Annotated in this window: 91 protein-coding genes (2 of these 91 cut by a window edge); 40 read left to right on the top strand and 51 right to left on the bottom strand. The window is 45.8% G+C overall.

Annotated features, from left to right (window positions below; genetic code table 11):
• Positions 1-5,966: the 3' portion of a beta strand repeat-containing protein gene (locus QQL66_RS03600; RefSeq protein ID WP_284378854.1), read on the top strand. 3,385 nt of this gene lie to the left of the window's left edge; only the last 5,966 of its 9,351 coding nucleotides appear in the window; its start codon lies beyond the left edge, outside the window; it ends in the stop codon at positions 5,964-5,966.
• Between the two features lie 164 nt (positions 5,967-6,130).
• Here the strand turns inward: QQL66_RS03600 and QQL66_RS03595 are convergent, their stop codons facing one another.
• Complete coding sequence (locus QQL66_RS03595; RefSeq protein ID WP_284378853.1) at positions 6,131-6,469, bottom strand: hypothetical protein; 339 nt, start codon at positions 6,467-6,469, stop codon at positions 6,131-6,133.
• A gap of 184 nt (positions 6,470-6,653) precedes the next feature.
• Here QQL66_RS03595 and QQL66_RS03590 point away from each other — a divergent pair, with 184 nt between their 5' ends.
• The 6 genes from QQL66_RS03590 (at position 6,654) to QQL66_RS03565 (ending at position 12,597) form a co-directional block, all read left to right on the top strand.
• Complete coding sequence (locus QQL66_RS03590; RefSeq protein ID WP_284378851.1) at positions 6,654-7,160, top strand: c-type cytochrome; 507 nt, start codon at positions 6,654-6,656, stop codon at positions 7,158-7,160.
• Positions 7,161-7,179: 19 nt separating this feature from the next.
• A complete protein-coding gene (locus QQL66_RS03585; RefSeq protein ID WP_284378848.1) occupies positions 7,180-7,755 on the top strand; it encodes a carboxymuconolactone decarboxylase family protein in 576 nt (191 codons plus the stop codon).
• 140 nt (positions 7,756-7,895) lie between these two features.
• Positions 7,896-8,237: a zinc ribbon domain-containing protein YjdM gene (locus QQL66_RS03580; protein WP_284378847.1), complete on the top strand. Its 342-nt coding sequence runs from the start codon at positions 7,896-7,898 to the stop codon at positions 8,235-8,237.
• Between the two features lie 301 nt (positions 8,238-8,538).
• Positions 8,539-9,087 carry a heme NO-binding domain-containing protein gene (locus QQL66_RS03575; RefSeq protein WP_284378844.1) on the top strand — a complete coding sequence of 183 codons (549 nt, stop codon included), beginning with the start codon at positions 8,539-8,541 and terminating at the stop codon, positions 9,085-9,087.
• 13 nt (positions 9,088-9,100) lie between these two features.
• Complete coding sequence (locus tag QQL66_RS03570) at positions 9,101-11,500, top strand: hybrid sensor histidine kinase/response regulator (RefSeq protein WP_284378843.1); 2,400 nt, start codon at positions 9,101-9,103, stop codon at positions 11,498-11,500.
• Positions 11,497-12,597 carry a response regulator gene (locus QQL66_RS03565; RefSeq protein WP_284378841.1) on the top strand — a complete coding sequence of 367 codons (1,101 nt, stop codon included), beginning with the start codon at positions 11,497-11,499 and terminating at the stop codon, positions 12,595-12,597. The genes QQL66_RS03570 and QQL66_RS03565 overlap by 4 nt, the downstream gene beginning before the upstream one ends.
• Positions 12,598-12,639: 42 nt before the next feature.
• Here QQL66_RS03565 and QQL66_RS03560 read toward each other — a convergent pair whose 3' ends face one another.
• The gene (locus QQL66_RS03560) at positions 12,640-13,020 is read right to left on the bottom strand and encodes a winged helix-turn-helix transcriptional regulator (RefSeq protein WP_348524830.1); all 381 of its coding nucleotides are present in this window, start codon (positions 13,018-13,020) and stop codon (positions 12,640-12,642) included.
• 164 nt (positions 13,021-13,184) lie between these two features.
• Here QQL66_RS03560 and QQL66_RS03555 point away from each other — a divergent pair, with 164 nt between their 5' ends.
• Positions 13,185-13,727, top strand: a complete 543-nt coding sequence (locus QQL66_RS03555) for a nuclear transport factor 2 family protein (RefSeq protein ID WP_284378838.1) — start codon at positions 13,185-13,187, stop codon at positions 13,725-13,727.
• A gap of 303 nt (positions 13,728-14,030) precedes the next feature.
• Here the strand turns inward: QQL66_RS03555 and QQL66_RS03550 are convergent, their stop codons facing one another.
• On the bottom strand, positions 14,031-15,050 hold the full coding sequence (locus QQL66_RS03550; RefSeq protein ID WP_284378835.1) for an NADP-dependent oxidoreductase: 1,020 nt from the start codon (positions 15,048-15,050) through the stop codon (positions 14,031-14,033).
• A 503-nt stretch (positions 15,051-15,553) separates the two neighbouring features.
• Between QQL66_RS03550 and QQL66_RS03545 the strand changes: the two genes are divergently transcribed.
• Positions 15,554-17,356, top strand: coding sequence for a hypothetical protein (locus QQL66_RS03545; protein ID WP_284378833.1), 1,803 nt, complete (start codon positions 15,554-15,556; stop codon positions 17,354-17,356).
• A 125-nt stretch (positions 17,357-17,481) separates the two neighbouring features.
• On the opposite strand, the gene QQL66_RS03540 is transcribed toward QQL66_RS03545, so the two are convergent.
• The gene (locus QQL66_RS03540) at positions 17,482-18,243 is read right to left on the bottom strand and encodes a substrate-binding periplasmic protein (RefSeq protein WP_284378830.1); all 762 of its coding nucleotides are present in this window, start codon (positions 18,241-18,243) and stop codon (positions 17,482-17,484) included.
• Between the two features lie 318 nt (positions 18,244-18,561).
• Between QQL66_RS03540 and QQL66_RS03535 the strand changes: the two genes are divergently transcribed.
• Entirely contained in the window at positions 18,562-18,978 is a 417-nt protein-coding gene (locus tag QQL66_RS03535; protein WP_284379376.1) for a hypothetical protein, read from the top strand.
• Positions 18,979-19,176: 198 nt separating this feature from the next.
• On the opposite strand, the gene QQL66_RS03530 is transcribed toward QQL66_RS03535, so the two are convergent.
• The 5 genes from QQL66_RS03530 to QQL66_RS03510 all read right to left on the bottom strand — a co-directional run bounded on the left by QQL66_RS03530 (position 19,177) and on the right by QQL66_RS03510 (position 25,427).
• Positions 19,177-19,515 (bottom strand): hypothetical protein, encoded by a 339-nt coding sequence (locus QQL66_RS03530; protein WP_284378826.1) that lies wholly within the window; start codon positions 19,513-19,515, stop codon positions 19,177-19,179.
• A 312-nt stretch (positions 19,516-19,827) separates the two neighbouring features.
• Positions 19,828-20,559, bottom strand: a complete 732-nt coding sequence (locus tag QQL66_RS03525; RefSeq protein WP_284378824.1) for a hypothetical protein — start codon at positions 20,557-20,559, stop codon at positions 19,828-19,830.
• 139 nt (positions 20,560-20,698) lie between these two features.
• Entirely contained in the window at positions 20,699-21,532 is an 834-nt protein-coding gene (locus QQL66_RS03520; protein WP_284378823.1) for a glycerophosphodiester phosphodiesterase family protein, read from the bottom strand.
• A gap of 140 nt (positions 21,533-21,672) precedes the next feature.
• Positions 21,673-24,633, bottom strand: coding sequence for a ricin-type beta-trefoil lectin domain protein (locus tag QQL66_RS03515; protein WP_284378820.1), 2,961 nt, complete (start codon positions 24,631-24,633; stop codon positions 21,673-21,675).
• Positions 24,634-24,953: 320 nt separating this feature from the next.
• A complete protein-coding gene (locus QQL66_RS03510; protein ID WP_284378817.1) occupies positions 24,954-25,427 on the bottom strand; it encodes a hypothetical protein in 474 nt (157 codons plus the stop codon).
• A gap of 204 nt (positions 25,428-25,631) precedes the next feature.
• Here QQL66_RS03510 and QQL66_RS03505 point away from each other — a divergent pair, with 204 nt between their 5' ends.
• Positions 25,632-27,248: an ATP-binding protein gene (locus QQL66_RS03505; RefSeq protein ID WP_284378814.1), complete on the top strand. Its 1,617-nt coding sequence runs from the start codon at positions 25,632-25,634 to the stop codon at positions 27,246-27,248.
• An 84-nt stretch (positions 27,249-27,332) separates the two neighbouring features.
• Here QQL66_RS03505 and QQL66_RS03500 read toward each other — a convergent pair whose 3' ends face one another.
• Positions 27,333-28,214, bottom strand: coding sequence for an AraC family transcriptional regulator (locus QQL66_RS03500; protein ID WP_284378812.1), 882 nt, complete (start codon positions 28,212-28,214; stop codon positions 27,333-27,335).
• Between the two features lie 249 nt (positions 28,215-28,463).
• The gene (locus QQL66_RS03495) at positions 28,464-28,958 is read right to left on the bottom strand and encodes a GNAT family N-acetyltransferase (RefSeq protein ID WP_284378810.1); all 495 of its coding nucleotides are present in this window, start codon (positions 28,956-28,958) and stop codon (positions 28,464-28,466) included.
• A gap of 133 nt (positions 28,959-29,091) precedes the next feature.
• Here QQL66_RS03495 and hrpB point away from each other — a divergent pair, with 133 nt between their 5' ends.
• Positions 29,092-31,800, top strand: coding sequence for an ATP-dependent helicase HrpB (hrpB, locus tag QQL66_RS03490; RefSeq protein ID WP_284378808.1), 2,709 nt, complete (start codon positions 29,092-29,094; stop codon positions 31,798-31,800).
• An 88-nt stretch (positions 31,801-31,888) separates the two neighbouring features.
• On the opposite strand, the gene QQL66_RS03485 is transcribed toward hrpB, so the two are convergent.
• Together QQL66_RS03485 and QQL66_RS03480 are read right to left on the bottom strand one after the other, a co-directional pair.
• Complete coding sequence (locus QQL66_RS03485) at positions 31,889-32,062, bottom strand: hypothetical protein (RefSeq protein ID WP_284378806.1); 174 nt, start codon at positions 32,060-32,062, stop codon at positions 31,889-31,891.
• Between the two features lie 275 nt (positions 32,063-32,337).
• Positions 32,338-32,550: a hypothetical protein gene (locus tag QQL66_RS03480; protein WP_284378804.1), complete on the bottom strand. Its 213-nt coding sequence runs from the start codon at positions 32,548-32,550 to the stop codon at positions 32,338-32,340.
• 212 nt (positions 32,551-32,762) lie between these two features.
• Between QQL66_RS03480 and QQL66_RS03475 the strand changes: the two genes are divergently transcribed.
• Both QQL66_RS03475 and QQL66_RS03470 read left to right on the top strand, forming a co-directional pair.
• A complete protein-coding gene (locus QQL66_RS03475; RefSeq protein ID WP_284378803.1) occupies positions 32,763-33,674 on the top strand; it encodes an MBL fold metallo-hydrolase in 912 nt (303 codons plus the stop codon).
• Between the two features lie 3 nt (positions 33,675-33,677).
• Entirely contained in the window at positions 33,678-34,499 is an 822-nt protein-coding gene (locus QQL66_RS03470) for a LysR family transcriptional regulator (RefSeq protein ID WP_284378799.1), read from the top strand.
• Between the two features lie 96 nt (positions 34,500-34,595).
• Here QQL66_RS03470 and QQL66_RS03465 read toward each other — a convergent pair whose 3' ends face one another.
• On the bottom strand, positions 34,596-35,150 hold the full coding sequence (locus tag QQL66_RS03465; protein ID WP_284378798.1) for an NnrU family protein: 555 nt from the start codon (positions 35,148-35,150) through the stop codon (positions 34,596-34,598).
• Between the two features lie 335 nt (positions 35,151-35,485).
• Between QQL66_RS03465 and QQL66_RS03460 the strand changes: the two genes are divergently transcribed.
• From QQL66_RS03460 to QQL66_RS03450, 3 genes are all read left to right on the top strand, one after another.
• Positions 35,486-36,901 (top strand): GNAT family N-acyltransferase, encoded by a 1,416-nt coding sequence (locus QQL66_RS03460; protein ID WP_284378784.1) that lies wholly within the window; start codon positions 35,486-35,488, stop codon positions 36,899-36,901.
• Positions 36,902-37,005: 104 nt separating this feature from the next.
• Positions 37,006-37,398 (top strand): thiol-disulfide oxidoreductase DCC family protein, encoded by a 393-nt coding sequence (locus tag QQL66_RS03455; RefSeq protein ID WP_284378782.1) that lies wholly within the window; start codon positions 37,006-37,008, stop codon positions 37,396-37,398.
• Positions 37,399-37,627: 229 nt separating this feature from the next.
• Positions 37,628-39,649 (top strand): methyl-accepting chemotaxis protein, encoded by a 2,022-nt coding sequence (locus tag QQL66_RS03450; protein ID WP_284378780.1) that lies wholly within the window; start codon positions 37,628-37,630, stop codon positions 39,647-39,649.
• Between the two features lie 92 nt (positions 39,650-39,741).
• Here the strand turns inward: QQL66_RS03450 and sph are convergent, their stop codons facing one another.
• The gene (gene sph, locus QQL66_RS03445; RefSeq protein WP_284378779.1) at positions 39,742-41,283 is read right to left on the bottom strand and encodes a sphingomyelin phosphodiesterase; all 1,542 of its coding nucleotides are present in this window, start codon (positions 41,281-41,283) and stop codon (positions 39,742-39,744) included.
• 260 nt (positions 41,284-41,543) lie between these two features.
• On the opposite strand from sph, the gene QQL66_RS03440 reads away from it, so the two are divergent.
• Positions 41,544-43,616 carry a TonB-dependent receptor plug domain-containing protein gene (locus QQL66_RS03440; protein WP_284378776.1) on the top strand — a complete coding sequence of 691 codons (2,073 nt, stop codon included), beginning with the start codon at positions 41,544-41,546 and terminating at the stop codon, positions 43,614-43,616.
• A 38-nt stretch (positions 43,617-43,654) separates the two neighbouring features.
• Here the strand turns inward: QQL66_RS03440 and nagZ are convergent, their stop codons facing one another.
• Together nagZ and QQL66_RS03430 are read right to left on the bottom strand one after the other, a co-directional pair.
• A complete protein-coding gene (gene nagZ / locus QQL66_RS03435; protein WP_284378774.1) occupies positions 43,655-44,674 on the bottom strand; it encodes a beta-N-acetylhexosaminidase in 1,020 nt (339 codons plus the stop codon).
• A gap of 93 nt (positions 44,675-44,767) precedes the next feature.
• Positions 44,768-45,253, bottom strand: coding sequence for a L,D-transpeptidase (locus tag QQL66_RS03430; protein WP_284378773.1), 486 nt, complete (start codon positions 45,251-45,253; stop codon positions 44,768-44,770).
• 437 nt (positions 45,254-45,690) lie between these two features.
• Here QQL66_RS03430 and pabB point away from each other — a divergent pair, with 437 nt between their 5' ends.
• A complete protein-coding gene (gene pabB / locus QQL66_RS03425) occupies positions 45,691-47,058 on the top strand; it encodes an aminodeoxychorismate synthase component I (protein WP_284378771.1) in 1,368 nt (455 codons plus the stop codon).
• Positions 47,059-47,128: 70 nt separating this feature from the next.
• Here pabB and QQL66_RS03420 read toward each other — a convergent pair whose 3' ends face one another.
• The 3 genes from QQL66_RS03420 to QQL66_RS03410 all read right to left on the bottom strand — a co-directional run bounded on the left by QQL66_RS03420 (position 47,129) and on the right by QQL66_RS03410 (position 51,955).
• Positions 47,129-47,941 carry a substrate-binding periplasmic protein gene (locus tag QQL66_RS03420; RefSeq protein ID WP_284378770.1) on the bottom strand — a complete coding sequence of 271 codons (813 nt, stop codon included), beginning with the start codon at positions 47,939-47,941 and terminating at the stop codon, positions 47,129-47,131.
• Positions 47,942-48,042: 101 nt separating this feature from the next.
• Positions 48,043-51,363, bottom strand: a complete 3,321-nt coding sequence (locus QQL66_RS03415; protein WP_284378768.1) for an EAL domain-containing protein — start codon at positions 51,361-51,363, stop codon at positions 48,043-48,045.
• 163 nt (positions 51,364-51,526) lie between these two features.
• Positions 51,527-51,955: a Dabb family protein gene (locus tag QQL66_RS03410; RefSeq protein ID WP_284378766.1), complete on the bottom strand. Its 429-nt coding sequence runs from the start codon at positions 51,953-51,955 to the stop codon at positions 51,527-51,529.
• A 265-nt stretch (positions 51,956-52,220) separates the two neighbouring features.
• Here QQL66_RS03410 and QQL66_RS03405 point away from each other — a divergent pair, with 265 nt between their 5' ends.
• Positions 52,221-54,311, top strand: coding sequence for a neutral/alkaline ceramidase (locus QQL66_RS03405; RefSeq protein ID WP_284378765.1), 2,091 nt, complete (start codon positions 52,221-52,223; stop codon positions 54,309-54,311).
• A gap of 86 nt (positions 54,312-54,397) precedes the next feature.
• Here QQL66_RS03405 and QQL66_RS03400 read toward each other — a convergent pair whose 3' ends face one another.
• From QQL66_RS03400 to QQL66_RS03390, 3 genes are all read right to left on the bottom strand, one after another.
• On the bottom strand, positions 54,398-55,048 hold the full coding sequence (locus QQL66_RS03400) for a hypothetical protein (RefSeq protein WP_284378763.1): 651 nt from the start codon (positions 55,046-55,048) through the stop codon (positions 54,398-54,400).
• The gene (locus tag QQL66_RS03395; RefSeq protein ID WP_284378761.1) at positions 55,045-55,602 is read right to left on the bottom strand and encodes a pesticin C-terminus-like muramidase; all 558 of its coding nucleotides are present in this window, start codon (positions 55,600-55,602) and stop codon (positions 55,045-55,047) included. The genes QQL66_RS03400 and QQL66_RS03395 overlap by 4 nt, the downstream gene beginning before the upstream one ends.
• 230 nt (positions 55,603-55,832) lie before the next feature.
• A complete protein-coding gene (locus QQL66_RS03390) occupies positions 55,833-56,585 on the bottom strand; it encodes a substrate-binding periplasmic protein (RefSeq protein ID WP_284378758.1) in 753 nt (250 codons plus the stop codon).
• 878 nt (positions 56,586-57,463) lie between these two features.
• Between QQL66_RS03390 and QQL66_RS03385 the strand changes: the two genes are divergently transcribed.
• On the top strand, positions 57,464-59,095 hold the full coding sequence (locus QQL66_RS03385; RefSeq protein ID WP_284378756.1) for a hypothetical protein: 1,632 nt from the start codon (positions 57,464-57,466) through the stop codon (positions 59,093-59,095).
• Between the two features lie 73 nt (positions 59,096-59,168).
• Here QQL66_RS03385 and QQL66_RS03380 read toward each other — a convergent pair whose 3' ends face one another.
• The 5 genes from QQL66_RS03380 to QQL66_RS03360 all read right to left on the bottom strand — a co-directional run bounded on the left by QQL66_RS03380 (position 59,169) and on the right by QQL66_RS03360 (position 64,064).
• Complete coding sequence (locus tag QQL66_RS03380) at positions 59,169-60,947, bottom strand: Ig-like domain-containing protein (RefSeq protein ID WP_284378753.1); 1,779 nt, start codon at positions 60,945-60,947, stop codon at positions 59,169-59,171.
• Positions 60,948-61,289: 342 nt separating this feature from the next.
• Positions 61,290-61,661, bottom strand: coding sequence for a DUF1801 domain-containing protein (locus QQL66_RS03375; protein WP_284378750.1), 372 nt, complete (start codon positions 61,659-61,661; stop codon positions 61,290-61,292).
• A 142-nt stretch (positions 61,662-61,803) separates the two neighbouring features.
• Positions 61,804-62,130, bottom strand: coding sequence for a hypothetical protein (locus QQL66_RS03370; RefSeq protein ID WP_284378748.1), 327 nt, complete (start codon positions 62,128-62,130; stop codon positions 61,804-61,806).
• A gap of 160 nt (positions 62,131-62,290) precedes the next feature.
• Positions 62,291-62,608 carry a DUF3817 domain-containing protein gene (locus tag QQL66_RS03365; protein WP_284378747.1) on the bottom strand — a complete coding sequence of 106 codons (318 nt, stop codon included), beginning with the start codon at positions 62,606-62,608 and terminating at the stop codon, positions 62,291-62,293.
• 385 nt (positions 62,609-62,993) lie between these two features.
• Positions 62,994-64,064, bottom strand: a complete 1,071-nt coding sequence (locus tag QQL66_RS03360) for an AraC family transcriptional regulator (protein WP_284378745.1) — start codon at positions 64,062-64,064, stop codon at positions 62,994-62,996.
• A gap of 246 nt (positions 64,065-64,310) precedes the next feature.
• Here QQL66_RS03360 and QQL66_RS03355 point away from each other — a divergent pair, with 246 nt between their 5' ends.
• Entirely contained in the window at positions 64,311-65,720 is a 1,410-nt protein-coding gene (locus QQL66_RS03355; protein WP_284378743.1) for a phosphoinositide-specific phospholipase C-related protein, read from the top strand.
• 134 nt (positions 65,721-65,854) lie between these two features.
• Here the strand turns inward: QQL66_RS03355 and QQL66_RS03350 are convergent, their stop codons facing one another.
• The 7 genes from QQL66_RS03350 to QQL66_RS03320 form a co-directional block, all read right to left on the bottom strand.
• Complete coding sequence (locus QQL66_RS03350; protein WP_284378742.1) at positions 65,855-67,222, bottom strand: DUF1302 family protein; 1,368 nt, start codon at positions 67,220-67,222, stop codon at positions 65,855-65,857.
• 1 nt (position 67,223) lies between these two features.
• The gene (locus tag QQL66_RS03345) at positions 67,224-70,517 is read right to left on the bottom strand and encodes an outer membrane lipoprotein-sorting protein (RefSeq protein ID WP_284378740.1); all 3,294 of its coding nucleotides are present in this window, start codon (positions 70,515-70,517) and stop codon (positions 67,224-67,226) included.
• Positions 70,518-70,651: 134 nt separating this feature from the next.
• Complete coding sequence (locus QQL66_RS03340) at positions 70,652-71,062, bottom strand: MarR family winged helix-turn-helix transcriptional regulator (protein ID WP_284378737.1); 411 nt, start codon at positions 71,060-71,062, stop codon at positions 70,652-70,654.
• Between the two features lie 83 nt (positions 71,063-71,145).
• A complete protein-coding gene (locus QQL66_RS03335; RefSeq protein ID WP_284378735.1) occupies positions 71,146-72,327 on the bottom strand; it encodes an adenylate/guanylate cyclase domain-containing protein in 1,182 nt (393 codons plus the stop codon).
• A gap of 98 nt (positions 72,328-72,425) precedes the next feature.
• The gene (locus QQL66_RS03330) at positions 72,426-73,589 is read right to left on the bottom strand and encodes an acyl-CoA dehydrogenase family protein (protein WP_284378734.1); all 1,164 of its coding nucleotides are present in this window, start codon (positions 73,587-73,589) and stop codon (positions 72,426-72,428) included.
• A 120-nt stretch (positions 73,590-73,709) separates the two neighbouring features.
• On the bottom strand, positions 73,710-74,363 hold the full coding sequence (locus QQL66_RS03325; RefSeq protein WP_284378733.1) for a hypothetical protein: 654 nt from the start codon (positions 74,361-74,363) through the stop codon (positions 73,710-73,712).
• Between the two features lie 47 nt (positions 74,364-74,410).
• Positions 74,411-75,016: a TetR/AcrR family transcriptional regulator gene (locus QQL66_RS03320; protein WP_284378732.1), complete on the bottom strand. Its 606-nt coding sequence runs from the start codon at positions 75,014-75,016 to the stop codon at positions 74,411-74,413.
• Positions 75,017-75,318: 302 nt separating this feature from the next.
• Between QQL66_RS03320 and QQL66_RS03315 the strand changes: the two genes are divergently transcribed.
• The 8 genes from QQL66_RS03315 (at position 75,319) to QQL66_RS03280 (ending at position 87,066) form a co-directional block, all read left to right on the top strand.
• Positions 75,319-77,133 (top strand): acyclic terpene utilization AtuA family protein, encoded by a 1,815-nt coding sequence (locus QQL66_RS03315; protein WP_284378731.1) that lies wholly within the window; start codon positions 75,319-75,321, stop codon positions 77,131-77,133.
• A gap of 8 nt (positions 77,134-77,141) precedes the next feature.
• Complete coding sequence (locus QQL66_RS03310) at positions 77,142-78,773, top strand: acyl-CoA carboxylase subunit beta (RefSeq protein WP_284378730.1); 1,632 nt, start codon at positions 77,142-77,144, stop codon at positions 78,771-78,773.
• A gap of 25 nt (positions 78,774-78,798) precedes the next feature.
• Positions 78,799-79,956, top strand: a complete 1,158-nt coding sequence (locus QQL66_RS03305; RefSeq protein ID WP_284378729.1) for an acyl-CoA dehydrogenase family protein — start codon at positions 78,799-78,801, stop codon at positions 79,954-79,956.
• A 22-nt stretch (positions 79,957-79,978) separates the two neighbouring features.
• Positions 79,979-80,902 carry an enoyl-CoA hydratase/isomerase family protein gene (locus QQL66_RS03300; RefSeq protein WP_284378728.1) on the top strand — a complete coding sequence of 308 codons (924 nt, stop codon included), beginning with the start codon at positions 79,979-79,981 and terminating at the stop codon, positions 80,900-80,902.
• Between the two features lie 5 nt (positions 80,903-80,907).
• A complete protein-coding gene (locus QQL66_RS03295; RefSeq protein WP_284378727.1) occupies positions 80,908-82,977 on the top strand; it encodes an acetyl-CoA carboxylase biotin carboxylase subunit in 2,070 nt (689 codons plus the stop codon).
• A gap of 40 nt (positions 82,978-83,017) precedes the next feature.
• Positions 83,018-83,905: an SDR family oxidoreductase gene (locus tag QQL66_RS03290; RefSeq protein WP_284378726.1), complete on the top strand. Its 888-nt coding sequence runs from the start codon at positions 83,018-83,020 to the stop codon at positions 83,903-83,905.
• Between the two features lie 111 nt (positions 83,906-84,016).
• On the top strand, positions 84,017-84,751 hold the full coding sequence (locus QQL66_RS03285; RefSeq protein WP_284378725.1) for an enoyl-CoA hydratase/isomerase family protein: 735 nt from the start codon (positions 84,017-84,019) through the stop codon (positions 84,749-84,751).
• A 149-nt stretch (positions 84,752-84,900) separates the two neighbouring features.
• Positions 84,901-87,066 (top strand): TonB-dependent receptor plug domain-containing protein, encoded by a 2,166-nt coding sequence (locus QQL66_RS03280; protein ID WP_284378723.1) that lies wholly within the window; start codon positions 84,901-84,903, stop codon positions 87,064-87,066.
• A 92-nt stretch (positions 87,067-87,158) separates the two neighbouring features.
• Here the strand turns inward: QQL66_RS03280 and QQL66_RS03275 are convergent, their stop codons facing one another.
• Entirely contained in the window at positions 87,159-87,365 is a 207-nt protein-coding gene (locus QQL66_RS03275) for a hypothetical protein (RefSeq protein WP_284378721.1), read from the bottom strand.
• Between the two features lie 109 nt (positions 87,366-87,474).
• Complete coding sequence (locus QQL66_RS03270) at positions 87,475-88,149, bottom strand: START domain-containing protein (RefSeq protein ID WP_284378719.1); 675 nt, start codon at positions 88,147-88,149, stop codon at positions 87,475-87,477.
• A gap of 696 nt (positions 88,150-88,845) precedes the next feature.
• On the opposite strand from QQL66_RS03270, the gene QQL66_RS03265 reads away from it, so the two are divergent.
• Complete coding sequence (locus tag QQL66_RS03265; RefSeq protein WP_284378716.1) at positions 88,846-90,114, top strand: serine hydrolase domain-containing protein; 1,269 nt, start codon at positions 88,846-88,848, stop codon at positions 90,112-90,114.
• 69 nt (positions 90,115-90,183) lie between these two features.
• Positions 90,184-91,203, top strand: coding sequence for a synaptic vesicle VAT-1 family membrane protein (locus QQL66_RS03260; protein WP_284378715.1), 1,020 nt, complete (start codon positions 90,184-90,186; stop codon positions 91,201-91,203).
• 105 nt (positions 91,204-91,308) lie between these two features.
• Here the strand turns inward: QQL66_RS03260 and QQL66_RS03255 are convergent, their stop codons facing one another.
• A complete protein-coding gene (locus QQL66_RS03255) occupies positions 91,309-92,382 on the bottom strand; it encodes a patatin-like phospholipase family protein (RefSeq protein ID WP_284378712.1) in 1,074 nt (357 codons plus the stop codon).
• A gap of 106 nt (positions 92,383-92,488) precedes the next feature.
• Here QQL66_RS03255 and QQL66_RS03250 point away from each other — a divergent pair, with 106 nt between their 5' ends.
• Positions 92,489-92,722, top strand: a complete 234-nt coding sequence (locus QQL66_RS03250; RefSeq protein WP_284378710.1) for a DUF1289 domain-containing protein — start codon at positions 92,489-92,491, stop codon at positions 92,720-92,722.
• A 66-nt stretch (positions 92,723-92,788) separates the two neighbouring features.
• Here QQL66_RS03250 and QQL66_RS03245 read toward each other — a convergent pair whose 3' ends face one another.
• The 3 genes from QQL66_RS03245 to thrH all read right to left on the bottom strand — a co-directional run bounded on the left by QQL66_RS03245 (position 92,789) and on the right by thrH (position 96,595).
• Positions 92,789-94,768, bottom strand: a complete 1,980-nt coding sequence (locus QQL66_RS03245) for a sensor histidine kinase (RefSeq protein WP_284378708.1) — start codon at positions 94,766-94,768, stop codon at positions 92,789-92,791.
• Entirely contained in the window at positions 94,765-95,817 is a 1,053-nt protein-coding gene (locus tag QQL66_RS03240) for an ABC transporter substrate-binding protein (protein WP_284378705.1), read from the bottom strand. Before QQL66_RS03240 ends, QQL66_RS03245 begins: the two co-directional genes overlap by 4 nt.
• 160 nt (positions 95,818-95,977) lie before the next feature.
• A complete protein-coding gene (thrH, locus tag QQL66_RS03235; RefSeq protein ID WP_284378702.1) occupies positions 95,978-96,595 on the bottom strand; it encodes a bifunctional phosphoserine phosphatase/homoserine phosphotransferase ThrH in 618 nt (205 codons plus the stop codon).
• Positions 96,596-96,843: 248 nt separating this feature from the next.
• Between thrH and QQL66_RS03230 the strand changes: the two genes are divergently transcribed.
• Positions 96,844-97,572: a phosphoadenylyl-sulfate reductase gene (locus tag QQL66_RS03230; protein ID WP_284378700.1), complete on the top strand. Its 729-nt coding sequence runs from the start codon at positions 96,844-96,846 to the stop codon at positions 97,570-97,572.
• 179 nt (positions 97,573-97,751) lie between these two features.
• Positions 97,752-98,090 (top strand): hypothetical protein, encoded by a 339-nt coding sequence (locus QQL66_RS03225; protein ID WP_284378699.1) that lies wholly within the window; start codon positions 97,752-97,754, stop codon positions 98,088-98,090.
• Between the two features lie 100 nt (positions 98,091-98,190).
• Here QQL66_RS03225 and cysB read toward each other — a convergent pair whose 3' ends face one another.
• Positions 98,191-99,165, bottom strand: a complete 975-nt coding sequence (gene cysB, locus QQL66_RS03220; protein WP_284378698.1) for an HTH-type transcriptional regulator CysB — start codon at positions 99,163-99,165, stop codon at positions 98,191-98,193.
• Between the two features lie 198 nt (positions 99,166-99,363).
• Between cysB and QQL66_RS03215 the strand changes: the two genes are divergently transcribed.
• Positions 99,364-100,149: a sulfite exporter TauE/SafE family protein gene (locus QQL66_RS03215; RefSeq protein WP_284378696.1), complete on the top strand. Its 786-nt coding sequence runs from the start codon at positions 99,364-99,366 to the stop codon at positions 100,147-100,149.
• Between the two features lie 213 nt (positions 100,150-100,362).
• Positions 100,363-101,427 carry a 3-deoxy-7-phosphoheptulonate synthase gene (locus tag QQL66_RS03210; protein WP_284378694.1) on the top strand — a complete coding sequence of 355 codons (1,065 nt, stop codon included), beginning with the start codon at positions 100,363-100,365 and terminating at the stop codon, positions 101,425-101,427.
• 110 nt (positions 101,428-101,537) lie between these two features.
• Here the strand turns inward: QQL66_RS03210 and QQL66_RS03205 are convergent, their stop codons facing one another.
• From QQL66_RS03205 to QQL66_RS03190, 4 genes are all read right to left on the bottom strand, one after another.
• Positions 101,538-102,383, bottom strand: a complete 846-nt coding sequence (locus QQL66_RS03205; RefSeq protein ID WP_284378692.1) for a peroxiredoxin family protein — start codon at positions 102,381-102,383, stop codon at positions 101,538-101,540.
• A gap of 35 nt (positions 102,384-102,418) precedes the next feature.
• Entirely contained in the window at positions 102,419-102,991 is a 573-nt protein-coding gene (locus QQL66_RS03200) for a TetR/AcrR family transcriptional regulator (protein ID WP_284378689.1), read from the bottom strand.
• A gap of 154 nt (positions 102,992-103,145) precedes the next feature.
• Positions 103,146-104,315 carry a chromate efflux transporter gene (gene chrA / locus QQL66_RS03195; RefSeq protein WP_284378686.1) on the bottom strand — a complete coding sequence of 390 codons (1,170 nt, stop codon included), beginning with the start codon at positions 104,313-104,315 and terminating at the stop codon, positions 103,146-103,148.
• A gap of 112 nt (positions 104,316-104,427) precedes the next feature.
• Entirely contained in the window at positions 104,428-105,426 is a 999-nt protein-coding gene (locus QQL66_RS03190) for an adenosine deaminase (protein ID WP_284378683.1), read from the bottom strand.
• Positions 105,427-105,685: 259 nt separating this feature from the next.
• Between QQL66_RS03190 and QQL66_RS03185 the strand changes: the two genes are divergently transcribed.
• Complete coding sequence (locus tag QQL66_RS03185) at positions 105,686-106,345, top strand: alpha/beta hydrolase (protein WP_284378680.1); 660 nt, start codon at positions 105,686-105,688, stop codon at positions 106,343-106,345.
• Between the two features lie 163 nt (positions 106,346-106,508).
• Positions 106,509-109,130 (top strand): EAL domain-containing protein, encoded by a 2,622-nt coding sequence (locus QQL66_RS03180; protein WP_284378678.1) that lies wholly within the window; start codon positions 106,509-106,511, stop codon positions 109,128-109,130.
• Here QQL66_RS03180 and QQL66_RS03175 read toward each other — a convergent pair.
• Positions 109,127-109,885, bottom strand: coding sequence for a tetratricopeptide repeat protein (locus QQL66_RS03175; RefSeq protein WP_284378676.1), 759 nt, complete (start codon positions 109,883-109,885; stop codon positions 109,127-109,129). The genes QQL66_RS03180 and QQL66_RS03175 overlap by 4 nt on opposite strands.
• Positions 109,886-110,101: 216 nt before the next feature.
• Positions 110,102-111,022 (bottom strand): class I SAM-dependent methyltransferase, encoded by a 921-nt coding sequence (locus tag QQL66_RS03170; RefSeq protein ID WP_284378674.1) that lies wholly within the window; start codon positions 111,020-111,022, stop codon positions 110,102-110,104.
• 233 nt (positions 111,023-111,255) lie between these two features.
• Between QQL66_RS03170 and QQL66_RS03165 the strand changes: the two genes are divergently transcribed.
• Positions 111,256-111,729 (top strand): peroxiredoxin, encoded by a 474-nt coding sequence (locus QQL66_RS03165; RefSeq protein ID WP_284378672.1) that lies wholly within the window; start codon positions 111,256-111,258, stop codon positions 111,727-111,729.
• A 9-nt stretch (positions 111,730-111,738) separates the two neighbouring features.
• On the opposite strand, the gene QQL66_RS03160 is transcribed toward QQL66_RS03165, so the two are convergent.
• The 3 genes from QQL66_RS03160 to QQL66_RS03150 form a co-directional block, all read right to left on the bottom strand.
• Complete coding sequence (locus QQL66_RS03160; protein WP_284378670.1) at positions 111,739-112,485, bottom strand: substrate-binding periplasmic protein; 747 nt, start codon at positions 112,483-112,485, stop codon at positions 111,739-111,741.
• A gap of 124 nt (positions 112,486-112,609) precedes the next feature.
• Positions 112,610-114,328, bottom strand: coding sequence for a thiamine pyrophosphate-binding protein (locus QQL66_RS03155; RefSeq protein ID WP_284378668.1), 1,719 nt, complete (start codon positions 114,326-114,328; stop codon positions 112,610-112,612).
• Positions 114,329-114,469: 141 nt separating this feature from the next.
• Positions 114,470-115,343: the 3' portion of an FAD-binding dehydrogenase gene (locus tag QQL66_RS03150; RefSeq protein WP_284378666.1), read on the bottom strand. Its footprint extends 737 nt past the window's final position; 874 of the gene's 1,611 nt are visible here — the last part of the coding sequence; its start codon lies off the right edge, out of view; it ends in the stop codon at positions 114,470-114,472.

Below are 115,343 nucleotides of genomic sequence, written 5' to 3'. Positions count from 1 at the left end.
ACAGCGTCAGCTTTGACGACACAACGATCAACAATACCGAAGCCTCCAGCCAAAGCTTCACCTTCGCTGGCGGCGAAGTCGGGGCGGGTTACAGCTACACCATCAGTTCCTCGGGCGGTGGCACCAATGTCACCGGCACCGGAACGCTGGCATCGGCAACCGATCAAATTACCGGCCTTGATCTCAGTGGCTTATCGGATGGTGCTCTCACCTTGTCGGTCACAGTGACAGATACTTCTGGCAATGCTGCCACGGCTGTGACGGATACTGCGACCCTGGATACGACCGCTGAAAATGGTCACAGCGTCGCTTTCGATGACAGCGCCATTAACGAGTCAGAAGCATCGAATCAAAGCTTTACCTTTACGGGTGGCGAAGTGGGTGCAGGTTATAGCTATACCATCAGTTCCTCTGGCGGCGGAACTAATGTCACCGGTTCCGGTACCCTCGCAACGGCTACTGATCAGATTGCCAGCCTCGATTTATCGGGCCTTGGTGATGGAACACTGACACTATCGGTGGTTGTTACCGATGCTGCGGGTAATACGGCAACGGCCGTGACCGATACGTCGACGCTCGATACCACAGCCGCCACGGGGCATAGTGTGAGTTTCGATGACAGCGCTATTAATAATTCAGAAGCATCCAGTCAAAGCTTTACCTTTGCAGGAGGTGAAGTCGGTGCCAGTTACAGCTATACCATCAGTTCGTCAGGTGGCGGCACCAATGTCACCGGTTCCGGCACCTTAGGCACGGCAACCGATCAAATCACCGGGCTGGATCTGTCCGGCTTAGGGGATGGCACCCTCACCTTGTCTGTCACAGTAACCGACACCGCAGGTAATGCCGCCACGGCCGTGACTGACACAGCCACGCTGGATGCAACCTCGCCAAGCGGCCACAGCGTCAGCTTTGACGACACAACGATCAACAATACCGAAGCCTCCAGCCAAAGCTTCACCTTCGCTGGCGGCGAAGTCGGGGCGGGTTACAGCTACACCATCAGTTCCTCGGGCGGTGGCACCAATGTCACCGGCACCGGAACGCTGGCATCGGCAACCGATCAAATTACCGGCCTTGATCTCAGTGGCTTATCGGATGGTACTCTCACCTTGTCGGTCACGGTGACTGATACTTCTGGCAATGCTGCCACGGCAGTCACTGATACTGCGACCCTGGATACGACCGCTGAAAATGGTCACAGCGTCGCTTTCGATGACAGCGCCATTAACGCGTCAGAAGCATCGAATCAAAGCTTTACCTTTACGGATGGCGAAGTGGGTGCAGGTTATAGCTATACCATCAGTTCTTCCGGCGGCGGAACCAATGTCACCGGTTCCGGTACCCTCGCAACGGCCACCGATCAGATTGCCAGCCTCAATTTATCGGGCCTTGGTGATGGAACACTGACACTATCGGTGGTCGTCACGGATGCAGCCGGTAACACAGCCACGGCCGTTACCGATACGTCGACGCTCGATACCACAGCCGCCACGGGTCACTCAGTCTCCTTCGATGACAGCGCCATTAATAATTCTGAAGCATCGAGTCAAAGCTTCACCTTTACGGGTGGTGAAGTCGGTGCCAGTTACAGCTATACCATCAGTTCCTCCGGAGGTGGCACCAATGTCACCGGTTCCGGCACCTTAGGCACGGCAACCGATCAAATCACCGGGCTGGATCTGTCCGGCTTAGGGGATGGCACCCTCACCTTGTCTGTCACAGTAACCGACACCGCAGGTAATGCCGCCACGGCCGTGACTGACACAGCCACGCTGGATGCAACCTCGCCAAGCGGCCACAGCGTCAGCTTTGACGACACAACGATCAACAATACCGAAGCCTCCAGCCAAAGCTTCACCTTCGCTGGCGGCGAAGTCGGGGCGGGTTACAGCTACACCATCAGTTCCTCGGGCGGTGGCACCAATGTCACCGGCACCGGAACGCTGGCATCGGCAACCGATCAAATTACCGGCCTTGATCTCAGTGGCTTATCGGATGGTACTCTCACCTTGTCGGTCACGGTGACTGATACTTCTGGCAATGCTGCCACGGCTGTGACGGATACCTCTACGTTGGATACCAACGGACCTAGTCTAAGCAGTAGTTCACCAGCCGACGGTTCCACCACCGCACGCTACGATACGAATCTGACGTTGACCTTCAATGAAACAGTAACGGCCGGGAGCAGCGGCAATCTAGCGATTGCGGTCTATGATGCAAGTGATGACAGTCTGATTGAAAGCAATGACAGCAATTCTGGACAAGTGAACATCAACAGCGCCGAAGTCACTGTGACCTTAGCGACAAACTTGAACGCATCACACAGCTACTATGTTCAAATTGGTTCGGATGCCTTTGAAGACAGCATAGGTAACAAGTATTCAGGGATATCTGATACAACGACGCTGAACTTCACTACAACCAATCTTCAGCCTACTGCGGTCAATGACACCAGCTCTACCAATGAGGAAGATGCGGTAGCAATCAATGTGTTGAGTAACGATTCGGATGAAGATGGCAGCCTTAATGCTGCAAGCGTTACTGTCACCAGTAATCCTTCAAACGGCAGCACCAGTGTGAATACGGGCACAGGGGTTATTACCTATACGCCGAATAGTGACTTCAATGGCACGGATAGCTTCACTTATACCGTTGAAGACAACAGCAGTCTGGCTTCATCGGCGGCTACGGTTACCATCACCGTGAATGCAGTCAATGACGCGCCGGTGGCCGTTGCAGATCTGGTCAGCACCCCTGAAGACACACCTCTGACCATTGATGTTGCCAGTAACGATACCGATGTGGATAGTGGCGATGCCGTTGATTCATCCACCATCACTATTATTAGCAGTCCAAGCGAAGGATCTGCGGTAGTAAATAGCGGTCAGGTGGACTACACACCAAATACAGACTTCAATGGTTCAGATACCTTTACCTACACCATTGAAGACGGTAATGGCGCAACCTCTAATACCGCAACTGTAACCATCAATGTTACCAGTGTTAATGACCTTCCAACCGCGACAGATGACTCTGCCACCGTTGATGAAGACAGTTCTGTCGTCATAAATGTTCTGACCAATGACAGCGACATAGACGGAACTATTGATGCTACGACTGTGTCAGTTCAAACCAGCCCGACCAATGGCGCCACAAGTGTGGATGCAACGACGGGTGAAATCAGCTATACCCCATCAGCCGATTTTAACGGAAGCGACACCTTCACCTATACCGTTAAAGACGATGCGGATGGCACCTCAAATGCGGCAACAATCACTGTGACCGTTACCAGCATTAATGATGCACCGGTTGCAGTGAACGATACGGCAACACTGCTGGAAGATGTGGCCCATACCATCAATGTGTTAGGTAATGACAGCGATGTCGATGGTACCCTTGATGCCACCAGCGTCGAAGTAGTGACCGCGCCTTCGAGTGGTACAACCGTAGTCAACACCACCAGCGGTGCCATCGAATATACGCCAAACAGTGATTTCAATGGTGAAGACACCCTAACCTATCGCGTTCAGGATAATCAGGGTGAGTGGTCATCTCCAGGAACCGTCACTCTGACCGTTCAAGCGGTCAATGATGCGCCTTTAGCTAACGCTGACAGCTATAGCATCGATGAAGATACGCCATCCGTTCTGGATATCCTCAGTAATGACATGGATGTAGATGGCACGTTAGATGTGACTTCTGTTTCTATCGTAACGAATGTCAGTAACGGGTCCCTTACTGATAACGGTGACGGTACGCAAACCTATACTCCTAATACTGATTTCAACGGCTCTGATAGCTTTACCTACAGCGTATTGGACGACAGCAGTGAAAGTTCAGATACGGTCACTGTGGATATCACCGTCTTGTCAGTGAATGATGCCCCAACCATCAGTGGTACACCTACCACAGACATTGTGCAGGACGAGAGCTACAGCTTTACACCTACACTGGGTGATGTTGAAGCAGATGCATTAACGGTCACTGCAACCAATCTACCAAACTGGCTCACACTTGACGCTGCAACCGGTACGTTAACAGGCTCCACCGCAATCGTAGGCACCTACAGCGACATAGTGCTTACGGTTTCAGATGGCAGCGCCAATACCTCACTGGCTTCATTCAGCATTAACGTTGAAGCAGATACCGACAGAGACGGTGTTTCCGATGCGTTAGATAGCGATGACGACAATGACGGTATGACCGATGAGTTTGAACTGGCAAACAACTTCAATCCTCTGGACAGCAGTGATGCGAATGGGGATGCAGACGGTGACGGTGTTACCAACCTGGAAGAACAAACCCAGAACACTAACCCGCTTGCGGATGACTACCCGCCAGTCTTCAGCGCGCTTGCCGCATTGGATATCAATGCCACTGGCTTGTTTACCGAGTTCCCAACACTGACACCACCTGAAGCAATTGACGGATTGGATGGTGTGGTTACAGCTACCTTGGAGAGTGACCAAACTCCTCTAGCCCCTGGTGTGCATGTACTCAGTTGGAGTGCTACGGATGCGGCGGGTAATAGCGTTCAAGCAGAACAAACGCTAAGAGTGTTCCCTCTCATTTCACTGAGTAAAGATCAGCAAATAGGTGAAGGCGGATCTACTCAATTCAGAATCGTTCTTAATGGCACAGCCCCGGTTTATCCATTCAACGTTGCTTATACAGTTTCAGGTACTGCAACCGAGGCGGATCATGATTTGGTGGCCGATACCGTTGTGTTTGATGATCAAGCCGTCGAACAAACGATCACCTTTACGGTAGTGAAAGACAACATCAACGAAGGTAATGAAACCATTGTTGCTCAACTGAGTGGTGAAGGTAACTTCGGTATTAAAGATACCCATACCGCGACCATCGTCGAACAGAATGTGCCCCCTCAAATAACCATCTCTGTTGAACAAGAGGCAAGCGAGGTCAGAATTGTTGCCCAGGATGGAGGAGACGTCAGCTTCACGGCCAATGTATTTGATCCGAACCCGGATGACACCCATACCTATGACTGGAGCTTCCCACAAGCAAGCGTTACGGGCACGAATGAAAGCCTGGCGACGCTGAACCCAGCCAGCCTCACCCCAGGAGTCTATAAGGCAACGGTGACAGTCACTGACAGCGGTAATCCACCACTCGTCAAATCAAGTCATGTTCAGTTCCTTGTTATTCCAGCGGTACCAGTTCTCTCTGACGATTCGGATTCTGACGGCGACTCAATTCCTGATTCAGAAGAAGGATTCGCCGACAGCGATGGGGATGGTCAGCCTAATTACCTGGATAGCGTCCCTCTTCCGAACGTACTTAACGAAAACATCACCGATGGAAGTGTCTTCCTGATTGAAGCCGATCCTGGTGTCCAACTGGCTATTGGCAGCCTGGCCCTAAATAATGGTGCCGATGGTGCAGGTCTCAGCAACGATGACATTCAAACTGAGTCAACGATTCCGAACGACAATATCAGCAATGTTGGTGGCTATTTTGACTTTGTTGTCAGTGAACTTCCGCAAGAGGGAGACAGCGTTAAAGTCGTTATTCCGCAGCGACAAGCGATACCGGAAAACCCGGTCTATCGTAAGTTCCATCAAGGCAGCTGGTTTACCTTTGTAGAAGATGCCAATAACGCACTGGCTTCTGCTCCGGGTGAATCAGGTTTCTGCCCTCCTCCTGGTAGCAGTGAATACCAGCCAGGATTGACCACAGGTCACTGGTGTGTTGAGTTAACCATCGAAGATGGCGGACCTAACGATTCAGATCAATTGACCAATGGCAGTGTGGAAGATCCGGGCGGTGTTGGAGCTCTTAGCGCGAGTGTAGAAGACAGCAGTCGTTCAATATTCAGCAAAGGAAGCGGCGGCGGTGCCATCGGTAATGGGCTTCTGATATTGCTTGGATTGCTGATTCTGCAATCTAGGCGTCGTTCACAGCTTGAGCTGCAGTCCCGTAAATCAGGAGTGAAAAGATGATGGTCATCTAACCTGAAAGGTCAAAGAAGGATGTGGCTATCCAAGAGATAACCACATCCTTTAAACACTTACCTTCTTCGCTTCAGCTATGATATCCGTAAGCATAACCAATGGGTTCAACTTACGGATATCAGCTATTCATAATTACCGCCAGAGGACATCTATTACCAGATGACTTCCTTCCCCTGCTCCACAACCATGCCAGATACAACGCTTGTGGTAATAACATGAATGTCATTAAGAGGCGTCTGAAAATAACAGGCAAGCGCTTTAGCCAACCCCAGTTGCAGTGACGAAACCTCTTCCGCCGACCACAGTGTCGGTAAGAATAAATGAGCCATGACAGCATACCGGTTGCCATACTGTTCATCGCTATAAACAATATTCATTGTCATGTGTTCAGAGGATTTACTGGATGCGTCTGCCCAAAGTTCAACTAAGCCATAGGTCTCATCGACCTGCTCTATGAAATCCTTATTCACAACACAATTTGCTATTGGCATAACATACATCCAGATTGGCATATCAAGAAAATCTGCCGGTTTTTGAAAAGTAAAAAGACCAGAGATCAGGTAAATATAGTGAAAACATCCAAATGCCGATAAGTTTTCATCTCTTTTATCCGCACTATTCGCTATAACTCTTTATAATCATTGAAGTTTGAATACAGGTAAGGGAGACAACGATATGAAAGCTCTATTCGTAATTGCGGCAGCTGTTGCACTGAGTAGTTGCTCTGATTCCATGCACTCTCATATGACGGACTACAGTAAATCGAGCTATCAAAGCACTGGAGAACGCATTTATCTGACCGGCCAGTCTGACTCTAACAGCCCAATACAAGCCGTCGGTGGCCATCATCACATGCAAATGCACGGAGGCAGTTGTGCTACCTGTCACGGCCCGGATCGGCAAGGAGGCCAACGCATGTGGCCCTGGTTTTGGGAAACAGCCCCGGCATTAACAGCCCATGCGTTGTCAGGTGATCACAGCGGAGATGGCCATCATCATGAAACATACGATGAACGTTCATTGAAACGAGCAATTGTGGAAGGCATTCGTCCTGATGGAGAAGCACTTGATGAGCTAATGCCAAGATGGCAAATGTCTGATCGGGATTTAAATGCGTTGGTACACTATTTACTGGAGAAAACACCCCATCCTCATAACGATACCGATGCTCACCAAGATTGACGCCCAGGAGAAACGACAAATGACTTCCGGCTGGATTAAACCAAAAGCGTTATCCCAATACCCTTGGTATGTTCGTCTGTTTTTCCGGAATCAAAAGCGTCGCTATGGGGAAGTATTAGAGCCTGGAAAACTCTGGGGCAGATCACCCAAGGTATTTACCGCAGTCGCATTACTTTACGGAGCTCTGGATCGAAAAAGCTCCCCTATTTCACCGGCGTTGCGCTCACTGCTTACTGTCCGAATCTCACAAATTAATCACTGCGCTTTTTGTGTCGACATCAATTCAATGATGGTATCGCGTCGGGGCAACAGTGAACAACAATTAGATGAGTTGGAAACCTTTAGGGACAGCAATCAATTCTCAGACAAAGAAAAGGCGGCATTGAATTACGGAGAAGCAATCACCTATTCCGACCGTCAGGTCACTGATCATGACCGACATTGGTTAGAACAGTATTTCTCGGAAGATGAGATCATCGAATTAACGGCAATTATTTCCTTTCAAAACCTATCCAGTAAATTCAATGCTGCACTCGATGTGCCACCTCAAGGATTCTGCCAGATTAAACCTAAACGGCCCTCCAACGAACTCTAGGGAAACTCTGGCTAGATTATCAATACTCAAGACAGTGCCCATCATTGAAAACAGATCCTTATCTGTTTTCAATTTTGTCCAAGATTTCATAAAAACCATGTATAATGTGCGCCTTTCTAATCCATATAAGAGAGAACAGCATGACTTCTACTTTGCCTCCTTGCCCTAAATGTCAGTCTGAATACGTGTATCAAGACCAGGACATGCTGATTTGCCCGGAGTGTGCGAACGAGTGGAACCCGAATGAAGCCGCCGTGGACGAAGATGCGTTGATCCTGAAAGACGCTAATGGAACCCTGCTGAGCGAAGGCGATAAAGTAACGCTGATTAAAGACCTTAAAGTAAAAGGCAGCTCAACCGTTTTGAAGATCGGCACCAAAGCAACTATCAAACGCTTTGTAGATGGCGACCATGACATTGACTGTAAAGTTGATGGTGCCGGCGACATGATGCTGAAATCTCAGTTTGTTAAGAAAGCATAAGACACGCCTGCCTTCGACGAATGAATAAGATCGCAAACCAGCGATCTTATTCAACCTGTCAGCTGCTGTGGTATCCGTGAATTCACCACGCTAATAGACCCTGCCCATCCCCGAACACTAGTGCCAGCCTAATCTCAGCTAGTAAATCCATCACTCAGATTCCTGAATGAAGCGATCCAGAAACCGGACTTTATAAACTGGTCATTCCGACTACACTGAAACCAACGATCAAATGGCCAACAGTAAGACACTCAATTAACAAGACCATGCATGAATAAAACCTGACCGGTGGACGGGAATTATGAAAGGGATTGTATTCACAGAGTTTTTTAACATGGTTGAGGAGCAGTATGACCTCGACATGGTGGATCAGCTCATTGAGTTAACCAACACAGCATCTGGCGGAGCCTATACCTCTGTAGGCACCTATGATTACCAGGAGTTGGTTGAACTGATTACTAAGTTAAGTGAAATAAGTCAGTGCCCTGTTAACGAATGGCTTCATAAATTCGGCCAATACCTTGCCCGAACCTTTTCCGAAAAGTTTTCTGATTTTTATACGAATTGTGATTCTGCGTTGAGCCTTCTTAAAGAAGTCGAAGAACACATTCACGTGGAAGTTCGCAAGCTCTACCCTGATTCTGAACTGCCTACCTTCAAGCATGAATCCTCGCAGAACGGGGAGTCGATCTTTATTTATCAATCCAGCAGAAATCTGGCGGATCTGGCTCAGGGGCTGATTGTAGGAAGCGCTGAATTCTATAATCAAATCCTTGAGATAACCCGGGAAGACAGTGTCGATCAAGGGCTTTATCAAAGCATCTTCAAAATAACGGTATCTTCAAAATAAAAGTGCTCTAACTATGGATGATCAAGACAACAAGTGGCAAAAGCGATACGAAAGGGAAAAACGCGCTCGTTTAATGGCCGAGTCATTACTTGAAAAGAAAAGCCTTGAGTTACATACCATCAATCTCAAGCTGGAGCAGTCGATTGCGTTCATGGAGGAAAGAGTAAAACTTCGTACCCAAGAACTGGAAAATGCGCGCGACGATGCCATCAAAGCGAATAAAGCGAAGTCCCAATTTCTAGCCAATATGAGTCACGAAATCAGAACACCTCTGAATGGCATCATGGGAATGCTTCATCTACTGCGTAAAACAGAACTGAACGAACACCAGATACACTTCATTAAGACCGCGTCCACCTCCAGTGATCTGTTACTCTCCGTTATTAACGACATTCTGGACTTCTCGAAAATTGAAGCGGGTAAACTAACCCTCGAAACCATTGAATTCAACCTGATAGAACTGCTAGAAGAAACGGCCACCTTACTCGTGAATGCAGCGGAAGAAAAAATGCTGCAATTTAACTGTAATTTTGATTCGGCCTTACCCTACCGGGTAGAAGGTGACCCTACCCGACTCAGCCAAGTGCTGATCAATCTTCTAAACAATGCAATAAAATTCACCGATCACGGCGAAGTATCTTTCACAGTTCATCAAGATCCTGATGGCATATGCTTCGAGGTGAAAGACACTGGCATTGGCATCAGTCCCAAACAACAGGAGTATCTCTTCAAACCCTTCTCCCAGGTTGATAGCTCCCACAGTCGGCAGTATGGAGGGTCAGGATTAGGGCTGGTAATTTGCCGACACCTGGTTCATGCGATGGGTGGCACCATAGATGTTACCAGCAAGAAAAATGAAGGTTCCGAGTTCTATTTTAAAGTCGAACTGCCTGTCATTACTAAAGTCGCCCCACAACAGGAAATAATGACTCTAGAAGGCGAACGAATCCTCATTGTCGACGACAGCCCCGTCAGCATTAAAGTCCATTCCAAAATTATCGAGCCCTGGCAGCCAGATAAACTGGACACCACGAATAACGCTATGGAAGCTTTGCGACTACTTGAGAACGCGGCCGAATCTGGTCAGCCATATACAGTTGCACTCATTGATATGCAGATGCCTGAAATGGATGGCTCACAACTGGTCAAAGAAATCAGGAACAACCCAGACATAGCTAACACCAGTCTGATCATTATTTCTTCCATGCAGAGAAAACCAGATATTTCTGATATTCAGGGCTGGCTAAAAAAACCAGTCAGACAAATCGACTTATACAACGCTATTGCCAGCGCGATAGGTAAAGAAACGCTTTCTCCAGACTTGCCTTCCAACATTCAATCCAGAGATAGTGGTTCTTGTTACAGTTTCTCAGGCCAGAAAGTTCTGGTCGTTGAGGATAACCTGATCAATCAGGTAGTGATCAGTGAACTCTTATCCGACTGCGGACTCGACATCCACATTGTCAATAATGGCGCTACCGCGATCAAACGAGTGGAAAATGACCCCTTTGATTTGATTCTTATGGACATTCAAATGCCGGTGATGGACGGCCTTGAAGCGACCCGCCAAATACGTGCAAAGGGAGGCCACTATTCGACCCTTCCTATTCTGGCACTGACCGCTAACGTCTTAAGCGATGATATACAAACCTACATAAATGTCGGAATGAATGGTCATATCAGCAAACCCATTGATCACGAAGAGCTGTTTACCACCCTGGCAGGATGGTTAAACGCTGAAAAAGTCAGTGATAGAACAGCCTCGCTTATCGAGCCACCGCTGTATGAATTATTTGCTGAAACCCTGCCCGGATTAGATTTTTCAGAAGGTATGAAACGCCTAAAAGGAAATCTGTCGGTTTATAAAAACATCCTCACAACCTTTCTGGATTCAAATCGAAACACAGCCGCTCAAATAAAACAGCTGATTCAGCAAGATCAGTGGCTCGAATGCACTGCCATAACCCACGGATTAAAAGGCAGCGGAGGTAATCTGGGCGCCTACGAAGTGTATGAGCAGGCCGCAGACCTTGAGCGTCTTTGCCGCAGCAAAAACAAGCCAGAGGCACTGACGCTCTGTTCTAAACTAGACATCAGCCTCCAAAAGCTAATATCAGGTATGGAGAGTCTCAAGTTGCGTGATTGGTTAGAAGATTCAGCGCCAAGCGTTGAATCAGACTTATTGTCAGAGCTCCCCCCCAAAAAGGTTCTGATTCAAAAGTTTATTGATTATCTGGACTCGGATATTTCTGAAGCACAAAGCACGCTAAAACAGTTAAGAATACAGAACCATACAGAGAGCATCAGCAGCACATTACAAACCTTAGAAGTGACTCTGGATAACTTCGATATTGATCAGGCCAGACATATCGCCACACAAATATTGGCGGAAGAAGTTGAGGATGAAGCATGACGGCAAAGAAAAAACGAATATTGATCGTAGATGACTCAGCATCAGATATTCATTTACTCATGGAAAACCTGAAGCAGGAATATGCCGTCATCGTGGCAAGAAGCGGAGCCAAAGCAATGGAAATGGCAATGAGCGCAGCAAAACCAGACATCATTTTACTGGATGTGGTTATGCCGGAAATGGACGGGTATGAAACCTGTAGGCAGCTCAAGAACAACGCAAAAACACGAGATATTGATGTCATTTTCGTATCAGCTCACGACACCATCGAGGAAAAATTAGCAGGATACGATGCTGGCGGTTGTGATTACCTGATCAAACCCGTTGAACCACTCGCCCTACTCGCCAAAATCAAACTCGCAATAAAAAACAGCGAAACCAAAAAAGAAATCGAAAACGATAAAACCTATGCCGTAAAAACCGCAATGACGGCAATGTCTAACGCTGGGGAGCAAGGCGTTGTTCTTCAATTCCTACGTAACAGCTTTACCGCCAATACAAGATCCAAGCTTTTAGACATGGTCGCAGACGCCTTGAATAACTTCGATCTCGCGTACTCAATATTACTCGGCTCAGATGAACAAGCCATCACCAAAAGTTCCAATGGCGACCTCCCTCCCTTGGAAAAAGAACTGCTAACCCGAATGTCGGCAAAGGAACGGATTAAAGAACATCGTCAACGGTCTATTTTTAAATTTGGTGACGTTGGATTGCTCATTAAAAATATGCCCGAAGACGATGAAAAACGAGGTCGAATACGCGACCACATCGCCATCTTACTTGAAGGGACTGCAGTAAAACTCAACTCCCTCAAGGCAGGTAGCCAACTGGCCGAAATTGTTGAAGATGCGAACACTGCCCTCAGTAACATCGAACAACAGCAACGCCAGCATAAAGAGACAGCCCAAAAAATTATGGATCAGGTTCTCACGGAAATAGAAACGGGGATTCACCAGTGGTCATTGACGTATGAACAAGAAAACCAGTTGATTCAACTGGTTCAAGGAGCGATAGAAAAATCCCTTTCTCATATGGAACAAGGACTAAAAATTGATGAGAACATGCACAGCATTATTTCCAGATTGGCTGAGACTTAAAGCAAACAGCTTGTGTTACAGGCCTCAGCCAATACCAAAAGGTTACTCTCTATCGTCATAAGCTTTGCGAGCACATTTAATTTCTTCATGGTGAGAGTCAGCCCAAGACACCAATTGATATAACGGCTTAACTAAATCCCGGCCCAAATCTGTTAATGCATACTCTACTTTAACAGGTACTTCAGGGTACACCGTTCTGCTGACAAACCCTTCCCTCTCTAAAGAGCGTAAGGTATGAGTTAGCATCCGCTGAGATATGCCTATCACTCTTGATTTCAACGAATTGAATCTGTCCTCACCATCCACCAACGCAAACAAAATAAGCATCGACCATTTATCACCAATTTGTGCAACTACATTACGAATTGGGCATTCATCATTATTCTCAAAGGTTCGCCTTTCCATCTGTTTATTAGCCGCCACTGCGCTCTCCTCTTCATGCCTTCTGTTTTGAATGTGGGTTACTAAAATGTGCCTTAATGACAAACAAGTACCCAAACAACATTTAAGTGCCTAATTGTAATTAAATTACATTTGTTTATTCTAGTATAAATTAGTAACCAACATGAACATTAGAGGATATCATTATGAAGAAAATAACCACTGCCTTAGTATTTCTTATGGCAAGCATGTCGCTATTTGCTCAAGGCAACGACAAGCTGACGATTGATCTTAAAGCACTGCAAAAACCAAACTGGTCAGAGCAAGAACAGAAGAACGCTGAACTAATCACTGATTTCATTCAGAAGCTGATGAACAATCATGACTTCGATTATGTTCTCGAACATTACAACGACGGTGCGTATGTACAGCACAACCGAAATCTTCCTGATAAGGTCACTGGCTTGGTTGGCTTTTTAGAAGAGTTTGTAGAGGATTACCCAGACTATACCTATGACGTAAAACACATCTATGCCGATGGCGAATACATTACCTTCCATTCTCATGCCACATTAAACAAAGAAGATCGAGGTAATGATCAACAAGGTATGAATATTATTGATACCTGGCGTATTAAAGACGGCAAAATTGTCGAGCACTGGGATTCAATTCAAGCACTGGATGGCTTTATGCGATTCTATTCGTTGATGAATGGTGGCGATATTCGTAACGACAATGGCGTGTTTTAAGTTTCAGAAGATGCTTTAAGCCAGCACCATCAATGGCAACCGCTACAAAGCGGTTGCCAACTGGCCGAACTTGCTGAATATGCTGACACTGCCCTCAGTAACATCGAACAACAGCAACGCCAGCATAAAGAAACAGCCACCACCTCCAAAAAAATTATGGATCAGGCTCTCACAGAAACCAAAAACCCGCCTTTTGAGCGGGTTTGAGAAGTGATAAACACTCGACACATTTCATCGTGTTGCAATGATAATTCTTCGAGCCTATCTATGTGTAAACGAGTGATTCATTCCCTAGTCTTTGTCTTAATTGGCGGATTCAGTTTGCATAGATATGACAACCTTGCCTTTTGCCCGGCCTGTGGCCAAATAAGCAAATGCCTCTTTGCTTTGTTCGAAGGAATACGTGCGATCCATCACCGGGTTAATGATCTCATCCTGATACAACTGACTTAATGCACCTAGTTGCAGACCATCCGCTTTCATCAACACCATACGGTATAGCGCAGCCTTTTGTTTAGCTGCTTTAGTAATCGCTCGTGATTTAAAGCCAAGCAGTTTTCGAATTAGCCAATTCAACCCCATTTCCTTGGCTGTTTGCGGGTCTAGTTCTCCAGTAATTGAGACTACACGACCACCGTCTTTAATCACCTTAAATGCGTCGAGAGTGTACTGACCACCTAATGTATCAAACACCACATCAATGCCCGACAGCATGTCTAGGTAGTTCTCTTTCTTATAATCAATGACTTGATCTGCGCCCAACGCTTTTACCCATTGAACATTTTCAGTACTGGTGGTGGTAATGACATAAGCACCGTAAGATTTTGCTAATTGAATCGCCATTGAACCAATGCCACCGGAACCGGCATGAATCAGTATCTTGTCACCTTCCTTGAGTTTGGCAATTTTAATCAGCGCTTGATACGACGTAAGACCAACCAGCGGAATGCCCGCAGCATCCTGATGCGATAAATTTTCAGGTTTTTTGGCAAGATGATCGGCATCCACAGTGACAAATTCAGCAACCGTACCAACATGCTCTTCACCCACACGGGAAAACACCTGATCTCCTTTTTTAAAACCAGCAACCGCATGCCCAACTGCAACCACTTCGCCACTCACATCTCGACCAATTCCCGCAGGAAAATTCACTTTTGAAAAGGCTTTGAAATCACCTCGTAGGATTTTGTTATCAATAGGATTAACACTGGCTGCATGAACCTTAATTAACACTTCATGAGCAGCAGGTTCCGGTTTGTCTTCTTGTTGGAAATTTAGACTGGTCTCAATGTCGCCATATTGAATCATCTTTAATGCTTTCATACGTCGTCTCCATAACAGCATCAGATTAAGAATTAAACTGGCAACAATTTTGGAGATGCCCCAAGTAAAGAAACAGAGGGTACTATGTAGAATAGTTTTGTTTTTAGGACAACAATAAGGCCAATATCAAGGACATTACAGATGAATTTAGGCAGGGCGAATACGCTTAGTCGATGATCATCAACGGACGTCAACTAACAAGAAATACCCGTATAACCAAATAATTTATACTCTTTTAGCGGTCCAATACTCATTTGATGCCAATAACCATGTTTCAGATTCGCTTTCGACATCAGATAACGACTCAAGGGAGTTTCATCATATATCACTAGAGTGCATCATAATTCAGTATACGAAGGGTAAACCAGCTCTCGAACCGGTTCCGATATCCTTTATACTGGTTCGCTATGGTATCTCCACGTCATCCAACTGCGTCAGACAGTGCGGACATTTTCATGACTTGGACAACAAACACTACTCAACAACGTTAATCAGGATATTCAATGATTAAAGCCATTTCCTTGCTGCTCCTTGCGTTTTCAAGCGCTATTGCTCTCGCAGAGTCAAACGTTCACCAATTTAAATACAGTTATGACTCAACTGCTGACGTCAGTGAATTTGGTGAGTGTAGCTATGGCTGCGAAGATGGCGATCTAAAATTGGACGTTCTCTTCGATGTTGAAATCGAAGAAGTTGAGACCTGTGTGTTTGATGCAGACATCGACATCAAGCTCGATTTCAAAGCCCATAAAATTGTTGATGCCAGCGGTTCGACCATCTCTGACGTACAAGATGCCTTGGAGTCCGGCAGGTCTTGGGGGAAGAAAATAAAGATTAAAGATAAAACCATTCGGATTGATATACGAAGTGCTCAGATTTATTCAGTGTGGCGAAATAAAGAGACGCCTGCGATTCACTTTAAAGAAAATGGGCAAGTGGAAATTGACCTTGGTGAGGATGAAGCGAGAAGCATATCAATTAACGGAAAAGCTCAACCCTCCTTAGGAAACGTGTTCTTCAATGACTATTACCCCAAAGATGTTAGCTCGACGCGAGATTACCGCTCGTTTTTAAAGTATTGGAAAGAGAAATCAGCAGAGTGTAGAGCCTCTGTCTGGGAACCAAAGCAATCAAAACAAGAGAAAGCAGAGGCCGAGAAAAAACGGCTTGCGGCTAATGCATTGGCAGCCTCACAACATAAAAAGGAAGAACAAGAGAAATATCAAAATGCGCTTGCTGAATTTCACAAGGTCGTTGCACTGATTGGTGAAAAACAAAACTCCCCTACCGAATCATTTGTTGCAACAAAAGACGTGATGGTTGCCAGAACGAAACGCGACGGCACCATTTACTTGTTTCAGTTGATACAGGAAGGCCAAAGAGATTATTCCTACTACCTCTTTGCAGGTAACTTCGCCCTATTAAACCAAGGTAAGTATAAAACGTTTGAAGGCGACCTTGATCAACTGAAACAAACCGTAGCGCATATACTCTCTCAAAAGCCAATGGATAAAGCGTCAGAAAGCAGCAATGAATTTAATTGGGGACGAGACGCTTGTACTGAACCTCCTATTCTTATCCCGAAAAAGCTTAAAAGTGATTTTTATTTTTACGGGCAAGACAATACGTTGATAAATCGTATGGCATTGTCTGCAACCAGCTTTGAACCGGGTCTATTTCTAACCGATCGTAATGGACAACATGTTTTCAATATGTCCTGGGCTCTTTCCTTTAAGAATACACAAGTGATGTCCGACGCCTTTCCCGAACTTTACGATATGGCGTTTTACACCGGAGCAGCACAACACATCTATTCCGCTTATGATTTAGTGAACCGCGCCACAAAACGTTATCAACAAGGTCAATGCCAAAGTGAAATCACATCCAAACTGGACGGGCAATGGCAACAGCAGGAAGCGTATCTGGCAATACGTTTAGGCTATCAAATCGCCCCCTTTATAATGTACCCCGCCTGGTCTGAATCCTGCGCTGATGAACTGTCGGGAGAATCAGTCAAATACAATGCTCTGTCTAAAAAGTGGATGGATGCACAAACACCTTTGGTTCAGCAGGTTGCCAAAAAACTTGATACAGAAGGCATGTATGAAGACATAAAGAAGGCGGCAAAATTATCCATTGGCATCATTTTGAATAAACACCAAATGTTCGGAGTCACGTCGGCACAAGCGCTTTGTAAAAAAGCAGAAGACATTAATGGCGAGCCAGATCTATTTTTTGGACAACCAGGCGGTATAGCAAGGCCCTCTTTAGATCCAGATCTGGCCAATAAATTTCTTCAATTTTAAAACGGTCGATAAACACTAACCACCTAAAAGGCGATCATAAAATCGCCTTTTGACATTCCCCTCTCAGAGAATGAAGCGCTATGTTAAACATTCAGAGGAAGAGATGATTTCCAGGGCCCTTCAAATTACTGTATATACTGATCAAACAGCTGTTGATACCGACCACTTTCTCTAAGAAATTGGAGCCCTTCATTAAAGTCATCTCTTAGATTTTTGTCTCGAAAGTTAACCTGATAGCTTGTTTCTTTTGGAAAGATCTTATGAAAGACCAAGTCGACGCCAGTGTTATATTGATTAGCCAGTTGCTTGCGATACCAAAGAAATATGAATTTATCGACGATAATTACATTCGCTCTTCCAGCCCAGAAGAAAGCATTCTGTGCTTCTTGATTGCCAAACTCCATGTAATCTTTTAAATAGTCCCCATCAGATTCTGGCCCATAATACTTGACGAACTCTGATCCTAAATTTCGGTAGGCATTCTGCCAAGCCGCAGGCTTATACTTGGTTAAGTCCTGAATGCTGTTGATTACTACACCCTCACCTGCTCGGGAAATGGCATAGTTAATATAAGTAACAAAACTGTTTGAATAGAAAGTTCCATCATCAATATATTGCACGCCTGCTGCGGCATCATAATCCATCTGTGCGACAGCTATTTCCAGCCGCCTATTAACCATATGTGCCGAACTTCTGATCGAATGTCCTTTATAGCTTAAAGCCTCCTGAACAATATCCACCTCCAAACCTTTCCATTTCCCACTTTCCTGAAAAATGAATGGCGGGCGATTTTGCCCGAACGCAACATCTAAATCCTTTGCAAACGCATTCAAGGTGATCGATACACCAACAGCTGACGATAGAAAAAGTCTTAAAAAATTCGCCATTGCTTTTCCGACACCTTTTTTGAATTTAATGCGTAACTGAGTATAGCAAGGATACTTTGTATCCCGCCCTGATACGCCTAGGAGCCATATAATTTCGCGTTGAGTTCACGACTTTTAATGCCGAGTCACACAGGAACAGTCAACTAACGCAATAACCAATTCCAATACCGCAATGACCAATTCCAATACCGTAAAAAGACCCAAATGCGTATCAATCGATAGGCATCCATGACACTTTTTTCTTATAATATGAAAGCACTTGCCTATTTGTTGTATAACTAACATTTAGGTTTTTTGAACTCTTAGATGACGTATTTCATGATGTTAAATGTGATCGTCAGATTAATTCGCATTAGCCTTATTTGCTGGATTGCTCTGTTTACCTCGCTGTTTTCCTCCCGGTTACTTGCTCAAGAACCATTCGCTCCAGAACCATTAGTATTTTCAACGATACCTAACAACCCATACGCACCATTAGGCATCGATGTAATGACGGAAGCCTATCAACAGCTTGGGCGTACCATCACAGTCATCGAATACCCTTCCGCACGCGCATTAGATTTAGCTAACCGAGGAATTGTCGATGGAGAATTAGGGCGGGCAGGCTTAACCCAGGAAAAATATGGGGACCTGGTGAAGATCCCGGTCCCTCTGCTTACACTGAACATGGTGGCGTTTACGAAGTCACTACACTTTGAAGTAAATGGTTGGGAGAGTTTATTGCCCGTCAGTTGATCCAAACCACAAAGAAAGGCTCGTCGGACGCAGCGTGAAACACAGTGGTAATAAGGCGTGGCATCCAAGGAGATCTGAGCTTTGCGTGGCTTGGGCATGAGACTGGCCTTTTAGGAATTCGATACACATAACTGTATATATAAACAGCTAAAAACACTATCAGGCAAAGTTCTTACGTTGGATGTCCCTGTATTTCTACTACCAGTCCTTAGGCCAATTGAAGTGATGGTAAGCTACTAGCTCATCATTGCCATCATAAACTTCAAATCTGTGCTTAAGTCCAGCAGCTGACAACGCTTGTGAAACAATGTGGGATTGCCTAATTAACTCGTCGGCTGATTCTGTTTCGGCTGTAATGCAAGGTGAATTCATATCTCCACCAAACTCTCGGAATACGAAATGATCGAAACCTTTAATTCGAATTGCGTATTCACCAACATTCAGAGACAAATTAGCAGTCTCCAAAATCCGGCACATTTCATCTTTACAAGGCCAGTTTTCAATTTCACCTGACAATACTGCGTATTCTTCACTCATAGCACTCAACACCATTAATCAACTAAGCCGCAATTTGGCATCGGCTGGATTTTATTGTTAGAGCACGTTTGAGAATAAACAATTAATGAAAGTGTTATAGCCAATATAAATTGCCCCAATCCAAACACCAAATTGGTTCGAAAATGCTCTTTATAACTTATATGTTCAGTTGGCGGTGAGATGCTAAAAGGTGAAATAGAGTTTTTACGTTGGATGTCCCTGTATTTCTCCTTCATACTTTCTCCTTTTGCTTAACGCTCGCAGCAAACGCGCTTTTTGCGTTGCTTGCCTTCTCTTGCTAGGTTTGAATCCCTAATTTTTAGGGTGAGCTGGATCAAGGATGCGATTTCCCTCTTCAATTAAGCTGCTTAGAAACTGAATAACACCAGTTACATATCTTTGCAGCTCAAAATCGACTTCCAGTATTAATTTTCCAGAGAGAGGTTGAAAATAGGAAAATGAAAGAATATGCCCCTCAATTGTATGGCCATGTTTAATTCTATTATTTAATGTCCGGCATTCATTTGCATCATCGAAAGTATCTAAGCTTTCCAACGAAATTCCTAGCTGTGAAAATTTCTTCTTAAATTCATCAAAATGGTACGGAATTGAGACGTCGCTCTCCGGTATACCATTTATATCAGCAGCCATCTGTTTATAAACAAACCCCATAGTTTGTTCCGCTATAGCCCATAAGCCCACTACAGTCATTTGGTTGGCAAATTGGTAAGTTTGATAATTTGAAGATGATTGGGCATTTATATTTTCTCTAAAACGAACCAAACCCATGGTTTCGTCAGTTGCATTTCTCATTTCATCTTTATAACGCTCACAAAGCTCATCCATCTCTTGCTCATTCTTACTTATATGTGAATGTGTTATTTGCTGAAGTCTGCAAAAGTCAAACATTTTCCAATCAAGCTCTATTTGGATTTTCCCCAACTTTCCTGTGCAATTATAGATATACCCTTGTGGTGCTTCTTCGTCACCTGGAAATACGCATCTTGATTTTAATGGTTTATAAGGTGGTATTTTTCGATACATATGAAAACCTAACAGCCAAATTCACCAACACGTGCCGAAAATAAGAACACCCTAGTTTTCGACACGCTCGTGTTCTTAACTGCTTATAAAACAATTTAATACTATTTACCAGATATCACATCCCCAAAAGGAACAAGCTTCATCTATACCCTGCACTTTCCAGCACATCATAGATACGGCCTGGGTAATCCCCAATAATGCCATCAACGCCTAGGTTAACCGCACGTTCGATGTCGTCTACGTCGTTCACTGTCCAAAGATCAACGGTGACGCCTTTCTTCTGAAAGAATTGAACGTAAGGTTTGGTGGTGATGGAGAACGGGAGTTGAGCGATATCGAATTTAGGTTTGAACGCCCATCCAAAGCCGGTGCTCCAGGCAATACTGGCTTCGACTAACTCCGCAATGGTGGCACTGGTTTTGACCTCGCCGTGGCTCACGTTACGGAAATGCTTCATGGCTGCGCGGTGTTGGCTGGCAACCACAACACGGTTTTGCAGTTGGTAGTAGGCAATGATTTGCCAAACGCTTTCTGCCAGCGCGTCATCATCCACCTTGATTTCCACATTGAATCGCTCGTAAGGAAACAACTCAAACAGTTCGTTAAGGGTAAGCAGCACTAAGCCTTGATTTCTAAATGGGTAACTCGCGCCGTCATCCACGGTGAATTGATGACCGGCATCAAGCGCTTTAATTTCTGCCAGGGTTAGGTCTTTGATCTTGTCAGAAGTCCCCACGTTTTTCGTTAAGTCAGCATCGTGGTTAATGATGACGTGTTTGTCTTTGGAGAAATGAACGTCTAATTCCAGAATATCCGCCCCTTGTTCCAACGCTTTTTGAAATGCCAGAGCGGTGCTTTGCGGGTATTCACCTGACGCACCACGATGGGCAAGAATTTCGATAGCAAACGCCTGATTTATAGAGGCGATGAGTATCAAGATGGTAAGTAATGGTTTTAATACGGTATTCATCATTTCAATCATCCTTGTGTTTTGTAGCCTGGAAATATCTGAACCTAACTAAGCTTGTTTCGAATGTATTTCATTTGTGTGTATTAAGTTCAGAACACAGAACAAAAAAGGCGACCAACCGGCCGCCTCTTTTTGTATAGCGCTTAGTTCAAGCCTGGGCGCCATTTTTGGTTATCACCGCCGTGATATTCCCACATCACGATGGCTGCACCATTATCAGTACCTGCCGCATCCACAACACGGTTGGTGTTGTGACGAGAACGGAAGGCTTTGTTGCTGCGATCAAATTGTTGATTGAGGTTGCCATCCTGACATTCCCAAATCTGCAGTTGAACACCTTCTGAGACATCACCGTTTGGTACGTCCAGACATAGGTTACCTGCCAACTGACTCTTCAAGGTGCCCTTGATGGAATCGTAATACCATTGTTGAGCCGCAGTGCCGTTACAGTCATGCAACTGAACTTTGGTGCCGTTTGCAGTTTGACTGTTGGTCACATCCAGACATTTACCTGAACGCTTGTCGCGGAAGTCTACCCAGCGATGTACAGGCATGAAAGGTCTTAGCTCCCATTGTTGCCAATCAGCGCCGTGGTATTCCCACTGCCCTACGTTACCGCCATTGCCTGTGCTGTAAGCATCAGCCACGATGTTGCCGTCGTGTTTACTTGCCAAGACATTGCCCGTGTAAGTCCAACGTAGGTTGTCGCTGTCAACACAATCCCAGATTACGATCTCACCGTTGTTGTAGGCTTGACCACGGTTGTCCAGACACTTGGTTGGATCAGCACGATTTACGAACATTTGACGTTCTTTATCGTAAATCCAGTGTTGGTCGTAAGAGTCGTCATCACAATCCCAAAGCTGAACGTTAGTGCCATTATTGAGGTTGTCGTCGTGCCCTGGAACGTCCATGCAACGACCAGCTTTACGGTTGTAGATCGATACATACGGCATCAGCGGGTTAACGTAATCTTCGTTGGTGTTAGCCTCTGCTCGTTCCCACATTTGCAGGTACCCTTCAGCCGAATTCATCACCGCTTCATAGACACGGGAGGACGCTTGTTCACGCAAGTCTTGAATGTGATCAGCCACCATGCCGTAATGAGCGATACCATCAACGTTCAGGTCGAAGGTACGGTTGCCGGAAACCTGCTTGTTGAATACCAAGCCGAATTCAGAGGTGTATGGGTAATTCAGTGGATTGGTGTCCACATCATCACGTGGACCAGGCTGAGAACCTAAACCACTCATATCGGTACCGAAGCTTACTGCATTGAGGTACGGTGTTTTCTCAACTTCTTCAAGATACTGAGAAATGCTGCCGGCGATTGATTTGGCGTTCCAGTTATACGGTGCCACGAAACCACCGGCATGAATCACACGCTTCAGGTTATTTTGCAGACTGCCGTCACGCGAAGGGCTCATCCAGCTGTGCGATGAAATCACACCGCTGTAGTTACGCGCTTCCACAATGTCCATGATCGCTGTAGCACTGTCTGAACTGGTGTGATCCAGCTCGATCAGCATACCTTTATCAATCATGCGGTTCACAAGATACACACCCAACTCGCTCAAGCCATGCTTGTTACAGTGCTGAATGGTTTCATCGTATTGAGGGTTAAGTCCCGCAACGTCAAGAATCTCTTTAATGAACGGCACTTCACCGATGATTGGGAAACCGGACGTAAAGTACTTACCGCCGGTTTCTTCGTCACATTCTTTGGTTTCAAAGAACTTACCGGTTGCAAGCAACTGACCAACGTTAATGAAGCCATGCTCAACACGAGAACCACTGATTTGGTTATCGAACTTATGCGCTGGGTAAATGGTACGAACACCCAAATCGTAAAGCTCGTTTAGCTGAGCCTCAACGGAATTACGATTACACGAGTCTTTCTTACCGCAGTTGAAAGTTTCAGACGCTTCAACGCCCATCAACACGGCCATTTGACCATTAGCAATCACTTCACGCGCTTGCTCAGGTGAATTGACTAGCTGGAAGAAGCCCTTGCCCGGACCGCCCGATTGAGCATCAATGTATGCTTGCATTTCATTCAATCGCTGAACCTGCAAACGAATACTGTCCATAGTGTTACAGCTGTTCGGGTTAATCCAGCTGCCAGGGTTCACAGTGGACTGCACTTTACACAGCACTTCGTTTTCTACGAGATCGGTCACCATCAGACGTAAGCCCGACAAATACGCACGCTCGATCCACTTGTAGTAATAACCGGAGTGGCTCATTTGTTCATGGTTTGGCCACCAAGGGAAATCCGGCCAACCGCGCGTGTCATAGCGTTTGTTCACATCACCAAAGGTATAGAGGTTACCAATGATATCCAACGAGCCGTCTGGCCCGTGAACCGAGCTACTGTCACTCAATGCAGTCTCAACACCCCAACGATGGAATGGTTTACCGTGCATCATCTTACCGCCCATAAATTCATAGGAGGTAATGTGCGTATGCGGATCAACAAAGCCACGAATAGGAAGACTCGCATCGCCTTTTAATGCCGAAGTATCACCCGACACATTGGTCGTCACTTCAGGGAACGGCGTACAGTCAGATTGAGCCACCAGATTAAACTGGGTTTCACTGGTGTTGTTGGTTGGATTCAGAAGGTCAAAGAAGTAGAGACCACCATCACTGTAGTTATGGCGTAAGCCCATGTTCAAGGCATTACCACGGAAGCTGAATTTGAAGCCGTTCGCCGCGTCGCCATGTGCGTCCATCTTCCACTCAGCAAACACGCCCGCATAGCGTCCAGCACTGATCTCTGCTGGCAGGTGGCTGGCAAAATAACGGCCATCCCGGTCGGTCATTAAATAGTTAGCGTAGGAGGTTGGTTTAAAGAAGAAGTGTGTTGCCTCTTCGATCGACCCGGATTCAAATCGGTAACTTAAACCGTTATCGACCGGCCCGCCTTTGTAGTATTTCTTCAGGTAATATCCGGTTGTTGGCGATTGAATGGCATAACAGCCCTGAGCCAGTTCATACACCGCATCGTCTTGCTCACTTGCGTGTAACACGTCGGCATCTAACTGTGCACCCACCACCACGGCGCACGCCAGAAAGCCTTTCGCAGCACTTTGGATTTTCATGTGATTCCCGTCTTTATTATTTTTATGGAAAGGAATAAGCAACCCAATGCGAAAATCGCATGAGTTTGCTCAGACTTTACCCAGACTAGAGAAAAGATGGAATCAATCAATAAATACCCATTTGCAAATACTTAAATGCGCTTCTCAAAACGTTCAAGAACAAAATTCCGGTAAATTTTGTCCCTGTAAAAACAATTCAGTAGCGCATAAAAGCAATAGAAATGACTATAAAGATGAATACAGAAGAACAGATCAAAAACGAAAGCAACTGCTCAAAACTTAAAATCCGGATTGCTCAAATTTTAAAAACAAATAATAAATCAAAGAGTTGCCTTTCGAATTTCGATCTCTCGTTGAATCGCGTTAACATCGTCTAATTCAAAGACATAAGGAGGAATCAGGAACTTCTCATCACTGTGGGTATACACAAATAGCTCTTCAATCAAGGGCACAAATTTAGTATCGGAATGATTCAACTTCTCAGCGCCTATATGCGATAAATTTTCATAAGGCAGAGTCCATAAAACGGCCTCCCCTTGCTGAAACATCAAAAAATCATCTTTGAAAATCAATTGATAATCAGAGCGAAACAAAGGCACGAGGTACTTAAAACCATAGAGAAGCGTTGATGCAAAGGCCCAACCAAAAAACACAACTTCTGCTTGGGGGAAAAAGGCTTTCGACACACCCCAAACAACCCACATCGCGACAATCAAATAGCCATTGATAAACTCAAAACCATCTGCGATGCCTGCGCGTGCTTTAAAAACCGAATCATCCATAACTGCAATCATACCTATACCCATATGGTAAACATCGGGCTGTTCATCGAGCCGCAAGTATAAAGAAGTCGTTCGGTTGAAATTCCTAACTCGTTCACAAGATTACGTTTTGTTTCAAACACTTGCTTTATGTACATATTCTTCACGTTGCTGTATCGAATGACTCAGCTAAGCTCATAGATACCAGTAAGAAATGATTTGGAGAATCCGCCGGACATGATTTCAGCTCCGCACACTCTGGATGAAAGTTCCCGCTTACAAGCTCTGTATGACTATGACGTGCTGGACACCGAAGCCGAGCAAGTGTTCGATGACCTGACTCAGCTCGCTTCTGAAATTTGCGATACACCCATTGCGCTCATTTCTCTTATTGATCCTGATCGTCAGTGGTTTAAGTCCAAAGTAGGCATAGATGCCTCAGAAACCAGCCGGGACATCGCTTTCTGCGCTCACGCCATCCATCAACATGATATTTTTGAGATTCCAGACGCCACCAAAGATGAACGCTTTCATGACAACCCATTGGTCACTCAAGCCCCGGACATTCGGTTTTACGCAGGTACGCCACTCATCAGTCACTCAGGCCATGCCATAGGAACACTCTGCACCATCGATCGAGTGCCCAAACAACTGTCACAACACCAACGCAATGCATTAGAGATTCTCGGCCGTTCAGTCATTGCTCAATTGGAGCTTCGATTAAAGGTCAAACAGCTCCGGCAGGCCGATCAACAAAAGACCGATTTTTTGGCCAACATCAGTCATGAATTACGAACGCCATTGAATGCAATCATCGGCTTCAGCAATATTCTCAGCCAAAAGGCAGAGTCTTTGAATGTGGCGGAAAAGTACAAACAATACATTCGAAACATCCAAATCAGTGGCGATCGACTTCTTAAATTAGTGAACTCGGTGTTGGATATTACCAAGATTGAAGAAGGCAAGATGGAAGTTGAAAACCGGGTCATTCACACGCGGGAGTTCTTTCAAAGCATCAACGATATTTTGATGATTAAAGCCAAAGAACGAGGTGTAAAACTGAAGCTCTTTGTGGATGTAAATGTTCCGCCCAACCTTTATTTAGACGATTACAAACTTGCGCAGATCATGATCAACTTGATCAACAACAGCATTAAGTTCACCGAGGCGGGTAAGTTTGTGTGTGTGGAAGTGAATTACAACGACCAATTCCACATTAAAGTGATTGATCAAGGCATCGGTATTTCTGACGCCGATCAGCAAAAACTCTTTAATAAGTTTCTGCAAGTAGGCAGGAACAAATGTAGAGAAGGAACAGGGCTTGGCCTTTCGATTACCAAAGGATTGGTGGATTTGCTGGAAGGCAGCATTCAGGTCAGTAGTACCTTAGGGCAAGGCACCACATTCCAGGTATCATTCCCCGTTCTACCCTTACCCGATGAATCCGAACCACCGGTTATATCAGACTCCAAACTGCAATTTACCCCATCCAAACGACGCATACTTCTGGTGGAAGACACAGTATTGAATCAAGAAGTGGCTAAAGCGATTTTCGAATCCATGAATTGCCCTCTGGAAGTTGTCGGCACAGGCGAAGATGCCATTGAGGTGGCGAAACAGCACCACTACGACCTAATTATGATGGATTTACAGTTACCTGATCTCTCCGGTGACGAAGTGGCTGATCGCATCAAACACATTCAACCGAAAACGCCGATCATAGCGTTCAGCGCAAACGTCTTTGGTAATTCCGCGATGGAGCTGCAAGAGCGAGGCTATTCCGGTTATCTGACGAAACCCATCGAACTGAACAAGCTCATTCAAACACTGAACGCTCACCTGAGTTATCGATAAACAGCGGTCGATGAATGAGCCGTCGGAAACAACTATTTGAGTCTAAGCGCCCTGCCTCTAAGTCTAAGCGCCCTGCCCCAAAGTCTAAGCTTCCGATTTCGCCAGTGATTTGGGGGTTGAATTAAAGTGCCGTTTAAATTCACGACTGAACTGAGACGGGCTGGTATAGCCGACGAGCAGTGCAGCATCGTTCGCGCGCTTGCCTTCTGCCACAATCAGTTCTTTAGCCTTGGTGAGTCGGACCTTCTTCAAGTACTGTAAAGGGGATTCTGTCGTCACCTGCCGAAAGGCACGATGGAAGCCGGACAAACTCATATTGGCCTTTTCCGCCAAGCTTTCCACCGTAATGGGTTCAGCGTACTCACGATGCATCAAATTCAGAACCCGGGCGATTCGTGCGTAGTGCCCATCATGCTTAGCTAAGTCAAACAAGACATGACCGTTTGGCCCGGTCAAAATACGATAGATGATTTCCTCAACAATCGCTGGTCCAAGAATGCGGGCATCGGTATCCGAGAGCAGCGCATTCAACAAACGATCGAAAGCTTCCGTCAACTCAGAGCTCATGCTTTCAGAAGTTAAACCAAGATCTAGATTCGGATCATGTTTGGAATAATGAGGGTTCCCTAACGAGTCTTTAGAAAGTTCACTGACTAAACGGTGCAACAGCTGGCTGTCTACGTTGATAGATAACCCAAGAATGGGTTTATCGTCTTCGGCAAAGGCTTCACATTCCAATGGCAAAGGCACGCCAATCACCAGATAGTCGCCTGGGCCATAACGAACGTTTTGTTCCCCCAGATGGATTTGTTTATGTCCCTGCCCCATGAAGATAATCCCGGACTGATAGACCAAAGGCACGCGGCCACTGCCTTCGCTTGCACGATAAAAACACACCCCCGGAATGATGGTCTCACAATGACCTTCCAGCGTATTTAAGCCTTTAAAATCAGCATAAGACTGCATTCTCATCCCGAAACTAACCATAATCACCCCGATAAACCTTGCTGGAAAAAATACATTCCTAACCATCGATTCCAGTTAAGCATAAACGAGAACCAAGCACCCGCAGGACGCAACCGCTATTATTTGCAGGAATAGGCAATATTTATCAAGAAATATGCAACATTCTAGGAAATTTTGTCAGGAATGGACCACACAAAATGGACACGAGAATGGACAGACAGCCATTTTTATAGAGAGAGCAAGGAGCACTTAAGCCAGATGCTTTTCCATAGAAAAGTTAGTCAGGCTAACACCTTGTCGAACGACCTGATTCTCTTTAATTACGGTAAAGCCCTGACGTTCAAATACCGGCCTTGCCACAAGTGAAGCATCCACATACAAGGTAGACAATTGGTGCTCATGAGCGCGAGACAAGATAGCCTCAAACATCGTTTTCCCGATGCCCTGCCCCTGAAACTGAGAGTGCACGTAAAAACAATCGATATAGCCGGTTCGATCTAACTCATTAATCTCAAGTTCCATGAAACCAGCAAGTCTATTTTCCTTAAAAGCCAGTAAAGTCTTTGACGGTTTTAAGTGTGTGGCCCAATAGTCGTACTTCGGTGGTTCAGGCGCCCAAACCGCCTTTTGTTGTGGCGAGTAAATTGCGTCATCTATGGCGTGAATACTCTCAAAAAACAAATCCGCAATGGCGATAACGTCATCGCCTTCTTGATAGGTACGAAGCTCAATTTCATTACTCACAAACCATCCTTATTCATCTATTTCTAAACTCAACCAATTCTTTACAGTGGGGTAAATACCACAAAGGGCTTTTAATCCCAAGCCCAGACATTAATATACCCCCAATCATTGTCCTCAAACTGTTTATCAATCTATGTCTATACCGCGAATCGAATTACCCGCCATAGATCTATCTAACATTGATCTACCTATTAGCACCTTGTTGCCAGCCATAAAAGATGCACTGACTTCACACGATCAACTCATCATCGAAGCGGCACCTGGGGCAGGTAAAACGACAGTGGTTCCTTTGGCATTACTGGATACGAAAGGCACGGAACGCGCTTGGATAGAGACAGGCAAGATCTTGATGCTCGAACCTCGACGGATTGCAGCTCGGCAGGCCGCAGAGCGTATGGCGCAGCTGTTGAATGAAACCGTAGGGGAAACGGTCGGCTATCGTGTTCGAATGGATAAGAAGGTCTCAGACAAAACCCGCATCGAGGTCATCACCGAAGGGGTACTCAATCGAATGCTGCTAGATGACCCATCGTTGGATGGCGTTGCCGCTGTCATTTTCGATGAATTTCACGAACGCAGTCTCGATGGCGACTTGGGTTTGGCTTTAACACTTCAAGGCCGACAACTCTTCGGTGAATTGAGAGAACATCCTCTGAAAGTCGTTGTAATGTCCGCAACCCTGGATGGCACACAGATACAAAGCTACATCGAAAGCACCAGTGAAGACACCTGCCCCATTCTGTCCAGTGAAGGTCGAGCTTATCCGGTAGATATTATCTGGAATGCCTCCTCTTCCAAAGCGCCTTTACAGACAAATCAAAGCCGCTTTCAATACAGCAATCATGCGAAACATCAAGCCTTGATCGATCAGGTAAGCCAATGTGTCGAGCAAGCACTAGCCGATCAAACCGGCAGCATTCTGGTATTTTTACCTGGCCAACGGGAAATTATCTCGGTTCAGCAACAACTGTCTCAAATTCTAGGCAATGATCAACACCTAACCATTACCCCTTTGTATGGTGCACTGTCGCTCAGCGAACAACGTAAAGCCATTGAACCCGCACCACAAGGCACACGAAAAATCGTACTGACTACCAGCATTGCCGAAACCAGTTTAACCATTGAAGGCGTCCGGGTGGTCATTGATTCGGGGCTTGCTCGTGTACCGGAGTACGATCCAAAAAACGCCATGACTCGCCTTAAAACCGAACGAGTCTCCAAAGCCTCCGCCAAACAAAGGGCTGGTCGTGCAGGACGTCTGGAACCTGGCGTTTGCTATCGACTCTGGGGTGAAGAACAACATCAAAGTCTGGCAAATTTTGCTGCGCCGGAAATTGATCAGGCCGATCTTGCACCTGTGGCATTGCAACTCATTCAATGGGGCATCAATGACCCAAGTGAACTGGATTGGCTCACACCTCCTAAAACCTCTGCATACAACCAAGCCACAGACCTGTTGATCCAACTGGAAGCCATTACCCCGGAAGCATCCGCATTAACCGACCACGGCACGGCAATGACACAACTTGCAATGCATCCCCGATTGGCGCACATGTTGATTAAAAGCCAATCGCTAAGCAGTGACTCAGCAAAATCGCCCACTGAAACCGCTTGCCGTTTAGCCGCTTTATTATCAGAACGAGATCCTATCAAAGGTAATTGTGAATTAACCCAACGGTTGGTTTTGCTAAACGGTGAAACAGGTCAAGCCAATTCGCCTTTGATAAAACGTATAAAACAGCTCTCTCACCAATTTGAACAACAGCTAAAGCGCGTGCAATCATCCGACGCTTCCAAGATCCAAGTAGATTCAAACGACCTGGCTGGAATGTTAACGGCATTAGCCTACCCTGATCGCATTGCTCAAAGAACCCAAGAACACCAGCTGACCGACAAGCTTTCGCCTTCCAACCTGACCTCTTATAAATTAAGCAATGGCCGACAGGCACAGATTCCGACTTCCGATCCTTTAACCAAGGAAACGTATCTTGCGGTTGCTCAGTTAGGGGGGCAATCCGGCCAAACCTCTGACCGAATATTCTTGGCCTCACCATTGAATCTCGAAGCGCTAAAACTCGTAGAGCCGTCCCTGTTTAACGAGACGGTAGCTGTGGAATGGTCGAACAAAGATGAACGCTTGTTAGCTGAACAAAGAGAAACCATAGGCAAATTGGTCTGCGAAACAAAGCCTCTTTCCACGATTCCGCAAGAACAAAAACAGACCGCGCTATTAAACTTCGTAAAAGCCAAGGGCTTGAATCTATTAACCTGGACGCCTGAAATAAAAAGCTGGTGCCAGCGCATTGAACTGCTTCGTTCTATCTCTATCGATCAAGAAATAAATCAGGAAACCAGTTGGCCTGATATGTCCGAGCAAGGGTTGTTAGACTCTCTACAAGACTGGTTAGCGCCTTATCTCTCTGACGTCAGCCATATCAATCACTTTAAAAAATTAGACCTGAAAAACATCCTCACCGCTCGACTGCCGTGGCCTCTGCCGAAAGAGCTGGACGAACAGGCCCCAGAGCGAATTCGTGTGCCATCCGGCTCAAACATCAAAATTGATTACTCACAGAACCCGCCAGTACTCGCGGTAAAGCTTCAAGAAATGTTCGGCCAAACCGACACGCCCAGCATCGCCAACGGCAAAATCAAACTGCAGGTGCATTTGCTCTCACCGGCACAACGACCACTACAAGTAACCCAGGATTTAGCCGGTTTTTGGAACTCAAGTTATGAATTGGTGAAGAAGGATATGAAAGGTCGTTATCCGAAACATCATTGGCCGGATAATCCACTGGAGGCAGAAGCGACGGCCAGAGCGAAGCCGAGGAAGGGCTAATTGAAATAAAAACAGAAGTAATTAACTTCATTGGGAAAGGCATTAAAACAAGCGAGCAGTCAATGTGGCTAACTCATTGGGTTAAGGACTAGCTTTTAGGACTGAGGGTCTTGGGCGAAGTTGGTGAATCTTTAGCCAGCTCACGTGTGTGCTCATCAGCAGCATCTGCAGCTTCCACATCCAATGTCGGAGCATCCTCTTGATTGAGAAACAGTTTGCAGAACACGGTCAAAGCCAAAGCAAAAATCACTAAACGAATCAATGAAGTAATACCTAAGTATGCGAAAATGTACGGAGCCGCATTATACGTTGAAAACTCAAAGAGTCTATTGATCTGTAAAGGCTTTACGCATTCTTTACTAAATTATGAGAAATAGGTGACACTTGTTCACTAAAAAAGCCTCAGTTTGAGGCTTTTTTAGTATGAGAAGCATGAGTTATAGAATCCTATCAACCAGGCTCTAAATCACAGCAACGGAGCGATGTGTCATATTCACACATCATTTGATGATTTTAACGTTTCGATGATCAGAGAAATCAGTCGGCAGTATACGTCAGCTTCTTACCATTGTTACAAGTGATATAGGTCTTGTTCCCTTTCTTGTGGTATTCCTTCAAGCCATCGTGTTTACGACAAGCGACAGAGAAATTGGTTAACCCTGCACCCACTTCGCCATAACTACCGCTGCCCGAAGGGTCTGAACATGCACTCAGTAACAGTGCACAGCACACACCAACTAGAACTCTCATCCAAAACATCCTCTATTCGTTGTATTTATTTTGATTAGCATAGCAACTCTAATAGCCGTGTCATACCCTCATTCACATACATAGACATTTTATTTAAATATTAAACAATTAAAATATTTTACTTATAGTTATTCCTCTCTCATGCTGTTATCTCAAATAAGTTGTTATCTCAATTAAGCTATTAGCTCAAATAATAAGAAAAGGACTCATTCATGAAGCATTTCACCTTGATCATCGGCCTATTAGCATCGCTCTCCGTATGGAGTGAAGAAGTGAAATTCAGCAGTATTATCACGGGCTACAGCAGTGGTGCATTGGAAAGCACCATTGTGGAAAATGGCAGTTGGTTTAATGTGCGTTATCCGGTTCATCAAGCCATTTACATTAAGCACCCGAAGGGAGATTTGCTATTCGATACTGGATTAGGCCGCCAGACCGCCGGAGCACTTCAACAACAGTCCTGGCTTGATCGACAATTGTTCGCCATTTCAGAGGTTCAGGGTGTAAAGGATCAACTAGAGCAACAAGGCATGTCTATTGATCAGATCAAAGCCATTATTCCATCTCACCTACACTGGGATCATACCGGCGGGCTTCCTGATCTGCTGGGTATCCCGGTTTGGGCGCAGCAAGCAGGCATCGATTTCGCGCTGAACGAAGGCACTGAACCCGGTTTTCTTAAAGCCCATCTTGTAGATGAGATTCTATGGCAACCTCTGGTGTTGGAAACTCAAAGCTACATGGGCTTCGCAAAGTCTCTGGATATCTATAAAGACGGTACGTTAGTGCTGGTCGGTCTGGAAGGACACACACCCGGTCAGGTTGGTTTATTTATTAATCTGAACAATGGTCAACGCTATTTCTTCATCGGTGATACCACATGGACGCTTACCGGGGTTATGGAGAATCTGCCTCGCCCGGCAATTACACAATGGTTGCTAAACATTGATCAGAATCTTGAGAAAAATAACGCGCAGGTACAGAAGATTCACGACCTGAAACAGCAATATCCCGAACTGATCATTGTTCCTGCCCACGATCAATTTGTGGCAAAAACACTCCCGCACTTCCCAGACTTTAACATTCCTACAGACTTTACTATTCCTGAAAACAAAGGCAGCTAACGAATGGATTTACGAGCATTACGTTACTATGTTCAGTCAGTAGAGCTGGGCTCCATTACAGCAGCGGCGGAGGCGTGCCACGTTGCACAGCCTTCCATTACGCATGCCATTGCTCAACTGGAACAGGAATTCGACACCACCTTTCTGATTCGAAGCAGAAAGGGGGTAACGCCGACGGAGGAAGGCGCCTTATTCTTTGGCAAGGCCAGAGCGCTGCTCCAACATGCGCAGTTTGTTCAAGAAGAGATGCGCCAGCACCAACAAGAGAGTGAATTCCTTTATGTCAGCCCGGCCATCAACGCAAAAGCCCTGACACTCAGCATGACGGCGTTAAGAAACAATACGTCAGATGTGCAGTGGCAGCTCACTCAAGATTCATCCAAGGCCAACTATTGGCTGATCAACGATCATGAGTTATCCAATCCGCCACCCTCGCCTCATCAATGGCAACCCTTAGTCACTGAAGAGTATTATTTATTGGTGCCGGTTGGTCATGAAGCGGCCAACCTGATTATGCATAAACAAACGCTAACCATAGAACATTTAATCCAATACGATTGGATTGAACGAACGCATTGCCCGTTTAAAGAAGCCTTCGATCATTTGCTTCATCAGCTGAAACTGTTTGAGCAGATCAAGATTCAAGCGTCCGTCAGTAACGACGATTGGGCATTGAGCTTGGTAGCTTCGGGGTATGGCATCACCATTTCACCGGTGACACCAAGCACTCTCGATTCAGGAATCTATCCTATCCCCCTGTCTCTGATTGAGGGGGCGCCTCAACCCAACCGCACCATTGGCTTACTGAAAAATAAAAGGCGCTGAGGAATCGAGGGCATGACGAATCGAGGCCATGACTAATCGAGAGAGCAAAACAATTAAGAATAGAATTAAGGAGTGAGTACGCCTACCGCAGCCCAATTACATCAGCGGAACATCAAACAACATACCGTGAGACTTGGCCACCAGCACATATATCAATGCCCCGGAGGTAATAACCAAGCCATCTTTCCAGACCAGCTGCTTAGGCAGCTGACACCGCTTCCCTCTGACAAATTCCGAAACCAGAGAAAACAGCGAATACACCGCAAAACCGCCGAAGAATAAGGTCGAGCCCAGATCACCGTTCACCAACAGATGCCCTACCGACCACATTAAGAATCCCAGCAACATAGGGTGATGAACCCATCTGCGTAAGTTGCAGGGAATAAAGACAGCCATCAACAAAATAAAGAATGCCAATACCATGAAATAGGTAAGGTGGCGCAATGACATAAAGCCATTCCAAAGATGTACATACTCGACAGTCGACTTCCCGTACACCATCAAACTCAGTCCCACCGCCGACCAGAGAATGAATGCAGTATGGTACGTCTTAAAGCCAAGTTGATTTGTTAACTGCCCTCTTACGCTCCTCAAATGAGGCACCAAATGAATGCTGTAAAACACTAACATCCCGGTCAATAAAAAAGTCATGAAATGTCCTTATTATTTGCTGAAGTGGAATCTTTCCCACATTTTTACACTAACTTGTTGTTTTCTTTAGCAATTAATGGCAAGTTGTCCCAGCCTAATACAAAAGAACTAATACAAGCGCACTGATACAAGTGCATTAATACAAGCGCACTAAATACAAACGCACCGATACCAGAACACAAATGCACAAAAGCACTAACAATAAAGTGCTGGCAAAAAACTCCTAATACTCAACGCACGAGAAGCAGATACAAAAAGCATCCCGGCCTGGGTAGTCATAAAGGTGCAGCAAGAAAATAAACGCTCTCTAACAATTAAGATCGAATGGCCTAACTATGTACGGTAACTTTCCAAAAGAAACGGACCGAAAAATCTATCGCCCACTACTGCCAGAAAATCATGGCTACCAAGTCAGCCTGATTTTTGCTGATATTGAGATTCAGGCTCAACTGAACAACTTTACCAGTTTTGGATTCAGCCTCAAGGTGCCAGAGAACTATGACGAGCTATGCTTTCCTGGACAAGTCACCATCCTGAGATTTACACCATCCATTTCTCAAACCTATCATATCCGTGCTCAAATCATTGAAATGGAGCGTATTGACGAAGAACTTCGTTTATCACTGCGTATCATCAGCGATGGCTTCATTCGTGAACCTAAATTTAACGCCATAGAATTAAACTGCGTTCATTTACTTTCAGGGTTGATGACACACCCTTTCTTTTATAAAACCAGCTCTTTCTTTGAAGTCATTGAGATCAGTCGTGAAAAATTAGTGGTCTCAGGGATTCAACCTGATTTTACCTTGTTTGAAGACATGGAAATCTCCTTTACTCTGGGGATGTTCCAGCCTACTCGCCCTATTACAGGGCTGATATCCCAGGTCTCTTTGCGTCTGGATGGCAAAGTACAGTGCACTATTAAGCTGACGAGAAATCTCCCTAAACTGTTGATCGATCAACTCAACAAGTTTTTGATGCAATACACCTCATCAACTCCGGAACAAATTCGTCAGGCCGGTTTTAAGGTACTGTCTGTAAAAGAGTTTATTCATTATCGATTTGCCGAAACGCAAGCCGACTATGAAGCGGTATTGAGAACCCGACGCTTCGCATACTCAGGTGTGAAGAAAATTGATTCCGAAGCCGACCTTGAGCGAGTGTCGTATTTCTTTGATGATTACAGTCACATTCTGATGGTAATGCACAATGAAGAAATCATAGGCAGCGCGACTATGATTGTCGGCGATGGTGACAATGCGCCTTTCGAGATTCAAACCTTCTTTGATGACGACAACCCGATTGAGCTGCCACCGGCTAATAAAACCATTGAGGTTGCAGCGCTCTGCCTACATCCTGACTATCGGGATACCGATATCCTTCATGGTATTTTTGAGCAGATTTACATGCTGACCATGATGCTCAACAAAGAGTACATCATTGCCAGTTCAGACAAGTATTTGCTCAAACTCTATCAATCCATTGGATTCAAACTGACCCCCTACTCATTTGTTCAGCCCAAATATAACGATCTGCAGATGTCGGTTCTGGTTATCCATCAAGACGCCGCCCAATCGGCCATGGGTGTGAAGAAAATGATTTGGTGGCCATTGTGGGGAGTCATCAACAAGCACCTGAACGACCGACGTATTATTCGCTTTCATCCACTTCAGAAGATACGCTCTAGCTTGTTAAAGTGGGGGTTCAAAGCCGCCTACTATCTTAAATATCGCCAACCCTGGAGAGACTGACTTGTAGACACAAAGTCGGTCACCCATAGTTAAAGAGGATAGCGTTAGTTTATTCCGTCACAAGCCACTAACGCTATGCCTACTCTTTCAGCAGGTGCTTCGCTATGACGTCTACAGCATCGTCCAAATTAATCGTTTTCTACGACGCCCTTTGCCCTTCCTGCGTTAAAGATCGTGAAAACTATGAGCGGTGGGCAGGAACACGAGCCTCTCACATTGTATGGAAAGACGCTTCCAGACATGAAGCTCTGCTCAAGTCTTATGGCGTCTCTCTTGAAGAAGCCCTGCTGGAACTTCATGTTTTCGATGAAGCCAAACAATGTATGTACAAAGAAATGGATGCCTACATTCACCTGATGAAACCGATCCCACGATTATGGGTGTTTTCAGTCCTTATCCGGCTCCCTATTGTGAGGCCAGCCCTTTCCTTTCTTTACCGGCGCTGTGTTACAAACCGACTGAAAAAGCAAGGCCGAGTTTGTAAGCTACCTAAGTAGACAAGTTTAAAACCCACCGCTTTAATAAACTGCGCCAAGTGACTGTAACTACCGGACAAACAAACAATTCTCGCTCGTATTGTCTCATTATTCAAAACAAACCAAATGGTCAAAGTTTCACAAATTACTCCGTTTTCTCTCACACACCATACGCAATTTCTCTTATCTCAGAATTGAACATCCCCTTCTATATTTCATAACTTACTTCCTCAAATGGTAGGTTACCCTCATGTCTCTGAAACTGCCAAAGCTGCTAAACAATCAACCGGTCACCGTAAAGCTGTCGATGTTCACGGTGCTGCTCGGTATCCCTATTTTCATTCTGCTCATTTTTTTGATTGATTCAGAAAATTACCGAATTCAATTCGCAGAAAAGGAAATCGTTGGTAATCAGTATCTTGAGTACCTATTCCCACTTCAGGAAAGTTTTGCAAAACACAGAGGCACGATGGCAGCCTATCTTCAGGGGAATAAGAACTTCGAAGCAAAAATAAATAAGATAGAAACACTGGCTAATCGCCAATTAGAGGAGCTCACTAATATTGCAGAGTCCATCGACTCGACGATACCTACCAGCCAATTTGTCAGCGAAATCAAAACTCACTGGAATAGGCTAAAAGGCCAAAGACAGTTAGCCCCTGCGACATCCTTTCAAGAACACACAAAGCTCATTTCTAAAGTACTGGATCTGACCACCTACGTTGCAGATCACTCGAACCTGACACTGGACCCGGATCTGGATTCCTATTACCTGATGGATTTAACCAGCATTACGTTACCAAACTTGATGGAAGTACTCGGTCAAACCCGAGGCATGGTTGCAGGCATCGCAATGCAACAAGAGCTGTCCAGAGATCAAGCACTAACGTTAAGCGTTAACCTGGATAAGATTCACACGCTCCTCCAAAAAACCCAAAGCTCACTGGATACCAGCATTAAGCAAACTCAAAACGCATCGCTAAAAACGCTGCTTCCTAAGGATTATCAGTCGCTAGTTACTCACGTTGATCGTTTTCTAGCACTGGTCAGGGAAGAGATTCTTTCAAAGGAATCAATGTCAGTCTCAAGTGAAACTGTATTTGAATCAGGAACATCTGCCATTAGCGCTACCAGTAAATTACTGGGCAATGCCTCACCAATTTTAACCGAACTATTAGAAAGCAGAATTTCTCAGGTCGAATACCATCGGAACAAAGATCTCAGTGTGATTGCCTCACTTTGTTTGCTCTCTTTGCTCTTTATTCACCTCATCACCAAGAGCATACGCCAACAAACCCAATCCATTTTGTCTTCCATCTCTTTGGTGACACAGGAAAGGAAACTCACCGCAGAAGCTGAGGTCCACAGCAAAGATGAACTTGGCAAAATAGCCTCTAACTTTAATCAGATGCTTACCACCTTTCGGGACATCGTAAACAAGATTAATGTATCGAGCATGGAGCTTGCGGCCGCTGCAGAGCAAACCGCAACCACATCGGAGCAAAGTACAGTCAGCCTGACAGAGCAACAACATGAAACCTCACAACTGGCGACCGCCATCCATGAAATGGCCACCACCGCCGAGGAAGTGGCAAACAGTACCGTACGAGCTTCTGAAGCTGCGGGTAATGTGGACTCACAAGCCACCGAAGGCAACACTCTGGTAAATGAAGCCGTAGAATCGATTAATGTGCTGAATAATGAAATTCTGAAAGTGGAAAGTACGCTCAGCAAATTGAAAGCCAGTAGTGAGAACATTACCGGTGTCCTGGATGTCATTAAAAGTGTCGCTGAACAAACCAATTTACTGGCGCTAAACGCGGCCATTGAAGCGGCACGAGCGGGAGATCAAGGCAGAGGATTCTCTGTTGTTGCTGACGAAGTAAGAGCCCTGGCCAGACGTACTTATGAATCCGTTGGAGAAATTGAGAGCATTCTTCTGACCTTTCAAAACCATTCTGAAGATGCTTACTCAGCCGTCGGTTCATCGAAGGTTCAAGTGCAGGAATCCACAGCTAAAGTAAAAGCGGTCGAAAAAGCGCTGATTCAAATTGGGATTGCCATCAGCACCATACGAGATATGAATCATCAAATTGCCTGTGCATCAGAAGAATACACGTCGGTGAACCATGAAATTAATCGGAATGTGGTCCGAATTGATGAAATGTCTCATCAAACGGTCACAGGCGCTAATGAGATTTCTGACTCAAGCAAGAAGCAAGCGGAACTGGTACACCAACTCAAAACGCTGGCATGCTCCTTCTCCGTTTAGCCTGTTGACTATACCGCTTGAATTAACCGCTTGAACCACGGAGTGTGATTCAAGCGGTTTGTCTTCGCCTCAAAGGAGGTGTTTGATATGCATTACTCTACAACTTCGATAATGAATTCATTGTCACTGTCGTAGCCTCGATCCCAAAGGAACATAGCATTCTTCCAGCTGCCACTTGGCCAAACCGTAACGTAGTACCAAAAGACACCGCCAAAATCACCGAACACCACACGATCGCCATTCTGGATACAACCGTCTGTGGTTGGCCCTGTTTTTCTTATATACAGTTTGTCGGAAGGCTCACTTGCAGCATAGTACCCATAATCGCCGTCGCCACCGCGCCAATATTTCATATAGCGTCCATTGTGCTTGGACTTCAGTTTAACGAACACACCCGGCCAGCCGTTGATCGACTTGTAATTATTGGTCGCTAAGCAGTAGGTATCTGCGTAGTCCAATCCCCAGGTTTCAATCTCAAACTCGGTTCTCCAACTCGGGGACGTCTGATCCGCCATTAACCAACCATCGCTCTCATTGCTTAATGACACATAACCACCGCTGCTCACCGATTTCAGTCGTATCTTTTTATAGCTCTCTTTACGAGGTGTTAAATCTGGCGCATCGGTCACAGTCGCAGCGTAGCCGACCACAGGAAAATGATCTGAAAATTCATCGCTTTCATAATGAAAAAAGTTGGGAATATTCACCGTGTCTTGCCAGGTATTATTAGCACCACTGGAAGGAACCAGCGTCGCATTTCCCCAACCGGGAATTTGCTTGTGGCCGGCTTCCAACAGCACATAATCCAAGTGTTCAGGCTGATAGCCCGGATACTGTTTGGCCGCTAAGTCGTTCTGCGCCGGATTCCAGCTTTCCGTCGTATTGTGATAGAGAGGATCTGCCGCCTTCAAGGTAGACAACATGCCTGAATATTCAGGACCGCCACGCTTAATGTTTAAATCTCCAGCGATGATCACAACTTCGTCTTCCGGGATATTCTTTGAATCAATAAAGGCAGCAATCTTCTGTAATTGCGCCGTACGTACATCCGCACCTTTTGGCTCACCGCCACAGTTACTGGATTCCGATTGGGTATGCGTACCAATCACATGGATACGTTCGTTGTGACGATTGATCCTGGCGTAGACGAACCCTTTATTATCGAGAGAGTCATCCCCACAGGAGGTTCCGTACATCACCTGAATCTGCTCTTCAATGGGCCACTGACTCAAAATCGCAACACCACCGTTTTTCTTCACCGAATCAATGGAGCCAATGGTTTGATCCCATAGGTGATCATTCAAATTACTGGCAATGATCGGCGTCTGATACGGGTATTGCGAATATAAACCGTCCAGGACGATATTGGCTGGCCCCGAGCCGTCGTATGCCACTTCAAATAACTCATTCAGAACAACCACATCATAACCACGAATGTAGTCTGCTTGCTTGATCAGGGCGGCACGCTGTGCATTACCCGGCCCCTCGCCTAAGCCCCAGCCGAAGACAGGAAAAAATACGTTATGGGTCAGAACTTTTAAATCACTTACATCAGCCCTTACCGACATCGGTAACAACAAGGCTGGTAACAGCAACACTGGCAGTAACAACGTTAACCATTTTCTTATTATCATTTTTGGTTCACCTTTTGATTGAACTTGATAAAAATTTATCCGACCCAGTTTTAAACCAAAGCGTTTTGACCATTCAATGACATAACGGTGAAAGCCGTTGTAGAGGTCGACAGCAGCTATTCTCCTGATAGCAATCTAACCTCCCAGCCAGGGTTGAGGCGCCGCACCGCAGTACACATCGTAAAGAGAGCAAAGCGGTTTTGGTCTAGACTGGATTAAGGAAAGTCGATTACTGTTAATTCAACATCTATAGGTTACTAATGCATACAGAGCTATGTAAGCCATGGACGTTTGTAGTTCTACTCATAACCTGTGTTGGTATGGTAAATCCAGCGGAAGGAAATGGGGTCCACGCCTCTCATGACGCCACCGAAGACTTTGAAAGTTTATTGGACTTACCCATTGAAGAGCTGATGCAGGTAGAGATCACCGGAGCCTCACTGACCCCCAAGTCAGTCATTACCGCCCCATCCTCAGTGACCGTGTTTGACCGGGAACGTATTCAGGAATTGGGGGTCGACAAACTTCATGAGCTCATCAACTACATTCCGGGCTTTCAATCCTATCTTTCCTCATCATGGAGTCACAGCTACCCCATTTCAGTCCGTGGTCGACGTATCTCGTCAGGCACCTCAGAAATTCTGCTACTGATTGACGGACAACGCATCAATAACCCCCGAACCGGCGGTTCAGGTGTTGTGCTCCCAACGTTTCCTCTGTCTCAAATAGAGCGGGTGGAATTCATCCGAGGCCCAGGTGCCTCCATTTACGGATCGAATGCCATGATGGGGGTGATCAACATCATTACCCGAAAAGAAGCAAATGAAGTCCAAGTTGGCTATGGCACCTACGAAAGAAAAACAGCGGATCTGGCACTGAGTAAACGAATTGGGAATCTGGACGTCAGTGTCCTTGCACACCATGATTCAGACGATGGCGAAGACTATACGGTTTTGTCCAATAATAAACGTCTGCCGGTGGCAATGAAGGATCAAAAATCTTACAAAGACATCATCGTGAATGTACAGTTGAATGACACGAGATTTAATCTTCAATACTACGATTTAAACTCAACCGGCTACTTCGCAGAAGGCTCGACGCCGAATCAGGACAACGTCAGGGATGGTGACTTACTCACCTTACAACTTACTCAAGGCTTCGAGTGGTTTTCCGTCAAATCCGACATAACCATCGAATACCAAACCTCTGACGCAACGATTCATGGCCAGGTAGAAGAAGCTGGCGTCTTCAATTTCATAAGTAACCCGCCCAGCAATGATCCGTTAATGTCGGATGTACAATTCAACAATGTGGAAGGCTATCGAGCTTTTTGGCTCAACGACTGGCAGGTCTCAGATACTCAAAGTGTCCAGTTTGGCAGTGAATACCGATATTTACATATACCAAGCGCGTATACATTGAGTAATTTCGACATTGCAGCACTGGCCATACAAGATTTCCCAATTGAGTCTTCCGACACCTTATCCATTAGGACGGAAGTGCAGGAAGACACGGATCGAGACATTTTCGGCGTATTTGGCCAGTATCAACTCGAATTAGGAGACGCGACACAGTTAACCTTAGGTGCCCGCTATGACAACTATGCCAGCATTGGTTCTGAACTTAGCCCAAGAATCAGCCTGATTCACGCACTCAACAACAATCACTCCCTCAAACTACTGTATGGACAGGCGTTCAGAGCCCCGTCTGAAAATGAGTTATTTCTGGTAAATAATCCGGTCATGATTGGAAACCCGGACCTGGAGTCGGAAACAGTAACTACCTGGGAAGCCATTTGGCTAGCCCAATGGGAACGGACATTTCTGAGTTTTGGATATTTTAAAAATCAGTTTAAAGATTCCATCATGTTGACTCAGATCCTCAACAACCGGATACAGTTTCAGAATGTTCATCTAGACGATACGCACGGTGTTGAGTTTGAACTCCACCACCATCTAAACAACCAATGGTCAGCCAGAACGGCGTTGATGCACTTGTTTAATAATGCAGAACAATCGTTCAGAGAAGCCAGAACGATGGGCTCAGTGACCATAAACTACGCGTCAAACCAATGGTCAAGTAGCTTATCCTCGGTGTACCACGGAACCAGAGAAACACAACTTAGGGCTGCCACCGAACGGACACAATTAGACAGTTATTGGTTGATGAACGGGAAATTAGCTTATCAGTGGAATGACCAATGGACTTACGATCTTCAAGTCAAAAATCTATTGGATAAAGAGTACGATACCCCAAACAGCCACGTAGCCATGAATAACCCTGTCCCCAATCGAGGACGAGAGTTTCTGGCAAGCCTGACTTTTCAGTTTTGATCACAAGTCGTGTTGCCGCGAACACGCTCGAAAGAAGATTAAGATACTTCCTGATTAAAATCGCGAATGGCTTGCTGGGCTTGAGCCAATTCAGTCTGACTGATGTCTGTTTCGGATCGGGTTGGGATGAACGCCTGACCGCCGCTGAATGGCTGAACTGCCTTTTCAGTGAGTGTATCCAATACCGAACGTGCGGCCTCCTGGTCATTACAAACCAGTAACAGGTTACAACCCGCTGCCATCGCCGCCAGTGCGCGACCACCTGCTGTAGGTTCTGCTTTAACCGCCCCTTGCATACTTAAATCATCACTAAAAATGACACCCTTGAAGCCTAAACCTTCGCGTAGCTCTTGTTGTAACCAACGGGCTGAAAAACCCGCCGGGCGTTCAGGGTCAACCTGATCGTAAATTACATGCGCCGGCATAATGCCCTGCAAACCCGACTCGATAAGCAAACGGAACGGGAACACATCTTTATTGATGATTTCCTCATAGCATCGAGCGTCATGAGGCAGCTCATGATGAGAATCGCAATCTACATGACCGTGCCCCGGAAAGTGTTTTCCAACACCGACCATGCCGGCGTGCTCAATGCCATTAAGCAGGCACACAGCCAAATCTGCCACTATGTCCGGACGATCTGAAAACGCACGATCACCGATCACGTCATTTAGCCCAAGGTTTAAATCCAGCACCGGTGCATAGCTTAAATCGACACCACACAATCTCAGTTCGGCCGCCATCACAAAACCGGCAAGCTCTGCAATTCGCATCGCGTAGCGTTGATGATCATGATACAAGCGACCAATAGCGCCCATTGAAGGAATACGGGTAAAGCCATCCCGAAAGCGTTGAACACGACCGCCTTCATGATCCACAGAGATAAACAGATCGGGATTAATCGACTTTATTTCAGAGCATAAAGAGATCAGCTGTTCTTTGGACTCAAAGTTCCGAGTAAATAAAATCACACCAGCCGTCAATGGATGCTGTAATAACGAAATCTCATCATCAGCAACCGATAATCCTTTCAGGTCTAGTACTACAGAGGCTTCCATAATAATTTACTCTTACAATTTACTCTTGGGTGTGAATTAATTTTCAAAGTACTGGGTTACTCATAGAGCATTGCCCAGTGTATAAGGCGTTGGTTATTCCAGTATTTCAACTGAAATGCCAACCGGCACCAAATCAAACAACTCAATCACATCTTTGTTCCGCATCCGAATACAACCATGAGACATGGGCACGCCCATTGGTTCAGAATCCGGGGTTCCATGAATGTAAATATAACGCCGCATGGAATCTTGTGAGCCCAGTCGATTAATACCGACCTCTTTTCCTGATAACCATAAAATTCGACTCAAGATCCAATCCCGTTCCGGGAAGGCTTCAGCCAACGTCGACGAATAGATCTCTCCGGTAGGACGACGCCCGACAAACACCGCATTTTCAAGCTGGCCATCACCAATTTTGGCGCGAATGATATGCAAACCACGCGGCGTTTGACCTGAGCCATTGATCTCCCCAGCGCCATTTTTAGCCGTCGAAATGGAATAGTGACGTAACACCTGTCCCTGCTCTATCAGTTCCAGGGTCTGATCTGTAAGAGAAACGCGAATCCTATTTCCTTTCAAAATCGGAATGTCCTTATACGGGGCTTGTCAGTTGAAGTTCATCCTACGTGAAAGCCATTGTGTTTAAAACTGATGGTATTAAAACAAACGGGGTTTAAAACCAGCAATGGTTGAATGGTTGAATGGTTGAAACCGGTTCCGATTGAATCCCATGTTGAGCTGTCATGCTAACCGACTGACATTTATAAACTCATCCGCTAAGTATAGAAGTGCATTCAACGTAATTCTGTCTATTCTGTACCTATCTACTTCAACACTCGTTTTCTTTGAACCTTGTTACGTTTACTTTGTATAGCGGTCACCTGTTTTATGGAAATTTATAACCAAATTGTAAAAAAACGCCACCGATTACAGAAAGCCTATGTTAAAAACAAGTGAAATAAGTAGAATGACGACCTGATTTTGCTCACGCCCTCTGGCCATTGTTGTAACCCTGTATGCCTCAAACCCTTAGTATTTATCGTCTTGATTACCATCGAAATTCCTTTGACGCATTTCGGGCAATACGTCACCTTCCTTTTCCTGTGATGTTGGAAAGTGGTCGTGGCCAGTACAAAGAGCACATGGGGCGATTCGATATCCTCACGGCCGACCCGATCGAAGTACTCCAGGTAACGCAGGAATGTCAGGGTGAAGCACTTCTGAATCAACTGAATGAACGTATAAAAACGCTCTCCGTTGATATAGAAAATATGGCTGAGCGTCACGCTCACCTACCGTTTTTAGGCGGTGCAATTGGTTTTCTGACGTACGATTTTGGTCGTCAATTAGAAGTACTGCCGGCTACTGCAACACAGGACATCAGCCTTCCTACAGCGTGGTTTGGTCTCTTCGGCTGGGCTTTGGTTACCGACCATTTAGAGGAAGAATCCTGGTTGGTTTACGATTCGGCGCTCACCGACCAATCCAGTTCCGACATCATGGATTTGTTCGAAATGAACGAGGCTGTATATAGCAATCAACCGGCCACGCCTTTTGTCCTGACAACGCCTTTTAAGAGCAACTTATCGCACCAGAATTACCTCGACAAGTTTGAGCACCTTCAACACTACATTCACTCGGGCGATTGCTACCAGGTGAATTTTGCTCAGCGCTTTTCTGCCGACTGTGAAGGCGATGCCTTTTCTGCATTCGAAACCATTTCCAAGAAAATTCCGACGCCCTTCTCTGGTTTTTTCCAGCTGGGACAATGGGATATTTTAAGCCATTCGCCAGAACGCTTTCTGGAATTGGATGCCGGCCAGGTGACCACAAAACCCATTAAAGGCACACGCCGTAGAGGGGGAAATGGCCACGACGATCAAGAGCTCAGAGAAGAACTGTCTCAAAGCACCAAAGATAAAGCTGAAAACCTGATGATTGTGGATTTATTGAGAAATGATCTCAGCCGGGTCTGCAAACCTTTCTCCGTCAAGGTTCCCAAGCTCTTTGATATCGAAACCTACCCGAACGTTCATCACTTGGTCAGTACCGTTACGGGCGACCTGGAAGAGAGTGAAACCGCCACCAGTTTGCTGGCCCATAGTTTCCCTGGCGGTTCTATCACTGGCGCCCCGAAAATTCGGGCAATGGAGATCATCGACGAACTGGAGCCTCACCACAGATCACTCTATTGCGGTTCCATCGTATACATCAGCCGACACGGAAGAATGGACAGCAGCATCACCATTCGGACGTTAATTCGAGATGGAGAGAAGATTCACGCCTGGGGCGGTGGTGGCATCGTTGCCGACTCCGATGCTGAATCGGAATACCAGGAAACGCTCACCAAGATTACGCCGCTATTGCGGGCTATTGACAGTTAATGACTGATTAGTGATTAGTGATTAGTGATTGTTAAAAGTACTTTCAGACCCTACGGCTCCAACCATCAACTTATTGAATCGCAGTAATCAACTCATACTCTGAAGACAAAGACGGCACATGCCAGGTTTCCTGGCGGTTCAATTCTTGAGAGCTAATGTAATCCCTGCCATAGAAGATGTGATTGAGAATACCACCGGCCTTCATTTTCTTTACCACCGCGCTTAGCTCATCCTTTTTATGAACAAATGCCGATTGCTTGGACAAATACAAATTGGCTGTAGCGGTAGAAATCACCAACAGCTTTTTCAGCCATTTTGATTGTATGCCCAAGCTATCAATCCCGTAGTAGATCGATTGATCGGTACTGACCACCACATCCACATGGTTCTGCATCAGCATCTTTAAACCTTGGTTCATATTATTAACAGGCACCTTCTTGAAGCCCTTATGTTGATCAAATTGATGACCGTATTTTGAACCACGAACATAGGCAACCCGTTCACCATCCAAGTCTGAGAGACTCCATATTTGCCTATGGGAGCTTTTACTTACAGCAATGACATCAACGCTCGTCACTTCTCCGAGAGAGTACGCGATACGCTCTGATTCGGGACTTTCAAACAGCACAGCCAGATCAGCATGCCCCAGTCGAATGTCATTAATGACACGAGGATACGGCTTCAAGCGGTTCTTATAACGAATGCCTGAAGAATCTCCAAACGCCTTGGCGAACTCAACCAATAAGCCTTCATTAGGCGCATCGGACTTTTCAATTCCCCAAGGCATAACATTACTGGTTGAAATCAATAAGGTGGACTCAGCCTGTGCTGAGAGGGGGTAAGAGAACAACAAGATCAAACAAGCAAAAAAACTGGATCGCACGGTGATTAACTCTGTAAAACAATTCAAATAAGCAACTTCAAGGAAGTGATCTTGCACGTATGATAACGCCGCAATAATTCCATTACAAAATGTACGGATAATTATTTTGCATAATGTTTGATTAAAGTCTCAACAGGAATTGGTTTACAGTAGTAATAGCCTTGAGCAAAGTCACAGCCAAATTCCTTCAGTACATCATTGTGAGCCATAGTCTCAACCCCTTCCGCAAGCACGTTAAGGTCGAGCTGTTTTGCCATCGCAATGATGGCCGTCACAATGGCCTTGTCACTGTCATCACTGAGAATATCGCGAATAAAGCTCTGATCAATCTTCAATACATCGATGGGGAACGTTTTCAAATAACTTAGCGAAGAATAACCCGTCCCAAAGTCATCAATCGCCAAGGTAATGTTCAGCCCTTTCAAATCATTGAGCGACTGAATCGTTTCATTGATGTCTTCGATCAGAATGCTTTCTGTTAATTCCAGAGACAGATATTTAGGGTCCAGCTTATGAGTCTCTAAGGCATTTTGAATGACTCGGCATAAGTGTTGGCCATTCCTGAACTGATGCGCTGACACATTCACCGCAACCTTGATGTCCTCTAATCCGGCAAGATGCATTTGCTGAACATCTTTACAGGCGGTTTCAATAACCCAATCACCAATACGGCCGATCATGCCGGTATCTTCCGCCAGCGGAATAAATTCCGCCGGAGAAATCACCCCGCGATCCGGGTCAACCCAACGAATCAAGGCTTCCAGTCCAACGACATTACCTGACGCCAAATGGATCTGCGGCTGATAATACAGCTGGAAATGTTCATTTTCGATGGCCGTACGAATTCGATTTTCCAACAACAGTCTGTCGTGAGCTTTTGTATTTAACTCATCACGGAAGAACTGGAAATTATTTTTTCCTTCTGACTTAGCATGATACATAGCCAAATCCGCGTTCTTCATTAAATCTTCACTGGTCTGCGCGTCTTGGGGATACAGTGAAATACCCACGCTGGCGCCTACCTGCACCAAATTACCTTCCAACTCAACAGGGGCACTTAATGCATGAATGATGGAGTCTGCAATACCTGTAACACGCTCAACCGATGCCCCACCTACCAAAATGGCAAATTCATCACCGCCCAATCTGGACACCGTATCTTCAGAGCGAACACAGCCCTGAAGAACAGCAGCGACATGCACCAACAAACTGTCGCCAACACTGTGACCTAATGAATCGTTTACCGTTTTAAAGTTATCCAAATCCAACATCATCACAGCCAAAGAGGCTTCATCATTACGTCCCTGGCGACGAAATTCCTGCTTGAAACGATCCCCAAGTAACCGTCGATTAGGCAATTGGGTTAGCGGATCAAAAAACGCCAGCTGTTTGATGGTCTCCTGCGCTTCATGCAGCTCGGTGTGGTCTTCCGAGGTAGAAGCGTACTGAATGATGTTACCCATTTCGTCACGAATGCAGAAAATGGATTGGCGTGACCAATAAATAGAGCCGTCTTTACGACGATTTTGAATCTTACCGTGCCATTCACGTCCCATTTCCAGAGCTTCACGAATCTCTTGTAATGTTTCGTCAGAGGTGTACTCACTGCGTAAAATATTGGGTTTCAAACCAATGACTTCTTCCGGCAGATAACCGGTCAGCACGGTAAAGGAGCGATTCACGTACTCAATACGGGATGCTGTATCAGTGATGATAATGGCGTTGGCACTCTGTTCGACGGCTTGAGATAAATTATGCAGTTTCTTCTCTGCGTCCAGGCGTCTGCGCTCTTTGGATATCATAACCATCGCAGCACTTAGGTCATCGCTGATGCTCGACAACAAAGAGACCATTTCTTTGCCAAACACTTCAGGTAACTGGGAGTAAATGGTGAAGATACCCACCACCTGGTTATCAACTTTAATCGGTACAGCGGCCACCGCCTGGAAGCCTCGTTCAACGGCAGCGTCCCGCCAAGGGACGAAGGTTGGATCGCTCGACGTATCATTAACGTATTGAACCATCCCTGTCTTAGCCGCTCGACCCACAGGCCCTTTGGCCAGAGCCGAGTCATCCACCGTCATTTTCATTTCTTTCAGGTAATCTTTTCCTTCACCGGAAAAACAAGAAGGCACAACGGTATCGTGCTTAACCAGCCCGACCCAAGCCAGTAGAAACTCCCCTTCTTTCACCGCAATATCACAAATACGCTGAAACAGATCTTCTCTATCAACTGCACCTATAATGGCTTTATTGGTATGGGTTTGAACCGTATACAAACGATTCATGGTATTCAGCCGATCCTGAGCCACTTTTTCTTCGGTGACATTACGGCGTACATGAACCATCCCTGCCTGATGCGAGCTAAAGGCAATCGGGCTTAGTGACACTTCATACCATTGTTCATCCTTGGGATGATAAAAGCGGTACTGTTCAAGGCTTTGATGAGACAAAATAGCCCGACATATCTCACACTCTTCGACAGATTCTTCGACGTTATGCTGTAACTCATGACAAGACTGTTCCAGACAATCCTGTTGAGTCTTATTCAGTTGAAGACAGATGGCTTTGTTAACCTGGCGTACTCGCCCTTCCCGATCGACTAACGATATTTCTTCAGGAATCGCATCGTAGGTGTTCGCTCCACGAGATAAGTTTTTAAACGGTTCACGAAGGCTGGATTCAATCAACGCCACATAAATAGCCCAAAACGAAAACAGCTTAAAGAAGTGCCCCATAATGATGGTAAAGCCATAAAGATTGGCGTACAGGGTAAATAACACTTCGGCAATGATGGTAAACCCGATAGAAATCAAAATGAGCTGAACCGTTTTCGGCTCCAGGTGATCTCTGGCGTTGTAATTCAAATACCCGGCAACCACCAACAACCCAATAATGATCCATTCGTTCATGACCTTAATAGGCGTCAATCCGGTTTGTGTATGAAACATCTCAGGAAACACACCCAGAGGCACCATCATGATAAGCACCGTAACCAACCCAATGATCACAGCAAACACGCTGTATCGGTTGACCAGTGGCTTGATATAGAAAGGAGCTGCGATCAATACAATCGCTTCAAAATACCGGGCAATAATCCAGTATTGCAGTGTCGTATCACTGTCCAGAAAGTGGACGAAAGGCATTCCCTTAAACGTCAACGCATGAGCGCCATCCAGAATACCTACCCCTAAATAGCCAATCCCCAGCCACATCAAATAATGATTGTGCGAAAGCACAAACGTATTCCAGGCAACCACCAAGGTGATCACTGCTACCGAAATAGAGAAGAACTCCGCTAAGGTATGAAATAGAAGTGGAGAGTTAGCCCAGACACCAACCAAACCTAAACAAAGCAAGGTCGGGAACCACCAGGTTTTCAGGCTAAATAGTCGAAGGTATGATACTTGCGAGGCAGACAACTTAATTCCTAATTCTTTATAAGGTTACATCAAATATAGCCAAAGGTAAGAATACTTACAGGCGAATCTTTTACAATAAAAACAACGCACTTCATTCAAAAAAAAACCTATATACAACAATACGATAGAGCACTGTTCCCACTCTTAACGCTTGTCCAGGTCATCACTGAAAATCAAAAATAGATAACTTTTCGACTTTTCCCATGATATATCGCTTTAAAAACGCCTTATGTTCAGGATGGTTAACATAGGCCTTCATATCTGCCACTGAATCAAAGGTCATAGTCACCCCCAAATCAAAGGAATCATCCACCATTGGTCGATCACTGGGGATTGCCTGCCCGGCATTTACAGTGATGACACCGGGTATATGTGTCAATTGTTTAGTTTCGTCCGTGACCTTCTTAATGTACTGCTCAGACACATCAGACTTAAACCAAATCAACACCACATGCTGAACTCTGCCTTTCATTTCTTCTTTTGGCGCTCGCTCAACTGAGGTTTGATTCAGGGCTTGATTTGAAGCTTCCGGCCAGTTTGCACATCCGGCACCAAAACACGACATCACTAAAATAAGCATGAGCTTCTTCATTAATACTTCCTTTCTAATCAAGTACCTATGACCCCTTGGCCAGATTGAACATTGTTGGCTACCAGACAACCGACTATCTATTAAAGCAGCTATTAGAACAGCAATGAAAACTGCAGTTAAAGCTACTGACACAAGAACCCAAAACGAACAATAACAATAACAACCCGTTGAGGGCAGTGTTTATCAGACAATCTGACCATACATTCACTGCCGCAGTCCCATCCGGGTCGATGACTTATCGATAACGATAAGGGAAGGAGTGTATATGCGTTCTATGACTCGATTATCACAGCCAACAAAATCCATCAAAACCCTAATGCAAAGAGTGATTGCCACAACCGCTTGTTTGGTTTCATGGAATATCACACTGGCCTATGAAAACAACTACCTGATTGGACAGGGCATTCACGATGTCACCGGCCCCGCAGCTGAAGTTGGCATGATGGGCTATGCAAACCCGGATCAAAAAAGTTCAGGCATTCATTTTCGACAGTGGGCTCGTTCTTTCATTGTGGTTGATCCTCAAACCGGAAAACGGGTTGTGTTCAGTAGTATTGATGCGGGCATTCTTCCTCAATCCGTTTTTCAGGGCGTGATGAGCAAACTACACAGTAAATATGGAGATCTGTACCATGAAAGTAATGTGGTATTAAGTGCTACCCATACTCATGCCGCTGTGGGAGGCCAATCACACTACGCCCTGTATGACATCACCGTGCTTGGCTTCATCGAGCAAGCATACGATGCGCTCGTAGATGGCATTGTGGCCTCTATTGAAGAAGCCCATTACAACTTAAAACCAGGTCATATCCTGATTAATCGAGGGGATCTGACCAATGCCAGCTACAACCGCTCGTTGGAAGCCTATAACAACAACCCGGATAGCGAATTACAGCGCTATGCTTCCAACATTGAAAAACCAATGACAGTGTTGAAGTTCATTCAACAAGGCAACCGGGAAATCGGCATGATCAGCTGGTTCGCCACCCACCCTAACGCGATGGGTAAAGACGAAACCCTATTGAGCGGGGACAACAAAGGCCACGCCTCCTATCTCTTTGAGAAAAAGTTAAAAGGCTCCGATTATCAGAGCAGCAACAGCTTTGTGGCTGCCTTTGCCATCAGCAACGCGGGAGACATGTCTCCTAATGTGAATCCAGATGACGAGGGAAGAGGCCCAACCGCCGATCGGTTTGAAAACGTAAGAATCATCGGTGAGCGTCAATACCAGAAAGCGTTGGAGCTCTATAACTCAGCCTCTGAACAACTTATGGGCTCCATCGATTTTAGACACCGTTATGTCGACTTCTCGCAAACTCAAATTTCTGGCGACTTTACCAACGGTACGGCACAAACCACCTGTGTAGCGGCCCTGGGCGAGTCATTCGCGGCCGGTACTGAAGATGGCCGTGGCCCCGATATATTTAGCGAAGGATCTACAGAATCTAACCCATTCTTCCAATTCATCGGCAGCATGATCGTTGCTCCCAGCCAGGAAGATTTGGACTGCCATGCCCCAAAGGCGGTACTCATAGCACAAGGTAAAACGTCTCCCTACCCTTGGTCGCCGGAGGTATTGTCATTAACGCTACAGAAGATTGGGCAGCTTGGTATTCTCGCCGTGCCAGCTGAGTTCACCATCATGTCTGGTCGCCGATTAATGGATACCGTGAATAATGTATTGGCGGATGAACTGGACTATTCCGTAGTTGCAGCACTGTCTAATGCCTACAGTGGTTATGTCACCACTAAAGAGGAATATGACCTGCAACACTACGAAGGCGGTTCAACACACTTTGGCCCTTGGACTCTGGCGGCATATCAACAGTCCTTCTATCAGTTAGCTGAAGACATGCTTCCACCCGATCAAGTACTGGAAGACAACATCACCCCTATCCCCTTCCCGGCTCAAGAGCCCATCCCAAGAGATTTGACCGGTGAGACAGTGAACTTCCAAACCGGTGTAGTTCACGATCAAGCCCCTATTTTCAAATCTATTGGTGATGTGGTTCAGAATGCCAACAGCAGCTATCAGAAAGGCCAAACGGTTACAGTGAAATTCTGGTCTGGTCATCCTAAAAATAACCTGAGAACACAAGGCACCTTTATGGAGGTTCAGCGCCTAGTCAACGGACAATGGCAAACCGTCGCCAACGATAACGACTGGGAGACCAAATTCCAGTGGCAACGAATCGACGGGTTCTGGGGCACCTCTCACGCCATCCTGTACTGGACTATTCCGCAAGATACACCAGCAGGGACTTATCGTTTGAAGCATTTCGGCGATCAGAAAAAACCGTGGACGGGCAACATTGTGGGCTACACAGGTACCAGCCGCAGCTTTACGGTGAATTAACATCTCTACTAAGAGATCTACCTGCAAAACACAGAAAAGCCCGTATTTACGGGCTTTTCTATGTTTCACTAATGGTAAACAAGGGATTAATAAATAGAAGAAGCTGTTAACGTATCACTACTAACATCATAAAGAATAAACGATGAATAACTGCGATAGTTCCCTACTTTAGCTTCATCTGAAAGCTGAACAAGCCAATCCTGATCCGAATTATCGTTTATATTCAGAACCGCAACGACACGCAGTGTATACACCCAATCTTCTGCATCGTAAACCACATTAGTTCCTGAAAACTTCGTATCTTCAGGAAATAACGAAGCCAAAGTAAATGAATCTTCAGTGGCTAGTCGCTTAAGGGAACTAGGGAATGATCGCAAATCCAGCTTAGATCGAAGAACAGCTCCGATTTCAGTTCTATCCACCACTTCAGGAAACAGCTCAACCTCAGAAAGTATAAATAAACCATCACAGATTAAATATTCACTTTTAATAAGCTGATTTTCTATTGTCTCCAAAAGATCATGAGTCTTTACCAATGTCCAATAAGATTCACATGTATTAGCTTGTTGATCATTATCAAATAAAAGCGCTGATCTACTTCTCTGCGTCGACTCATTAAACTCAGAATAAGCAGCCAATAACTGTTCATCCAAGATATTTTGTTCTAATCCAGATACCTGGTTCTGACAGCCAAGTAGAAAACCGACGATCAATAACCCACTTAGCTTTCTAATCACTTAATTTTCTCCAGCAATGCTGCTTCTTTTTTCCTTCTTGTAGGGTAAGCATCTCCAAAGGCTTTCAATAGTTTGATTGTTTCTTTCCAATCTTGAGAAGTAACAGCTTTCCAAAACTTGGGAGCACGAGCATTGAGACCAACTCCATACTGGAAGGAGACTGAAGCAATAACCGTTTGTGCCTGTGAAGGGATATCTGAAAACTTCTTGGTATTACCTGATGCTGAATTATATTTCAATTTCAGCTGAGCAATATGAGCAGACTTTACTGCCTTATCAATAGCTTGCGCTTGATCTTTAGTGATAACAAGAGGTGTCTTTTTAAGTAGCTTTTGAGCAGAATCTGATTTAAGCCCTAGGTATGGCTTTAATTTAGCGACTAGGACCGCATTCAAATTTAACTTCTTTAAGTCAGCTTCACTCCGCTGCCCCAAGTCAAAACCTGTTGCTATCGTTACACCACTCTTACTAACACCTGCAGCTGGGACATAGCCATTTATTTTACTGCCGCCTTCTAAATCACTTAAAAACTGATAGTCAATATTTTCTGGCATAACATTTCCTTGTTTATCCAAATTTTTCTATGAGCACGCTTCCTGGCACTCCTTAATCCACAGCATATTAACTAGCCTGTAAGAATTGTCTCCTAATTATTTGTTCTTTTGATCAATACTGTGAAATATTAAGCAAATAACGTTTTTTATATCGCAATTAGTTCAGTCGTTGGAATAAGTACACCTTCTTACACGAAGGAAAACCATACAACCCTTATCCTCTCTCCATCTCACCTATAAGCGTTCAAAATCTGCTCCAACCTGCCGGACTCTTTAATGACTTTAAACGCATCAATAAGCAGGGTAGCTTTTTGATAATGCCCGGATGAAATTGCGCAACCGGTGTAATCCGTTGAATCAGAAAACCTACTCAATTTGAACGGATACTGCTCCGGATGCTCTTTAAGAATAAAGCGAATAAGAATATCCGACCCCAACATGGTATCTATACGCTGATGTTTCAACCGCTCAAGACTCTGAATCAGAGTTGTGCTGTCTTCCCGAATAGCATCACCAGCATTAAACATTTTCGTGAGTATTGAGGAATAGCGAAAACCCCGAATCGTTCCTATATGTTTCCCTTGTAGTTCCAGATAATTTTTGAAATCAGGGGCTCCGTTCTGCAAGACAAATATGGCGGTCTCGGTAAGTAATGGAGGACTCCAGAGAAAGCGTCCAGAATCGGGAATCCACTCTGGTTTCACAAAGCAATATAAATCAATGTCACCTTCAGAAAGTAATTGCACCAGACGGGGACGAGGAATGCCGACAAACTTAACCGGCATTGCGACTTGATCTGCCAACGCTCTTCCTAACTCCAGTGTAATACCTTGTGTGACCTCACCTTGATCATTACGAAACACAAAAGGAGGTGTGGTGTGATCACCATAGCCAAATTTAATTGACTGATCACTCCCCATAGCCCAAGCAGAGAAACAAAGCCAAGCTAAGCTGAACACCATCATATGCTTTCGCTGTTTCACTGAACTCTCTCTCATTCTCTGGAGTGCTCTTTCTTAAATACATTTAAATGATTTAGGAAAGTATAGCCCGAACATCCAGGCTATCTGAGTCATAGCTCAAGACGATAGATCCAGAGAACCTCCGCTTGCCAATATCAATTGCTCGACAACTTGTTTCATACACACGCAAACGATGTACAACCGTCATGTTTAGATCACAGCCCAATAACAAATAAATGACACATCCTGAATTTATTTCATCTCGCATCAACCACTCGTCAGTTAAATGGCGAAACCCTTTGGCTTTATTTTGAACTTTGTCCAGAACTTAGCCCAGTCACACTAACCTAACAGGCTCCTATTCTCCCCCTTGTTCACTAATGCAACGCTTCAAATGTATTGCATAAGCCTATGTGTTAGTTGAGCTTTCAAGCCTCCATTATGAGCTGGGCATTTATCAGAGTTCCCGTCTACATTGATGTTCGAGTTAAGGCTCATTCGCTATATATAGCATTACCTTCTTAGTCTTATAAGAAATCGATATAACCCCATCCCCTTTACATTTTTCGAGCACACTATACTTGATACACATCAGGTTCCGACCTGAAACCCCGACGAGCACACGCTTATGGATAAACCAATTGGTCTATCAATAAGCTGGATTTAAGCAGTAAGTACAGTTGTGTTAGTTGGGATCAGCATAACTACCGAAAACTGACCCCGACTTCAGCTCCAGCCTTAAAAACAAGACTGCTACACCCTGCTTCCTGCTTTTTTTCAACACTACCCGCCGAGGTCCTTTTTCTCTGAAATTGGAGGGTAGACAAATGAAACACGGACTATTTAGCTGGCGAAACTTTAGTCTCGCCTCATTATGGATATGCCTTTGTAGTTTCTCGATGTTAACCTACGCAGTCGATCTAGACTTTGAACTTGACGCAAATGCCGTTGACTCAAACGTTGCAGCAATGCCGGATGACTGGGATCATTTAACAACGCCATTAACTACAGGCATCCTAAGCGATCCAGCACCTCACACCATCTTTACCACCGGTGGCTCAAAAGACATTAGAGATGTCAGTGAATGGAAACATACGGAAGGTTCCGTTCCCGATAAAGACGATATCAGCAATGCCTATGCAGCTGCCTATGTAGTGGATGGCGACCTCATTGTATATTTCGGAGCCGATCGGTTTGCCAATAACGGTGATGCCCAAATCGGCTTTTGGTTCTTCCAAAATGAAGTAGGTACCATGAACGATGGAACCTTCTCAGGCACCCATGCAATCGGTGACATTCTCGTGATCAGTGATTTCAGTAATGGTGGTGACGTCAGCACCATTAAAGTACTGGAATGGGTTGGTGACAGAAACGGCGACAGCGATGGTGATGGTCGACTTGACGGGCCCCTACAGTTGGTTGATCAAAGCAACGGACACGTTGATGCAGGAACCGTATTCTGTACTGACTCAGACTATGCCTGTGCTGTTGCCAACGTCGATGAAACACCATCCCCTTGGCCTTACATCCCTAAATTTGGTACTTCTGGCTTCTTCCCTCAAGGCAGTTTTTTTGAGGGCGGTGTCAACATCACCAAACTTGTGGGAAACGAAGTATGCTTATCAAGCTACTTAGCCGAGACCCGCTCTTCGACTTCACCCAGTGCACAGTTGAAGGACTTCGTGTTGGGCAGCTTTAACACGTGTAAAATCTCTGTTGAAAAATCTTGCCCAAGCGGACAGTACGATCCTAATACCGACACTATTTTGTATCGTGTAGAAGGTAAAGTTACTAATGAAGGCTTTGGTTCTGTAACTAATATTTATGTTGAAGATGATGTAAATATTATTTCTAACGACCCAGCTGACATTGTTGTCATCAGCGATTACTTCGCAACTCTTGGGGATGGCACTTGTGACTTTGATACAGCCGCAAGCCCTAACGATGCCTTGCCTCCTGGTGAGTCCATCTGCTTCAGACATTTCTTCAATTCTGAGGTAGCCATGCCTACGGATGAAGTCACTGCATCAGCAACCACCTTAGGTGGAACTGCAATTGATCCTGCGACTGACCAGGCAACCTGCCCTGATCTCGGTATTTCTGCCGGCATCATGGTTACACCTCAGTGCAACACTGAGTTGGTTGTTGACCCTATGGGCACAGGAAAACTTGTTGTTCAGGTAGAAATATCAGGCAGCGTCTGTAACACCAGTGAAAGCCCATTATCAGATGTAACCGTCTGGGGTAATCAAGCTGACGTCTTATACGGTGACGGTAGTAGCACCTTCCTATCAGGAGGAAGCTTAGCGCCTATGGGTGCTCCAGGTGAATGCCTCAACTTAACCAGCAAGTACTTCTATCCAGATACATTACCAGGATTCCCTTATGTGTTTGGTGACATGCTAACCGCAAGTGGTATCGCTTCTAAATTCGCAGATCCGAATGCGACCTGCCAATTGAACGATAACAATGATATTGAGTGCCGAGACATGCAATCTACTCAAGCATGTCCACTCTGTCCTCAAGACTAAATGGAGCAAAAAAAACGGTGACATCCTGTCACCGTTTTTTATTTAGAGTGTGTAATGTTGAGAGAGAATTATCTTAGCGATTCTTACCTCCTTTACCACCGTTGGTAGTCGTTGTTGTGTCACCTGAAGTTGTAGTGTCTGCCTGTAGAGTAATGCTTACTGTTGCAATCGCTACCTTGTCACCGTCTGTGATGGTGTAGCTGAAGCTGTCTACATCTTTGAAGCGCTTACCAGGAACATAAGTCACAGTACCGTCGTTATTGATGCTTACTGAACCTTTTGCTGCACCGCTTACTTCGATTACCGTCAATGCATCACCTTCTGCGTCATAATCGTTTGCCAATACTGCGATGGTTACGGCTTGTTTGCTGGTGATGGTTACTGCGTCGTTTACTGCTACAGGTGCACTGTTCGCAGCTGCTGTTGCTTCTACTGTGTAGTATGCCGCTGAGTTTGATTGACCTTCTGCGCTGTCTGCGATCAAACCAATCACGTAGTCACCTGCGTTTGCGCTGCTTGCTGATGCAATGCTTAGAGTTACTGTCTTGGTGGTACCTGCCGCTACCGTTACGCTGTTGTTCGCCCATGCTGCGTTCCAGCCTGCAGGTACTGCTGCCTGAAGGCTAATGGTGCTGTCTGCACACGCATCGCTGCTGTTGTTAGTTACCGCTACCTGGTAGTTTGCTGTGTCACCCGCCGCTGCCGTTACTGAACCAGAGATTACCGCAATGCCAGGCGCAGATGGTGTACATACCGGAGCTGGAGCCGCTGCCGCACCGTCGAAGGTGATGGTCACGCCCGCGCCGAACGCATCAACGTAATCGGTGATGAAGCTTACGCCAGTATCTGTGTCAGTGAAGCTGTTACCTGCAGTTAGTGCAGCGTCATCGAAATCACCCCAGCTGGTGCTGTTCGGCGTCATATCCAATTGGAATGCTTCGTTTGCATAGCTGTCGTGGGTTACGCTGAAAGAGATACCCTCTTTCGCATTACCTTGGGTTGCCAGGAAAGCATCATGACCTTGTGCCTTACGCGCTTCCAGATAGTAATAAGTCGGTTGACCCGCTGCGTCTGTACCACGACGCACTTTCAATGCTTTCACACCGTACGTTGATTCAACGTCGTCCATGCTGTAGCTGCCGCTTTCTTCAACCGTGGTCATGTTACCGTTGTGCAACCAACCTAGACGTTCTTTTGCGTGTGCATTGAAGTGACCGGCGTCAAGGTTACCCATGATGTCCAACATGTGTGTTTTTAAAGACACAGCACAGTCTGCACCAAGTGCCAATTCACCACAGTTCAAAGAACCTGCGTGAGTCAGACCAAAGTTATGACCCATTTCGTGAGCAATCAATTTGTAGTCGATAGAACCATTGATCCATGAGTTTGAAGGATAGGTACCGATGTCACCCAAACCACTGAAACCACAAGCGCTGTTCTGAGGCATGATGAACACAAAACGGTCATACGCAGAGATATCAACACCACTGTCCGCTGCTGCTTGTTTGCCCAACGCTTGAATTTGGTAAGTGTCACATGAGCTAGAGCTCATCGCGATGGTGTGCCAGCCGGTCACATCACCCGCTAACCAGGTTTGTTGATAAGAGTTCTCGTAGAAAAAATCGCTTGCTTGATTGAATACGGCGTTTGCTACGTCTGCTTCGTTGAACGGCATGTTGCTTGGCGCGTCCTGGAAGTTAACCATCACAACCAAGGTGTTTTGTTGACCGATTGTATTGGTAAGTGTGGTTGCTGATGCGCCCATTGTTGCCAGTGATACAGCAGACGTTAGAGCAAGGGTTTTAACAGACGAAGGAATAGTGTGCGCGAACGCAGATACAGCATTTTTCATTTGAGGACTCTCTATACAACATATGAAAGCCCTCAACGGTCATCACTCCTTCGGCAATCCGGATATCCACGTGGGACCAGGACTTTGCTTGCCACAATTGCTTGTGGGTCGCCTTTTCGGGAGGACTTTCTAAATCTTTACACTCTTGCAGCTGTGATCTTCCACTTGCTTACCCATCCGAGGTAAGCTCCAAACTGTTCACCAGCTGACGAAACGAATAATAGGTCATTTAATGACCAAAATATGTGAATCAGTTACCACAATTGATCACTTTTTAATCAAATTAGCAAAATAATACGAAATTAGTCTGATACCGGATGAACGGTTGTTGAATCCACGCTGCTATTTAGATCTCTGCTTCTTTAAGCCATTCAGCTCAACCGCAGCACGTACCAGAGTCTTAAACGCATCCTCATTAATATCGTCGCCTTCACTGATGTCTATGGCTCTTCGAGTGTTGCCTTCCAGACCCGAATTAAAAAGCTGGTCTGGATCAGGTAATGCAGCACCTTTCATGAAGGTTAACTTTACTTTCGCTTTATAGGTCTCCCCCGTACAAATGATTCCATTGTGAGACCACACTGGTACACCAGTAGGATTACTTGGTTTACACCACTTTCGCTCTTCAACAGCCTCAGGCTCAGCGGTTGTAATCAAAGCTCGCATCCGATTCAACGTATCTACTCGCCAATCGCGTACTTCAAAATCCGTCATTTTTATCTCCTTCTTCCCTGCCAATGAATTCACATAACTTACTTTATAAAGTGATTATTATTGATAAATGTTCATTAGAGATCCCCAGCGAGGGACTTATTCAGAGGTTCCCTAGAACGCGCTTTATTTAAGCAGACTTACTCTAATAACCTGCCAATGCCAAACCGGAACCAACAACAAGAAGCACTACTCCAACTTGCATCAGATATTTTGCCATAACAGCCTTCTTGTGAGCTTCAATACAAAGCGACTTAACCTCTTGGCTCTCACAGGTGTTATAACCTTCATTCAATAGCCAACTGTAGAGGCTAAGAGTATTACCTAAATCAGAGAAAGAATAACCGGCGGGAGACCCGAGGCGATGCCACTGCACCGAATCATAGTTTGACAATGCTTTGCTAATGTCTGGGAAACGAATAGACAAAACACCAAGGATAAGCAGACAACTTCCTAGTAGTAAAATGATCATAAACCCTCTCCATACGATTTACATTGTAAGTATAAATATAACGGAGAAAACGATACCGTCCACGTCAAATTATTAAACTAAAGTCGCCTACTGACAAAATTGATAACAAAGCATTAATGCCTAAAAAAACAAAGCCCGCATATGCGGGCTTCGATGATTCTTAGCTGAGTTCAGGTTCAGACTCGGATTCCGCCCCGGATTCAGAAATAGTGTCTTGAGCCTTCTTCAAGAACAGCTCGGCCAAAACAAAGGCAAAAGGAACAATGGAGGCCAAAAACATTGCTAACCAAATCACCACAGACCATTGCTGTTCCTGTGCAACCGTTAGAGAGAAGACCAAATACAGCAAAAAGAGAACACCGTGGGTCATACCAAGATAAAACACAAACTCTCGGCTAATGAAGCCCAAGGAAACACTCAAAATCAATAAGTAAGACAGCCCTTCAAGAAAACTGACGGCACGAAATGCGTTAATCACTGGTCATCCCCAACTAAAAAAGAGAGAGGATCCAGGAATCGCCACCGTCAATCAAGCTCCTGCGTATAAAGAACTGTAGTGATTTGTATAAATGAGATCTAAATTTATTAAGGCAGTTTAATTACTCATGGCTTCTTGTCGTTCTCTCTCATATTCCTCATAAGACTTTTTTAGACTGTCCATGCACTGTTCGTATTCGGTTTGAGGGAGTCTTTCACATTCAATGCGGTTGCTTTCCTGAATGCTTTCGTACGTTCCTTTTGAATTACAACCAACGCATATAAAAGCAATGGTTAGTAGCGCGATTCCTTGCTTGATCATTTTTGAGCACTCATCATAAATTCATTTACGTTGTAGGAAAGATAGCAAATCCACGCTCGGTTCCCTACCGTCTATAAAACGAAGGCGTTTTTCCAGTCCATTTCTTAAAGGCATGTTGGAAATTGGCCGAATCCGAAAAGCCCAACCTGTCAGCAATTTGCTCGTTGGTTAAATTACTTTGCAAAATCAGTTTAATCGCCGCCTGACAACGTACCTTGTTCATCAATGCACTGTAGCTGGTGCCAAGTTCTTTCAGTCGCCGTCTAAGAGTTCGCCCACTCACCCCCAGTGCATGAGCGATCATGTCCGGATCAGGATAGTCGCCGGTGGAACACGATAAGATCTCATCAATGTCATCCACCAGCCCTTTATGACTGCTTAACTCTGCTTCCAGAATTTCCAGATCTTTGATTAAGAGATCAGAGTTATTGTGGGACGAGGTCGGGATTAAGTAGGAGCCAAACGAGAGATCGAGATCCCACTCATCAAACCGTTGATTCCCTTTTACTAAACAACCAAATTTCTGTTGATAGAGTGCTATTTCTTCAACCGTTAAGTCCGCCTGAAAGCGTACTTCACGAATGGGAATCTGCCGCCCCGACAACTCCTCACCAATGGTAATGAGCCCTTTTACCGTGAGTTCGAATAAAAACTGTAGGATACGACTTGGTAAATTCGCTACGTTCACTAGCCGATTCGTTAAAACTCCATCGCCAAGCACATTAGTAATGTCCGTAAAACTGCCTAGCAACTGGTAGTAATCCACAGTAATATCGAGTGCTTCCCCCAAAGTACCGCAGTGAGTCAGACAGCGACCAATCGACCCTAATTCGGCACAGGTGTACTTTGCCGCAATATCACAGCCCAACCCTGACTGATAAAGATCATTAACAAAATGCTCCAAAGCCTGTTTCGCCTGACAAGCACTGATAAAAGAAGCATTAAGGTCATTTGAAGTTAACTGAATCCTATCGAGCAATTGCTCGTTCCAATCCGACAGCCCTAAAGTCTTTAAGTGACGAAGCATGATCCTCAACTCAAAACTGGGATAGATCTGATCACCAGCAACAGTGACGTGTCTAACCACTAATGGATCACTACTCCTCTTGATTTGAGTCTTATAAAAGGAATTCATCCTCTACCCTCCAATGTTTTTATTGTTATAGGAATAGAGGAAAACACCCCGAAAAAAATCTCAAGGTTGAAATTGGCCAGATACCTTTGTTTATGAAATTTTTAGGCGATATGAACCCACGCGCAGAAATCCATGACCTTTACCGCGCCCCAAATCTTGTCAATGTAAAGATTGAAGCACATGATACGAGGACATCAGAAGACTGATGAGAAGAATAAAAATAACAACACCCAGAGGATGCAACCTATGTCATTCAAGACCAAGCTAGTTGCGATCACCGCAACAGTCATCACAACCTTTCCATTAACACTTTGGGCAGAAACCCAAGAAAGCTGGGGTGAACGCGCCCTCGCCATTCAAAACAGCATCGACCACGATGCACCGTTGGCCGAAGCCACTTTTCCCGGTACCCACAACTCCTTCGCCAACAACACTGATGATGATTACATCAATGATGCATTAAACCAGGCACGAGGCATCATTGATCAACAGAACCGAGGCATTCGCTCCATCGGGCTGGATCTGCATTGGTCCAGCGATAAAGTGCGTATGTGTCATAACAATCTATCCTGGTCGCCTTGTGTTGAGAACTTCACTGGTCAACGTCGTTTCAGAGCTTACCTCAAGGATTTAGCCAACTGGGCAAATGCTAACCCGGATCAAGTGGTCTTGATTCATATTGACGATGTTGACGACAAAGCCGGAAAAATTGATGACGAAATCGTTAGTTACATTGCCAGCCATACTCTTAGTACCGACTCAGGTGTAACCAGCCATGGCGACTATGGCAGCAATGGTTGTACAAAGCTTCCAGTGAACACCCTAACCAAAAGCAAAGTCGTTGCCTCAGGAAAGAATGTAATTTTCTGGAGCAACAACAAGTGTAAAGACAAAACCACCTTTAATGATTACGTCTTTTACGCTGCCAATGGGGTTGAAGATGTAAACGCTCCTGACAAGCTCGATACTTACGGCACAGCACAAACCACACTTCATAGGACCAAAGACGCCACCACCAAAGGCACGAACGATTCAAACAAACCCAAGTTAAAACCATCAACGGTCGATGGATTTTTAAGTGCGGGTTTAAACATTTTTGAAGTCTATGGCTACAGTGCGACCGGCAGCGACTGGAAAAGCAGTGGTGAATATCCTATTGCCGCCGCAGACATGGTATGGACCTGGGATTTCAATGACAGCGATGGCAATGGCACCTACGAACCAGACGGTTCAGGCAACTGTGCATTCCTTTCCCCAACCACTCAACGTTTCCGAGACGCCAGTTGCAGCGATACCAAATACGCCGCTTGCCGTCGCTTGGTCACCGATTCCAACGGAACCCGAGCCTACAACGATTACATCATCACGAGCATTCCAACTAGCTTTGCCAATGCTGAGGCACAATGCCTAAGTGACGGGGCGGACGAATACTACTTCGCGACACCACGCAATAAAGTTGAAAGGGATGCACTTGTGAACGCAATTTCAGCACAGGGTCTTAGCCAGGAAGACGTTTGGATTAACTACTCAAAAAATAGCGGTCGCTGGGTTGCTGATATTGGCGAAGCAGACGATGCTATGAAAGCACTTTGCAATGGTGGCAGTACCGCCAACGTGTGCAGCGTAATCGATACCTATCTAAACAGGGTTCAGTAACTATTTAGAAAGCGCTAAACAGAATAGAAAAGACAAAATAGAATGAGAAGAGTGTGGAGGCCATTTCGTGTCTGGATCAGGCACATTGGCCTCCCACAGTTTGATACAGTTAAATACAGTCTCGCTATATCAAATCAGATCCCCCACTCGACGCCAAAGACCCATCGATCATTGTGATCAAACTGACCATACAGACCGTCGGTATCTCCATAAAACACATCCAGCCCCATCCAAAGTTCCAGATTACTTTCAAGCATATGACTCACCTTGGTTTGAACAACACCGTCATCCTGCTCAACGGCATGAATGTCCAGCACTTCCAATTCCCAGGTTTCGTTCTCAAAATTATGCCGATAAAGGAAGGTCACGGTATTTTTGGTTTCCCGGCGAACCATACTTTGATCATGCTGTAATAAATGGCTTTGAAACCACTGGGCACTCAAAAAGACGTCACTGATTCCCTGATAATCCAACCCCACCACATAAGCTAATTCGGCACTTTTCTTAATTCCTCGCGAATCTGAACTTAAAGAATTTGCGTCATCCGCTACATGAAAGGTATCAGAGTTGTAACCTACTTCGGTGCGAACGGTAACCTCACCAAAGGCATTAGAGGCGGTTGCGCCCAGCAAGTGATTTCGCTCATATGTTGGCGTAACCTCCACCGTTACCTCGGTAGGCGTTATACCCACCACGTTTTGGTAAAGCACCGGGTTATCTTGATAGTGATACAGATAATTCGCCGTTAAATCCCAACCACCCGCAAAGAGGCTGTATTTCACGCCCCACTCACCATCACTAAATCCATCACTGAATCCATCACTGAACCCATCATTAGGTTTATCCGTCGATAGTAATCGTACCTTCACATTACCAGAGGCTTTCGGAATGATTTCCGCTGAGGAGAAGGCAAAGGCTTTATCCCGTTCGGCCAGCTCATTAAAGGTGAGATCGGGTATCCACAGCAATTGCAGACTGGAATCGTCCGTCAGACCAACCTCATAATTCACCGTCCATAACGGAATACGGGAATCTTCATAATCTTCCAGTATGAACTCACGATAGCTTTGCGGATTCACCACATCCAGCAGTTTGATCCCATCGGCCTGCCCCCAGACCACTTGTTGCTTACCAATGCGCCAAAAGCCCTTGAGAAATTCCGTATCCAGATAAAATTCCCGCAACTGAAATTCCGCATGCTCTGAGTTATACCAAGGCATCGAAAGCTCGCTGTAGTTTTCCGGCGTATGCACAGAAGGTGAAATGTGATCGTACACATCCGCGCGAAAACGACCGATGGCCGTCAGTTCAAGGGACTCGGTCAAATGACCAGCCCACTGTGGCTGTATCCGGGTCTCCAACTTTTGCGCGTGACCATGTGTGTCCACCGCCCATTGTTGTTCCAGCAAAGACGACCACTCCCCTTCCACCTCGGCCATAACGGCCGAAGTAGGAAGTGAGCAAGACAGAGAGACGCCTAAGAGATAACCATAAGCTCTCATCTTACTTACCTCGTATCATGGATCGCTTGGTGAAAAGGTTGTCTTTCACTTGTGTTTGGTAGTCCACCTGACTGAAGGTGAATTCGGTTCGGTGTCCTGTTTTATGATTGTCGACGTTCATCTCATGGCGGGTTACGTAACCATCCACCAAGCGAATGTCGGTAACTTCAAGGCTTTTCAAAGGCTTACCTTTAATGCCCCAATACTCCGCCTTGAGGACCACCCAGAACTCAGCATCCACCCAAAATTCCGTTCTGCCATAACCCAGTTCTCGGGCAATGTCTGTAGTTTTGGGGGTTCCTTCCATGTGGTAAGCGGCTCGATCTCCGAGGTATTTGTCCTTGATAACGGCTTCGCCCAACAAGGTGTAGTTGTAATCCGTTTCCTCAAGCTTGCCTTCCTGTTTGATGTCTTCGTAAGTGAAATCCGTCCCGAGGAAATAATCCCCACGATCAGACGCTGAAATACGACGGACTTTTCTCAAGGCAGGAAGATACAACCACTGATCGTCGTCCACATCCGGGTTTGGGTAGTCAAAGGTTAAGAACGAAGTGCCTTTCACGTTCGTTGGCGAGCGATAAAACAGCACCGTTTTCTTTTCGTCACCAAAATATTTGCGGAAAGATTGAGTATTGCGCTCCCGCACTTTTCCTTTGCGATCAATCAACTTCATATCCATATTGCGGATTTGATGCTCACCCTCATCAACGGCGTTCACTCGATCGACAATGGTCTGAGTGTCTATCGCGTTCTCATCCTGTGCCCAAGTTTTCTCGACGCTGAACAGACTCAACGCGCCCGCCGTCAACACGGCAAAACCTAAACTCCTGACCACGCCTGTCGCCAATCCGGTGTCAGCGGCTTGTTCATTATCTGAATGTTTTTCACCTGCGTTCTCTTTACCTGTATGTTCTTTACCGGTGCTCTCTTTACCGGTGCTCTCTTTACCTGTGATAAAGCTCGGACGAACCAATTTAATTAACGCAGGTAGGAAGGTCATGCTGGCAATAAAGCTAGTGGTCACGGCAATCACTACAATGGTTCCGAAGTTATTCAATGGCACCACTTTGCTGGAAATCAGCACGCCAAAGCCGCAGGCAATGGCCAGGAAGTTAAAGAACAACGCTCGGCCCGTGGATGGATACAAGGCGATTAAAGCTTTATCCAAATCCTGATGATGAAGTTGATAGAGACTCCGTAGACGATCGATAGTGTGAATGGCAAAGTCCACGCCCAAACCAATCGCCACCGACGCAAACATCGACGTACCGATGCCAAGATTTATGTCCATCAACACCATGGTTGAATACACCAGCAGAATCGAACCACCCACGGGTATCAAGGTATAGAAGCCAGCCAAGACGGATCTAAACAACAGAGACGACACCAACCACACCAGCAACAAAGAAATAAACAGTCCGGTAAAGTGGCTTTGGCCCAGATCTTTAATCCAGTGGTAATTGAGAGACACTCGCCCACTGAGCGTTGCTTTCAACTCATCGGACGCCAGGTGTTGATCAATGTACTGTTGAAGAGCTTCCACCACAGGTTTGGTGGTGGTAAAGGCACCGTGATTCACTGTCAGTCTGACGTTTGCCAAGCGGTAATCGTAATCAACTTCTTCCTCAAAGTCGGTGGGCTCTGCCGACGCGGAATAAATCAGGAAATACTGAGCAGCAAGTTCCTTGGTGTCTGGTAAGCGATATTCACTCGCCCGACCTTCGTTCAAAGAACGGTTCATTTGCTTCAGGTAATCAACAATCGACGTTGCCCCCTCAACGTTGGGTAACGACAATGCATATTGCTGGAAGGCGTCCATCGCCTTTAAGCTTTCAGGCTTGAACAATCCCTCGTTCTCATTCGTTTCAAACACAACATCAATGTTGTTGGTGCCATCAAAGAAACGATTAATTACCTGATCTGCCTGATAAATGGGTTCTGAATGATTAAAGGCGTCAATGCGGTTTTCATCGACCGTCAATTCTGTTGCAGCCTTTACACCGGCCAACACAATCACAGCCCCCAGGGCAACGGTAATTGCAGGTTTTGCCAGACTGATACGGCCAACGACGACCATCACACGAGAAAACAAATCGTGCTTGCCTGATTTATGTAACGCAACAAACTGGGCACTGGCCGAAGGTTTGACAATGGCAATCGCAGCCGGAAGGAAGATCAACGAGTAAATCCATGCGACACCGACACCGACCGCCGTAAACAGACCGAAGTATTTGAACGGTGGCATATAGGCCGCGAAGTATAAGCCTAAGAAACCAGCAATCGTGGTCAGTGAGGTTAAGGTGATCGGACGCCAGATCTCCATCATGGTTTTCACCACCAAGGCTCGTCGATCTTCTTCAGGATTCGCAGCCTGTAATTCAAAATAATGACTGTAAATATGAATAGCATCAGCCACTGAGATACCAATCAAGATCACCGGTAAGGCATTAGTGATCACAAAGAAGGCAACATCGCTGGCGGCCATGATCGATAGGGTCATCAACACCGAGGCCGCAATGATTACATTACCCAAAATCGCAGGGCTGACGCGTCGAAATGCCAGACCAATCATGATAGTAATCACCAGTCCGGCCAAAGGATTCAAACGAGATGCATCGGCATCAATGTAACTGCCCATGAACCCGGCAATGGCCCCTTCCCCCGCAACATAGACGGTTACCCCATCAGGCAGCGCATCACTCTCAGCCGCATTGGTCGCCACCTCCAATACCTGCTGATAAGTCGCTTCCACCTGGGTTTCATCCAGCACTTCGGCCACTATCATGGTCGCTTTGCCGGATTCAGACACTAACGTACCGAGATACAATGGGAAGTCGTTCACCGCCGATCGCATACGATCAGCATCAATCTGTGTCGCTGGGTACGGATCAAAGAACGGCGTGACATCCATGCCATCCTCTGTCCCGGTGATGTTGTTTTCGGTGGATAGACTCACCACCCGATCCGAATCAATGTTTTCCAGTTCAATAATGGCATCGGTCATTTGCTCGATCGCCTTGAGCGTCGCAGGCTCAAATATCCCTTGTCGCCCTTCATTCACAACCGCTATTACAATCGGGTCCGCCAAGCCAAACTGCTCTTTTACTTTATTGCGATACAACAACGCAGGATTATCATCGGCCAGAAAAGCATCCGACCTTGTGTCTTTATAGAGTTTGGGAATTTGACTTAACGTTGCCACCATTAGCATCAAACTGAGCAAAACAGCGGTTTTTGGGTAGCGGACAAGAACGCTAAACAACGTTTCTATCCCCTTCGAGCTTGTGGTTTTCATGAGATTCACCTCTTTATTATTTAATGCATATACATGTATTTAACAAGGTCACAACCACCTAAATTAAGGAACCCTCTAGATTAAGGAACCATACAAAATAAATGCATATACATACTTATACTCAAAATTTTGATTTATTTGATGCCGACAACCGCATCACTGACTGCCAGCAAACTTGCTACGCAGGAATCGCCCAGTTCCAATGTGATTTTATCCTGAGCTTCTTGCCAGACAGGTAACGCCTGTTGATATAGAGTCTCGCCTTCATTTGAAAGGGACAACTCTTTTAGGCGTTTATCTTCATCGCTGGGTCGAACGGTAATGTAACCGTCTCTGATCAAGGGTTTTAAGTTTCGGGTTAACGTTGTTTGATCAAGTACGAGCACCTCCTGTAAAGCGCTGTTAGTGGTCGGCTGAGTAAAATGAGTCGCCCTCAAGATTGAAAACTGCCCTACCCTTAGCCCCACCGATGATAGATAGTCATCGTAAATCTGAGTCATGACACGACTGGCTTTTCTAAGCGATAAATTTAAACATTCGTCCATGCCGACACCTCAAAGTTAGTTTCTTTATTCATTAAACATGCATATGCATTGTTTTGTCAAATAGTAATCAAACCTACGACAAATCAATCAGCACAACTGGGCAAAGTATAAAGACGAAGTGACTTACTGACGCCTCTTAGGGAAACATCGCCAACAAGCGACATTCGGTCTTTGGGTAAATGGGATTGGAAGGCTTCCGTTGCCAAAAGTGGGGCATAATCCTTACACAACGCCTCTACCCTTGCGGCTTCATTCACCGCTGCGCCAATTACGGTAAAGTCCAGACGCGAACTGCCTCCGATGTTGCCATAGGTGACGGTTCCAATATGCAACGCAATACCGGCACTTAAGGTCAGCGCTTCCTTCGTATGACCACACCATGATTTAGAGGCCACATTCGCCAAAGCCTCTTCAGCAGCAGCCAACGCATTCAGGCAAACCGTCTGTTTATGTGCTTCGCTTGCACCTGATGACAAAGGAAAAATCGCCAGGATGGCATCACCAATGAATTTAAGAATTTCTCCACCGGCAGCTTCAATCGGCTCAGACACACATTCGAAGTAATGATCTAGCAACGCCACCAATTCTGTACAAGGTAAAGTATCCCCGAGTGAGGTAAAGCCCCTGAGATCGCAAAACCAAATCACCGCATCAATCGCTTCTCCAGTTCCCCGCTTAAACTGCCCATTCATGACTCGGTTCGATGCGTTTTCCCCCAAATAGACACTGAGTAATGACTTAGTGGCCATTTCAGCCATAGTGACACGAGCTTTCCAGCTGAGCGGTTCGCACAGCTCTTTCAGTGTGCTGAGTTCTAATCGAGAAAAGCCGCTTTCTCTTTTCGTCGCAAAGGTAATCCAGGGTTGCTCTTTTTCATGATCGGTGTGAAACGGCACAATCAGATAGTCCGTTCCCCCTTCTTGTTTAACGTCGTCCAGTAAAGGATAAGGCAGAGGATCTTCACCTGTTAATTGCCAGCGTAATGGCTGGCGCTCTTTGTGAACGGCTTCGCCCGGCGTGTTCAGATAGATAGGAGTATCAGTAATATCATGACCGCGACGAAATTCCTGAACCGGCTGCCCACGACACCACACGAGTTGAGTTCCCCAGAGTTCAGGGTGAGAGGTTGGGAGCCACATACTGGCACGATAGACATCAATCCCCAACTCGTTAACGCCCGACATGAAACGTTCCAGCAAGGCATCCGGTGCCTTATCCGAGGGATCGTATTGATACAGCCATTGATGGAAAGCAGAATCCTTCATAAGCACCTTGGATACTTTTCAATAATCAAACAGTGATATTCAAAGTAAAGCTCAAGACGAAGGATTCTTCTTTAAAAACAATCCGAGTTCTTAATCCATTAACTCAACAAATCACGACTGATAATGACTTTTTGGATCTCACTGGTGCCTTCATAAATACTGGTAACCCGGACATCTCGTACCAAACGTTCAATTGGTGAGTCTTTCAAATACCCTTGCCCACCGAACAGTTGCTGGGAGGTGTAACACGCTTTATTGGCTTTTTCGGTAGCAAACCATTTCGCCATCGACGCTTGCGGCCCAAACGGACGACCTTGTTCCTTCTCAAACGCTGCCTTCAAGAGCAGCAATCGAGCGGCTTCCATATCGGTTTTGGCTTCCGCCAACATCCACTGGACGCCTTGGAAATCGGCAATGCTCTGACCAAACTGTTGTCGTTCTTTGACATGCTCCACTGCCAGTTCAATCGCTTTCTCACCTAAACCAAGCGCTAACGAACCGATGCCAATCCGACCACCCGCCAATTCAGACACGGCGATTTTGAAGCCTTGATTAATCTCACCCAAAATAGCGGATTCATCCACTTCGCAATCGGTAAACACCACTTCATTGGTAGCAGAGGCTAATTGCCCCATTTTTTGTTCTTCTTTACTGATGCTGACACCCGAGTTATCTGCATCCACGAGAAAACAGGTGATCCCCTTTCCTTTCGGTGCTTGAGAGTCCGTCACAGCCCACACCACAAACACACCAGCATAGGCCGCGCTGGTTATGTAGAGTTTGGTGCCATTAATCAACCATTTACCGCTTCCACCCTCCTTCTTGATGAAAACAGCTTTGGTGGCCATACCAGCAGGATCAGAGCCTGCCCCCGCTTCGGTTAAACAAAACGCACCAGCAGAAAACTCCCCACTGCAGATCTTGGGAAGATAACGCTGCTTTTGCGCTTCCAACCCAATGGACTGAATCACCTCCGCCACCATATTGTTCACCGACATGGTCACAGCCGTTGAAGCACAGCCCTTTGCGATCTCGGTCATGGCTAGGCTAAAGGCGATCGTGCCTGCTTCTGTACCACCGTATTGGCTTTCAATGTTTAAGCCCATAAAGCCCAGTTCAGCCAACTTTTTCAGGTTCGCCAGAAACAAGGGGCGTTGGGCTTTATCTTCAATTTCAGAAGCCACAGGAAAGAGTTCAGATTCAGCAAATTTCTTGGCCGTTTGCTGAATCATCAATTGCGTATCGGAGAGATCAAAATTCATGAAATGAGAACGCTCTATAAGGTCTTATTATTTAACTAATAACCTAACAAAGTGCTCTGCGCCAGATAATGGCAGGAACGCGCTTAAAAGATGGGATTTAAGCGCTCAAAGTAAACCTGATTAATTGACGATAGCATTAATCACAGGGATGGTTATTTCTATATCTTGTTCTGGTTTGAAAAAGCCAGTTTCAGCATTCTTAGGAGCCAGATTAATTAGATGATTAAGATCCAGATTGGGATACAAACCAGAAAGCGCTTTGATATCACGCTCGGATTTATCGGTGTGAATAGTGATCGCCAGAGGAGCGTTAGCTTCCGATCTCGAAAACGGGTTATTTTGCTTGAAGAAGGCATTCCCTAGATAAGTAATTTTCCCTGCTTCCACATGGAAACGGTATTCTTTTACAGCATTAGGCTCTACCTTTCCTACCGACCAAGAAGACAAACGATACACACCCGGCTCAAATTCAACGACTTTTAACTCACCGTACAAATCATTTTCTTTGAAGTCATATTTCTTGAACGCAAGTTCCCATGTGGAAGAAGCCCCAGCTTTTAAGACTTCTAAGCCTCCAAACGCACCACTTTCTTCGTTCTTGAATCTCAAAATGAATGGCCCGGTTTGGCCTCGTGGAAAATCCATCGATAAAACTACGATACCCTTTTTAGAGACACTGTTAAGGTGAGTATCAGGCGCAATATTTGACTTAATACAAGCAGTTAACATTAAACCGAGGGCTCCGACCATCAGAGCCTTTAAAACCAACTTCACAACGACTTCCTTGTTGAAAACAGATAATTGGATAATTCTAGGGGGACTTAACTTTTAATCGCCAAACTCAACGCATTGCGCGCTAACTCGTCCAGATCCATATCGCCATCCTGGTCATACCAGTTGACTGTCCAACTCAAGGCACCGGTCAACAATCGACGTAAGATGAACGGATCAATGACCACCAAGCCTTCGTCCTTGGCTTCAGTCAACGCATCCAACCACATTTGTTCATAGATATCGCGAAGTTCAAGGATAATTTTTTGGCTGTCTTCATTGAGACTGCGCCATTCAAAGACAAGCACCGTCATCGCTGCACCGGTATCGCCAAGAATGGATTTAAGCTCGCATTTGATCAGTGCCAGCACACGTTCTTCAGCAGAACTTGCCTCAGCCAACGCCGCTTTCATAGATTCGGTATTAAGGAGAATCGCTTCTTCCATCACAGCCCGAAGAATGCGTTCTTTGTTTTTGAAATGATGGAACAGACTTCCAGAGAGAATGCCCACTTCTGCGGCTAAATCACGAACGGTCGTTCGTTCATAGCCTTTATCGCGAAATAAACGCGCAGCCGCCTGAATCAATCGGCCCTTAGGGCTTTTTGGGTCAGTAATGGTTCCTTCAGCAACTAACTTCTCTAACACGTACTTCATCTCCTGTTCCAGCGAAGGAATTATGCACCATCCCCTACGTTGGGTCATCTTTCTGTTTTCGCTTTTGTCTTTTTTATATCGATCCATTTTATATCGAACCGCTTATATCCATACATCGACGCATAATCGCCAAAGAATGGGGCGTAATGCCTTACCTGAGATTCCATTATCAGATCATTGAAATCAAACAGGCACCAAACACTATTTACAAACCAAGCGCTTGCTTGGTATTGTAAGCACATTACGATTTATTACACAAAGAAAGATTAGACAAACCCTCTCAGAGAGGACGGTACAGAACCATGACCTCACCAAAAACAATACGCATAGGATGTGCATCCGCCTTTTGGGGCGATACCGCAGCAGCTGCTCAACAACTGGTACGCGGCGGAAAGCTGGACTACTTAGTATTCGACTATCTGGCTGAAGTAACCATGTCCATTCTGGCGGGTGCTCAAATAAAGAACCCAGAGTTAGGCTACGCAACCGACTTTGTTGATACCCTTACCCGAATTCTTCCTCAGCTGGCAGAACAAAATACCAAAGTCATCAGTAACGCTGGTGGTGTAAACCCAAAAGCCTGTGCAGAAGCCATTCAGACAGCCATCGAGAAGTCCGGACTCTCACTAAAAGTGGCGTTGATTGAAGGTGATAACCTCACTTTGGTTCAATCTAAATTCCTGGATCAAAACATCACTGAAATGTTTTCCGGTGAGCCACTGCCCGATCGCTGCTTAAGCATGAACGCTTACCTTGGCGCAACTCCGATTAAAGAAGCCTTAGCGCAAGGAGCTGACATCGTCATTACAGGCCGAGTGGTTGATAGCGCTGTCGTGCTTGGCCCGTTAATGCACGAATTTGGATGGAAAGAAACAGACTATGACCGTCTCGCTCAGGGTTCTTTGGCTGGTCACATCATCGAATGCGGCACGCAATGCACCGGCGGTAACTTCACCGATTGGGAAAGCGTTCCCGGCTACGAGAACATGGGTTTTCCTATTATTGAATGTCAGGCCGATGGTGCGTTCGAAGTATCAAAGCCTGAACACACTGGCGGTTTGATCAACCGCTTCACGGTAGGTGAACAGTTGCTCTATGAAATTGGTGATCCGCAAGATTACTTATTGCCAGATGTTCGTTGTGACTTCTCCAATGTGCAACTCGATGACTTAGGCAATAACCTGGTTAAAGTCACGGGTGCAAAAGGCAATCCTCCTACCGACAAATACAAAGTTGCGGCCACCTATATGGATGGTAACCGCTGCACAGTGAGCTTCTTAATGGCGGGCATCGACGCCGATAAAAAAGCCAAGCGTGTATCTCAAGCTATCATGAATCGAGTGTCTGGCCTTTATAAGATGCTGGGCTGGGACGATTTCACCGATTACGACATCGAAATCCTCGGTACAGAAACTACCTACGGCGCTCACGCACGAATCCAAAGTCCGCGCGAAGTGGTCGTAAAAATTGCCGCGCGACATCAAGACAAGCGCGCTCTTGGGTTATTCGGCAAAGAAATCGCACCCGCAGCAACCTCTATGGCACCGGGAATTACCGGTTTGGTCGGTGGACGCCCGAAAGTCAGTCCTGTGATCAAGCTGTTTTCCTTTTTGATTGATAAAACAGACATCAAACCTGTATGGCAGTTGGGTGCGGAGTCGTCTGAAGTGGAGATTCAGATTCCTGAACAATCTGACATTCATTTAGAGAAAAACGTTTTCACCCTGCCACCGGAATTAGATCAGAACGAAGACTTCATTGAAGTACCTTTGATTGAATTAGCCGTTGCCCGCAGTGGTGACAAAGGCGACAGCTGCAATATCGGCGTAATGGCACGCAAACCAGAATTTCTGCCTTTTATCCAAGCGAGTCTGACCGAAGCCAAAGTGTCGGAATACATGCAACATGTATTGTCGGATCGCAGTGAAGTGAAACGCTATTCATTGCCGGGTATTGATGCCATGAACTTCTTGCTGACCTTTGCACTGGGTGGTGGCGGCATTGCCAGTTTACGAACTGATCCTCAAGGCAAAGCCCAGGCTCAACAGCTACTGGATATGCCCATTCGCATTCCCAAACGTCTCATAAACGAAACCGATCAACATAACGAAGGTTAGGAAGAAACATGGCTATTTTAGAAACCCAAATAGATAACCAAGCTTCCGGCTTTCAGGATAACTACCAAGCCTTTAAGGAAGTGATCACCGAACTTCGGGACATCGAAAAAGGCATTCGAGATAACGAAGAAAGCGCCCGAGCCAAGTTTGAAAAGCGAGGAAAGCTACTCCCGCGTGAACGCCTGAATTTGCTGCTCGACCAAGACAGTCCGTTCGTTGAACTGTGCGGCCTTGCAGGCTACAAGATGTACGACGATAAGAAAGGCAACACCGCCGGTGGTGGCTTCATTGCAGGTATCGGGTATGTGGCTGGTGTTCGTTGCATCGTTCAGTTGAACAACAGCGCTATCAAGGGGGGTACCATCTCTCCTTCCGGTTTGGAAAAAACCCTTCGCGTTCAACAAATTGCCCTGGAGAATCGCCTGCCTTTAATAACGCTGGCCGAGTCCGGCGGTGCCAACCTCAATTACGCCACCGATGTATTTGTGCCGGGTGCCAGAGCCTTTGCTAACCAAGCCCGTTTATCGGCTGCGGGCATTCCGCAAATCACAGTTGTTCACGGTAACGCTACCGCTGGCGGTGCTTATCAGCCTGGGCTTTCTGATTATGTGATTGTGGTGCGTAACCAAGCCAAAATGTTCCTCGCTGGCCCGCCGTTATTGAAGGCTGCGACAGGTGAAATTGCTACGGATGAAGAACTAGGCGGCGCTGAACTTCACGCTTTTGAAGCAGGAACCGCAGAGTATTTAGCTGAAAACGACGCAGATGGCATTCGTATCGCCCGTGAAGTTATGTCGTCCCTTCCTTGGAAGGACAACCAAACCAACACGTCAGGATCTAATCATCCAGAAACCGATTACGATGAGCCGATCTACCCAATTGACGAACTGTTAGGCGTCGTGCCATGTGATCTTAAAAAGCCCTACGACGTTCGTGAAATCTTAGCTCGAATTGCCGACGGTTCTGAATTTCAGGAGTTCAAACCTCAGTTCGATCAACAGACCATTTGTGGCTTCGTCCGCTTTGGTGGCTTCGCTTGCGGAATTATTGGCAACAACGGTCCGATCACACCGAAGGGTGCAAACAAAGCCGCGCAATTTATTCAGTTGTGTGATCAGAGCAATACCCCGCTTCTTTTCATTCACAACACCACAGGTTTCATGGTCGGCACCGATGCTGAAACCAACGGCATCATCAAACACGGTTCAAAAATGCTACAGGCGGTTGCCAACGCGCGCGTCCCTAAGTTGTCTATTGTAGTAGGTGGTTCGTACGGAGCAGGCAATTACGCCATGTGCGGTCGAGGCCTTGATCCAAGATTTATCTTCGCCTGGCCGAACAGCAAAACCGCCGTCATGGGTGGTGCTCAGGCCGGAAAGGTACTTCGCATCGTTACTGAAGAAAAACACAAAAAGATGGGCATGGAGCCTAACGAAAAGATGCTGGATGCCATCGAACAAGCCACCGCTGAAAAGCTGGAAGCCGGTTCAACCGCCCTCTTTGGCACCGCACGTCTGTGGGACGATGGCCTGATTGACCCTCGTGACACGCGTCGATTATTGATAGAACTACTGGATGTCTGCAAGCAAGCCGAATCCACCACCTTAAACGCAAACCAGTTCGGCATTGCCCGTTTCTAACGACAAAGATAATAAGGAGCATAAAATGCGATTCACTCAAGAACACAAAGAACTATCAAGAACCATCCGTAACTTTGTCGAGAACGAGATCAACCCGCACGTCAATGACTGGGAAAAAGAAGGCATCTTCCCGGCAAAAGAACTGTTCAAAAAAATGGGCGACCTTGGCCTGTTGGGCATCAGTAAGCCAGAAGATTGTGGTGGTATGGGCTTAGACTATAGCTATGAAATGGTGGCTGCTGAAGAGTTTGGCGGCATCGACTGTGGTGGCGTACCTATGGCCATTGGTGTTCAAACCAACATGGCGACCCCTGCTCTGGCTCGTTTTGGTAGTGATGAACTGAAAGACGAATTCCTAAAACCAGCCATTGCCGGTGAAAAAGTGGCTTGTATCGCAGTGAGTGAAACAGGTGCTGGATCGGACGTGGCTGGTTTGAAAACCACCGCCAAAAAAGACGGCGATGATTACGTCATTTCTGGCAGCAAAATGTGGATTACCAACTCCACTCAAGCCGACTTCGCTTGCCTGTTAGCCAACACCAGCGACGGCAAAGTCCATCAAAACAAATCCATGATTGTAGTGCCATTAGACCTGCCGGGCGTGAGCTTCTCAGAAAAGCTCGACAAGCTAGGCATGCGCTCTTCCGACACAGCACAGATTTTCTTGGATGAAGTCCGTGTACCTCAACGCTATCGTATCGGTGGCGAAGGCATGGGCTTCATGATGCAAATGCTGCAGTTCCAGGAAGAACGTTTGTACGTAGCTGCCATGAGCTTACGTCACATGGACAAGTGCATCGAGAAAACCATCGAATACTGCCGCGAACGCGAAACCTTCGGCCAGCCATTGATCAATAACCAAGTGATTCACTTCCGTCTTGCGGAACTGCAATCGGAAGTCGAAGCGCTACGTGCCTTGGTCTATCAGGCAGTGGAAGGCTACATCAACGGCGAAGACGTGACCAAACTGGCGTCCATGGCGAAACTGAAATCCGGCCGTTTGGCTCGTGAAGTCTCTGATTCTTGCCTGCAATACTGGGGCGGTATTGGCTTCATGTGGGACAACTTCCTTGCTCGTTCTTACCGCGATAACCGTCTTGGTTCAATTGGCGGCGGTGCCGATGAAATCATGCTCGGCATCATCTGTAAGTTCATGGGTACGCTTCCTTCTAAGAAGAAGTAGTAAAAAAGAAAGGAGTCGAACAATGTCATTCTCAAATTATGAAACCCTGATCGTCCTTGATCGCGGCCCAGTCCTGGAAGTTCAACTCAATCGTCCGAAGCTGGCGAACGCCATGAACTTGAAAATGGTTCACGAACTGATGGACGTAATGAACACCTGCGCTGCGAACGCACATGATTCACAAATACAAGACGATCAAAAAAGTCATCGTATTCTGTTAATCAAAGGCAATGGTGGTAATTTCTGCGCTGGTGGCGACATCAAAGATATGCAAGCCGCTCACAGTGCCGAAACCCAAGAACAAAAAGTAGCGGCTTTGGCTGAACTCAACCGTGCCTTTGGTCACATGATTCAATTGGCTGATAAGCTTCCGTTAGTCACCATCTGCGCCTTACAAGGCGCCGTGTTAGGCGGTGGCTTTGGTTTGGCTTGCGTATCCGACTACGCCTTGTGTGATGAAACCGCTGTGTTTGGTTTACCTGAGACCACGCTGGGGATTCTTCCTGCTCAAATCGCTCCGTTCGTAGTAAAACGCATTGGCCTGACTCAAACCCGCCGTTTGGCACTAATGAGTCAACGTTTCAAAGCCGACGAAGCCATTTCACTGGGTATCGCTCACAAACAAGTCGCCTCAGACAATTGGGACGAAGAGTTGAATAAAGCGCTGAAACAAGTACTCAAGTGCGGCCCACAAGCTAACCAAGCAACGAAAGCCTTACTGCACTCAGTGAACGAATGTGGTTCGGAAGAAGCGCTGAACTCGATTCTCGATCAAGCAGCTAAGGACTTTGCCAATGCCGTTCTGAATGGTGAAGGTCGTGAAGGCGCTATGGCCTTTATGCAGAAACGACCAGCGGCTTGGAGTGATGTTCAAGTCAAAGATGTAGAAGATGTAACAGCAGCTGCCGATGCCAAAACGGCCGTAGCCAATGCAGGCCAGGAGTGATTGAGATGAAAACCACATCAAACACTTCCATCAATAAACTGCTGATCGCTAACCGTGGCGAAATTGCTTGTCGTGTCATTAAAACAGCCCAGGCAATGGGCATCAAAACCGTTGCTGTGTATTCGGAAGCGGATCAAGATGCACCGCATGTCAGCCTGGCCGATCAAGCCATTCATATTGGTCCTGCTCCGGTATCAGAAAGCTATCTGGTAATCGACAAAATCATCGAAGCTGCAAAAACATCCGGTGCCGACGCCATTCACCCCGGTTACGGTTTCCTATCCGAAAACTCTAACTTTGCCAAAGCCTGTGACGTAGCCAACCTTATTTTCGTTGGCCCACCAGCGTCTGCCATCGAGTTGATGGGTTCCAAACGCCAATCCAAGTTGGCCATGCTGGACTCCGGCGTGCCTTGTATTCCCGGCTATCAAGGGGAAGATCAAAGCGACCAAGCCCTAAAAAATGCCGCCTTGGACATTGGTTTACCCGTGATGCTGAAAGCCTCCGCCGGTGGTGGTGGCCGGGGTATGCGTTTAGTGGATGATGCCAATGCCTTAGAAGAAGCCATTCGCGGTGCTCGTTCCGAAGCCATGAATGCCTTTGGCAGCGATGAACTCATCATCGAAAAAGCGGTGATCGCACCGCGTCATATCGAAATTCAAGTCTTCGCTGATCAAGACGGCAACACCGTTTACCTGGGTGAGCGTGATTGCTCCATTCAGCGTCGCCATCAAAAGGTGGTCGAAGAAGCACCCTCACCTGCGGTATCGCCAGAACTGCGTCAACGCATGGGTGAAGCCGCTGTAAACGCGGCCAAATCCTGTAATTATGTGGGTGCGGGCACGGTTGAGTTTCTTCTGGATAAAGACGAGAACTTCTACTTCCTTGAGATGAATACGCGTCTTCAAGTAGAGCATCCGGTGACTGAATTGATTACCGGAGAGGACTTGGTGGAATGGCAGTTACGTGTGGCGTCTGGTGAACCTTTACCGAAAACGCAGGACGAAATTCAATTACACGGTCATGCCATTGAAGTGCGCCTCTACGCCGAAGATCCGGCGCAGGATTTCTGCCCTCAAACCGGCGACATCGTGTTGTGGCAACCGGCGGAATTTGAAGGTTTCCGCGTAGACGATGGCATTCAAACAGGCCAAACCATCAGCCCGTTTTATGATTCCATGCTGGCCAAGCTTATTGCCTATGGTGATAACCGCGAACAAGCACGACACCGTTTGATTGAAGGCCTACATCACAGTCATTTGGTCGGGCCGAAAGACAACCGTTATTTTCTGTCTGAGATTCTCTCAACGGACTGCTTCCGTTTGGGTGAAGCCACCACTGCGTTTATTGATCAGGACTTTGCTGACAACCCTTCCATGGACAGCGAAACACCAAGCGCTGAAGTCACCGCTATTGCTGCTTACTTGCTGTCAGGGCAAAGCGAATGGAGCACGACCTCGTTGGGTGCCAAACCCTGCCTGCTGCACGCAGCTGTTGGGCCGGACAACAACTGGCAACAAAGAGTCTTAATCCAGCACGAGATTAATGCCGATCATCAAATCCAAACCAGCGTACAAATCAATGAACAAATCGCTGCGGTGGAAATGATATCCCAGCGTTCAGAGGGTGACCTTGAACATTGTGAAATCGTGGTGGGTGACAAAACCTATGCGCTGACCTACCAGCTGTATCAACGTGGTCGACTCAATCCAGAAAAACATCTCTACCTATCGATCGATGGGCAATCCTGGATGTTCGAAGACATCATGCTGAAACCGGTTTCTTCAGAGGATCAGATATCTGGCGATGATTTGAAAGCCTCAATGGACGGTTTGATTATCGAAACCTTTGTTCAGCCAGGCGATCAAGTCACCAAAGGCCAGCCGTTGATAATTCTGGAAGCGATGAAAATGGAACACAGCCTGACTGCACCGCGAGACGGCACAATCGCAGAACTCTTGGTTGAATCCGGTCAGCAAGTGAAAGCAAGGCAACTGCTGGTTGCTTTAGAAAAACAATCTCCAGAAAAACAAGCTTTAGACGAGCAAGCGCCAGTAGCAGAACAAACAGCTTAGAAAAACCAGCACCGCTATTAGAAAAATAAGAGATAACACAATGTCAGAACTAGCAAACAAAACCATTATTATTACCGGTGCCAGTCGCGGAATTGGTCGCGAAATGGCGATTAAATTCGCCGAACAAGGCGCTAACGTAGTCGTAGCTGCAAAAACAGCCGAGCCACACCCCAAATTGCCTGGAACGATTTTTTCGGTCGCTGAAGAAGTCGAAGCCGCAGGTGGACAAGCCCTGGCTATTCAAGTGGATGTTCGTGACGAAGCTTCCGTAGAAAGCATGATCGCCGCAACGGTCGATCGTTTCGGCGGCATCGATATCTTAATCAACAATGCCGGCGCTATTGCGTTGGCGGGTGTTGAATCCACGCCATTGAAAAAATTTGATCTGATGATGCAGGTGAACTTCCGCGCGACCTTCTTATGCGCGCAGAAAGCCTTACCCCATTTGAAGAAGTCGGCAAAAGAAGGGAGAAACCCGCAGATTCTTAGTCTGTGCCCGCCTCTGGATTTTGACCCACGCTGGATGAAGAACCACTCACCATACACGTTAACGAAATATGGTATGTCGATGTTAACGCTTGGGATGTCCGAAGAGTTTAAGCGCTACGGTATTCGCGCCAATGCACTCTGGCCGCGCACGGTGATCGCAACTTCAGCGGTAGCCTTTGGCGGTCAACACGCGGTCAATGGTGCTCGTACGCCTGCAATCATGGCCGACGCTGCGCTGACGTTACTGTCATCCACTGATATGGAATTAACCGGCAAACTCATCATTGATGAAGAGTTCTTACGTGAAAACGGCGTCACTGAGTTTGATCAATATCGAGCAAATCCTGAAAAAGTGGATTCGCCGTTGATGCCGGATTTATTTGTACAAGAACCCGAAGCCTATGTGGTCGGCAAGCAGCCGCCATTGAAGGGGTATTAAGGCGGGAGACGCTAGAAAAGCATCAAGTGAAGTGCGAACCGTTTCGATAAAGCGGTTCGTACTGAAACCTTAGATGCAGAGACGCCAGAAGTTAACGGAAGAATAAATACAATGACCAATCTGATTCATCTTACCCTCGATGGTAAAGTCGCCACCTTAGCCATGAACGATGGTCAGGCCATCAGTAAGAATGCACACAACCTTGCCTTCGCAACAGAGCTGTTAGCCAAGCTGGAAGAAGTCGAAGCGAATAAAGACATCAAATCACTGATCATCACTTCCGACGATGAGAAGAACTGGTCACAAGGCATTGATGTTCCTTGGTTCTTAGGCTTGATCCAGAAACAGGACTTTGCACCGCTTCAAGCCTTCTTAAGGACCATGGATCAGGTCTACGCCAAGCTGATGAGTTTCCCGATTCCTGTCATCGCTGCCATCAACGGTCATACCTTTGGCAACGGCTGTGTCTTAGCGGCGGCCTGTGATTTCCGTTTTATGCGACGCGATAAAGGTTATGTTTGCTTTCCAGAAGTGGATCTGGGCATTCCCTTCCTACCCGGGCTAGTGGATGTCATCTTAAAGGCTTTCCCTCACAAAACCTTTAATCAAATGATCTTGACCGGTAAGAAATATACCGCAGAAGAGATGCATCGGCTGGACGTCATTGAGTTTCTTTCAGACAACAAGGACACACTTAAATCAGATGCAATCGCTTTCGCCAAAGGCTTCAATAAAAACAAGAAAATCTTCGAAGATCATAAAAAGAAATTAAATGAAGAAATTACACAAGTGATGTTCGAGAAGAATCACCCAATGATTGAAAACAATCGCTTTTTCCTGAGCTGATGACAAAATACCGACAGCAACCAACAAGCTAGCACAACAATAAATGTAAGCTACTGATTTAAATACAGTTCACTAAAGAACGCTTGTTTTATACGACTTTCTCACTATTATGAAGGATTAATGTCGTAAAAATAATAAAACTGAACCTAATGTATATCGCGAACCGTGTTTTAGCCGTTGTTATAAGTTTAGTAACCACCTCCCTTGTTTTTGCTGATCAACCTGAAAGCGTAGATGAAAGCTTTGATGACTTTCTGGAATTAAGTCTTGAAGACTTAATGGACATCAAGGTTACCGTCGCCTCTTTATTTGAAGAAAGTGCACTTGATGTTGCTTCTTCTGTGTCCGTCATAACCCAAGAAGATTGGGAAGCCCGTGGCAGCCGACGCATTAGCGATGTACTCGAAGCGGTCCCATCGGTTCACACAACAACAACCTGGGGTGGTGGCGAAACCATTGCTATTCGTGGTTACGCGACTGAACTGTCCGTCCGTGGCGTGGCGTTTTCTCTGGATGGCGTACCGTTAAACTCCTACGTCTATGCAGCCACCGCTTATGATAAAGCCATCATGGAACTGGACTTCATGGATCGAATAGAAATGATTCGAGGCCCAGGTTCTGCACTCTATGGCACAGATGCCTTTCATGGTGTGGTTTCCTATAACCTGGAAAAAGACCAGGGTGATTACCTGAAAACACGCACCGCCTTGGGTGATCCGCTCTATCAACAAGGCTCCATGACCTCGGGCTGGCAATCCGGACTGACCCAAGTTAACTTCGGCCTGGCCTATCGAAAAGAAGATAACCATCAACTGGCATTCCAATACACAGATCCGATTGATGGCAGCGAAAACGAAAGCGCTCGGGATCAGGGCTATGAAAATAGCTCCGCCTATTTAAGTTTGACGAATGGAGAGCTTGAGCAAGGCATTTTCACCTTTAAAGCCTTTGCCAATCAGTTCAATGCAAATGAATATCAAGGCATCGGAACACAGTTCTTTCAAACCATTCCCGATTACTTCGATGTCGAAAGCACCAGCCTTGCACGGCAGGGAGACATCACCAATAACGATTCAGATTTCATCCTGGCGACGACCTCCTATGAACAAAGCCTAAGCAATGATGTGATCGTTCACGCTCAAGCGTATTACTGGGAAAGTCATCAGGATTGGGAATACGATTCAAACCACTACCCAACAGAGCTGACCACATTGAACGGCGTCGTGTACCCTTGTAAATCTACTTTAGACACTGACACACGAAATCCAGTATTTTGCCCACACACCATCTATCAATCAGCTGATGAAGACCGTCTTGGAGCCAATCTACGCGTCAAACAAGACAATCAGCATCTGAATACCCAGTGGTTGGTCGGATTGGGTTACGATCGACAGTCCGTTAATGATTCACGGGTACACCGAATCACACCCGACGGCTTCACTCGTAACCGTTACGACAACCCATATCAAGGGGATTCCCGAAACATCAGGCACCTAATTTTTCAAGCCAAGACAGGCTTTATGGACGATGCATTGCATTTGGTTTATGGCGTTCGCTGGGATGATTACTCCGATGTCGGGTCACATACATCCCCGCGCTTAGGGGCGATCTATACTATTTCCCCATCATTAACGACCAAACTCATGTACGGCCATGCCTTTAGAGCACCGACGGCCATTGAACGCGATGGATCACAAACCACCGTGCTTCAGAACGAGAATCTCAAACCAGAAACCATAGACACCTATGAATGGGCTTTAATCCATAGCACCAAACACCATCAAACCGAACTGGTTGTCTTCACCAGTGATTGGGATAAAGCCATTGCCCTGATTCCAAGTGGTCAGGGCACATCCAATATCTACAAGAACGTTAACAACAACAAAGCCTGGGGGGTTGAGTTAACCCATACCTGGCTGATCAATCAGTGGAGCACCACACTCAACGCATCTTACGTTGAAAGTGAGAATGAGACTGACGGTTTGGACTATGAAGGCTTTCCAAGCGTCATCACCAATCTGGGCGTGCAGTATCAATTCACTGCGTTTGATGGAAAAGTCGGACTCTGGCAGCGTGCCATGTGGAACTACACTGAGGGCGATCCTACTGAAAATTGTTCACCCGACGATGCCCGTGATTACTATCGAACCGACTTACATTATCAACATCGCTTAAACGATCAAATTGAAATATTCACCGATGTATCAAATCTGTTTGATCGGGATAACACACTACCGTCGTACTATGGTTCTGAGAATGGACTGCTCGATTATGGACGCGTATTCAACATTGGCGCTGAAATCTCGTGGTTTTAGAGTGTAGAGGGTGATGCTTTCCGTCTTGAGACATAAAAGAGAAAACGGAAACAGAATAGAAAGAAGTAAGAAAAGTTGTCAGTAGACAGGAATTAGAAGAACTTCAGGAAAGAACGGGAAAGCTCCGCAAGTTGCTTGCGGAGCAAGTTTTTAGATGATTTACGTTTTGCTTTAACTGTTTTGTCGTGCGCCCCACCCTTTTTCATTAATGGATCCAGAGCAAATGGGTTTCTTGCTTTGATGACAGTTTTCGTCATCGCGTTTGGTGACTTTTTCTTAGCACCTTTGTTCTTAGACATATAACCTCTGTATTTATTAGGTTCGTTTAGTAAATGCTATTCGTTAAAAATAGCGAATTAAAAGAGCCACATAACCCAATGATTTTGTGACTCTTCAAGAGAGCGAAGTTTAGTTCAAACTCAGGTCACTCTCCATAGGAACTTCATCCAAAGAAAGATTTCTTGGCTGGTAAGTTTTCAATTTTTCACGAAGGTTCTCAAACGATGTAAAGGGTACATCCAAAGAAAACGCATTAATCACCCACTTAGGCCCTTCCCCACCCGGAGATACCAAACTGGTATAAACGACCTTGGTTTGATGATTTTCTAGCGGAATGAATTCCCAGGCACCATCAATATAGTCCATACGAATATAGTCATCCGATTGAGCCTTACCCTCGTCAGCCAACAAGAACTTCACAACCACAGAACCATTGTCTTTTTTGTAAACCAACGTTCGACTTAACGAGTCACGATCTTGATATGGAAACGGGAAATCATAAGTGACATACAGCACATAGTCGTACCAGGCGTCTTGCTTAACAACTTCGACTTCATCGAAGCTTTCCATCCATTGGTTCAGGCCATCTGCATCGGTATTGATCGACACTAAAGATTCAACCGGTGCATCGACCACCATCTCTAACTTCACCCGGTTATAACCCAATTCTTGAGAAAACTGGGTATAAGCACTGATGCCATTGTCTTCTTTTTCCAGTGTCCAGCCAGCTGCAAATGCTGAGCTCATACCCGCTATTAATCCCGAGCCCGCCAGAACAACGGATGCTAAGATGTGTTTATACATAATTCACCTTTTGAAATGTCTCTCTTTTCCTTGAGAGTGTTTATTATAATGTGTGCAATGCTAACATAGGCCGTATTGTGAATATCCGACAGAAAACATACTCTCACGGCAAGTGTATGACTCCATCAAATCAGCAACCCAGGTTTCTCGATCATTCCAGGAATCAGCAGTTGAAAAAACAGGCTGTCGAGGTCAAAGCTAACGCCTCACAACCGCAAGAACAGCATGTGGATCCGAAGCGCGATTTTATTATCTGTTGCAAAGCCTGCCAGCAAATCATCACAAAGGATGAATTTTCCATTGCCGTGGATGGCAATAATGAACACATACAATGTAACCCGTATGGGTTCACATTCATCTTTCGCTGTTTTAATCAGGTATGGCATTGCATGGAAGTAGGAGACGCTCAATCTGCCCACTCCTGGTTCCCTGGATTTGATTGGACGCTAATCCTCTGTGAAAGTTGCACAACGCATCTGGGATGGGTGTTCAATAACCATGACGGAATGCGTTTCTGGGGGTTAATATCCGATCGGCTGTCCACTCACAGCCAATCAAGTTAGCCCCTAGGCCAGGTAAAAATTGATAGGAATGTCCTAATTAGTCACTGTAAAGCATCGACAAACAAGCTAGTATTTTCGTAGCCACAGCCAGGGACTTAAACGCCCAATAACAATAAGGAAGCACGTAAGCAGCATGTCTTTTTCATTAACAAACCTCGATATCATCCGAAAATCATTCCATCTTTCAAAGACGGATTTTGATCTCTCTCAAATCACCCACATCATGCCAGATGAAGAATTTGGTGAGCAGGTAGGCATCGATGAGACGTCAAAAGATCGAATCTGGCACGCTGTTGAGCAACTTTATAAAACAGGCACCCAACCCGCCATCACCGTCTGCTTGAGAAAGAACGGTCGCATTCTGCTGCATCGATCCATCGGCCACGCACAGGGCAACGGCCCAGACGACCAGCCCCACACTTATAAAGAAGTGGCTACGGCGGATATGCCGGTTTGTTTGTATTCTGCATCCAAAGCGGTTACCGCACTGATCATGCACAAAATGGCTGAACAAGGCGCGGTGAATTTGTTGGACCCGGTCAGTTTTTATCTGCCAGAATTTGCCAAACACGGCAAAGCCAACATCACCCTACATCAGATTCTTTCCCACCGAGGTGGCATTCCCGGTCTTCCGAAAGGCTTGCCTCTGGATACCATCTACGATGAAGCCCGCGTCTGGGAACTGCTGTGTGATTCAAAACCAATCACCGTCGATGGCAGTAAACTTGCTTACCACGCCATCAGTGGCGGCTTTGTTTTCCAGCAAGTCGTTAAGAAAGTCATGGGTACAACCATTGACGACTATTTAGACGAACACTTCCGCCGACCAATGGACATGAAATACTTCACCTTTGGTTTGGACGAAGAGCACCGCGATCAGGTAGCTAAAAACTACGCCACCGGGCCTAATGCGCCCTTCCCTATGTCCTGGTTAGTGAAGCGAGCTCTTGGCGCCTCGTTCCCGGAAGCAGCGACAGTTTCTAACGACTATCGCTGGATGGATTGCACCATCCCCGCCGCCAATCTCTACTCTTCAGCGGAAGAGATCTCCCGTTTCTATCAAATGCTGTTGAACAAAGGGGAATGGAATGGCAAACAAATCCTTGAACCTGAAACCGTGATTCGTGCGACGCAACCGTTTGGTGAATGCAGCTTCGACCGAACCATGATGATCCCAATGCGCTACAGTGCTGGCCTTATGCTAGGCGGAAAGCCATTTGGCATGTGGGGCCAGAATACTGAAAACGCTTATGGCCACATTGGTTTGATCAATAAGATGTGCTGGGCAGATCCAGACAAAGACATTTCTGTAGCCATCCTGACTACCGGATTAGCCTTGGCTTCGCACCATATCCCTTATTTAGTAAAACTAATGAACACTATTAACCAAGAGTGTGCCTAATCGCTAAAACGAGCACAAAAAAGCAAGCACTAAACACAAGATCATAGTACAAGCCCTAAGGACAGGAAGATGACTCAGCAAAGAAGGATTTGGAAAACGCCAAGAGCCGGTAATATTGAACGTCTGACGCTTCAAACCGAAGATATGCCAGCATTAGCGTCAGACCATATTCGTGTATCGGTTAAATCCGTCGGTTTGAACTTTGCCGACATCTTTGCGATCACCGGTCTTTATTCTGCAACGCCAAAAGGCGCCTTCATTCCTGGGCTTGAATATGCTGGTATCGTTGAGAAAGTAGGCGAAGAAGTTACTGACTTTTCCGTCGGTGACCGAGTCATGGGCGTTACCCGTTTTGGTGGCTATGTTGACACCATTGATGTGGATGTAGATCAGTTACAGCCGCTTCCGGAAGACTGGAGTTTTGATCAAGGTGCAGCTTATCTGGTTCAAACGCTTACGGCTTGGTATGCCCTCAAAGAATTGGGCAACCTGAAACCTCAGCAAGAAGTATTGATTCAAAGCGCAGGTGGAGGCGTTGGTCTTCAGGCCATGAAGTTATGTGAAGCACTGGATGCCTGCCCGATCGGTTTTGTCTCGTCTCAAAACAAAGTTGAGTTCCTGAAATCGATGGGCTTTGAACACAGTTTTGTTCGAGAAGAGAACTTCCACCGCCAACTTCGGAACCTCGATCTACATCCCGATCTGATTCTGGACGCTATCGGCGGTGATATTCAAACCGCCAGCTATAAAGCGATGAAGCCTATGGGCCGTTTGGTTGTGTTTGGCGCCGCCGAATTCACACCGGGTAAAAAACGCCCCAATTACCTGAAGGCTGCGAAACAATATCTGTTGCGTCCAAGATACGATGTGATGGATATGATCAGCGAAAACAAATCCGTTATGGCGTTTAATCTGATTTGGTTGTGGGATCAAATGCCACTCATGCGCGCTTTGGTGAAAGACATGATGGCCGTCGAAATCTCACCGCCACATGTAGGTCATCAATTCCCATTTGAAAAGCCTCATGAGGCCATCGAATGCTTACGCTCTGGTAAGACATTAGGCAAGGTCGTCTTACAGATTCAATAGCAATAACCAGCAAGCAATCAGCGTAAGCAACAAACCTTGAAGGACCGGACACTTCTACTCCGGCCTCCACTAAAGTGACACATTAAATACAGAAACCCGGGTTTATTAAGACATCTGCTCAAGAGGTCTAACTAAACTCCGGCCGCCATCCTTGATCAGGTTCTCATGCAACACATCCACCAGTTGTTCAGACTGCTTGATCACCTGCTGCCACTGCTTAATGCGTGTCGGACCATCGTAAGCGGTAAAATCCTTTCGATCAGGAATGTGCGAATCAGGTAAGGATTGGATAAATGAATGCGAAGGACACATGACCACCACATTATCGTAATGATCCGGCTTCACTCGTCGCCACGGCAAGGCTTTATCCAACCAACCTGGGATTAAGGTTGGAAAGAAATGAGGATACAACACCAGATCCTGTTCCGTCTTAAACGGCCCTTCGAAGTGATAATCCACTAATCCACCATCCCAATGCCAACGAGCTTTTGACCCCGGAACCTTGATGGGTTCCAACACAAACGGAATGGCCCCGGACGCCATCAATGCCGGCGCCAGATTATCAGCATTCAACTGAATCTGTTCCTTCACATTAACATGTCGGTACGGCGATGACTCGGTTGACTGGGAAAATACCACGCGGGGAAACAAACGCTCCACCACTCGACTCGACATCGGGTTGCCCACAGCCGCCAAGCCAATGGAAACCCCTTGCACAAGGTGAGAATGGTGATTAAATAATCGACGGTTTCGAACCGTTACGACGTGCAATGGTCGTTGTTTGTTAGCCACAATATACGAATGATGACTGTGGCTGTCGCCTTGTTTACCTAAAGCATGATCCAGGATTTTCTGAGCACTCTCGGTCACGTCTTTTGGGCTTGGTTTGCCTGGATAATCCGTGGTTGAGTACGCATCTCGTAAACGTTCAATCGCTTGTGATGGATGCTCTTGGGCGTAACAAGACATACGCCACGACCCAATGGACGAACCAATCAATTCAATGGGTTGTTGAGTTTCTTTTAAGAACTCATCATTGAGATACTGATCCAGCTTACTCAGTACTAGCCACTTAGGCCCACCAGACGCCCCCACAATAAGCTTGACCTGTTGAGCTGACAGCCCCTCTTCCTTGATACGTTGATAAGCCAATTTACCTGCAAAAAGCTCAAGACTCATAAAATTCTCCATGAATAAGGCTAAATGTTAACCGCCTGAATGTGCACACGCACTATACATTTATCATCTCAAAGAGGCTAAACTAAATGAAAACGCTGAATACATTATGAAACCAACTCAATTTGAATTATTCCCCGTTCCCAGTCCATGCATTGGAGTCTGCACGACAAACTCCAAGGGCTACTGCCTTGGTTGTTATCGCAGTCGTAATGAGCGCTTCAACTGGAATGATATGACGCCAGTACAAAAAATGCGGGTAATTGATTTGTGTAAAAAGCGCAAAGAAATTGTCGAGCAAAAACGTCGGGAAAAAGCACAGGCAAATCCAACCGAAGACTAATATCGATTAGTTGAAATAGCTGTAGTAGTTCAGGCCAGATATGCCATTCGAGGTGATAACCCACATCTAACTTATCATTGCTTCATTCTGTTCAAAGACGGTTGGTACGCTCAATATAAACTTAGCCCCCATCGTATAAGTCTTATCCAGACTGATCGACCCTCTCAAATCTTTTTCCACAATATTTTTAATCAGATACAAGCCCATTCCACTGCCAACATCTTCTGCACGTGTTGTAAAGAAAGGTTCGAAGATACGATCCTGAATGTCTGACGGAACACCAGCACCATCGTCCATAAATTCGAGAATCATCATCTCTCTTCCCTCAACCAGCTCTACATGAGCCGTAATAATAATCTTTCCGGCAGTGATGTCCCTAAACCCATGAATCACCGAGTTATTGATGAGATTCGTTATGACCTGATCAAACGGACCTGGATAGTTATCAATATGAAGTGCTTGTGAAATCTGAACAGAGATGGAGTGATCATGTTTCTTCAAGACACTGTGCAAGGTTGTGATCACCTCATGAACCGATCGTTCAACCGCAAAGGTTCTACGACGCATACTGGTCTGATCCACCGCGACCTGCTTAAAGCTGCCCATTAATTCATTGGCGCGGGCACAATTCTTCTGAAGTACATCACAGGCAAATTCACAGCCTTTAAGAAATTCATTCAAATCCGATTTCTTGACCGCCCCTGTTTCCAGAAGCTTTCTAAATTGTTCGAGATTCTCTTGCAGAGTGGAAGCCACGGTTACGTTGTTTCCAAGCGGAGTACTAACTTCATGAGTCACACCAGCAACCAGTTCTCCCAATTCCACCATTTTCTGAGAATTTACCAACTGCTCCATAGCCTCGCCTTTTTCTTTGTTGGCCATCAGCAATTCCTGAGTACGCTCTTCTACACGCCGCTCCAGGTCTTCATTAAGATCTCTCAGATCTTGTTCGACCTTTTCTTTTTCTTGGTGCTTAACCTCTAGCTCAGTCAAGTTTGCCAGGATGGTATCTTTCATGCGGGTAATGGCTTCGGCCATTCGCCGTGTTTCAAGACTCCCGACTATAGGCACTTCACTCTCGGTTTTTCCGGCTGCAATACGCTCTGTCGCTCGTTCAACTTTACGAATTGGGATCACCATATAAGTCGCCAACCCAACAGAACCGACAAGAGTGATCAAGAAGATAATGCTGATGTCTCTCAACCATTGATAAAAGTTCTGCTCCAGATATGCGGTATAAGCAGCTGAAGGAAGGGTAATCTCAACCATCCAGGGAATACTGGACAATTGGGTTCTGATAACCCTAACCCGACTGTTCTCCTCATTCAGAACCCAAGCAGGAGACTCCACCGGCGACAAGTTTGCCGCTGACTGAACCGACCCGATTAAATGAGGCCGATTTAAATTCGCTAAGATATTATTTTTTGAATCAAACACCTTTGCCTGAAAGGTAGACTTCTTCAAGGCTTTACTAAGCATTAACTGAATTCGACTTGGATCAATTCGAAGCCGTAGTAAGCCAATCAACTCCCCTTCCCGATTCTTAATCGGTGTGGACGCATAGAGCGCGTACCCTTGAACATCCTGAATGAGATAATGGCTGAAATAACCGTTGTAGGTCTTTATTCCCTGAATGTAATACTCATAGTAACTTTCCACATCCTGGTAAAGCGTAGCGGAAGTATCAATCAGATTATTGCCTTTCTTATCAAGCAGCGCGGCAGAATTAACAAAGATGGAATCCTTGATGATAACGTTCCGAAGCATTTCATGTACGTTATTTAACTGAGCCTGACGATAAGCCTCATCGCCATTTAAAAACCGTCGAAAGCTGGGAATATGACTGTCCGCCCACAACACTTCCAAGGTGGTCTGTATATAGTTATCAAACACGTTCTGAAGGTTATTTTTAGCCAGAATCAAAGAGTTATCTTTAGTCGTTATAAACTCCCGCGATGCCTGCTCCTGAATTTGATAGGTCATAATGGCTATTGGTGTAAAAGTGACCAACAAAAGTAAAAGAGTCAGTTGTGATCTCAGAGTCATTCCAGAAACTCCGAAACCAGAACATCATTAGGCGCAGGCACCCGAATAACCCCAGATCGAATATAGAAGTCATTGTAAGACTTTAATACCTGAGGTAAGCCATGCTCCGTCGTGGAGTCATGGAAGGAGGCAAGATTATCTTCTCGACTCATCAGTCGGATACCATCTAATGAAATATTTTCGGGCCTCTGTCCTGTGGATTCAGCAATGAGTAGATTGCCTTCAATGAAATGATCCAGCCACCATTGCTGTGCTTTAAACCAAACCTTCAGAAAAATTTTAACCGCCTCAGGGTGTGTCCGACGGAACTCTCCAGAGATGGCAATAATGTCAGGAATTAAGCCTGGCGTATCGGCGCTTGAAAACACCACCTGAGCACCCTGCTCTTTTGCCAAACCTACGTATGGATTCCAGGTATGTCCTAAATCCAGTTTCCCGGAAGACAATAGATGAGGAACCTTAGAAGCATCGACATTAACAAGATTCACATCCTGAGCAGACATATTGTGATGCTGTAGCAACTTCCGAATTAATAACTCCCCAAACCCGCCAAGGTTGGTACCAATCCGTTTCCCTTTTAAGTTATTCATGACCTGTGAATCCATCGCTAACACCGCATCCCCACCGGCAGACTCATCGGTCACAAGAATCACTGAGAGATCCGACATTTGACTGCTTACTAAAATTGCATCACCGAAAGCAACAGCAATAGCATCTATGGTTCCCGCAGAAAATCGAGCCAACATTTTATCGGTATTGCCCGGCATGTTCAGTACCAGATCTAATCCCTCCTCTTTAAACCACCCCTTTTGATCCGCAATGACCGCTGGGTAGTAACCAGGCCAGAGATCAATAGATAAACGCATTTTGGGTAACGCTCTATCAGCGCTTTGGGAAGAATCCGAAGGTATGGAGCTTGAACCTTTAAGAGACTCTTCCTTAGCTGGTTTTGAGCAAGCTGACAGTAGCGAAATAAGTAAGGAAAAGACGACAAGGACGACACTATTTACTGCAAACCTAACATTGTTGGTGTTTACGAAATCCAACATTACTGACTTCCCATAAAGTGCAATCAAAACAAAAAGAAAACCATGCCACTTCACTTAGACTAGTACAAAGTCAGGAAGTCTGAACTTGAATATCCGGGCTCTGTGAAACAAGCATAAAAAAACCCGGCCTGTGCCGGGTTTTTCGTGAAGAAAGCAAATCTTAAAGCGATAAATCACGCTCACTTGCTTTAATGAATTCTTTCTTCAAATCTTCGTATGTGTGAACCGCCGGGAACTGAGGAAACTCATCAATCACATTTTGCGGTGCATGGAATAAAATACCTGCGTCCGCTTGCGCCAGCATAGTGGTGTCATTGTAAGAATCGCCCGCCGCAATCGTACGATAATAAATGGTCTTAAGCGCAAAGATAGACTGACGCTTAGGATCTTTCTGACGTAAGTGGTAATTCACAACACGACCGTTTTCATCTGTTTCCAACTTATGACAGAACAAAGTTGGGAAACCTAGTTGACGCATCAACGGCTGAGCGAATTCATAGAAGGTATCAGAAAGAATGATTACCTGGAAACGCTCACGCAACCAATCAACAAACTCAATTGCACCTGGAAGTGGTTCAAGTGTCGCAATCACTTCCTGAATGTCAGGCAAACCATAACCATGCTCATCCAAGATACGCAAACGCTGCTTCATCAACACGTCATAATCCGGAATATCACGAGTCGTCGCTTTTAACTCTTCGATTCCAGTCTTTTCAGCAAACGCAATCCAAATTTCAGGAATCAATACCCCTTCCAGGTCAAGACATGCGATTTCCACGTAATACTCCTATTTGAAACTCATCAGTTGATGTTGAATTTAACGGCTAAATTGCCCTAAGGGACTTACTCTGAGGCGCCCTCATAAATAATGGCGAAACTGTAACGAGTTATTCCATAAAGAGCAATGCTAATTCATAACCGTTATTTCGACTTGTTATATCGATCTGCTATTCTAGGCAAAAATTGTGATAACAAAGAAAACATTGACCGTAAATCGGTCCGTTTTCATAAGAAAAATCGGATTAGATGATGAGTGAATTAAACGTTCAGCAGTTAGCGCTTGAGTACGATAATGCCTCCCCACGTAAAGTATTAGAGTTGGCATTGGAAAATATCGACAACATTGCGATTTCGTTCAGCGGTGCCGAAGATGTCGTTCTTATCGATATCGCACGTAAAGTCAAAAAAGACATTCAGGTTTTCTCGCTCGACACCGGACGCTTACACCCTGAAACCTATGAGTTTATGGAACGCGTTCGTAAGCATTACGATTTAGACATCGAAGTGATGACACCGGATTCTGAATTGCTGCAACCTTTCGTTAAAGAAAAAGGATTGTTCAGTTTCTTTGAAGATGGTCATCAGGAGTGCTGTGGCATTCGTAAAATCGAGCCATTGAAGCGCAAACTGGCTACTCTGGACGGTTGGATCACAGGTCAGCGTAAAGACCAAAGCCCAACACGTTCTGAAGTGCCTGTGATTCAACACGACCATACCTTCTCAGGCCCGGGTAAAAACCTGATCAAATTCAATCCACTGTCTAACTGGACCTCAGAACAAGTTTGGGATTACATCCGCATGTTCGATGTGCCATATAACAAGCTTCACGAACAAGGTTATACCAGCATCGGTTGTCAGCCATGTACTCGCCCTGTGCTACCAAATCAGCATGAGCGTGAAGGTCGCTGGTGGTGGGAAGAAGCCACTCATAAAGAATGTGGTTTGCACGCAGCAAACATTAAATCAGAGTCTTAATTTCGACTTATCTTTCAAACTTACCCAGTCTATGGTCAGTTTCGTCGATCATAGACTTCCGAGAAGAAGGCGGTCATTCTGCCTTCTTTCTGCACTCGCCTCTACCCTAAGCAAGGCCGTCTTGTTAAAATGACGTTTTCAGTCAACGCTCAATTAACACGTATAAGCCTGCTGACCTCATGAAAATTATCCTAGTTCGAAAAATCAAAGCCGATGGTAGTGACTGCCCTAAATGTCAGGACGTGATCGACCAAATGGCAAAACATGACCAACTGAAATACCTCGACCGAATTGTAGATGCTGATGAACGAGATGAAACCAGTGAAGGTTTCATGCTTGCCACTAAATACAAAGTCAGTCGTGCTCCGTTCTTCCTGGTGGAATTCGATGACGGCAGTCATAAGATTTACACGGTTTACCTTAAATTCGTGAAAGAAGTCCTGGAGCAGGACACGGATAAAAAAGAAGAACTGAAGGACACTTTGTCTTCTATATCTGATGAGCTAGATTTTCTATAGATCGCTCTTCTAAAGGAATTCGTGTCTAAACAGTCTCACATCTAAACAAAAAAGCCAGAACGTTATGTTCTGGCTTTTTTGTATGACTATTTGGAACACCTTAATAGACGGGTAACTCAACCCCTTCAAAGAGTTCATCCACTTCACCTTTGCTCACACAATTAATCGCGGCATCAATGCGATCGCGTGTAAGGTGAGGAGCAAACGACTCAATAAAGTCGTACATGTAACCGCGAATATAAGTGCCTCTACGGAATCCGATTTTTGTCACACTCGGTTTAAACAAGTGACTGGCATCTAAGGCAACCAGATCTGAATCAATTTGAGGGTCAACCGCCATATGGGCAACAATACCAACCCCTAGCCCCAGTCGAACATAGGTTTTAATGACATCGGCATCGGCGGCAGTAAATACCACTTTGGGTTTTATATTTGCATTTTCAAAGGCTTCATCCAGCTTTGATCGTCCGGTAAAACCAAAAACGTACGTCACAATAGGATATTCAGCCACATCCTGAAGGGTTAGCTGTTTAATTTTGGCTAAAGGATGGTCTTTAGGAACCACAACAGAACGATTCCAGCGATAACATGGCATCATCACCAAATCGTTAAACAAAGACAAAGCTTCAGTGGCAATGGCAAAATCAACTGTGCCATCGGCCGCCATTTCAGAAATCTGCATCGGCGTTCCTTGATGCATATGCAATGACACGTCAGGAAAACGCTGAATAAAATCACTAATAACCGGAGGTAACGCATAACGGGCTTGAGTATGGGTCGTACCAATTGCCAGGCTGCCCTTCTTCTCATCACTGAATTCAAGCGCCACCTGTTTGATACTTTCAACTTTGCTAAGCACTTCACCGGCAACCCGGATGATTTCCTCACCTGCCGGAGTAATGTGAGTCAGATGCTTACCACTGCGTGAAAAGATTTCCACGCCTAATTCATCTTCTAACAATCGAATTTGCTTACTGATACCAGGCTGTGAAGTATATAAACTTTGAGCAGTCGCAGAGACATTTAAATCGTGATGCGCGACTTCCCAGATATAGCGCAACTGCTGTAACTTCATATACCCTCCAGGCATTGTTTGTTCAATTTTGGAAATAATTATCGAAAGATGATTGTTCGAGTTACGACCAGCTCAACTCTATCTAGTTCAATTAATTATAAAAATATAAGCAAATATTCTTTTTCAGAATAGATAGAAAGCTATAAATTTACCAGCTAGTTTCGAATTATTGTTGGTTATACATAGTAGACCATTTGAATGGACATACTCCTTTATATTCTTGCAGGTGCCGTCGTAGGCCTCGCCGTGGGTATTACCGGCGTTGGTGGCGGCTCCTTAATGACGCCTTTGTTGCTACTTTTTGGCTTCCCACCTCATGTGGCGGTAGGCACAGACTTAATGTACGCATCAATCACTAAAGCCGGTGGTGCAATTGCTCACCATAAACAAAGAACCATTCGATGGCGATTGATGGGGATTATGGCTGCCGGGAGTCTTCCTGCTGCAGGCGTCACAGTGTTTCTTCTTCATAATTATTTTGGTGATCCTGAAACCTATAACCACTTATTAACCACCAGTTTGGGATTCATGTTGATTCTTACCTCTGGTGTCATTCTCTTTAAAAGCCGTTTACGTCAGAACATCGCACAGGAAATTGTTTCTACTCAGGATATCATCAGTACACGTAAGCAAGATGTATTGACCTTCGCCATGGGTGTATCTCTGGGCGTACTGGTTACGCTGTCATCTGTTGGTGCAGGCGCAATTGCTGCAGCCGTGCTAATGATTCTCTATCCCAAATTGGCCTCCATTAAAATCGTGGGAACCGATTTGGCACATGCCGTCCCGCTGACATTGATTGCGGGCCTTGGTCACATGTTCTTAGGAAACGTCGATTTTCTCTTACTCGGTAGTTTGCTAATCGGCTCTTTGCCGGCCATCACCTTAGGAACCAAACTGGGAGCCAATATCCCGGACAAAGTACTTCACCCTATTCTTGCATCTGTACTAATGTTGATCGGGGCCAAGTACGCGTTCTTCTAAAGATTGTATGATGCAAAAATCGATAGCTGATGAGGTGTCTTAGGACTCCCTTTATCCATCAGCTATTGATCAATAAAACGGTAATCCTTAAGGTTTAGTATTCACACACACTTGGTTTGAGTTCATAATGACTGGCCTATAGGATTTACGCCACACAGCGCAGTAATAAACCTTACTCACATACGTGCGCTTGAAGGACATCAGGAAATAAAAATGACAGAGCAGTTAGAAAACGTAAACGTGGAATCTTCAGAGTTATTAATTACACCGCATGGCTTGAAAAAAGACGTGCCTATTTCAGAAGCTGCAGCAAAAGCAGTTGCTGAAGGTCGCCACACTATCCAAAACATCCTTGATCGCAAAGACCCTCGTTTATTTTTGGTATTAGGTCCTTGCTCTATTCATGATGTAAAAGCAGCAAAAGAATACGCTGAGCGCCTGAAAGTCCTTGCTGAAGAAGTAAAAGATACCTTGTATTTGGTTATGCGTGTGTATTTTGAAAAACCACGTACCACCGTTGGCTGGAAAGGCCTGATTAACGATCCACATTTGGATGACACGTTCAAAATTGATGAAGGTCTTCACATTGGTCGTCAGCTATTGTGTGATTTAGCGGATATGGGCTTGCCTTTGGCAACCGAAGCACTTGATCCGATTTCGCCTCAGTACCTACAAGATCTTATTTCCTGGTCTGCTATTGGTGCTCGCACCACGGAATCTCAAACCCACCGTGAAATGTCCAGTGGCCTATCAATGCCTGTCGGCTTCAAGAATGGTACTGATGGTGGTTTGGAAGTAGCAATCAACGCCCTTCAATCGGTTGCGCATCCTCATTCATTCTTGGGTATTAACCAGACAGGTCAGGTTTCTATCGTAAGAACAAAAGGCAACAAATACGGCCACGTTGTACTTCGTGGTGGTAACGGCAAACCAAACTACGACTCAGTAAGCGTTGCTCAATCTGAACAAGCGCTTGAGAAAGCCGGTGTTACTCAAAACATTATGGTTGACTGTAGCCACGCGAACTCCAACAAACAACCAGAGCTTCAACCTTTGGTTATGGAAAACGTTGCCAACCAAATTCTTGAAGGCAACAAATCCATTGTTGGCTTAATGATTGAAAGCCACCTTAACTGGGGCGCACAAAAAATCTCTGACGACATGGAATACGGTGTATCTATCACCGACGCATGTATCGATTGGGCTACGACTGAAAAGTCTGTTCGTGACATGGCAGAGAAGCTTAAAGATGTATTGCCTACGCGTAATAATAGCTAAGCACTGTTATAGCTAACACTGTAGAGCCCCAAAAGCTCTATACGCTAAAGCAACAACAATAAAAAACGGATGCCTCGGCATCCGTTTTTTGTTTTCAGTCTGTATTCAATCTATACCGAAGCCATGGATTTGAAAACTCTAATAAACTCTTCAGGCTCAGGTCTTACCCGATAATTATCAGTGAGATCAGAATACACCAGCTTCCCTTCTTTATCGGTAATCAACACCGTCGGTCTTACAGTATCAGAGTCATAACCCAAAGCTTCCAATCCCGTTGGTGTACCACCTTCAGCCTTAATTCCAAAGGCTTCCGCAGTTTTTAATTTGCTATCAACCAGAAACTTAAATGGCACATTGAAACGATCCGCCAATGCTTGTGTATTTTCTTCTGGTTGAGGGCTGATCAAACAGACGTCAACACCCATTTCGTTTAGTTCACGGTACAAGTTTGAGATTTCTTTGACTTGTGCCACACAAAGTGGGCACCAATTGCCTCGGTAGAAAATCATCAAAGTAGGTTTTTCTGATAAGTCAGAACGAGTGACCGGCTCACCTGATGGCGTATACAATGTGAAATCAGGTAAAGGGTGTCCAATCTTCAGTGACTCACTTTTCTTACCACCAAAGTTTGAGTACCAAAACAAATATAAGCTCCAACCTAGCCAAGCAATGGCAGCCAATCCAATTGCTAAACTGTTCCCTTCCAAAAAGCCTTGGTAACCAACGGACACCCCCAGAATTATCGTTGGGATAGTCCATTTAGGCAGTAACGCAGAAGTGCGAGCCGGTTCGCCAAGAAATAGGTGCCCAAAAAATGATACCCCTATGATGTGTAAGATTGCGGCCAGCAAAATGGCTTTCGAGTCAGAGCTAAAATAGCTGTAGAGCAAAAATACACTGACCAATGATAAGTAAGTACAGTATCCAGAAATAAAGAGGGATTTAAGCTTTTGCATAGAAACTCCGATCATTGTTGTTATTCAGGCAGATTTCATTTGGTTTGGGTAAGTAATTCAAAAAGACGCAACAACTCTTGAATGAGTTGAGGATTTGATGCGCCTTCCCTTTGTCGAACTCTGGCGCCTTTAACCTGGGTAGCCATCATGCTGGCATAGCTCTCAGCCGTGTCTGCATTGATCTGTAGAGCTTCAAAAACTGTTTTAAACCCCTCTTCCATCTTATCCAGAGTCGCTGTAACTATTGGCTTAATCTGACTAAGCGCCCGATCGTCTTCACACAAGCTATTCACCAGCAAACACCCCACTGGAAGCTCAGAATTTTCAGCAAACGACAGCCGGATAAACTGCTCAACGCGCTGAACAGGAGGAAACTGCTGGTTGAACAGAGTTAACTGAAAAAGCTGATCAACCCGATGCTGAAAGCACTCTACACAACGCATAAATAGCGCATCTTTATCGCCTATCGAGTTATAAAGCGTCCCTCGACTAATCCCCATTTCTTCTAACAGTTCATGAATCGAACTGGCACTAAAGCCATGCCGCCAAAAGTAGACCATGGCTTTGGAAAGGATCTGTTGTTCGTTAAATTTTTGAGGGCGAGCCATAAAACGGGATTTATCCTAAACAGTTTTGGAACAATCGTTCCATAATATATAAACCAACGTTGAATACAAATAAAGAAGCGACAACATCAAAAGACCTTGTCGCTTTTTAGAGACGGATAAACTCAGGTGTATTTCAGAAAATACTCCAGCCGGATTAAAGAACCAAACCACCAGCCAGTGCAGTAACAAGCACTACCCCCCAAATAGGGAGACGGGCAACACTCAACGCGGTCCAAACCAATAACACTACGGCCATGTCTGATGCACTTAACACCGCGCTCGAAAACACTGGTTGATACAAGGCGGCAACTAAAAGACCCACTGTCGCAGCGACGATGCCCTGGACACTTCCTGCCAGGTAATTATTCGCTTTTAACTTAGGCCACACAGACAGCGTCGCAATAATTAACAACCAGCCAGGTAAAAAGATCCCGGCCGTTGCGATCATCCCGTTCACCCAACTATCACCCACCACATAACCTAAGTAACTGGCAATGGTAAACATTGGCCCCGGAACGGCCTGTGCCAGGCTGTAAGCCGTTAAAAACTGTTCCTGACTGACTTGCTGAGCAATCAAGGGTTCAGCCTGAAGCATTGGTAACACCACATGTCCGCCGCCAAAAACCAAACCGCCTGCACGATAGAAGGTATCAAAAATAGCCAGAGAATGGCTGTCTAATGGTGCAGTATCCAGAGAAGTGACTAAGAGGGGTAACCCGAATAACAGAGCAAGAAACACAACAAGGAAAGGAAACGTAAACAGCCTTGAGCGTTGCGTCAACGTTTCTACGGGAGGCGTCCCCTGTCTCAAAGCCACTGCACCCACAAGACCGGCAAATCCAATCGTCAACAACTGGCTCGTCAGACCAGGCATGAGCAACATGGTAACTGCCGTGACAATGGTAATAGTGAACTTCAAACGAGTAATGCAAATCTTCTTCGCCATTCCCCAGACTGCGTCCGCGACAACAGCAACGGCCAATAACTTCATGGCATGAAGGACTCCATCCACCCAAGTCACATCGTAAGTATGTTGGAGCACATAGGCAGCACCGATCATCAGGATCACCGAGGGTAAGGTGAACCCCAGAAACGCAATCAAACTGCCTAAAATTCCTGCCTGACGATAGCCAATGGCCATCCCCACCTGTGAACTGGCAGGCCCCGGAAGAAAATGACACAACGCCAGAAGTTCAGTGTACTCAGCTTCACTGAACCATTTGCGTTCTACTACGAACTCACGATGAAAGTAGCCTAAATGTGCAACAGGTCCGCCAAAAGACGTCACGCCAAGTCGAAGAAAAATCAGAAAAAGAGAAAACATGCCCTGCCTTTATACTGCGAAGTTAATTCATCAATAAAAGGCAGAGAGTACAAGAATGAAATGACAAAACAAGTCACTTTGGCAGATGAATATCAGCTATTCCTGACGTTACTTAACCGAGTAAAGCCATCATCTCAGCTCGTCTTTGTTCATTCACAAAACTGGCTTCAATACTGTTTTTAACCAGTTGAGAGGCCTGTGCTTCTGTCAGGTCCAACGCATCTGCCAAAGCAACAAAGTTCTCCGTCATGTAACCGCCAAAATAGGCAGGATCATCCGAATTAACCGTCACGCATACCCCCTGCTCCAACATGGTTAAAATGTTGTGCTGAGACATATCATCGAAAACACACAGTTTGGTATTGGATAAAGGACACACCGTCAACGGCATACGAGTTTCAGCAAGATGCTGCATCAGCTTTTCATCGTCAATGGAGCGAACACCGTGATCGACTCGTGATACTTGGAGATCATTAATTGCCGTCCAAACATACTCAGCAGGGCCTTCCTCTCCCGCATGCGCAACCGTCTTTAAGCCCAGTTCACGTGCCTTAGCGAATACCCGACTGAACTTTTCAGGAGGATGGCCTTGTTCGGAACTGTCCAATCCGACACCGATAATCACATCCAAATAGGGTTCAGCCATTTCCAGAGTTTCGAACGCCGCTTCCTCAGACAGGTGACGTAAGAAACACATGATCAGCTCACTGGTGATCCCCAGTTTCTCTTGACCGTCTTTTAAGGCTCGAATGATGCCATTAAGCACGGTTCTAAAAGCCACACCGCGATCGGTATGCGTTTGCGGATCAAAGAAAGGCTCCACATGCATTACATTCTGTTCTTTACACTTGGAGAGATACGCCCAGGTAAGATCATAGAAATCCTGCTCATGAATCAACACGTTCGCGCCTTGATAATAGATGTCCAGAAAATCCTGAAGATTACTGAACTCATAAGCCGCACGAACTTCTTCTACATTCTTAAATGGCAATTCGATATTGTTTCTTTGAGCAAGGGCAAACATCAACTCAGGCTCAAGGCTGCCTTCCAAATGTAGATGTAATTCCACCTTAGGTAACTTGTTCAACCATTCATGCGATGCTTTAGTCATGCCCTTCTCCTCTAACCTAAAATTATTTTTTGACCTAATGGACAGATTTTAACGTATTTTAGCTCACACTACTTCAAGCAAAACGTGAAATCGCGAATCATCAATAAATCCTTGTTTAGTCATACCTCTGGCCCCATGACTCTGTACCCCCGGCGCGCTTGACCTACTCTCCGCGACATAGAAATATTTGTTAAGTACTATTCTTAAGTACTATTGGTAATAATATCGGTTTAATAATTGTAGCAACCAGCGGACCAACATGACCTATCTCCCTTCTATAGAAATAAACCCAACCACAGAAGCCAAGGCTTCGGTAATTTGGCTGCACGGTTTAGGTGCTGATGGCAATGATTTTGCCCCGATCGTGCCAGAACTCAAATTGCCTGATGAACTAGCCGTTCGATTCATCTTTCCTCACGCTCCCAGTATGCCCGTCACCATTAATGGTGGTTTTGTCATGCCTGCCTGGTATGACATCCTTGAAATGAGCATTGAACGTAAAGTGGATGAACAACAATTACTGACATCAGCCAGCGAGATCGGCAAACTCATCGAACGGGAAATTGAACGAGGTGTGCCTTCGGAAAGAATCGTGTTGATTGGTTTCTCACAAGGTGGCGCAGTAGCCTATCAAACGGCGTTAAGCTATCAAAAACCCTTAGCAGGATTACTGGCGCTATCAACCTACTTTGCCACGGCTGATACCATACAACTCAGCGACGCAAACAAATCCCTTCCTGTCTTTATTCAACACGGATTACAAGATCCAGTCGTTCCCGACCAGCTGGGCCGGAAAGCCCACAAGACGCTAAAGGACTTGGGGTATGAGTGTTCGTATCAAGGCTATCAGATGGAGCATAATGTCTGTATGGAACAAATAGACGACATTCGCGCTATCCTGCTGCAACTTCTGGATTAAGCTCAGCCTTTCTCTCAAAAAGGCACCTGACTCTTCCTTCAAGTGCCTTTGAATTCAGCTACTGTTAATAGAAGTTAACAAAAAGAATCTGAATGCCGATATCTTTATTACTCAAGTTCGGTACGATGAATTCAAAAGAAAAATAATAATTAAGGAAGCTCCTTTGAACTGGCTGTCTAAAGCAAGCATTGTCGTTGTTTGTTTACTGGTTTTGTTCAGTCAAACCATTAAAAGCAACGAAAGCACCTCAGGCTACACTTCACCAAAAGTGTCAGTAACCGAAGAAGATATTGTCAGTCTTGCTCCTTATGCCACCTTTTATGAAGACCAGGAACACGTATTAACACCCGATCTAATTCACTCTAGTAGCCAATTAAACGGCTTTAGAAGCTCGGATTTAGCACCAAATTTTGGACATTCTCGTGCCGTCTATTGGCTAAGCGTAGACATACAAAATCCACTGGCTACCGATATTGAGCAAGTGGTGAGCCTTGCCTCGCCGATGTCTGACTTGGTCAGTTTTTACGTGATTAAAAATGGACTGATTTCTGATTCCTATACCACCGGCGACAGAGTTCCGTTCAACATCCGACGAATCCCTGATCCCAATCCATCGCTGCTATTAAAACTAGAACCACACAGCACCACTACCGTACTTATACGGCAAGAATCAACGTCACCAATCATCTTTAATGCCACCCTGTCGTCTCCTTTGATTTTTCATGAGAGACATTTAAAAGCCACTGCGGCAACCATGTTTTATTTTGGCATTTTAACACTCACGATGATTCTCAGTGCCTACGCCTTTTGGCTCACTAAAGAAAAGGTATTTGCCAGCTATTCAGGATTCATTTTGTCCCGACTTATACTGCAAGCATCCATCACCGGCTATGCTTTCCAATACCTGTTCTATAACGCGCCATCCATTCAAAACCTTAATATTGTTATCTTCGCCTGTGCCACCATCCTTTGTTTTGCCTTATTCACCAAACAGCTGTTGGACGTAAGGGGATCACGAAACACTCTGCTCACAGTTCTTATGCTTATGTGCATTGTGCCTTTCTTTCTAATGTTTTCGGACTACCAAACGGCACTCATCTTTACCAAAGTTCTGGCGCTGGTATCACTATTAAGTTTTCTTGCCATGGCCTATCACTATGCTCAACAAGGGCTTCAAATTGCGAAGTACTATCTGATCTCCATGAGCGTACTGTTACTTACAACGGGCTACTACCTATTAAGTCGATTTACGTTGCTCCCCTATAACGATATGGTCGAGTTCCTGTTGCAAGCCGGCACGGTATTGGAAGTCCTGCTGCTGGTGATCCTGGTTGCCATTCGATTTGAGCAAGAAGCCAAGCAAAGAGCCATGGCAGAAATTCAAGCACTCAAACATTCAGAAGAAACCAACCTGCTTGAACAACAGCTTCAGCACAGAGCATTTCATCACGCCAAAAACCACTTACCCAATGATGTGTTTTTTCATCAAGCCTATCGCACCATGCATACAACCATTGGCTTCACCTCTCATGCCGTGGTATTCATCAAAGTTCACAAGCTTAAAGAATTTGATAAGACTCTGGGGACGAAAAGCTCTGACCGACTCAGTCAGCACCTTGCGGAACATATCAACACCATACTTCGCCCCTACCCATCCATCGTCAGTATTGAACAAAGTGGCCACGGGCCGGTAAAAATCGCAGCCCTGGACCAAGCCAGCTTTGTATTCCTTGCCGACGTAGATAGTGAACAAAAAATTGCCACACTCGCACGAAGCATCGCTGAACGCCTTAAACAACCGTTTACCTTTGAAGCAATTAATCTGGATCTGGACGCCCACCTTGGCATTGCCTTTTCCCAACATGGCCCTGCTCAATCTTCAGAACCGGCATCCTACCTCGATGAATTAATTCGCAAAGCCAAAATTGCAGGCAGTCAGGCGTATCAAAAGAAACGCCTGTTTCAGAGTTATAACGAAGAAGAAGACCTCTTTAACGAAGCTCGTTTGTCCTTGGCAGCAGAGCTACGATTGGCGTTAGAAAATCAAGAGTTAACGCTGGCCTACCAACCCCAGCTGTCTCTTACCGACAAACGCTGTGTTGGGTTAGAAGCCCTACTACGATGGGAGAACCCACAACTTGGGCAAGTCAGCCCGGAAGAGTTTGTATCAGTTGCAGAACATAATGGTTTGATCAAACCCTTGACCCTATGGGTAATCAACAAAGCGCTCCGCGAAATGGTTGAGATCAACAAACAACACACTGGCCTACAGTTCTCGATCAACATTTCTGTCTTGAACTTACATGAACCAGGATTTGTCGAAGCCGTTTCAGATGCCTTAATCAAAAATCAGGTTTCCCCAGGTCAGCTTACGTTGGAAATTACCGAATCCAGTATCATCAGCGATGACTTTCAGGAATTGAAAACGCTTGAAGAGCTGAAAGCTCTGGGCATCAAACTTTCCATCGACGACTTTGGTACCGGGTTTTCCGGGCTGTCTCAAATTCATAAACTCTCGGTTCATGAATTAAAAATTGATAAATCCTTCATCTTCGATGTAACCCACAAACACAGTGCGGAAACCATCGTAAAAGCCTCCATAAATATTGGTCACGACCTTGAAATGAAAGTGGTTGCTGAAGGCATTGAAGACGAAGAAACAGAGACCTTATTACGTCAGTTAGGCTGTGATATCGGACAAGGCTACTTCTACGCCCGCCCGATGAATAAAGAAAAAACCCTGCAATGGCTGGAAACGCATAAGGATTTGGAAGAAGTGGTCTAACCGCACTCTTTCTGATACTGGCGGGTTAACCTCTCACGTGTCTGACTCACCGTATCGTCAGACACGTACTGACGATTGCCTTGGTCGTCCAGGTTATACCAAACCACCCGTTCGCCCAGCCGTCGAATGCTGTCTTTCAAACGACCACATGCGTCACGCTTTTTCGCTTCTTCCTGCTGCTCTTTGCGCTTTTCATCTTTTAAGCGCTGTTTCTCAGCACGACGATCACCATAAATAGACAGTGCACGAGTCACCCTATCCTGATCACGGTTAGATTCTGGTTTCTTATAACGACTCGGCTTTTCTTTCGGTGTGTTGTTTGTTGATTCATCAGAGGCTACGGATGAAGACGCAGAACCGCGCCGTGCCGTCTCATCTTTCTTCAGACGATTCAACATAAAATGTGCATTAGGCAGCCAGGCACTGTCTGGATGGGCGTCAATGAACGCCTGAACGGCAGCTGACGTTCCCTGCTGCGCTGCTTGAGTATAGGCCAAGCGATCACGCTCATATTCAGCATTAGCTCGCCATCGAGAAGCAGGATATGTTTCGATAAACCGATTGAGCGCATCGACCGACTGTTCGGACTTAGCCATCTCAAATTCAGCTTGTTCAAGGTAGTTCTGTGCACGAGCATCCTGTGCATAGGTTGGAACACTGACAGAAATACCAGCGGCTAATAACAGACAAGAAAACCAATGAGAAAACAGATACGTACTGGTGAATGTTTTCTGAGATGGATACGTTTTCTTCATAAAGCGTCCCTTTAACCGGCTGATCCTTCCGTAGATCAGTAATGCTATGTCCTTTATGCCTCGTTCATTCAAGGCACACGATGAGAGAGTGATTATTACACCTGATAACTATCAGTATAAGTCGTTAAGCATAATATCAATAAGACAAGTGGCCAGCGGCTCTCAAACTAAGACCAATGGCGTACCAGCACTCCATCCATCGTGCTTGCTAACGAATTAAGCAATTGTGTCTGAGGGAGAAAAACGAAACACATAGACCTTCAGCCCTTTTCCAGCTTCTGCTTCTTTGAAGACCGCCGGGTTTTCAATCTTGTTTAACAACTCACACTCAGGACAGTTCTCCTCCACCTGAGAAAGCAAGAAAGCATCATCCAGGTCTGGAGAGTTCAGACAAAGCATCACTAACCCCCCTGGTACAACCAATTCAGGAATGCGGCGGATGATCTTGTGGTAGTCCCGCTGAATATTAACGCTGCCCTTCTGAAAGCTTGGTGGGTCAGACACCAGAATATCGTACGGCCCCGGTTTTTTGATTCGTCCCCAGGATTTAAAAATATCCAACCCCTGAAACACGACCTTATCCAAAGCGTGATCATTCAATCGGTGGTTTTCACGCCCTGTTGCCAGTGAGGCTTTTGACATATCGACATTCACCACCAGATCCGCATTGCCCTCAATCGCAGCAACCGAAAAACCACAGGTATAAGAGAAGAGGTTCAACACCTTCTTGTTAGCACTGTGTTCTTTCAACCAACGACGACCGTTCAGCATATCGAGAAACAATCCGGTGTTTTGAGCTTTACCCAAGGTAATGTGAAACTTCATGCCCTCCTCTAAAGCCACCAAATTGGTAATTTCTTTACCAGAAAGCACTTCAAAAGGCGCCCCCGGGCGACAACGATACTGAACCTGAATGGACTCCTGTTCAGGAAATATCTCTGCCAAATCACTCACCTGTTGTTCTAGCCAATCCGGCTCAACTTCGTTAAAAAGCGTAATGACGATGGCAGGAGCAATCCAGTCCACACACACATGCTCTAATCCGGGAAAAGCATGTCCTCGACCGTGAAATAAACGTTGGCACTGAGATAGATCAGAAGGTCTTGAGATGTGTTCAATCACTGAAGGCGTGCTCATGTAACATCGTATCCGTTTAACAAAGTGAATGGAGAAACGGCGCAACCATAGCAAATCACTTGAGAAAATTCAGCTAAGATCGAATTCGAGCTGGATCAAAGTCATTAGGGTATCTAGGATTAACTCATCCATTACGATTTAGACCACTAGCGGTTTAAACCCAATGTTGTTTGAACCCATTCAGGTTTGAACCCATTCAGGTTTGAACTCAATTCCATGAAAAGGACGAACTCATGATTCAACGTGGAGACACACTGCCAGACTGTACCTTCCAATTACTTACGAATGAAGGAATGAAGAATCCAACCACGGACGAGCTGTTTGCAGGAAAGAAAGTAGTGCTTTTTGCCGTCCCTGGCGCGTTTACGCCCACCTGTTCTGAAGAGCACTTACCAGGTTATGTTACGTTGGCCGATAAACTTAAAGCAAAAGGCGTAGACAGTATTATTTGCCTGGCAGTCAACGATGCCTTTGTTATGACTGCCTGGGGCAAAACACATAATGCCGAAGAACTGATCATGCTCGCTGATGGTGACGGTACGTTTACGAAAGCCATTGGATTAGATATGGATACCGGCAGCTTTGGCGGAGTACGCTCTCAACGGTATGCCATGTTGGTGGATGATGGCCGGGTCACCCAATTAAACGTAGAGCCACCTAAAACCTTTGAAGTCAGTAAAGCAGAAGCCATGCTGGCTCTACTGTAAACACACGAGCTAACGTAAATACTCATTCAGTAGGTCTCGATAGACTTTTGACTCTCTTACCGTTAGAAGTGCTTTGTTGAAGGCATCCAGGAATTCTTTTCCTCTTGGGTGCTTCTTCGATACCAATAGGTGCATGCTCTGTGTCAGTAAAATTCGTTCATGCATTTTAAAATTCATTGGTTTAAGCCCTGCTTTTTTTATCGACGCAAACCCCACGTATTTATCCATGTCCACGAGATCAACCCGCCCCTGACTCAGCTGCAAAAAACAAGTATCCAAGTTATCCGCCCAGCGTAAAGAGATATGCCCCTTGTCCACAAAAGGCTGAATTGCATTCAGGTTATAACCCACCGGCTTACAGGTAACGATGTTTTTGTAGTTCTCGATGTTATTAAAGTCGCGTGATTCATTCGCCCGGGAAAAAAAACGTTCTTCAACACCAATGATCGCTTCCGAATACAATAAGTGTCTAGCTCGTTCGGGCGTATGAACATAAGGAAAGGTACCCACATACGTTCCTTCAATGGTTTCCAGATACCCCCGGCGCCAAGGCAACCACTTGATTTCATAATTGCCCGGCAACTCCTCCATCACGATATGGAAAAGTTTAATCAACAATCCCCCTTCGGGATAATCAAGGTCAGTGTAAGGCGGAAAATCCGACCCCGTAACAATGACCCAATTCGTATCGGTTTCGTTCGCTGAAACCTCAATACTTAACGAAAAAATCAGGAAGAAAATAAAACGGCCAAACATGCTGACTCACCTCGTATTCTCCATAACCATAGCAGGAAAATTCGAGGTGCCAGCGTAATATCAGAAAAAAAGGACAGAGAAGCCATCAGCCCATTTTTCTGTCTAACCATAAGCCATAAATAAATTATCCAGTGATCTTTCGCTTTAGAGCCCGACTGCCAATTCTCAACTTCGTTTTAAAATCAAATCGCTTAAAGTTGGTTTTAACCGCTCCTTGAGTAAACGCGGTTTTCTTTGAGTAATCAACCTTCACATCCACTATCACAGGCTTCCCGGAACGAGCCGATGTTAATGCTCTGGCAATAGCCGAATTCATCACGTGATGATCCTCCAGACAGACATACTCCGCTCCTACGGCTAAGGCCACTCCTTCAAAGTTAATTCTGTTTAAGCTTGTACAGGGTTTTCGGTTGTAAGGGATTTCTTGCGCCTGAGCAATCTGGGATAACTCACCATCATTAAACACAAAGTAAACCACCCCCAGCCCTAACGCCGTAGCGGTGGAGATTTCCATGCAGGTCATAGCAAAGCAACCGTCACCAACAATAGCGATTACATCCTGATCAGGGTGACTCAATTTGGCGCCAATTGCCGCCGGTACGCTGTAGCCCATGCAATTGAAGTCGGTCGGGGAAATGAAACGCTTCGGCCCATAAATCGGCATTAATTCAGCGGCAAGATAGGTATGGTTACCATCATCCACCACCGTAATAGCCTCTCTTGGGAGTTGCTGCCTTAGATCCTGAAAAAACGCCGCCGGGTTTACCTTGCCTTGAGAATCATGCGCCAACCACTCTTTTAAATACCCTTGCTTCTGGTTGTGAATCAAACCGGCAACATCGGAAATCGACTTTCTCCGAATCAACTTAGTCATTTTGGAAAGCGCGTCTTGTGCATCCGCTACCAAGGCCACACTCGGTTGAAAGTTCACACCAATAGATTCCGGGCTAATATCAATGTGAATCAATTTATCGGGTGGATTAACCCCAAAGCTTCCCGTCGCGATTTCTGAAAATTTAGTCCCTATCGCTATCAAACAATCACACTGTTCAAACGCCCGCTGAGCAGCCGGAACAGAAGCAGGACCAAAACTAAACCCGGCATGCAACGGATGATCATGAGGAACAACACTCAACCCCTGCAGCGTAGTAGCAATAGGCGCATTCAGCATTTCCGCCAATTCAATCAGCTCATCACTGGCATTCACCGCACCCCAGCCGGCAAAGATGCAAGGACGCTCAGACGCCTCAATCAAAGAGATCGCTTGTTCCAACGCCTGATCATCGACGGCTGGCACTACCTTTTTGGATTCGTAAGGGAAAATCGAATCCACGTCGCCAGAAAATAACTGAACATTTACCGGAATTTCGATAAACACAGGCCCGGGTTCACCACGAGTGGCGACTTCATAGGCGTCATAAAATGTGGGAAGAATGTCTTTGTGATCTTCAATTAAGTACGTCTTCTTACAAAACGCACCGATAAAACTGTGCTGATCCATCTGATGTAACTGATTACCGTATTCGAGATCGGTTCTGACACCACCACAAATCACTAACATTGGAATACCGTCAAGAAAGGCTTCACCAATTCCCGCTGCTGCGTAAGCCACGCCAGCAGCGGGAACGATCACAAGCGCACCAATGGAATCCGACACGCGACTCACCGCATCGGCCATAAAGGCTCCGCCCCCTTCATGACAGACCAAAATAGGCTCTATCTGATCGGATTTATTTAATTCATCGTACAGCTCTGTATTGTGGACTCCCGGGATACCAAAGGTATGTCTGATCCCGATTTGTTCCATGGCATACCTTGCCAACCACGCGCCTGTTTTTTTCATTGTCGACTCCTAGAATTCTATGCTGCTACAGGTTCTGCCCATAACTTCAGCCCGCATCTTCAGCCCGTATTTTTTGCCTGAGCCAAATTCAATACTGCGTCTGTTGTTAAATGCTTTTGATCACTCTGATTTTTTGTTGCTCTAGCCGTTCACAATGGCTTGAGCTGATTTACGAGCGGTTAAAATGCATCCTCCGAGAAAGGTGCCTTCCAAGGTACGTTTACCGTGAATACCGCCACCACCGAAGCCTGACGCTTCACCTGCGGCATACAAGCCAGGGATAACCTCTCCTTGGTGATTCAATACCTGACTCTTTAAATTCGTTTGCAGGCCACCAAGGCTTTTACGACTGAGAATAAACTCTCGAATAGCAATTAAAGGCCCGGCTTTGGGGTCTAGAATCTTCTGATACTTGCAGGTTCTTAAACGATTACCCCGGTAATGTCTGAGCTGAGCAATCCGACGTAACTGATCATCATTGAGATAGGTTTTTCCCCGATCGATCATCTGGTCGTAGGTCTGAAGCTCGTCGTTGAGCGTCGATAGATCCATTGAAAAGCCCTGGTTCTGCTGGTTGATTTTTTCCACCAATTCTTCCAACGAATCAGCCATCACAAAGTCCGAGCAGTGGCGGGTTAGATCATCCACCAAAGATTCATTGCCCATCACCGCCATTTTGAGAAAGGCCAACAGGTCTTTATTTTTGATGGCGTCATTAAATTCGGAACCCGACACAGCCAGTTCTTTTATGGCGATCTTTTTGTTCAGGATCTGCCAACTGAACTGCCCCGGTTGTTGGCAGACCTGAGTAACCAAGCGACGGGTATCAAAGCCTGTAACCATAGGCTCAGGGCCTATTCGTTCTCCTAATGCATTAACCCAAAGCGCGGAAGGACAAGGCACTAGACTCAAGCCGTGGTTATCACGTTTCGGGCGAGGATGATGCACTCCCGCCGCGTAATTCCACTGGCGATCCAAATGAGTCACCCTGGCACCATGATGTGAAACCGCCTCA

Source organism: Litoribrevibacter albus, assembly GCF_030159995.1.
GTDB classification, from domain to species: Bacteria; Pseudomonadota; Gammaproteobacteria; order Pseudomonadales; family Litoribrevibacteraceae; genus Litoribrevibacter; species Litoribrevibacter albus.
The sequence above is the reverse complement of the archived record's forward strand: the minus strand, read 5'-3'. Positions and strand labels throughout refer to the sequence as shown.

Bases quoted from the DNA above. Each gene is read 5' to 3' on its own strand.
- QQL66_RS03595 (WP_284378853.1), bottom strand. From the start codon at position 6,469: ATGCCAATAGCAAATTGTGTTGTGAATAAGGATTTCATAGAGCAGGTC.
- QQL66_RS03590 (WP_284378851.1), top strand. From the start codon at position 6,654: ATGAAAGCTCTATTCGTAATTGCGGCAGCTGTTGCACTGAGTAGTTGC.
- QQL66_RS03585 (WP_284378848.1), top strand. From the start codon at position 7,180: ATGACTTCCGGCTGGATTAAACCAAAAGCGTTATCCCAATACCCTTGG.
- QQL66_RS03580 (WP_284378847.1), top strand. From the start codon at position 7,896: ATGACTTCTACTTTGCCTCCTTGCCCTAAATGTCAGTCTGAATACGTG.
- QQL66_RS03575 (WP_284378844.1), top strand. From the start codon at position 8,539: ATGAAAGGGATTGTATTCACAGAGTTTTTTAACATGGTTGAGGAGCAG.
- QQL66_RS03570 (WP_284378843.1), top strand. From the start codon at position 9,101: ATGGATGATCAAGACAACAAGTGGCAAAAGCGATACGAAAGGGAAAAA.
- QQL66_RS03565 (WP_284378841.1), top strand. From the start codon at position 11,497: ATGACGGCAAAGAAAAAACGAATATTGATCGTAGATGACTCAGCATCA.
- QQL66_RS03555 (WP_284378838.1), top strand. From the start codon at position 13,185: ATGAAGAAAATAACCACTGCCTTAGTATTTCTTATGGCAAGCATGTCG.
- QQL66_RS03550 (WP_284378835.1), bottom strand. From the start codon at position 15,050: ATGAAAGCATTAAAGATGATTCAATATGGCGACATTGAGACCAGTCTA.
- QQL66_RS03545 (WP_284378833.1), top strand. From the start codon at position 15,554: ATGATTAAAGCCATTTCCTTGCTGCTCCTTGCGTTTTCAAGCGCTATT.
- QQL66_RS03540 (WP_284378830.1), bottom strand. From the start codon at position 18,243: ATGGCGAATTTTTTAAGACTTTTTCTATCGTCAGCTGTTGGTGTATCG.
- QQL66_RS03535 (WP_284379376.1), top strand. From the start codon at position 18,562: ATGATGTTAAATGTGATCGTCAGATTAATTCGCATTAGCCTTATTTGC.
- QQL66_RS03530 (WP_284378826.1), bottom strand. From the start codon at position 19,515: ATGAGTGAAGAATACGCAGTATTGTCAGGTGAAATTGAAAACTGGCCT.
- QQL66_RS03525 (WP_284378824.1), bottom strand. From the start codon at position 20,559: ATGTATCGAAAAATACCACCTTATAAACCATTAAAATCAAGATGCGTA.
- QQL66_RS03520 (WP_284378823.1), bottom strand. From the start codon at position 21,532: ATGATGAATACCGTATTAAAACCATTACTTACCATCTTGATACTCATC.
- QQL66_RS03515 (WP_284378820.1), bottom strand. From the start codon at position 24,633: ATGAAAATCCAAAGTGCTGCGAAAGGCTTTCTGGCGTGCGCCGTGGTG.
- QQL66_RS03510 (WP_284378817.1), bottom strand. From the start codon at position 25,427: ATGATTGCAGTTATGGATGATTCGGTTTTTAAAGCACGCGCAGGCATC.
- QQL66_RS03505 (WP_284378814.1), top strand. From the start codon at position 25,632: ATGATTTCAGCTCCGCACACTCTGGATGAAAGTTCCCGCTTACAAGCT.
- QQL66_RS03500 (WP_284378812.1), bottom strand. From the start codon at position 28,214: ATGCAGTCTTATGCTGATTTTAAAGGCTTAAATACGCTGGAAGGTCAT.
- hrpB (WP_284378808.1), top strand. From the start codon at position 29,092: ATGTCTATACCGCGAATCGAATTACCCGCCATAGATCTATCTAACATT.
- QQL66_RS03480 (WP_284378804.1), bottom strand. From the start codon at position 32,550: ATGAGAGTTCTAGTTGGTGTGTGCTGTGCACTGTTACTGAGTGCATGT.
- QQL66_RS03475 (WP_284378803.1), top strand. From the start codon at position 32,763: ATGAAGCATTTCACCTTGATCATCGGCCTATTAGCATCGCTCTCCGTA.
- QQL66_RS03470 (WP_284378799.1), top strand. From the start codon at position 33,678: ATGGATTTACGAGCATTACGTTACTATGTTCAGTCAGTAGAGCTGGGC.
- QQL66_RS03465 (WP_284378798.1), bottom strand. From the start codon at position 35,150: ATGACTTTTTTATTGACCGGGATGTTAGTGTTTTACAGCATTCATTTG.
- QQL66_RS03460 (WP_284378784.1), top strand. From the start codon at position 35,486: ATGTACGGTAACTTTCCAAAAGAAACGGACCGAAAAATCTATCGCCCA.
- QQL66_RS03455 (WP_284378782.1), top strand. From the start codon at position 37,006: ATGACGTCTACAGCATCGTCCAAATTAATCGTTTTCTACGACGCCCTT.
- QQL66_RS03450 (WP_284378780.1), top strand. From the start codon at position 37,628: ATGTCTCTGAAACTGCCAAAGCTGCTAAACAATCAACCGGTCACCGTA.
- sph (WP_284378779.1), bottom strand. From the start codon at position 41,283: ATGATAATAAGAAAATGGTTAACGTTGTTACTGCCAGTGTTGCTGTTA.
- QQL66_RS03440 (WP_284378776.1), top strand. From the start codon at position 41,544: ATGCATACAGAGCTATGTAAGCCATGGACGTTTGTAGTTCTACTCATA.
- nagZ (WP_284378774.1), bottom strand. From the start codon at position 44,674: ATGGAAGCCTCTGTAGTACTAGACCTGAAAGGATTATCGGTTGCTGAT.
- pabB (WP_284378771.1), top strand. From the start codon at position 45,691: ATGCCTCAAACCCTTAGTATTTATCGTCTTGATTACCATCGAAATTCC.
- QQL66_RS03410 (WP_284378766.1), bottom strand. From the start codon at position 51,955: ATGAAGAAGCTCATGCTTATTTTAGTGATGTCGTGTTTTGGTGCCGGA.
- QQL66_RS03405 (WP_284378765.1), top strand. From the start codon at position 52,221: ATGCGTTCTATGACTCGATTATCACAGCCAACAAAATCCATCAAAACC.
- QQL66_RS03395 (WP_284378761.1), bottom strand. From the start codon at position 55,602: ATGCCAGAAAATATTGACTATCAGTTTTTAAGTGATTTAGAAGGCGGC.
- QQL66_RS03385 (WP_284378756.1), top strand. From the start codon at position 57,464: ATGTTAACCTACGCAGTCGATCTAGACTTTGAACTTGACGCAAATGCC.
- QQL66_RS03380 (WP_284378753.1), bottom strand. From the start codon at position 60,947: ATGAAAAATGCTGTATCTGCGTTCGCGCACACTATTCCTTCGTCTGTT.
- QQL66_RS03375 (WP_284378750.1), bottom strand. From the start codon at position 61,661: ATGACGGATTTTGAAGTACGCGATTGGCGAGTAGATACGTTGAATCGG.
- QQL66_RS03370 (WP_284378748.1), bottom strand. From the start codon at position 62,130: ATGATCATTTTACTACTAGGAAGTTGTCTGCTTATCCTTGGTGTTTTG.
- QQL66_RS03360 (WP_284378745.1), bottom strand. From the start codon at position 64,064: ATGAATTCCTTTTATAAGACTCAAATCAAGAGGAGTAGTGATCCATTA.
- QQL66_RS03355 (WP_284378743.1), top strand. From the start codon at position 64,311: ATGTCATTCAAGACCAAGCTAGTTGCGATCACCGCAACAGTCATCACA.
- QQL66_RS03350 (WP_284378742.1), bottom strand. From the start codon at position 67,222: ATGAGAGCTTATGGTTATCTCTTAGGCGTCTCTCTGTCTTGCTCACTT.
- QQL66_RS03345 (WP_284378740.1), bottom strand. From the start codon at position 70,517: ATGAAAACCACAAGCTCGAAGGGGATAGAAACGTTGTTTAGCGTTCTT.
- QQL66_RS03340 (WP_284378737.1), bottom strand. From the start codon at position 71,062: ATGGACGAATGTTTAAATTTATCGCTTAGAAAAGCCAGTCGTGTCATG.
- QQL66_RS03335 (WP_284378735.1), bottom strand. From the start codon at position 72,327: ATGAAGGATTCTGCTTTCCATCAATGGCTGTATCAATACGATCCCTCG.
- QQL66_RS03330 (WP_284378734.1), bottom strand. From the start codon at position 73,589: ATGAATTTTGATCTCTCCGATACGCAATTGATGATTCAGCAAACGGCC.
- QQL66_RS03320 (WP_284378732.1), bottom strand. From the start codon at position 75,016: ATGAAGTACGTGTTAGAGAAGTTAGTTGCTGAAGGAACCATTACTGAC.
- QQL66_RS03315 (WP_284378731.1), top strand. From the start codon at position 75,319: ATGACCTCACCAAAAACAATACGCATAGGATGTGCATCCGCCTTTTGG.
- QQL66_RS03310 (WP_284378730.1), top strand. From the start codon at position 77,142: ATGGCTATTTTAGAAACCCAAATAGATAACCAAGCTTCCGGCTTTCAG.
- QQL66_RS03305 (WP_284378729.1), top strand. From the start codon at position 78,799: ATGCGATTCACTCAAGAACACAAAGAACTATCAAGAACCATCCGTAAC.
- QQL66_RS03300 (WP_284378728.1), top strand. From the start codon at position 79,979: ATGTCATTCTCAAATTATGAAACCCTGATCGTCCTTGATCGCGGCCCA.
- QQL66_RS03295 (WP_284378727.1), top strand. From the start codon at position 80,908: ATGAAAACCACATCAAACACTTCCATCAATAAACTGCTGATCGCTAAC.
- QQL66_RS03290 (WP_284378726.1), top strand. From the start codon at position 83,018: ATGTCAGAACTAGCAAACAAAACCATTATTATTACCGGTGCCAGTCGC.
- QQL66_RS03285 (WP_284378725.1), top strand. From the start codon at position 84,017: ATGACCAATCTGATTCATCTTACCCTCGATGGTAAAGTCGCCACCTTA.
- QQL66_RS03280 (WP_284378723.1), top strand. From the start codon at position 84,901: ATGTATATCGCGAACCGTGTTTTAGCCGTTGTTATAAGTTTAGTAACC.
- QQL66_RS03275 (WP_284378721.1), bottom strand. From the start codon at position 87,365: ATGTCTAAGAACAAAGGTGCTAAGAAAAAGTCACCAAACGCGATGACG.
- QQL66_RS03270 (WP_284378719.1), bottom strand. From the start codon at position 88,149: ATGTATAAACACATCTTAGCATCCGTTGTTCTGGCGGGCTCGGGATTA.
- QQL66_RS03265 (WP_284378716.1), top strand. From the start codon at position 88,846: ATGTCTTTTTCATTAACAAACCTCGATATCATCCGAAAATCATTCCAT.
- QQL66_RS03260 (WP_284378715.1), top strand. From the start codon at position 90,184: ATGACTCAGCAAAGAAGGATTTGGAAAACGCCAAGAGCCGGTAATATT.
- QQL66_RS03255 (WP_284378712.1), bottom strand. From the start codon at position 92,382: ATGAGTCTTGAGCTTTTTGCAGGTAAATTGGCTTATCAACGTATCAAG.
- QQL66_RS03250 (WP_284378710.1), top strand. From the start codon at position 92,489: ATGAAACCAACTCAATTTGAATTATTCCCCGTTCCCAGTCCATGCATT.
- QQL66_RS03245 (WP_284378708.1), bottom strand. From the start codon at position 94,768: ATGACTCTGAGATCACAACTGACTCTTTTACTTTTGTTGGTCACTTTT.
- QQL66_RS03240 (WP_284378705.1), bottom strand. From the start codon at position 95,817: ATGTTGGATTTCGTAAACACCAACAATGTTAGGTTTGCAGTAAATAGT.
- QQL66_RS03230 (WP_284378700.1), top strand. From the start codon at position 96,844: ATGATGAGTGAATTAAACGTTCAGCAGTTAGCGCTTGAGTACGATAAT.
- QQL66_RS03225 (WP_284378699.1), top strand. From the start codon at position 97,752: ATGAAAATTATCCTAGTTCGAAAAATCAAAGCCGATGGTAGTGACTGC.
- cysB (WP_284378698.1), bottom strand. From the start codon at position 99,165: ATGAAGTTACAGCAGTTGCGCTATATCTGGGAAGTCGCGCATCACGAT.
- QQL66_RS03215 (WP_284378696.1), top strand. From the start codon at position 99,364: ATGGACATACTCCTTTATATTCTTGCAGGTGCCGTCGTAGGCCTCGCC.
- QQL66_RS03210 (WP_284378694.1), top strand. From the start codon at position 100,363: ATGACAGAGCAGTTAGAAAACGTAAACGTGGAATCTTCAGAGTTATTA.
- QQL66_RS03205 (WP_284378692.1), bottom strand. From the start codon at position 102,383: ATGCAAAAGCTTAAATCCCTCTTTATTTCTGGATACTGTACTTACTTA.
- QQL66_RS03200 (WP_284378689.1), bottom strand. From the start codon at position 102,991: ATGGCTCGCCCTCAAAAATTTAACGAACAACAGATCCTTTCCAAAGCC.
- chrA (WP_284378686.1), bottom strand. From the start codon at position 104,315: ATGTTTTCTCTTTTTCTGATTTTTCTTCGACTTGGCGTGACGTCTTTT.
- QQL66_RS03190 (WP_284378683.1), bottom strand. From the start codon at position 105,426: ATGACTAAAGCATCGCATGAATGGTTGAACAAGTTACCTAAGGTGGAA.
- QQL66_RS03185 (WP_284378680.1), top strand. From the start codon at position 105,686: ATGACCTATCTCCCTTCTATAGAAATAAACCCAACCACAGAAGCCAAG.
- QQL66_RS03175 (WP_284378676.1), bottom strand. From the start codon at position 109,885: ATGAAGAAAACGTATCCATCTCAGAAAACATTCACCAGTACGTATCTG.
- QQL66_RS03170 (WP_284378674.1), bottom strand. From the start codon at position 111,022: ATGAGCACGCCTTCAGTGATTGAACACATCTCAAGACCTTCTGATCTA.
- QQL66_RS03165 (WP_284378672.1), top strand. From the start codon at position 111,256: ATGATTCAACGTGGAGACACACTGCCAGACTGTACCTTCCAATTACTT.
- QQL66_RS03160 (WP_284378670.1), bottom strand. From the start codon at position 112,485: ATGTTTGGCCGTTTTATTTTCTTCCTGATTTTTTCGTTAAGTATTGAG.
- QQL66_RS03155 (WP_284378668.1), bottom strand. From the start codon at position 114,328: ATGAAAAAAACAGGCGCGTGGTTGGCAAGGTATGCCATGGAACAAATC.